107 protein-coding genes, 2 tRNA genes and 1 pseudogene (1 of these 110 running past the window's edge) are annotated in these 112770 nt (G+C 71.9%); 47 read left to right on the top strand and 63 right to left on the bottom strand.

The features are described from left to right. From AB0J93_RS17345 to AB0J93_RS17335, 3 genes are all read left to right on the top strand, one after another. Window positions 1-31 carry the 3' end of an alpha/beta hydrolase gene (locus tag AB0J93_RS17345; protein ID WP_363922897.1) on the top strand. The gene continues 1010 nt to the left of window position 1, outside the view, so 31 of the gene's 1041 nt are visible here — the last part of the coding sequence; its start codon lies beyond the left edge, outside the window; its stop codon occupies window positions 29-31. A 290-nt stretch (window positions 32-321) separates the two neighbouring features. Beyond that, the gene (locus AB0J93_RS17340) at window positions 322-870 is read left to right on the top strand and encodes a helix-turn-helix domain-containing protein (RefSeq protein WP_363922895.1); all 549 of its coding nucleotides are present in this window, start codon (window positions 322-324) and stop codon (window positions 868-870) included. A 36-nt stretch (window positions 871-906) separates the two neighbouring features. Beyond that, window positions 907-3159 (top strand): MMPL family transporter, encoded by a 2253-nt coding sequence (locus tag AB0J93_RS17335; RefSeq protein ID WP_363922893.1) that lies wholly within the window; start codon window positions 907-909, stop codon window positions 3157-3159. Between the two features lie 88 nt (window positions 3160-3247). Here AB0J93_RS17335 and AB0J93_RS17330 read toward each other — a convergent pair whose 3' ends face one another. Then, window positions 3248-4504 carry an erythromycin esterase family protein gene (locus tag AB0J93_RS17330; protein WP_363922891.1) on the bottom strand — a complete coding sequence of 419 codons (1257 nt, stop codon included), beginning with the start codon at window positions 4502-4504 and terminating at the stop codon, window positions 3248-3250. An 86-nt stretch (window positions 4505-4590) separates the two neighbouring features. Here AB0J93_RS17330 and AB0J93_RS17325 point away from each other — a divergent pair, with 86 nt between their 5' ends. Then, window positions 4591-4782, top strand: a complete 192-nt coding sequence (locus AB0J93_RS17325) for a DUF2795 domain-containing protein (RefSeq protein WP_363922889.1) — start codon at window positions 4591-4593, stop codon at window positions 4780-4782. 5 nt (window positions 4783-4787) lie between these two features. Here the strand turns inward: AB0J93_RS17325 and erm are convergent, their stop codons facing one another. Together erm and AB0J93_RS17315 are read right to left on the bottom strand one after the other, a co-directional pair. Further along, window positions 4788-5585 (bottom strand): ErmE/ErmH/ErmO/ErmR family 23S rRNA (adenine(2058)-N(6))-methyltransferase, encoded by a 798-nt coding sequence (erm, locus tag AB0J93_RS17320; RefSeq protein ID WP_363922887.1) that lies wholly within the window; start codon window positions 5583-5585, stop codon window positions 4788-4790. A gap of 340 nt (window positions 5586-5925) precedes the next feature. Beyond that, window positions 5926-6828 carry a Gfo/Idh/MocA family oxidoreductase gene (locus AB0J93_RS17315; protein WP_363922885.1) on the bottom strand — a complete coding sequence of 301 codons (903 nt, stop codon included), beginning with the start codon at window positions 6826-6828 and terminating at the stop codon, window positions 5926-5928. Between the two features lie 262 nt (window positions 6829-7090). On the opposite strand from AB0J93_RS17315, the gene AB0J93_RS17310 reads away from it, so the two are divergent. Next, a complete protein-coding gene (locus tag AB0J93_RS17310; RefSeq protein WP_363922883.1) occupies window positions 7091-7489 on the top strand; it encodes a hypothetical protein in 399 nt (132 codons plus the stop codon). After that, window positions 7482-7910, top strand: coding sequence for a hypothetical protein (locus AB0J93_RS17305; protein ID WP_363922881.1), 429 nt, complete (start codon window positions 7482-7484; stop codon window positions 7908-7910). The genes AB0J93_RS17310 and AB0J93_RS17305 overlap by 8 nt, the downstream gene beginning before the upstream one ends. 37 nt (window positions 7911-7947) lie before the next feature. On the opposite strand, the gene fabG is transcribed toward AB0J93_RS17305, so the two are convergent. After that, window positions 7948-8706, bottom strand: coding sequence for a 3-oxoacyl-ACP reductase FabG (gene fabG / locus AB0J93_RS17300; protein WP_363922879.1), 759 nt, complete (start codon window positions 8704-8706; stop codon window positions 7948-7950). A gap of 175 nt (window positions 8707-8881) precedes the next feature. Further along, complete coding sequence (locus AB0J93_RS17295; RefSeq protein WP_363922877.1) at window positions 8882-10534, bottom strand: alpha-amylase family protein; 1653 nt, start codon at window positions 10532-10534, stop codon at window positions 8882-8884. A 58-nt stretch (window positions 10535-10592) separates the two neighbouring features. Between AB0J93_RS17295 and AB0J93_RS17290 the strand changes: the two genes are divergently transcribed. Further along, window positions 10593-11183: a DUF1349 domain-containing protein gene (locus AB0J93_RS17290; RefSeq protein WP_363922875.1), complete on the top strand. Its 591-nt coding sequence runs from the start codon at window positions 10593-10595 to the stop codon at window positions 11181-11183. A 73-nt stretch (window positions 11184-11256) separates the two neighbouring features. After that, window positions 11257-11910 (top strand): DedA family protein, encoded by a 654-nt coding sequence (locus tag AB0J93_RS17285; RefSeq protein ID WP_363922873.1) that lies wholly within the window; start codon window positions 11257-11259, stop codon window positions 11908-11910. 106 nt (window positions 11911-12016) lie between these two features. Here the strand turns inward: AB0J93_RS17285 and AB0J93_RS17280 are convergent, their stop codons facing one another. Beyond that, complete coding sequence (locus AB0J93_RS17280) at window positions 12017-13435, bottom strand: cellulose binding domain-containing protein (RefSeq protein ID WP_363922871.1); 1419 nt, start codon at window positions 13433-13435, stop codon at window positions 12017-12019. A gap of 149 nt (window positions 13436-13584) precedes the next feature. Further along, complete coding sequence (locus tag AB0J93_RS17275) at window positions 13585-15009, bottom strand: carbohydrate-binding protein (RefSeq protein ID WP_363922869.1); 1425 nt, start codon at window positions 15007-15009, stop codon at window positions 13585-13587. A gap of 211 nt (window positions 15010-15220) precedes the next feature. Between AB0J93_RS17275 and AB0J93_RS17270 the strand changes: the two genes are divergently transcribed. The 4 genes from AB0J93_RS17270 to AB0J93_RS17255 all read left to right on the top strand — a co-directional run bounded on the left by AB0J93_RS17270 (window position 15221) and on the right by AB0J93_RS17255 (window position 20285). After that, the gene (locus tag AB0J93_RS17270; RefSeq protein ID WP_363922867.1) at window positions 15221-16369 is read left to right on the top strand and encodes a glutamate--cysteine ligase; all 1149 of its coding nucleotides are present in this window, start codon (window positions 15221-15223) and stop codon (window positions 16367-16369) included. 16 nt (window positions 16370-16385) lie between these two features. Next, window positions 16386-17756, top strand: a complete 1371-nt coding sequence (locus AB0J93_RS17265) for an FAD-dependent oxidoreductase (RefSeq protein WP_363922865.1) — start codon at window positions 16386-16388, stop codon at window positions 17754-17756. A 90-nt stretch (window positions 17757-17846) separates the two neighbouring features. Then, the gene (locus AB0J93_RS17260) at window positions 17847-19271 is read left to right on the top strand and encodes a WGR domain-containing protein (protein ID WP_363922863.1); all 1425 of its coding nucleotides are present in this window, start codon (window positions 17847-17849) and stop codon (window positions 19269-19271) included. Window positions 19272-19412: 141 nt separating this feature from the next. Continuing rightward, window positions 19413-20285 (top strand): aminoglycoside phosphotransferase family protein, encoded by an 873-nt coding sequence (locus tag AB0J93_RS17255; RefSeq protein WP_363922861.1) that lies wholly within the window; start codon window positions 19413-19415, stop codon window positions 20283-20285. Window positions 20286-20368: 83 nt separating this feature from the next. Here AB0J93_RS17255 and AB0J93_RS17250 read toward each other — a convergent pair whose 3' ends face one another. Further along, the gene (locus AB0J93_RS17250) at window positions 20369-21175 is read right to left on the bottom strand and encodes a DNA-formamidopyrimidine glycosylase family protein (protein WP_363922859.1); all 807 of its coding nucleotides are present in this window, start codon (window positions 21173-21175) and stop codon (window positions 20369-20371) included. A 219-nt stretch (window positions 21176-21394) separates the two neighbouring features. Between AB0J93_RS17250 and AB0J93_RS17245 the strand changes: the two genes are divergently transcribed. Then, window positions 21395-22084 (top strand): SDR family NAD(P)-dependent oxidoreductase, encoded by a 690-nt coding sequence (locus AB0J93_RS17245; RefSeq protein ID WP_363922857.1) that lies wholly within the window; start codon window positions 21395-21397, stop codon window positions 22082-22084. Here AB0J93_RS17245 and AB0J93_RS17240 read toward each other — a convergent pair. Then, entirely contained in the window at window positions 22068-22199 is a 132-nt protein-coding gene (locus AB0J93_RS17240; protein ID WP_363922855.1) for a hypothetical protein, read from the bottom strand. The two genes, AB0J93_RS17245 and AB0J93_RS17240, sit on opposite strands and share 17 nt — an antisense overlap. A gap of 193 nt (window positions 22200-22392) precedes the next feature. Between AB0J93_RS17240 and AB0J93_RS17235 the strand changes: the two genes are divergently transcribed. The 3 genes from AB0J93_RS17235 (at window position 22393) to rocD (ending at window position 25746) form a co-directional block, all read left to right on the top strand. Beyond that, window positions 22393-23346, top strand: a complete 954-nt coding sequence (locus tag AB0J93_RS17235) for a thrombospondin (protein ID WP_363922853.1) — start codon at window positions 22393-22395, stop codon at window positions 23344-23346. Window positions 23347-23719: 373 nt separating this feature from the next. Beyond that, complete coding sequence (ddaH, locus tag AB0J93_RS17230) at window positions 23720-24535, top strand: dimethylargininase (RefSeq protein WP_363922997.1); 816 nt, start codon at window positions 23720-23722, stop codon at window positions 24533-24535. Continuing rightward, the gene (gene rocD / locus AB0J93_RS17225; protein WP_363922851.1) at window positions 24532-25746 is read left to right on the top strand and encodes an ornithine--oxo-acid transaminase; all 1215 of its coding nucleotides are present in this window, start codon (window positions 24532-24534) and stop codon (window positions 25744-25746) included. The genes ddaH and rocD overlap by 4 nt, the downstream gene beginning before the upstream one ends. 53 nt (window positions 25747-25799) lie before the next feature. Here rocD and AB0J93_RS17220 read toward each other — a convergent pair whose 3' ends face one another. The 8 genes from AB0J93_RS17220 to AB0J93_RS17185 all read right to left on the bottom strand — a co-directional run bounded on the left by AB0J93_RS17220 (window position 25800) and on the right by AB0J93_RS17185 (window position 34714). Continuing rightward, window positions 25800-26948, bottom strand: coding sequence for an FHA domain-containing protein (locus AB0J93_RS17220; protein WP_363922849.1), 1149 nt, complete (start codon window positions 26946-26948; stop codon window positions 25800-25802). Next, window positions 26945-27238 carry a 4a-hydroxytetrahydrobiopterin dehydratase gene (locus AB0J93_RS17215; protein ID WP_363922847.1) on the bottom strand — a complete coding sequence of 98 codons (294 nt, stop codon included), beginning with the start codon at window positions 27236-27238 and terminating at the stop codon, window positions 26945-26947. Before AB0J93_RS17215 ends, AB0J93_RS17220 begins: the two co-directional genes overlap by 4 nt. Before the next feature lie 70 nt (window positions 27239-27308). Continuing rightward, complete coding sequence (locus AB0J93_RS17210; protein WP_363922845.1) at window positions 27309-28148, bottom strand: DUF4097 family beta strand repeat-containing protein; 840 nt, start codon at window positions 28146-28148, stop codon at window positions 27309-27311. Window positions 28149-28223: 75 nt separating this feature from the next. Next, window positions 28224-28754, bottom strand: a complete 531-nt coding sequence (locus tag AB0J93_RS17205) for an Arc family DNA-binding protein (protein ID WP_363922843.1) — start codon at window positions 28752-28754, stop codon at window positions 28224-28226. A 105-nt stretch (window positions 28755-28859) separates the two neighbouring features. Further along, window positions 28860-32489, bottom strand: coding sequence for a hypothetical protein (locus tag AB0J93_RS17200; RefSeq protein WP_363922841.1), 3630 nt, complete (start codon window positions 32487-32489; stop codon window positions 28860-28862). Window positions 32490-32537: 48 nt separating this feature from the next. Next, window positions 32538-32858: a divalent-cation tolerance protein CutA gene (gene cutA / locus AB0J93_RS17195; RefSeq protein ID WP_363922839.1), complete on the bottom strand. Its 321-nt coding sequence runs from the start codon at window positions 32856-32858 to the stop codon at window positions 32538-32540. A gap of 9 nt (window positions 32859-32867) precedes the next feature. Next, on the bottom strand, window positions 32868-33884 hold the full coding sequence (locus AB0J93_RS17190) for a 1-acyl-sn-glycerol-3-phosphate acyltransferase (RefSeq protein ID WP_363922837.1): 1017 nt from the start codon (window positions 33882-33884) through the stop codon (window positions 32868-32870). Then, on the bottom strand, window positions 33884-34714 hold the full coding sequence (locus tag AB0J93_RS17185) for a patatin-like phospholipase family protein (protein ID WP_093405517.1): 831 nt from the start codon (window positions 34712-34714) through the stop codon (window positions 33884-33886). The genes AB0J93_RS17190 and AB0J93_RS17185 overlap by 1 nt, the downstream gene beginning before the upstream one ends. Before the next feature lie 187 nt (window positions 34715-34901). On the opposite strand from AB0J93_RS17185, the gene AB0J93_RS17180 reads away from it, so the two are divergent. Beyond that, window positions 34902-36599 carry a protein kinase gene (locus AB0J93_RS17180; RefSeq protein WP_363922835.1) on the top strand — a complete coding sequence of 566 codons (1698 nt, stop codon included), beginning with the start codon at window positions 34902-34904 and terminating at the stop codon, window positions 36597-36599. A gap of 12 nt (window positions 36600-36611) precedes the next feature. Here AB0J93_RS17180 and AB0J93_RS17175 read toward each other — a convergent pair whose 3' ends face one another. The 7 genes from AB0J93_RS17175 to AB0J93_RS17145 all read right to left on the bottom strand — a co-directional run bounded on the left by AB0J93_RS17175 (window position 36612) and on the right by AB0J93_RS17145 (window position 44434). Further along, window positions 36612-37673: a glycosyltransferase family 4 protein gene (locus tag AB0J93_RS17175; RefSeq protein ID WP_363922995.1), complete on the bottom strand. Its 1062-nt coding sequence runs from the start codon at window positions 37671-37673 to the stop codon at window positions 36612-36614. A gap of 150 nt (window positions 37674-37823) precedes the next feature. After that, complete coding sequence (locus tag AB0J93_RS17170; RefSeq protein WP_363922833.1) at window positions 37824-38495, bottom strand: BON domain-containing protein; 672 nt, start codon at window positions 38493-38495, stop codon at window positions 37824-37826. A gap of 177 nt (window positions 38496-38672) precedes the next feature. Next, window positions 38673-40244, bottom strand: a complete 1572-nt coding sequence (locus AB0J93_RS17165) for a trypsin-like peptidase domain-containing protein (RefSeq protein ID WP_363922831.1) — start codon at window positions 40242-40244, stop codon at window positions 38673-38675. A gap of 62 nt (window positions 40245-40306) precedes the next feature. Then, a complete protein-coding gene (locus tag AB0J93_RS17160) occupies window positions 40307-41860 on the bottom strand; it encodes an ATP-binding protein (RefSeq protein ID WP_363922829.1) in 1554 nt (517 codons plus the stop codon). Beyond that, window positions 41857-42558: a response regulator transcription factor gene (locus tag AB0J93_RS17155; protein WP_099853003.1), complete on the bottom strand. Its 702-nt coding sequence runs from the start codon at window positions 42556-42558 to the stop codon at window positions 41857-41859. The genes AB0J93_RS17160 and AB0J93_RS17155 overlap by 4 nt, the downstream gene beginning before the upstream one ends. Window positions 42559-42674: 116 nt before the next feature. Continuing rightward, window positions 42675-43673 (bottom strand): lysophospholipid acyltransferase family protein, encoded by a 999-nt coding sequence (locus AB0J93_RS17150; protein WP_363922827.1) that lies wholly within the window; start codon window positions 43671-43673, stop codon window positions 42675-42677. After that, window positions 43670-44434: a GNAT family N-acyltransferase gene (locus AB0J93_RS17145; RefSeq protein WP_363922825.1), complete on the bottom strand. Its 765-nt coding sequence runs from the start codon at window positions 44432-44434 to the stop codon at window positions 43670-43672. The genes AB0J93_RS17150 and AB0J93_RS17145 overlap by 4 nt, the downstream gene beginning before the upstream one ends. A gap of 170 nt (window positions 44435-44604) precedes the next feature. Here AB0J93_RS17145 and AB0J93_RS17140 point away from each other — a divergent pair, with 170 nt between their 5' ends. The 7 genes from AB0J93_RS17140 to AB0J93_RS17110 all read left to right on the top strand — a co-directional run bounded on the left by AB0J93_RS17140 (window position 44605) and on the right by AB0J93_RS17110 (window position 54728). After that, window positions 44605-45252, top strand: coding sequence for a hypothetical protein (locus tag AB0J93_RS17140; protein WP_363922823.1), 648 nt, complete (start codon window positions 44605-44607; stop codon window positions 45250-45252). Window positions 45253-45401: 149 nt separating this feature from the next. Next, a complete protein-coding gene (locus AB0J93_RS17135) occupies window positions 45402-46337 on the top strand; it encodes an ATP-binding cassette domain-containing protein (protein WP_363922821.1) in 936 nt (311 codons plus the stop codon). After that, window positions 46334-47149 carry an ABC transporter permease gene (locus AB0J93_RS17130; RefSeq protein WP_363922818.1) on the top strand — a complete coding sequence of 272 codons (816 nt, stop codon included), beginning with the start codon at window positions 46334-46336 and terminating at the stop codon, window positions 47147-47149. The genes AB0J93_RS17135 and AB0J93_RS17130 overlap by 4 nt, the downstream gene beginning before the upstream one ends. A 275-nt stretch (window positions 47150-47424) precedes the next feature. Beyond that, window positions 47425-51186 carry a multifunctional oxoglutarate decarboxylase/oxoglutarate dehydrogenase thiamine pyrophosphate-binding subunit/dihydrolipoyllysine-residue succinyltransferase subunit gene (locus AB0J93_RS17125; protein WP_363922816.1) on the top strand — a complete coding sequence of 1254 codons (3762 nt, stop codon included), beginning with the start codon at window positions 47425-47427 and terminating at the stop codon, window positions 51184-51186. 86 nt (window positions 51187-51272) lie between these two features. Further along, entirely contained in the window at window positions 51273-51452 is a 180-nt protein-coding gene (locus AB0J93_RS17120) for a DUF6104 family protein (protein WP_363922814.1), read from the top strand. A 76-nt stretch (window positions 51453-51528) separates the two neighbouring features. Beyond that, a complete protein-coding gene (gene pta / locus AB0J93_RS17115; protein WP_363922812.1) occupies window positions 51529-53613 on the top strand; it encodes a phosphate acetyltransferase in 2085 nt (694 codons plus the stop codon). After that, a complete protein-coding gene (locus AB0J93_RS17110; RefSeq protein WP_363922810.1) occupies window positions 53610-54728 on the top strand; it encodes an acetate kinase in 1119 nt (372 codons plus the stop codon). The genes pta and AB0J93_RS17110 overlap by 4 nt, the downstream gene beginning before the upstream one ends. A 96-nt stretch (window positions 54729-54824) precedes the next feature. Here the strand turns inward: AB0J93_RS17110 and AB0J93_RS17105 are convergent, their stop codons facing one another. Then, a complete protein-coding gene (locus tag AB0J93_RS17105) occupies window positions 54825-54992 on the bottom strand; it encodes a hypothetical protein (RefSeq protein WP_363922808.1) in 168 nt (55 codons plus the stop codon). 170 nt (window positions 54993-55162) lie between these two features. Here AB0J93_RS17105 and AB0J93_RS17100 point away from each other — a divergent pair, with 170 nt between their 5' ends. Continuing rightward, window positions 55163-56146, top strand: coding sequence for a chlorophyllase (locus AB0J93_RS17100; RefSeq protein ID WP_363922806.1), 984 nt, complete (start codon window positions 55163-55165; stop codon window positions 56144-56146). A 69-nt stretch (window positions 56147-56215) separates the two neighbouring features. On the opposite strand, the gene AB0J93_RS17095 is transcribed toward AB0J93_RS17100, so the two are convergent. The 3 genes from AB0J93_RS17095 to AB0J93_RS17085 form a co-directional block, all read right to left on the bottom strand. Next, window positions 56216-57178, bottom strand: a complete 963-nt coding sequence (locus AB0J93_RS17095) for a zinc-binding dehydrogenase (RefSeq protein ID WP_363922804.1) — start codon at window positions 57176-57178, stop codon at window positions 56216-56218. Between the two features lie 66 nt (window positions 57179-57244). Then, a complete protein-coding gene (locus tag AB0J93_RS17090; protein ID WP_204008454.1) occupies window positions 57245-58423 on the bottom strand; it encodes an NADP-dependent malic enzyme in 1179 nt (392 codons plus the stop codon). A gap of 135 nt (window positions 58424-58558) precedes the next feature. Continuing rightward, the gene (locus AB0J93_RS17085; RefSeq protein ID WP_363922802.1) at window positions 58559-58951 is read right to left on the bottom strand and encodes a S24/S26 family peptidase; all 393 of its coding nucleotides are present in this window, start codon (window positions 58949-58951) and stop codon (window positions 58559-58561) included. A 25-nt stretch (window positions 58952-58976) separates the two neighbouring features. Between AB0J93_RS17085 and sodN the strand changes: the two genes are divergently transcribed. Both sodN and AB0J93_RS17075 read left to right on the top strand, forming a co-directional pair. After that, on the top strand, window positions 58977-59381 hold the full coding sequence (gene sodN, locus AB0J93_RS17080) for a superoxide dismutase, Ni (RefSeq protein WP_363922800.1): 405 nt from the start codon (window positions 58977-58979) through the stop codon (window positions 59379-59381). 213 nt (window positions 59382-59594) lie between these two features. Further along, window positions 59595-60002 carry an anti-sigma regulatory factor gene (locus tag AB0J93_RS17075; protein ID WP_363922798.1) on the top strand — a complete coding sequence of 136 codons (408 nt, stop codon included), beginning with the start codon at window positions 59595-59597 and terminating at the stop codon, window positions 60000-60002. Between the two features lie 18 nt (window positions 60003-60020). On the opposite strand, the gene AB0J93_RS17070 is transcribed toward AB0J93_RS17075, so the two are convergent. Continuing rightward, entirely contained in the window at window positions 60021-60410 is a 390-nt protein-coding gene (locus AB0J93_RS17070; RefSeq protein ID WP_363922796.1) for a hypothetical protein, read from the bottom strand. 42 nt (window positions 60411-60452) lie between these two features. On the opposite strand from AB0J93_RS17070, the gene AB0J93_RS17065 reads away from it, so the two are divergent. Then, window positions 60453-61397, top strand: a complete 945-nt coding sequence (locus AB0J93_RS17065) for a diacylglycerol kinase family protein (RefSeq protein ID WP_363922794.1) — start codon at window positions 60453-60455, stop codon at window positions 61395-61397. Window positions 61398-61841: 444 nt separating this feature from the next. Further along, window positions 61842-62099 (top strand): WhiB family transcriptional regulator, encoded by a 258-nt coding sequence (locus AB0J93_RS17060; RefSeq protein WP_007072794.1) that lies wholly within the window; start codon window positions 61842-61844, stop codon window positions 62097-62099. 175 nt (window positions 62100-62274) lie between these two features. On the opposite strand, the gene AB0J93_RS17055 is transcribed toward AB0J93_RS17060, so the two are convergent. From AB0J93_RS17055 to AB0J93_RS17040, 4 genes are read right to left on the bottom strand one after another with little or no spacing between them, the layout of a single operon-like run. Continuing rightward, window positions 62275-63063 (bottom strand): CbiX/SirB N-terminal domain-containing protein, encoded by a 789-nt coding sequence (locus AB0J93_RS17055; protein WP_363922792.1) that lies wholly within the window; start codon window positions 63061-63063, stop codon window positions 62275-62277. Continuing rightward, window positions 63045-63809, bottom strand: a complete 765-nt coding sequence (locus AB0J93_RS17050) for a phosphoadenylyl-sulfate reductase (RefSeq protein ID WP_363922790.1) — start codon at window positions 63807-63809, stop codon at window positions 63045-63047. Before AB0J93_RS17050 ends, AB0J93_RS17055 begins: the two co-directional genes overlap by 19 nt. Next, entirely contained in the window at window positions 63806-63967 is a 162-nt protein-coding gene (locus AB0J93_RS17045; RefSeq protein WP_166458566.1) for a hypothetical protein, read from the bottom strand. The genes AB0J93_RS17050 and AB0J93_RS17045 overlap by 4 nt, the downstream gene beginning before the upstream one ends. Continuing rightward, entirely contained in the window at window positions 63964-65655 is a 1692-nt protein-coding gene (locus tag AB0J93_RS17040; protein ID WP_363922788.1) for a nitrite/sulfite reductase, read from the bottom strand. Before AB0J93_RS17040 ends, AB0J93_RS17045 begins: the two co-directional genes overlap by 4 nt. 389 nt (window positions 65656-66044) lie before the next feature. Here AB0J93_RS17040 and AB0J93_RS17035 point away from each other — a divergent pair, with 389 nt between their 5' ends. After that, window positions 66045-67532 carry a glycosyltransferase family 39 protein gene (locus AB0J93_RS17035; RefSeq protein ID WP_363922993.1) on the top strand — a complete coding sequence of 496 codons (1488 nt, stop codon included), beginning with the start codon at window positions 66045-66047 and terminating at the stop codon, window positions 67530-67532. A 15-nt stretch (window positions 67533-67547) separates the two neighbouring features. Here AB0J93_RS17035 and AB0J93_RS17030 read toward each other — a convergent pair whose 3' ends face one another. After that, entirely contained in the window at window positions 67548-69095 is a 1548-nt protein-coding gene (locus AB0J93_RS17030) for a histidine kinase N-terminal domain-containing protein (protein WP_363922786.1), read from the bottom strand. Between the two features lie 25 nt (window positions 69096-69120). Beyond that, window positions 69121-70152 carry an SIS domain-containing protein gene (locus AB0J93_RS17025; RefSeq protein WP_363922991.1) on the bottom strand — a complete coding sequence of 344 codons (1032 nt, stop codon included), beginning with the start codon at window positions 70150-70152 and terminating at the stop codon, window positions 69121-69123. Between the two features lie 194 nt (window positions 70153-70346). Between AB0J93_RS17025 and AB0J93_RS17020 the strand changes: the two genes are divergently transcribed. Beyond that, window positions 70347-72032, top strand: a complete 1686-nt coding sequence (locus tag AB0J93_RS17020; protein ID WP_363922784.1) for a tetratricopeptide repeat protein — start codon at window positions 70347-70349, stop codon at window positions 72030-72032. Window positions 72033-72054: 22 nt separating this feature from the next. On the opposite strand, the gene AB0J93_RS17015 is transcribed toward AB0J93_RS17020, so the two are convergent. Next, on the bottom strand, window positions 72055-73641 hold the full coding sequence (locus AB0J93_RS17015) for an MDR family MFS transporter (protein ID WP_363922782.1): 1587 nt from the start codon (window positions 73639-73641) through the stop codon (window positions 72055-72057). A 114-nt stretch (window positions 73642-73755) separates the two neighbouring features. On the opposite strand from AB0J93_RS17015, the gene AB0J93_RS17010 reads away from it, so the two are divergent. Beyond that, entirely contained in the window at window positions 73756-74364 is a 609-nt protein-coding gene (locus AB0J93_RS17010) for a helix-turn-helix domain-containing protein (RefSeq protein ID WP_363922780.1), read from the top strand. A gap of 156 nt (window positions 74365-74520) precedes the next feature. On the opposite strand, the pseudogene AB0J93_RS17005 reads toward AB0J93_RS17010, so the two are convergent. From AB0J93_RS17005 to AB0J93_RS16975, 7 genes and pseudogenes are all read right to left on the bottom strand, one after another. Continuing rightward, a pseudogene (locus AB0J93_RS17005) lies at window positions 74521-75018 on the bottom strand (GNAT family N-acetyltransferase); the annotation flags it as partial. Continuing rightward, window positions 75015-75230, bottom strand: a complete 216-nt coding sequence (locus AB0J93_RS17000) for a biotin/lipoyl-binding carrier protein (protein ID WP_093405215.1) — start codon at window positions 75228-75230, stop codon at window positions 75015-75017. The pseudogene AB0J93_RS17005 and the gene AB0J93_RS17000, both read right to left, overlap by 4 nt. A gap of 357 nt (window positions 75231-75587) precedes the next feature. Continuing rightward, entirely contained in the window at window positions 75588-75875 is a 288-nt protein-coding gene (gene rsrA / locus AB0J93_RS16995; protein ID WP_363922778.1) for a mycothiol system anti-sigma-R factor, read from the bottom strand. Window position 75876: 1 nt separating this feature from the next. Beyond that, complete coding sequence (locus AB0J93_RS16990; protein ID WP_363922776.1) at window positions 75877-76692, bottom strand: sigma-70 family RNA polymerase sigma factor; 816 nt, start codon at window positions 76690-76692, stop codon at window positions 75877-75879. Between the two features lie 246 nt (window positions 76693-76938). Then, window positions 76939-77550, bottom strand: coding sequence for an alpha/beta family hydrolase (locus AB0J93_RS16985; RefSeq protein ID WP_363922774.1), 612 nt, complete (start codon window positions 77548-77550; stop codon window positions 76939-76941). Window positions 77551-77592: 42 nt separating this feature from the next. Further along, window positions 77593-77985, bottom strand: a complete 393-nt coding sequence (locus AB0J93_RS16980; RefSeq protein WP_363922772.1) for a WhiB family transcriptional regulator — start codon at window positions 77983-77985, stop codon at window positions 77593-77595. Between the two features lie 196 nt (window positions 77986-78181). Further along, window positions 78182-78892, bottom strand: coding sequence for an SOS response-associated peptidase (locus AB0J93_RS16975; protein ID WP_363922770.1), 711 nt, complete (start codon window positions 78890-78892; stop codon window positions 78182-78184). A 102-nt stretch (window positions 78893-78994) separates the two neighbouring features. Between AB0J93_RS16975 and aroA the strand changes: the two genes are divergently transcribed. From aroA to AB0J93_RS16955, 4 genes are all read left to right on the top strand, one after another. Continuing rightward, on the top strand, window positions 78995-80299 hold the full coding sequence (gene aroA, locus AB0J93_RS16970; RefSeq protein WP_363922768.1) for a 3-phosphoshikimate 1-carboxyvinyltransferase: 1305 nt from the start codon (window positions 78995-78997) through the stop codon (window positions 80297-80299). A 207-nt stretch (window positions 80300-80506) separates the two neighbouring features. Beyond that, window positions 80507-81391 (top strand): ribosome small subunit-dependent GTPase A, encoded by an 885-nt coding sequence (gene rsgA, locus AB0J93_RS16965; RefSeq protein ID WP_363922766.1) that lies wholly within the window; start codon window positions 80507-80509, stop codon window positions 81389-81391. 99 nt (window positions 81392-81490) lie between these two features. Next, a complete protein-coding gene (hisN, locus tag AB0J93_RS16960) occupies window positions 81491-82303 on the top strand; it encodes a histidinol-phosphatase (RefSeq protein ID WP_363922764.1) in 813 nt (270 codons plus the stop codon). Between the two features lie 49 nt (window positions 82304-82352). After that, on the top strand, window positions 82353-83279 hold the full coding sequence (locus tag AB0J93_RS16955) for a hypothetical protein (protein ID WP_363922989.1): 927 nt from the start codon (window positions 82353-82355) through the stop codon (window positions 83277-83279). Here the strand turns inward: AB0J93_RS16955 and AB0J93_RS16950 are convergent. Next, window positions 83234-84436, bottom strand: a complete 1203-nt coding sequence (locus AB0J93_RS16950; RefSeq protein ID WP_363922762.1) for a glycosyltransferase — start codon at window positions 84434-84436, stop codon at window positions 83234-83236. The two genes, AB0J93_RS16955 and AB0J93_RS16950, sit on opposite strands and share 46 nt — an antisense overlap. A gap of 135 nt (window positions 84437-84571) precedes the next feature. Here AB0J93_RS16950 and AB0J93_RS16945 point away from each other — a divergent pair, with 135 nt between their 5' ends. After that, window positions 84572-85564: an SDR family oxidoreductase gene (locus AB0J93_RS16945; RefSeq protein ID WP_363922760.1), complete on the top strand. Its 993-nt coding sequence runs from the start codon at window positions 84572-84574 to the stop codon at window positions 85562-85564. 89 nt (window positions 85565-85653) lie between these two features. After that, entirely contained in the window at window positions 85654-86226 is a 573-nt protein-coding gene (locus AB0J93_RS16940; RefSeq protein ID WP_363922758.1) for a DUF5709 domain-containing protein, read from the top strand. A gap of 17 nt (window positions 86227-86243) precedes the next feature. Here AB0J93_RS16940 and AB0J93_RS16935 read toward each other — a convergent pair whose 3' ends face one another. Both AB0J93_RS16935 and AB0J93_RS16930 read right to left on the bottom strand, forming a co-directional pair. Beyond that, window positions 86244-86909 (bottom strand): response regulator transcription factor, encoded by a 666-nt coding sequence (locus AB0J93_RS16935; protein WP_363922756.1) that lies wholly within the window; start codon window positions 86907-86909, stop codon window positions 86244-86246. Next, complete coding sequence (locus AB0J93_RS16930; RefSeq protein ID WP_363922754.1) at window positions 86906-88042, bottom strand: DUF5931 domain-containing protein; 1137 nt, start codon at window positions 88040-88042, stop codon at window positions 86906-86908. Before AB0J93_RS16930 ends, AB0J93_RS16935 begins: the two co-directional genes overlap by 4 nt. Window positions 88043-88146: 104 nt before the next feature. Here AB0J93_RS16930 and AB0J93_RS16925 point away from each other — a divergent pair, with 104 nt between their 5' ends. Continuing rightward, window positions 88147-88620 (top strand): ATP-binding protein, encoded by a 474-nt coding sequence (locus tag AB0J93_RS16925; protein WP_363922752.1) that lies wholly within the window; start codon window positions 88147-88149, stop codon window positions 88618-88620. Window positions 88621-88655: 35 nt separating this feature from the next. Here AB0J93_RS16925 and AB0J93_RS16920 read toward each other — a convergent pair whose 3' ends face one another. From AB0J93_RS16920 to AB0J93_RS16895, 6 genes are all read right to left on the bottom strand, one after another. Then, a complete protein-coding gene (locus AB0J93_RS16920; protein ID WP_363922750.1) occupies window positions 88656-89486 on the bottom strand; it encodes a phosphoribosylaminoimidazolesuccinocarboxamide synthase in 831 nt (276 codons plus the stop codon). An 89-nt stretch (window positions 89487-89575) separates the two neighbouring features. Next, entirely contained in the window at window positions 89576-89815 is a 240-nt protein-coding gene (locus AB0J93_RS16915; RefSeq protein WP_210939869.1) for a hypothetical protein, read from the bottom strand. 121 nt (window positions 89816-89936) lie between these two features. Further along, window positions 89937-90010, bottom strand: a tRNA-Met gene (locus tag AB0J93_RS16910). Window positions 90011-90220: 210 nt separating this feature from the next. Next, window positions 90221-90294, bottom strand: a tRNA-Met gene (locus tag AB0J93_RS16905). Between the two features lie 181 nt (window positions 90295-90475). After that, window positions 90476-93499 carry a UPF0182 family protein gene (locus AB0J93_RS16900; protein WP_363922747.1) on the bottom strand — a complete coding sequence of 1008 codons (3024 nt, stop codon included), beginning with the start codon at window positions 93497-93499 and terminating at the stop codon, window positions 90476-90478. Between the two features lie 101 nt (window positions 93500-93600). Beyond that, entirely contained in the window at window positions 93601-94614 is a 1014-nt protein-coding gene (locus AB0J93_RS16895) for a PDZ domain-containing protein (RefSeq protein ID WP_363922745.1), read from the bottom strand. Between the two features lie 115 nt (window positions 94615-94729). Here AB0J93_RS16895 and AB0J93_RS16890 point away from each other — a divergent pair, with 115 nt between their 5' ends. Further along, on the top strand, window positions 94730-96028 hold the full coding sequence (locus tag AB0J93_RS16890) for a zinc-dependent metalloprotease (protein WP_363922743.1): 1299 nt from the start codon (window positions 94730-94732) through the stop codon (window positions 96026-96028). A gap of 98 nt (window positions 96029-96126) precedes the next feature. On the opposite strand, the gene AB0J93_RS16885 is transcribed toward AB0J93_RS16890, so the two are convergent. Further along, the gene (locus AB0J93_RS16885) at window positions 96127-96819 is read right to left on the bottom strand and encodes a hypothetical protein (RefSeq protein WP_363922741.1); all 693 of its coding nucleotides are present in this window, start codon (window positions 96817-96819) and stop codon (window positions 96127-96129) included. 32 nt (window positions 96820-96851) lie between these two features. Next, a complete protein-coding gene (locus tag AB0J93_RS16880) occupies window positions 96852-97373 on the bottom strand; it encodes a M48 family metallopeptidase (RefSeq protein ID WP_363922739.1) in 522 nt (173 codons plus the stop codon). Between the two features lie 535 nt (window positions 97374-97908). Between AB0J93_RS16880 and AB0J93_RS16875 the strand changes: the two genes are divergently transcribed. From AB0J93_RS16875 to AB0J93_RS16865, 3 genes are all read left to right on the top strand, one after another. Then, window positions 97909-98076 carry a DUF5679 domain-containing protein gene (locus AB0J93_RS16875; RefSeq protein ID WP_012014940.1) on the top strand — a complete coding sequence of 56 codons (168 nt, stop codon included), beginning with the start codon at window positions 97909-97911 and terminating at the stop codon, window positions 98074-98076. Window positions 98077-98270: 194 nt separating this feature from the next. Further along, complete coding sequence (locus tag AB0J93_RS16870) at window positions 98271-99317, top strand: hypothetical protein (protein WP_363922737.1); 1047 nt, start codon at window positions 98271-98273, stop codon at window positions 99315-99317. Window positions 99318-99387: 70 nt separating this feature from the next. Continuing rightward, entirely contained in the window at window positions 99388-100716 is a 1329-nt protein-coding gene (locus AB0J93_RS16865; RefSeq protein WP_363922735.1) for an AarF/ABC1/UbiB kinase family protein, read from the top strand. Window positions 100717-101018: 302 nt separating this feature from the next. Here AB0J93_RS16865 and AB0J93_RS16860 read toward each other — a convergent pair whose 3' ends face one another. The 3 genes from AB0J93_RS16860 to AB0J93_RS16850 all read right to left on the bottom strand — a co-directional run bounded on the left by AB0J93_RS16860 (window position 101019) and on the right by AB0J93_RS16850 (window position 104096). Next, window positions 101019-101384, bottom strand: a complete 366-nt coding sequence (locus tag AB0J93_RS16860) for a WhiB family transcriptional regulator (RefSeq protein ID WP_099849908.1) — start codon at window positions 101382-101384, stop codon at window positions 101019-101021. Between the two features lie 134 nt (window positions 101385-101518). Next, complete coding sequence (locus AB0J93_RS16855) at window positions 101519-101803, bottom strand: hypothetical protein (RefSeq protein ID WP_363922733.1); 285 nt, start codon at window positions 101801-101803, stop codon at window positions 101519-101521. A gap of 139 nt (window positions 101804-101942) precedes the next feature. Further along, the gene (locus tag AB0J93_RS16850; protein ID WP_363922731.1) at window positions 101943-104096 is read right to left on the bottom strand and encodes an ATP-dependent DNA helicase UvrD2; all 2154 of its coding nucleotides are present in this window, start codon (window positions 104094-104096) and stop codon (window positions 101943-101945) included. 92 nt (window positions 104097-104188) lie between these two features. Between AB0J93_RS16850 and AB0J93_RS16845 the strand changes: the two genes are divergently transcribed. Further along, the gene (locus AB0J93_RS16845; RefSeq protein WP_164447927.1) at window positions 104189-104431 is read left to right on the top strand and encodes a mycoredoxin; all 243 of its coding nucleotides are present in this window, start codon (window positions 104189-104191) and stop codon (window positions 104429-104431) included. A 100-nt stretch (window positions 104432-104531) separates the two neighbouring features. Here AB0J93_RS16845 and AB0J93_RS16840 read toward each other — a convergent pair whose 3' ends face one another. Further along, on the bottom strand, window positions 104532-105866 hold the full coding sequence (locus AB0J93_RS16840; RefSeq protein ID WP_363922729.1) for an MFS transporter: 1335 nt from the start codon (window positions 105864-105866) through the stop codon (window positions 104532-104534). 217 nt (window positions 105867-106083) lie between these two features. On the opposite strand from AB0J93_RS16840, the gene AB0J93_RS16835 reads away from it, so the two are divergent. From AB0J93_RS16835 to AB0J93_RS16825, 3 genes are all read left to right on the top strand, one after another. Further along, a complete protein-coding gene (locus AB0J93_RS16835) occupies window positions 106084-107064 on the top strand; it encodes a helix-turn-helix transcriptional regulator (protein WP_363922727.1) in 981 nt (326 codons plus the stop codon). Between the two features lie 68 nt (window positions 107065-107132). Next, complete coding sequence (locus tag AB0J93_RS16830) at window positions 107133-107369, top strand: DUF397 domain-containing protein (RefSeq protein WP_363922725.1); 237 nt, start codon at window positions 107133-107135, stop codon at window positions 107367-107369. Between the two features lie 210 nt (window positions 107370-107579). After that, on the top strand, window positions 107580-107852 hold the full coding sequence (locus tag AB0J93_RS16825; protein ID WP_363922723.1) for a hypothetical protein: 273 nt from the start codon (window positions 107580-107582) through the stop codon (window positions 107850-107852). Window positions 107853-107989: 137 nt separating this feature from the next. Here AB0J93_RS16825 and nudC read toward each other — a convergent pair whose 3' ends face one another. The 5 genes from nudC to AB0J93_RS16800 all read right to left on the bottom strand — a co-directional run bounded on the left by nudC (window position 107990) and on the right by AB0J93_RS16800 (window position 112564). Next, a complete protein-coding gene (gene nudC / locus AB0J93_RS16820; protein WP_363922721.1) occupies window positions 107990-108943 on the bottom strand; it encodes an NAD(+) diphosphatase in 954 nt (317 codons plus the stop codon). A gap of 94 nt (window positions 108944-109037) precedes the next feature. Further along, window positions 109038-110372 carry a pitrilysin family protein gene (locus AB0J93_RS16815; RefSeq protein ID WP_363922719.1) on the bottom strand — a complete coding sequence of 445 codons (1335 nt, stop codon included), beginning with the start codon at window positions 110370-110372 and terminating at the stop codon, window positions 109038-109040. Between the two features lie 118 nt (window positions 110373-110490). Next, the gene (locus AB0J93_RS16810; protein ID WP_363922717.1) at window positions 110491-111804 is read right to left on the bottom strand and encodes a pitrilysin family protein; all 1314 of its coding nucleotides are present in this window, start codon (window positions 111802-111804) and stop codon (window positions 110491-110493) included. A gap of 101 nt (window positions 111805-111905) precedes the next feature. Continuing rightward, window positions 111906-112088: a hypothetical protein gene (locus tag AB0J93_RS16805; RefSeq protein WP_363922715.1), complete on the bottom strand. Its 183-nt coding sequence runs from the start codon at window positions 112086-112088 to the stop codon at window positions 111906-111908. A 272-nt stretch (window positions 112089-112360) separates the two neighbouring features. Further along, window positions 112361-112564, bottom strand: coding sequence for a cold-shock protein (locus AB0J93_RS16800; protein WP_013735772.1), 204 nt, complete (start codon window positions 112562-112564; stop codon window positions 112361-112363). Window positions 112565-112770 lie beyond the last annotated feature (206 nt).

Genomic DNA, 112770 nt, shown 5'->3' with positions numbered 1-112770 from the left:
CCGGGCCTTCCTGCTGGAACACGCGCCATGACCACGCCCGGCTCACCGGCAGCGGTTCTCCCCGCAGGTCCTCGGATCCGCCGGTGGCCGCGTTCCACCGGGCCGGCGTCCCAGGCGTTGGGCAGGACCAACGGGTCACCCGACCGGTGCAGGGCACGCAGCGCCGCCGCACGTGTGCTCAGAGAAGAGGACATGGGGTCGATTCTCGGCCGTCCGAGCCTCGGTCCTGGAGTGCCAGTCGGGGGCCGGTGGCTGTGGGCAACGCCACTGATCTGACCGATCGGTCAGCTGCTGACCGATCGGTCAGGCATTCTGGGCCCCATGGCCCGCACCACCCCGCAGACCCACGGCGAGATCCTGGCAGCCGCCGCGCGCCGCTTCGGCGTCACCGGCTACCGGGGCACCTCCCTGCAGGACATCGCTGGCGAGGTGGGCTGCTCGAAGGCGGCGGTGCTCTACCACTTCGCCAACAAGGAGGCCATCCTCACCGAGTTGATGGCCCCGGCGATCGAGGTGCTGCGGTCACTCGACGAGCGGATCGCGGCGCAGTCGGAGCCGGCGTCGGCCCAACGGGTCGCCATCGAGGGATTCGTCGATCTCGCCGTCCGCTTCCGCGGCGAGATCGCGCTGCTCCGCGGCGAGTTCCCGGAGCTGCTGCAGCAGCCCGACTTCGCGCACATCCAACTGATCTCCGAGCGGCTGCTCGACGCGCTCGCCGCGCGAAGCGCACGGGCCTCGGCCCGGATCGCCGCGTTCGCACTGCTCGCCGGCATCGCCGAGACCTGCGGCGAGTTTGCCGACGTGCCCGACGAGGAACTGCGCGAAGCACTGCTGACCCTGCTGCGGCGGGCGCTGGAGCCCGTCAACTGACCCGTTCCACCATTCACTACCGAGGGAAAGGACCTCATGGCGACCCTGCTCTACCGGCTTGGCCGGGGTTCGATGCGCCGACGGCGACTGGTCGCCGCGATCTGGCTCGTCGTGCTCGTCGGGCTCGGCCTGGCTGCGGCGACCCTGCGCGGCCCGACGGCCAGCAACTTCACCATGCCCGGAACCGAGTCGCAGCGCGCGCTCGACCTGCTCGACGAACAGTTCCCGGCGGCGGCCGGCGCCACCGGGACGATCGCCGTCAAGGCACCGGCCCCGGGACAGCTCGGCACACCCGAGGGCCAGGCGGCGATCCAGTCGATCACCCAGGAGGCCACGACGGTCCCGGGTGTGCTCGCCGCGATCGACCCGTTCCAGGTCGGCTCGGTCTCACCCGACGGCCAGTACGCGCTGATCCAGGTGCAGTTCAACGACGGCGCCGACCAGATCACCGAGGAGCAGCGGGAGGCGTACGAGCAGCTCGGCACGCAGGCGGAGGCCCAGGGTTGGCAGGTGGCGCCCGGCGGTGAGGTGCTCAACACCGAGCCTGAGGTCGGCTCCACCGAGGCGATCGGCGTCGCGGTGGCCCTCGTCGTCCTGGTGGTCACCTTCGGCTCGCTGGTGGCTGCGGGCATGACCATGCTCAACGCGCTGATCGGCGTCGGCGTCGGCATGGCCGGCCTCTTCGCACTCAGCGGCGCGGTCGAGCTGACCAGCACCGCACCCATCCTCGCGCTGATGCTCGGCCTGGCCGTCGGCATCGACTACTCGCTCTTCATCACCTCCCGGTATCGACAGAACCTGCTCGACGGGACGCCGGCGGACGAAGCGATCGGCCGGGCGGTCGGCACCGCCGGCTCGGCAGTGACCTTCGCCGGAGCCACGGTCGTCATCGCCCTGGCCGGTCTCGCCGTGGTGAACATCCCGTTCCTGACCGTGATGGGTCTGGCCGCCGCCGGCACCGTCACCGTCGCGGTGCTGGTGGCGATCACCCTGCAACCGGCCCTGCTCGGCTTCGCCGGACGCCGGGTACTGCCCCGCCGGTTGCGCTCGTCGGTGCCGGTGGCCCTGACCGCCGATGACATTCCGGACGACGCTGCCCGCCGCAGCGACGTGAGCACCCACCGCGCGGCACCGGAGGCCACCACCAACGGCAGCGAGGACACCTCCGCGTTCGGCTTCCGTTGGGCCCGGCTGATCACCCGGCTCCGGATCCCGGTGATCCTCGTCGGCCTGCTCGGCCTGGGGCTGCTCGCGCTGCCGGCACCGGACATGCGGCTGGCTCTGCCCGACGCCGGTACCGCTCCGGTCGGCTCCGCCGCCCGGGTCTCCAACGATCTGATCACGGAGGGCTTCGGCCCGGGCTTCACCGGCCGTCTCGCGGTGGTTGTCGCCGGCGACGACGCCGGCGCGACCGCCGCAGCGGTTCCGCAGGTCACCGCCCTGGTCCAGCGCACCGACAACGTGCTCGCCGTGGCCCCGCCGCAGCTCAGCCCGGACGGCCGAACCGCGCTGCTCGGGGTGATCCCACAGACCGGCCCGACCGACCCGGCCACCGAGACGATGGTGCACGACATCCGCACCGCGGTCGGCGGCATCCAGGGCGCCGATGTGCTGCTCACCGGCGTTACCGCGATCGGCATCGACATCTCGGAGAAACTCTCCGACGCGTTGCCGATCTACCTGGCGTTGGTGGTCGGCCTGTCGATCCTGCTGCTGATGCTGGTGTTCCGCTCGGTGCTGGTGCCGGTCAAGGCCGCGCTGGGTTTCCTGCTCACCGTCGCCGCCACCTTCGGCATCACGGTCGCCGTCTTCCAGCAGGGGCACCTCGCCGACCTGGTCGGCCTGGACACCCCCGGCCCATTGATCAGCTTCCTGCCGATCCTGCTGATCGGCATTCTGTTCGGCCTGGCCATGGACTACGAGGTGTTCCTGGTCTCCCGGATGCGGGAGGACTTCGTCCACGGTGACACCGCCCAGCAGGCCACGATCAACGGAATGGGGCACGGTGCACGCGTGGTCACCGCCGCCGCCCTGATCATGACCTCGGTCTTCGGCGGCTTCATCTTCCTCGACGACCCGGTGATCAAGTCGATGGGCTTCGCGCTCGCCATCGGCGTGGCCATCGACGCCTTCGTGGTCCGGATGACCATCGTCCCGGCGGTGATGTCGCTGCTCGGCAAGGTGGCCTGGTGGCTGCCCCGCTGGCTGGACCGGGCGCTGCCGAACGTCGACATCGAGGGCGAGAAGCTGCGCGCCAAGCTCGACGACAAGGTCGGCGCCGACGCCTGACGGGTGGTACGGAGGGCCCCTGGTCGACGCCTCGTGCGCGGCCGGGGGCCCTTCGTGACATCCGAGCCCCGGATCGGGGCGGCGCAACTCAGACGCCGGCCGGGTACGTCTCCATCTCGCCCGGAGCGGCCAGGGCGGGCAACGGATGCAGCGCGGTGGTCTCGTCGCACCAGATGAAGGCGTCGTAGCGTTCCCCCAGCCGGGTCGGCACGTAGTTGCCCCACGACTCGAACGACGGGTCGTACACCACCCCGATCGCCCGGTGGTCGAGCGTGTCGGTGACCCAGCCCGGCTGGTCCGCCCCGCCGAAGACAAGCACCGCCCGCTCCGGCATCAGCTCGTGCAGCCGGTGCTCCACCGAACCTGGCCGGGCCGGCGGCACCACCATCGCCTCCGCAGGCGAACCCCAGCGCGGCGCGGCGATCACCGTGCCCCGCCAACTGCCGAAACCGATCAACACGACCTGCTCCGCGCCGTGGCGTTCCCGGGCCAGCTGGCCGATGTTCACCATCCCGTCAGCGGCCATGTCGGTCGCCCGTGCGTCACCGACGTGCGTGTTGTGCGCCCACACGACGCCCCGGGCCCCCGGCCCGTAGCGGTCGAGCAGCCGGTCCAGGGTGTCGGTCATGTGGATGTCCCGGACGTTCCACGAGCCGGGCCCACCGGCGACCATCTCCCGGTAGTAGCGCTCGGCGCCGGCCACCACCTCCGCGTTCTGCCAGGCCGAGAAGGCACCCGGCCCGTCGGTGGCGGCATGTTCGCGGGTACGCGCCAGCAGCCGGATCACCTCCTGCTCGCACCGGGCGGAGACGAACCGGCTCGCCGCGCCGTACTCCTCGACCCGCTTGCCGTACGGCTCGAAGCACCGGTACGCGTCCTGGGCGACCTCCAGCGACGCCGGCTCCTCCTCGCCGAGGTAGTCGAAGATCGCCTGCATCGACTCCCAGAGGCTGTAGACGTCGAGGCCGTGGAAGCCGACCCGAGCCGCCTCGGCCCGCTCCATGTTCCAGGCCCGCAGCCAACGGCAGAAGCGGGCCACCTCGGCGTTGGCCCACATCCACGTCGGCCATCGTTCGAAGCCCTCCAGTGCGGTCTGCGGTTCGGCCACCGCGCCGGGGGCACCGGTCACCGAACGGTGCACCCGGTCGCAGTCCGGCCAGTCGCCCTCCACCGCCACGAAGGAGAAACCGCACTCGGCGACCAGCCGTCGGGTCAACTGCTCCCGGATGCGGTAGTAGTCGTAGCTGCCGTGCGTCGCCTCCCCGATCATCACCACCCGCGCGTCCCGGGCACGCTCCAGCAACGGATCGAGGTCGCTCGGCGCGCCGAGCCGCTGTACCAGCATGCCTGCGGCTACCCGGCACCCCGACGGGCAAACGCGGCGGCCCGCCGGGGGTGTGCCGGGGCACCTGCGCGGGTAGGTCGGACAGCATGACCGACAGCGGTGCCGCCCTGCAGGAGTACCTCGCCGGGCTCGACTATCCCGTCTCCCGGGAGGATCTGATCCGCTGGTGCCAGGAGAACGGCGCGAGCACCGAGCAGTTGCAGGCCGTACGGGCGCTGCCGGTGGAGCAGTTCAGCTCCCCCACCGAGCTGACCGAGGCGCTGCGCATGCTTCCCTGAACAACTCAGCGGGCGTGCAGCAGGCGGTACAGCACCAGCCACTGCTCCGGCCAGACCTGTCCGACCGGAATGTCCGGGTCGAGCCGGCTGGCACGCAACGCCGCCGCCAGCCGGGCCCGCGGATACTCGCGGGCCAGCGAGGCCGCGAGCGAGCCGCCGACCCCGCCGAACCCCAGCTCGACCATCCGCCGGTACGCCGGCATTCCCCGAGGCGGCAGTAGCGGCGCTGCCCGCCGCTCGATGCGCAGGATGCCCGCGTCGACCCGGGGCACCGGGCGGAACGCGGTACGCGGGACCCGCCCGGCCAGCCGCCAGTCGAACTCCGGCCAGCTCAGCATCGTCAGCCGGGTCCACCGGCCGTAGTCACCGGCCCGCCGCCGGGCGTATTCCAGCTGGGTGAGCAGGGTGGCCGTGCGCAGCCTCGGGGCGGCCAGGCTCCACCGCACCACGGCCGCGGTCAGCGACCACGGGATGTTGCCGACCACGGCGAATTCCTCCGCGGGTGCCGCGGTGGCGAGGAAGTCCGCCTGGCGATGTGTGACGTTCGGCAAAGTCGCGCAGACCCGGGCCAGTTCCGTTCCGGCGACGGGATCCACCTCGTACGCCGTCAGTCGGCCGCAGCGGGCGGCCAGCAGGCGGGTCAGCTGCCCCCGCCCGGCGCCAACCTCGAGCACCAGACCGTGCGGGTCGGGGCGGGCGGCGTCGACGAACCGCGCGACGGCGGCCGGGTCGGCGAGAAAATTCTGGGAGAGCACGCGACGGGACCGGTCGCGTTCGGTCGTGCGGGTACGGCGGGGCGCCATGGCGTCGTCCTTGTCTGTCGCCGGATGGCGACGAGAGCGGACAGGCGACCGTCGACGGGGCCTGTCCGAGCGATCGGGACTCGGACGGCCCTGGTGAGATGGCGCGAGAGAGCGGCACCGCGAAACGGGACGGTGCCGGAGACGTACGCGGGAGAGGCGTCAGTCGCGGGTCGCGCCGGCCAGGGCCGGACGCCGGACGCGCGGGCGGGCCACCAGCAGGGGCCCGAACGCGGCCGGCGTGGCGACCGCGTTGATCAGGGCATGCACGCACATGCCGGCGACCCTACCGACCCTCCCGGCCGGCGGCCATCGGTTTAGGCCCGGTGCCCGGTGACCACGCTCAGACCGGTACGTCGATCACGGTGCCCTGCGCGCGGGCCGTCTCGGCGGCGGCGAGGACCGTCACCACCTCGCGGCCGAAGCGCACGTCGCAGCGGTGATCGCGGGTGCCGGCATCGACCTCGGCCAGCAACTGGTCGATCGCCACCCCGAAAGCCGTGGCCGAGCTGGCACCACCGTTCGGGAGTCGCTCGATGCCGCTCTCGCCGTAGAAGACGAACTCCGCGGCGACCGAGCGGGGCGGTGCGTCAAGGGTCAGCGACACGGTGCTTGTGGCACCGTCGGCGTGGCTGAGCAGCAGGTGCACCAGGCCACCCGGACCGTCGGTGGCGGCCACCCGGGCTACCCGGCCAAGCACCGGCAGCAGGACGGCCAGCGCGTGCGGGCCGACGTCCCACAGCGCGCCGTGCTCCCGGCGCCACGGCGACTGCCCGTACGGGCTGCCGGGCTGGAAGATCGAGGCGAACCGGATCACGTTGGCGGTGTGCCAGCCTCCGGCCGCGGCGGTCGCGGCGATGAAGCCGGCGACGTCGGGTTGGTATCGGCCGGTGAAGAAGACCACCGACGCCACCTGCGAACCCGTGGCCGCCTCGACCACCCGGTCGGCGTCGGCGACGGTCAACGCGAGCGGCTTGTCCAGCAACAGGTGCCGCCCGGCGGTGGCGGCCCGGACGGCGATGTCCGCCTGGATGTCGGGTGGAAGTGCGACGGCAACCGCGTCGCACGCCGCGATCAGCGAGTCGACCTCCTCGTACGCCGGCGCCCCGTAACGGGTGGCCAGCGCGGCGGCCTTGTCGGGGTTGCGCCCCCACACGCCGACCAGTTCCGCCCTCGGGTGCGCCTCGAGCGCCGCCGCATGGGTCTCCGCCGCCCAGTGCCCGGTGCCGAACAACCCGAACCGCATCCCGTACCTCCGCCGTTCCCGCCTGGCCACGGCCGACCCGCGACAGTGATCACGCTAGTCTCCCGCGACCGCCCGTGCCCGGCGTCCCGCCGTGACACGACCGGGCCGACGCGGCGCCGCGGCCCTGCCCGGGGCCGGGAGGACGGGTGCGCAGTCGCCTCGCCAGGGCGGCGTGTGCGGTGGCCTGCCCTCTCGGCGGGCCCTCTTACTACGGGGGTTAGTAGAGTGGGCCGGTGATCGGAACGAGCACCGGGCGGACCAGGTGAACATCGCCGCGACCACCATCGGATCTCCGGCCGACGGGGCGCTGGCCGTCGCCGCCATCGTGCTGTCGCTGCTGGTCGCCGGCTGGGCGCTGGTGGCGGCGCTGCGCCACCGGCCGCCGGACCGGATGCAGTTGATCGGGCTGGCCGTGCTGGAGTTGCTGCTGCTCGGCCTGGTGCTGGTGACCGCCGTGGCACTGGCCGGCGGCGACCGTCCGGGTGAACCGGGATCGTTCTTCGGTTACCTGGTCACGTTGGTCTGCCTGCCGCCGCTGGCGGCGGTGCTGGCCCGGATGGAACCGACCCGTTGGGGGTCGGCGATCGTGTGCGCGGTGTGCCTGGTGACGCCGGTGGTGGTGGTCCGGCTCCAGCAGACCTGGCAGGTGCTCGGTGGCTGAGCCGAGCGCCGCCCGACCCCGGACCAACGCCGGCCCGGGACGATTGCTGATCGCGGTCTACCTGCTCTTCGCCATCGCCGCCAGCAGCCGCGCCGCCCTCCAGATCGCCACCAGGTTCGACGAGGCGCCGTTGGCGTACCTGCTCTCCGCGCTCGCCGCGGTGGTCTACATCGTGGCCGCGGCCGGTCTGGCGCGGGCCGGTCACGCGGGCCGCCGGGTCGCCCTGGCCTGCTGCGCGCTGGAACTGGTCGGCGTCGTCGGTGTCGGCGTCTTCAGCCTGGCCCGCCCGGACCTCTTCCCCGACGAGACGGTCTGGTCCGGCTTCGGCAGCGGCTACGGCTACATCCCCCTGGTGCTGCCGATCCTCGGCCTCGCCTGGCTCCGGCACACCCGCCGCCGGGCGGTTCGGGCCCCCTCCTGACACCGAGCACAATGGGAGGGGACCCGCCGAACGATTGTCAGTCCCGGGGCCCGCCGGCGACGTAGACGACCTGGCCGGACACGAAGGACGCCCCTTCGCTGACCAGGAACGAGATGGTGTGCGCCACATCGTCGGGCCGACCCACCCGGCGGACCGGGATCTCCGACTCGGCGTGCTTCTGCATCGCCTCGAAGTCCACCTTCATCCGGGCGGCGGTGGCCGCGGTCATGTCGGTGACGATGAATCCGGGCGCGACCGCGTTGACGGTCACCCCGAACGGGCCCAGCTCGATGGCCAGGGTCTTGGTGAAGCCCTGCATACCGGCCTTGGCGGCCGAGTAGTTGGCCTGGCCCCGGTTACCCAGCGCGGAAGTGCTGGAGAGGTTGACGATGCGTCCCCACCGGGCCTCGACCATGTGCTTCTGCGTGGCCTGGCTGAACAGGAACGCCCCGCGCAGGTGTACGCCAAGGACGGTGTCCCAGTCGGCGTCGGTCATCTTGAACAGCAGGTTGTCGCGGAGCACGCCGGCGTTGTTGACCAGCACGGTCGGCGTGCCCAACTCGGCGGCCACCCGTTCCACGGCCGCCTCCACCTGGGCCCGGTCCGCCACGTCCGCACCGACGCCGAGCGCCCGGCCCCCGGCCGCCGCGATCGCGTCCACGGTCTCCTTCGTCGCCGACTCCTCGATGTCGACCACCGCGACGGCCAGCCCGTCGGCGGCCAACCGCCTGGCGGTGGCCGCGCCGATTCCCCGTGCCGCCCCGGTCACGATGGCGACCCGCTGCCCCTCCGACATGCCTACCTCCCGGTAACTTGGCTCGACGGCAGGAGCCTAACGCACGCCGGGTCGGCATGACCCCCGTCGATCCCGACCTCCGGACCGGGCACGCCGGCCCGGAGGTCACCGATCCACGGACCGGCCGGCCCGGTCGGAGGTCACCGGGCCACGGACCGGCCAGCCCGGCTCCGAGTCAGTGCGACCAGGATCGACAGAGCCGGATCCAGCGGTAGCCGTGACCCGACAGTTGCAGTTTGTCCAGCTTGCCGACGTCGTCGTAGTTGCGGTCGGCGAGCACGTCGATGGGCAGGTCCGCCTCGGGCTGAAGCTGGCTGAGGTCCACCTCGGCGTCGGTGGTGCCGAGGTTGTGCAGGAAGACCATCGTCCCCGTCGGCCCGTCGGCCCGGTGCGCCAACACCCCCGGCGGCATCGGCACGTCGACGTGCGTGGTGGAGCCGCAGCCGATCTCCGGCGCCTCCCGCAGCGTACGGATCATCCGCTCGAACCAGGCCAGCAGCGAGGTACGGTCCCGACGCTGGAGGGTCACGTTGACCTTCTCGTACCCGAACTCGCCCTTGTCGATGACCGGGCGGACGAGCTTCTCCGACTCCGCGGTGGAGAAGCCGGCGTTGACCTGGTTCGACCACTGCATCGGGGTACGGATCGCCTCCCGCCCGTCCAGCGACAGGTCCTCCCCCATGCCGATCTCCTCGCCGTAGCGCAGCACCGGCGTGCCGCGCAGGGAAAACTGCAGGGAGTACGCCAACTCGATGCGCCGACGGTCGTTGCCCAGCATCGGCGCCAACCGGCGACGGATGCCCCGGTCGTAGATGCGCATGTGCTCCTCGGGACCGAACTGCTCGTACACCTCGTTGCGCTGTTCGGCGGTGAGCCGGGACAGGTCGATCTCGTCGTGGTTACGCAGGAACGTCGCCCACTGCCCGCCCTCGGGCAGCGCCGGGGTGTCCCGCAGCGCCTCGATCACCGGTTCCGGGTCCCGCCGGGCCAGAGCCAGCATCAGCCGGCCGTTGAGCATGAAGTCGAAGAGCATGTGCAGCCGGTTGGCCGAGCCGCCGCTGTCGCCGAAGAAAGCGGGAAGGTTGTCGGGTTCGACGTTCGCCTCGGCCAGCAGGACCCCGTCCCCGCGCCGCCATTGCACGTGCTGGCGCAGCTCGGTGAGGAATTCGAAGTCCAGTTCCGGGCTCGGGTCCCCGGGCTCGGTGCGCTCGATGATGAACGGCACCGCGTCCATCCGGAAGCCGGCGACGCCGAGTTGGATCCAGAACGACATGATCTTCTTGATCTCGGCGCGTACCGCCGGGTTCTTGGTGTTGAGGTCCGGCTGGAACCTGTAGAAACGGTGGTAGTACCAGGCCTTCGCGGTCCGGTCGTAGGTCCAGGTCTCATGCTGTTCGCCGGGGAAGACCATGCCCTGATGCCGGTCGGCCGGCTCCTGGTCGGACCAGACGTACCAGTCGCGGTACGGCGAGTCCGGCGACGACCGGGCGGAGACGAACCACGGATGCTGGTCGGAGGTGTGGTTCACCACCAGGTCGATGATCACTCGGATGCCCCGGTTGTTGGCCTGGTGCAGCAACTCGGCGAAGTCGCCCAGGGTGCCGAAACGTGGGTCGACGTTGTAGAAGTCGGTCACGTCGTAGCCGTCGTCGTCATTCGGCGACGGATGGATGGGGTGCAGCCAGAGGCAGGTCACGCCGAGCCGGGCGAGGTAGTCCAGCCGGCCGATCAGGCCCCGGATGTCACCGACCCCGTCACCGTCGGAGTCCGCGTACGTGTCGATGTCGAGGCAGTAGACGACCGCCTCCGAATACCACCTGTCAGACATGCCCCCGTACCTTCTCCCGGTCGGGACGTCGGCAAACCCGACTCGGTACGGTGCCGGGATGCGGAGCATCGATTGGTCCGGCGGCGACTGGCACGGCCGGCCGGTCCGGGTGACCGAGGAACCGGACGGCACGCTGAGCGTCGAGCCGGGCCAGGGCAGCGACCTGTGGCGGCACACCAGTTACGGCTTCGTGCACGACGATGCCCCGGCCCTGCTCGCGCCGTTCCCGGCCGGCACCGCCGTGGAGGTCGATTTCCGGCTGGGCTGGACCGGGCAGTTCGACCAGGCCGGCGTCCTGGTCCGGGTGGACGACCGGAACTGGGTGAAGGCCGGCGTGGAGGTCAGCGACGGCCAGCCCCAGGTGGGCGCGGTGGTGACCCGCGACGTCTCCGACTGGTCCGTGGCGCCGGTTCCGGACTGGGCCGGCCGGGAGGTGAGCGTACGCGTCAGCCGCGCCGGTGACGCGCTGACCGTACGCGCCCGGGTCGCCGGTGAGCCGTGGCGGCTGGTCCGGCTCGCCCCGTTGGCTCCCGACGCGGTGGCGACGGCCGGGCCGTACTGCTGCTCGCCCAGCCGGGGCGGGCTGATCGTACGGTTCACCGGATGGCGCCAGGGCCCGGCCGACGAGGCGCTGCACCCGCAGGAGTGAGCCATCCGGCCCGGTGTGCGGGGCGGTTCGGCGGGTAAGAGCCTCTTTACGCCCGACCGCGAAAGGCATCATCATGGCGCTCGCCCAGGACGTCGACCCCGCTCAGGTCGGCGGGCTGACCGGCTGGGTCGCCGGGGTGATCGAGGCGGGCGGGGCCGCGGGGGTGGCCCTGCTGGTGGCCCTGGAGAGCATCATCCCGCCCATTCCGAGCGAGATCGTCCTGGCGATGGCCGGATACCTGGCCGGCGAGGGCCGGTTCAACGTGGTCGTGGTGACCGTCGCGGCCACCATCGGCTCGGTGCTCGGCGCGCTGGTCCTCTACTGGCTCGGTGCGGTCGTCGGCGAGGACCGCCTGAAACGGTGGCTCGACCGGTTGCCCCTGGTGGACCTGGAGGACCTGGAGAAGGCCGACCGGTGGTTCGAGCGGTACGGCCGCTGGGCGGTGTTCTTCGGCCGGATGGCACCGGTGGTTCGCAGCCTGGTGTCGGTGCCGGCCGGGGCGAACCGGATGCCGCTTGTCGAGTTCGTCACGCTCACCACGCTGGGCAGCGGCATCTGGAACGGGATCTTCATCGGTCTCGGCTACGCCCTCGGCTCCCGCTGGCAGCAGATCGACCGCTACAGCTCCTGGCTCGACTACGGAATCCTCGCCCTGATCATCCTCATGCTCGCCACCTGGGCCCTCAAGAAAATCCGCCGCCGCAACACCCGCACCCCCACCCACTAACCCCACCCCACCCCCACCCCACCCGGGCCGGTTGATCATGAAGTTGTTGTCGCGCCACGCCGGGCGGAGTGACAACAACTTCATGATCAACGCGGCGGGACCTGGGTCAGGGGAGGGTGCGGAGGTGGGGGGAGACGGTGCGGGCGAAGGTGTTGTTGTTGGTGACGTCCCAGTTGATGGACCAGGTCATCGCGCCGCGTAGGCCGGGGTAGGTGCGCGGGGGGCGGAAGCTGCCGCAGTTGGTGCCCCGGGTCAGGCAGTCGAGTGCGGCGTTGACCACGCTGGGCGGGACGATGCCGCCACCGGCCGCGCCGGAACCGGCCGGCAGGCCGAGCCCGACCTGGTCGGGCCGCAGCCCCGCCTCCAACTGGATGCAGGCCAGCGCGACGATGAAGTTGACCGTCCCCTGGGCGTACGCGGCGTTGTTGTCGCAGCCGAGCATCGCTCCGGAGTTGTAAAACTGGGTGTTCACCACGGTCAGGATGTCCTTGATGTCCAACGCCAGCTTGAAGTAGCTGCCCGCCGGGTTCTGCATGTCGATGGTCTGCGGCGCCATCGCGATGATCAGCCCGCTGCCCACCTTCGCCCGCAGTGACCGCAGGGCCTGCGCCATGTACGTCGGGTTCAACCCGTTCTCCAGGTCGATGTCGACGCCGTCGAAGCCGTAGCGCTGGATCAGGGCGTACACGCTGTCGGCGAAGGCCACCGCGGACGCCGCACTGTCGACCACGACCCGGCCGGTCTCGCCACCCACCGAGATGATCACCTTCTTGCCGCGACTCTGGAGGGTCCGCACGTCGGCGGAGAAGTCGACGTCGGTGTATCCGCCGAGCGAGGCGGACAGGCCGGGGTCGATTGCGAAGCCGACCGCGCCGGGCGTACCGGTCGCATCGGCGAAAGCGACCGCCACCAGGTCGTACTCGGTGGGTACGTCACGCAGCCGCAGCTCGACCGCCGGATTGTCGAAGTTGTGCCAGTAGCCGGTCAGGATGTGCTTCGGCAGCCCGGTGACCGGCGGCGGACTGGTCGGCGGCGGGGTCGTCGGCGGAGGCGTGGTGGGCGGGGGCGTGGTCGGCGGAGGCGTGGTCGGCGGAGGCGTGGTGGGCGGAGGCGTGGTCGGCGTGGTACCGCCGGTGCAGGCCGCGCCGTTGAGCCGGCAGTTCGCCGGTACGCCGGAACCGCTGCCGAGGAAGCCGAAGGAGACCGATCCGCCGGGTGCGATGGTGCCGTTCCAGGAACGGTTGGTGAAGGTGTACCGCTGGCCGCTGGAGGTCAGCAGCGCGTCCCAGTAGGTGCCGACTGTGGTGCCGGCGGGCAGGTCGAAGGCGAGACTCCAGCCGTTGACCGTGGTGCCGCCCCCGTTGGTGATCGTGTATTTCCCCTCCCAGCCCGAGCCCCAGTCGGATGTCTTGACGAAGTTCGCGGTGACTCCGGCGGCGTACGCGGCCGGCGCCAGCCCGACCGCCCCGATCGCGGCGGCCAGCGCGCCGATCACCGCCAGCACCAGCGTTCTGGACCGTTTCATGTGCCCCTCCAGCCCGGACGTAGATTCATCAACGTCAACCTGGCGCCTATTATTAAGACTGTTAACTGTTTCTGTCCAGGGCTGGCCTGCGGCGAATCGGCACGGCCCCCTGTCCGCCGGCGGCGACGTCAGGGGGCCGTGCCGCAGCCTCAGCGGCGGAAGTGGAACCAGTTGACGTTTACGAAGTCGTTGGGCTGGCCGCTGGTGAAGGTGAGGTAGACGGTGCGCCGTCCGGTGACGCCGGAGACGTTGCCCGGCACGGAGCGCCAGCTCTGCCAGCCACCGGTGTTGGCGATGGCGAAGCTACCGATTGGCGCGCTGGTCGGGCTGTCCACCCGCACCTCCACCAGGCCGCTGACGCCGGCCGCCGCGCCGGAGGCGACCCGGGCCACGAAGTCACGTGGCCCGCCGGAGCCGAACTCCACGTTGTCGAAGCGGACCCAGTCGCCGTTGCGCAGTGCCCCGATGTTCTGCCCGCCCTCGGAACACGCCTCGACGATCACGCCGTTCTGGGCGTTGAAGGACTCAGCCTGGATGGTCGCGTACGCGTCCCGCGTCCCGCCCGGCGGCGGCGTGGTCGGCGGTGGCGTGGTGGGCGGCGGGTTACTGCCGCCACCGCGGCTGTAGACGGCCACGTAGTCGACGAGCATCGGCCGGCCGGGCACGGTGGCCGAGGTCGGCGTGGCGCTGCCGGCGACCCCGTTCGGGAAGGCCCCGCCCATCGCCACGTTCAGCAGCAGGAAGTAGCCGGCGTGGCTGGTCATCTGCGACCAGTACGGCTCACCGACCCGGGTCTGGCTGACCGTGTGGTAGAGCTGCCCGTCGACGTACCAGCGCAGTTGCTGCGGGCTGACCGAGGCGTCCCACTCGAAGCGGTAGGTGTGGAACGCCGACTGGCAGGTGCTGCCGGGGCAGGCCCGGGAGGCGCCGATGCCGTTGAATTCGTCGCAGGGTCCGCCGGGGGCGACGCCGCAGTGCAGCACGCCCCAGACCGAGTTGAGCCCGTTGACGTTCTCCATCACGTCGAACTCGCCGATGCCCGGCCAGTTCTGGTAGTTGCCCCGGTAGGGCGAACCGAGCGCCCAGAACGCCGGCCAGTATCCCGACGCGGCGGCGCCGGTGACGTTTGGCATCTGGAGGCGGCCCTCGATGGCCAGCACCCCGCCGGCCGGGGCCTTGAAGTTGCTGCGGACGGTCTCGATGCGCGCCGAGGTCCAGCGGCCGGCGCTGTCGCGCAGCGGGGTGATCCGCAGGTTGCCGGCGCCGTCGTGGCTGACGTTGGCGGTGCTGTTCGTGTACGTCTGGATCTCGCCAGTGCCCCAGTTGGGCGGACCACCCGGGTAGCTGGTGCCGGTGTCGATGATCCAATTGCCGGCGGATGGCAGGGTGCCGGCGGCGCCGGTGAAGTCGTCGCTCCACACCAGGCTCCAGCCGGACGGGGGCGGCGGCACGGCGGCGTCCGCGGTCGTGCTGAGCCCGGCCAGGACGGTGGCGACGGCGGTGAGCAGGGTCAACGCCAGCGGCAGCCGGCGTCGCGCAGGCGGGGCGGCGGGTGCCGCCGGGGCAGGTGTCATGACGTGCCTCTCTGCGGGGACGGGTGAGAGAGCGCTCTCTCAGGAGTTGTACGTCTCCCTCGCGCAGTTGTCAATGTCGATCGATGCGGTCTGCCCGGCGGGCGGTGACGCGCCGCCACGCCGGTCGGCGTTTCCCGGTGCCACCACAGGGGGTAATTGCCGGCCGACCCGGTGCGGACGGACCGCCCGGCGGGATTGGACGGTGGTAGCGATGGTCAGGCAGGCGGCAACCGCCCCGAGTCCCCCGGTCGAGGCAACCGACCTGCTCACCGTGGGTGTCGAGGAGGAGTTCCTGCTCGTCGACCCGGACACCGGGGTCGCGGTGCCCGCGGTCGAGGCGGTGATGGAGCAGGTCCCCGCCGAGTTGCGGGGACAGGTCGAGCGCGAGTTCCAGACCAGTCAGATCGAGATCGGCAGCCCGCCCGGGTTGGAACTCTCCTCCATCCGGCACTCCCTCGGCCTGCTCCGCGCCTCGCTGGCCGACGCCGCCGAGCGGGCCGGCGCCCGGTTGCTCGCGATCGGCACCGGGCCGATCGACGGGCCGGTGCCCGCGGTGGTCGACAAGCCCCGCTTCGACCGGATGCTCGCCCGGTTCCGACTGCTGGTGCCCGGGCCCGGCAACAACGGCATGCACGTCCACGTCGGGGTGCCGGACCCCGACGCGGGCGTGCAGGTGCTCAACCACGTGCGACCGTGGCTGCCGATCCTGCACGCGGTCACCGCCAACTCGCCGTTCTCCCGTGGGGCGGACACCGGCTACGCCAGCTGGCGGTCGGTCGAGTGGGAACGCTGGCCCTCGGTCGCGCCGACGCCCTACCTGGTCAACCACGAGCACTACCAACGACTGATCCGTCAGCTGATTGCCAGCGGCGTCATGCTCGACGAGGGGATGCTCTACTGGTACGCCCGGCTGTCGGCCAAGTACCCGACGGTGGAGCTGCGCATCGGTGACGTCTGCCCGACCGTCGACGACGCGGTCCTGATCGCCGCGTTGGTCCGTGGGCTGGTGGCGACCGCGCTCGACGACATCGCGGCCGGGCGGCCACCGCTGCCGACCGACCATCACCTGCTGGTCGGCGCGCACTGGCGGGCCGCCCACGACGGGCTGGAGGGAGAGGCGGTCGACCTGTCCAGCGGTGAGCTGCGGCCGGCGTGGGATCTGCTGCATCAACTCGTCGGACGCCTCGGTCCGGCCCTCGAACGACACGGCGACCTCGCCGAGGTGACCGGCCTGCTGGAGGGGCTACGCCGGCACGGCAGCGGTGCCGCACGGCAGCGTTCGGTGTACGCCCGGACCGGACGGTTGGAAGATGTGGTGAAGGACGTGGCACGCCAGACCCGGGGCGAGGACCCGGCCTGACGAAGGGGGTGATGGCGTGACGGAACGGTTGATCGTCGTCGGCGGAGACGCCGCCGGCATGTCGGCCGCCGCTCAGGCGCGCCGCCGCCGGGGCCCGGACGACCTGGAGATCGTCGTGTTCGAACGGGGGCACTTCACCTCGTACTCGGCCTGCGGGATCCCGTACTGGATCAGCGGCCTGGTGACCGACCGGGAGCAACTGGTGGCCCGGTCACCGAAGACGCACCGCGAGGACTACGCCATCGACGTGCGGATCCGGCACGAGGTGGTCGGGATCGACCTGGTCCGCCGCGAGGTGGTCGCCCGTGACCTGGACGGCGGCGGCGAGGTCCGGGAACCGTTCGACACCCTGATGTACGCCGCCGGAGCGGTGCCGAAGAAGCCGGCCTGGGCGCGTACAGATGCCGCCGGGGTGTTCGGGGTGCAGACCCTCGACGACGGTTCGGCGCTACGCGGTTGGCTGGAGGCCGAACCGCGGCCCCGGCGGGCGGTGGTGGTCGGCGGCGGCTACATCGGTGTCGAGATGGCCGAGGCACTCGTCCGCCGCGGCCTGTCGGTCACCCTGGTCGAGCGCGACGAGCAGCCGATGTCGACCGTCGACCCCGACATGGCCCGGCTGGTCACCGACGCGATGCACGGGCTGGGCGTGGACATCCGCACCGGCGTACGCGTGACCGGCCTGTCGGAGCGCGACGGCCGGGTCAGCGAGGTGCTCACCGACAACGGACCGGTCCCGTCCGACGTGGTGGTCCTCGGTCTCGGCGTACGTCCCAACACCGAGCTGGCCGCGGCCGCGGGCCTGCCGCTGGGGCCGACCGGCGGGATCCGGGTGGACCGCCAGATGCGGGTGTCCGGGGTGCCCGGGGTGTGGTCCGCCGGAGACTGCGTGGAGACCCTGCACAAGGTCAGCGGAATGCCGGTGCACGTACCACTCGGCACCCACGCCAACAAGCAGGGCCGGGTCGCCGGCATCAACATCGGCGGCGGGTACGCCACCTTCGCCGGGGTGATCGGCACCGCGGTGACCAAGGTGTGCGACCTGGAGGTGGGTCGCACCGGCCTGCGGGAACGCGAGGCCCGGATGGCCGGCTTCGAATTCGTCTCGGTGATCGCCGAGTCGACGAACCGTGCTGGCTACTACCCCGGCGCCCGGCAGATGACGGTGAAGCTGATCGCCGAGCGGCCGAGCGGGCGACTGCTCGGCGCCCAGATCGTCGGCTGGTCCGAGGCGGCGAAGCGGATCGACCCCCTCGCCGTGGCACTGTGGAACAAGATGACGGTGGACGACATGACCGCACTCGACCTCGGCTACGCCCCGCCGTACTCCCCGGTCTGGGATCCGGTGCTGGTCGCCGCCCGCAAGGCCGTGGACGCGCTCGCCCGCTGACGGCTCCGGGGCGGGTTTCTGTCGGTGCCGGGGGTTAGCGTAGGCGCGCCGCCCGGTCAGGGCCGACGCGAACCCCTCGGAGGAACCCCCATGTCGCAGGAGACGACCTACCTCGAACTGTCCGAAGTGGACGGTGCCGCGCACAAGTTCTACGAGGTGGCGGTCGACGACACCACGATGACCGTGCGCTACGGGCGGATCGGCGACCAGGGTCAGGTGAAGACCACCGGCTACCCCGACAACGCACGGGCCCGCGCCGCCGCGGCGAAGAAGATCGGCGAGAAGATCCGCAAGGGGTACGCTCCGGCGGTACCCGGGGTACGCCAGAAGCGGGCCGTCTCCCGGCGGCAGATCGTCAGCACCCGCTCGACCGCCCGCACCGCCCCGGTGCTCTGGCGGTACGACTCCGGTGCCCCGGCCTTCGGCATCTTCGTCGACGGGCGCACCTGCATGGTGGGCAACGAGCGGGGTGTGATCACCACTCTCGATCACGACGCCCGGGTGCTGGACCAGGTGCGGCTTCCCGACGGGGTCAAGTGCATCGTCGCCGACGACGCCTGGATCTACGCCGGCTGCGACGACGGCAACGTCTACGACCTCTCCGGCAAGATCCCTCGGGTGGCGTACGCGATCGTGCCCGACATCGACATCTACTGGCTCGACATCCACGACGGCGTGCTGGGCGTCTCCGACGCCGACGGCGGGGTCGCCGCCATCGACCACGAGGACGAGTTCCTCTGGCGGCGGGCCGGGCGCGGCCGGTCCGCCTGGATGGTGCGCTGCGACGCCGACGCCGTCTACCACGGCGACTCGACGGGGGTGAGCGGCTACGACTGGCGTACCGGCCGGGAGCTGTGGCACACCCGCACCGGCTCGGTGCTCTTCGGCTGGCAGGAACGCGACGCCGTGTTCGCCGGCACCGGCACCCGCGAGGTGGTACGCCTCGGCAAGAACGGCGGGTCGGCACTGCGCACCTACCGCGCTGATGCCCCGGTCTTCTCCTGCGCCACCGCCGCCGACGGCCGTTACGTCTTCGCCGGGGACAGCCAGTCCTCGATCTACTGCTTCGCCGCCGACGGCACCCGGCTGTGGAAGCTCGGCACCGGCTGCGGGTCGGCCTACTCCATGCAGTACCACGACCAGCGCCTCTACGTGGTGACCACCAGCGGCCACCTCGCCTGCATCGACGCCAGCGAGCCCGCGATCCGGGCGGCGGAGGCCGGCAGCGTGCCCGACGTCGTCGACGTGAAGGCCCCGGCCCGGCTGCCCGAGCCGGCCGCGGTCACCGAGGTCGAGGTCGTCGGCGACACCGGTGACGGGGTGATCGTCGAGTGCGTCGAACAGGGCGGTCGGCTGCGGGTGCACGTGCTGTCCGCCGGCTACCACCGGAACTGGTCGGTGCAGTTCCCCAAGGGCATCCGCCAGCCGGGCGTCCGGTACCTGGTCACCGAGGTCCGCGAGTCTGGCCGGGGCGGCTTCTACCGGGCGTACGGCGACATCCGCCGGCTCCGCTGACCTCTGCCGTCCGCCCGGCCAGGTGCCGGGCGGCCAGGTGCCGGACGGGCGGGTGCCGGGCGGCCAGGTGCCGGGCGGGCGGCCCGTCTGGTGGTGGGAGCCGGGTTGTGGTGGTTGGTGGGGCTCGGCCACCATGAGCCGGTGAGCGACGTGCTGCGCATCCCCGACGGGTTGACCTGGCTGCACGGCATGCCGGGTGGTCCGGAATGGTTGGCCGAGCTGCCGGGCCGGCTGGCCACCTGCGCCCGGCGCTGGTCGCTGCGGCTCGGGCCACCCTTCGGGTACGCCTGCGCGTCGCTGGCGGTGCCGGCCGACCTGCCGGACGGCACCCGCGCGGTGCTCAAGGTGCAGTTCCCCGACGCGGAGAGCGAACACGAGGCGACGGCGCTGCGCCGCTGGGAGGGCGACGGGGCCATCCGGCTACTCGCCCACGACCCCGACCTGCGGGCACTGCTGGTGGAGCGTTGCGACCCCGGCACACCGCTGCACGCGTTACCGCTCGACGCGGCGCTCGACGTCGTGGTGGCGCTGCTCCCCCGTCTCTGGGTACCGGCTGGTCAGCCGTTCATGTCGTTGGCGGAGGCCGCCGCCGGATGGGCGTCCCGGCTCCCGGCCAAGTGGGAACGGGCCGGGCGGCCGTTCGAGCGGCGGCTGGTCGACGCCGCGCTCGACCTGCTCGGCGGGCTTGCCGGCAGCCAGGGTGAGCAGGTCCTGGTCAACCAGGACCTGCATGCCGCCAACGTGCTGCGCGCCGAACGCGAGCCCTGGCTGGTGATCGACCCCAAGCCGCTGGTCGGCGAGCGGGAGTTCTCGGTCGTACCGATGGTGCGCGGCACCGAGCTGGGCCACTCCCGGGCGGCCGTCCGCCACCGGCTGGACCGGCTCAGCGCTGAGCTGGGGCTGGACCGCGACCGGGTGCTGGGCTGGACGATCGGTCAGACGATGGCCTGGAGCATCGACGGCGACCGGGTCTTCACCGACCACGCCGAGGTGGTCCGCTGGCTTCTCGACTGAGGCGCGGCAAGGGGTCGCCGCCCGAGATGCCCGGCGGCTGTGTCGATGATCGGAGCCAGTCGAGCCGGAGAGCGGCGCCGACCTCAGGACTGGCAGGTGGGGCACCAGTAGAGGTTGCGGGCGGTGATGGTGCCTCGGCTGATCGGGGTGCGGCAGACGTGGCAGGGTTGGCCGGGACGGCGATAGACGTAGACCTCTCCCCCGTGCCGGTCGACGCGGGCCGGACGACCCATCGCCTCGGGTAGGTGCGCGGCACGCACGGTGTCGATCCGGCCGGTGGCGACCGCGAGCGTCATCAGCTCGACCAGGTCGGCCCAGAGCACCCGCCAACCGGCCGGGGTCAGCTCCCGGCCGGGCAGCCTCGGCGACAGACCGGCGCGAAACAGCGCCTCGGTCACGAAGATCAGACCCGTACCGGCCACCACCGTCTGGTCCAGCAACAGCGCCGCCAGCGGCGTCACGCTCCGCGAGATCCGAGCGTACGCCCGCTCCGGATCGGCGTCGGCGCGCAGCGGATCCGGACCGAGTCGGGCCCGCAGCGCGGCCACCTCGGGCGGGCTGAGCAGTTCACAGGCGGTCGGCCCACGCAGGTCGAGCCAGTGCCGGTCGCTGGTCAGCCGTAGACGGATCTGCCCCACCGGCTCCGGCGGCTCACCGTCCCCGTCGGTGACCTTCCCGTAGAGGCCGAGGTGCACGTGCAGCGTCAGCTCATCGGCGTAGTGGTGCAGCAGGTGCTTGCCGTACGCCTCGGTGGCGTCCAGCACCGTGCCGGAGATCCGGGCGGCACCGTCGGCGAAGCGACCCTGAGGGCTGGCGGCGAGCACCTTGTCCCCGACGAACAGTTCGGCGTGCCGGGCCGCCAGGCGATGAATGGTGTGTCCCTCTGGCACGACGCCAAGCGTAGCCAGCGGGCCGGTGAGCAGCGGTCGGACCCGGGGTTGCCGCGTCGCGACTACCGGCCGGGGCATGCCACGCGCCCCCGACCCGTCCCTCGTCACCGCGCAGCGCTGCTACTCGACGGTAAGGGATCGCCCTCGGCGTCTGGTTCAATTGCCGGTCTGGCCGCCGGCACGGCGGGCACCACGTCGACTCGATGGGGGCGGTGGGTCATGACGGATCGGATACGCCGTGCGGTGGTGGTCGGCAACAGCGACGGGATCGGGCTGGCGTTCACCCGCAGACTGCTCGCCGACGGCTGGCGGGTCACCGGGCTGTCCCGGCGGGACAACGTCATCATCGTGCCCACGTACGCCCACCACACCGTCGATGTCACCGCGCCGGACTATCCGGACGTGCTGGGCAAGGCGATCGACGAACTCGGCGGGGTGGACCTGTGTGTCTACGCCGCCGGCATCGGCGAACCCGTCGACCGGGCCGACCTGGACGGGCAGACGCGCACCTTCGAGGTCAACCTGATGGGCGCGGTACGGACCGCTGCCGTGGTGGTGCCGAGAATGCTCGCCACCGGCGACGGGCACCTGATCGGGATCTCCAGTCTCGCCGACCGGCTGGTCTCCGGCGAGGCGCCCGGCTACGCCGGTTCGAAGGCGGGGCTGTCGTCGTACCTGATGGGTCTGTCGGCGGCGCTGCGCCGGCACGGCGTGCACGTGACCACCGTGCGGTTCGGGTTCGTGGACACCAAGATGGCCAAGGGCTCGTTCCGACCGTTGATGATCTCGGTCGACCGGGCTGTGGAGATCCTCGTGCGCTGTGTCCGCAACCGCCCCGTCCGGGTCTCCCGCCCCCGCCGCCTGGCCCTCCTCACCTCCGCCCTGGCCCCCCTCACCCGCCCCCACTAACACCCACCCCCACCCCGCCGTCACCGTCACCGTCGCCGTCGTCACCGTCGCCGTCGTCACCGTCGCCGTCGCCGTCGCCGTCGATCTTGCAGTTACGGTCGCCGACATGCCCCATTTGGATGCTTTTGTCACGACCACAACTGCAAGATCGACGGGGAGGGGCGGAAGGGCGGGCGGGGAGGTTGGCGGAAGGGCGGGCGGGGCGGGGTGTCGGTTGGGTGGGGGGTGGGTACCTGCGGGGTGTTGTGGCGTGGTTGGCGATACGGGGCTGATGCCGTCATCCACGCATCGATCAGGAGGTGAACCTCATGAAGTTTCCTTCGCTGTTGCGCCGGGAGGAACCGGCGCCGACGGCAGCCGACGACGGCCGGACCGAGACGGTCGCCACTGACACCCGTCCCACCGAGCAGACCTCCACCCGCGGAACCGCCGCGGACCGGGTCGCCGGCCAGGCCGTCACCGACCGAGCCGCCACCAGCCAGACCGCTGGCACCGACACCGACCGGGCGGATCGCCAGCCCGACGCGCAACGGAGCGCCGAGGCCCGAGCCGCCACCGCCCGATCCACTGTTCACGGTTCCCGCCGCGCTCGTACCGCCACCACCGAGACCGTCGACGGCCACCGCGCCACCGGCGTCGACCGCGCCCTCGACGGCGACCGCTCCACCGAGCGCGACCGGGCCGTCAATGGCCTCCGCACCACCGACCGTGACCGCACCACCGACCGTGACCGCACCGTGGACAGCCACCGGACCATGGACGGCGACCGGGCCGTCGACGGCCACCGGACCATGGACGGCGACCGTTCCGGCGACGTGGACCAGGGGGCCGACCGAGAGCGGATCGCCGGCACCCGCGAGCGGGACGGCTCGGTCGACGACGAACGGACGCCCGACGGTGCGGCCGGCCGGGACGTGCCGCCGGCACCGGTCGGGCCGCGACCCCGGGCCAGCCTGCTGGCCACGATCGGCCTGATCGTCGGCGTCGGCGGCATCCTGTTCGTGCTCACCGGCGCCCTCGCCGGGTACGGCATCGCGCTGGGCGCGGTCGGGGCGGTGCTCGCCGTGCTCGGCCTGATGTCCACCCGTCGACGGCACATCGCTGGCAAGTCCGACGCGCTGCTGGGCATCGCCTTCGGCCTCGGCGCGGTGGTCCTGGGGGTGCTGGCGATGACCGGCCAGTACGACTGGCCGACCACCGACGGAGACCAGGTGGTCCGGCTCCGCGAGTGGCTTGATTCACAGTTTGTCGACCGCCTGTAACGGGCACTTTTCGGCCCGCCGGTGGTTCACCGGTGCCGGTCGGTGCGCAACCGACCGTAGCCCGATCAGATCTGGTGGTTCACCAGCCGGGCACACACGGCTCGTCAGGGGCGGCGGTTCGCCGCCCCTGACGTATGTCCGGCGACAGTCGGCCTCGGACATGTACCCGGCGACACTCGCTCCGGCGAACCGGGTCACGAGCCTTACGCAACGAATCTGCGCCGCTCGGGTGCCAAACGCAATGATCTGCCGTCGAATGCAAGGGTTCGCGGTGGATCCTGCCGGTCGAGCCCGCATACCGTTGAGCCACGGCGCCAGCCCGTGGGCCGACGGTGGCCGGGCGCGCCCGAGGCTTGGAGCAGGACACATGACGATGGACGCCACCCGCCAGCGCTTTCTGATGTGCCGGCCGACGTACTTCGCCGTCGACTACGCGATCAACCCGTGGATGGATCCGACCGCACCGGTCGATGCGGACCTCGCCGTACGGCAGTGGGAGCGGCTGCGCCAGGTCTACCTGGACCTGGGCCACACCGTCGAGGAGATCGCGCCGGTGCCGGGCCTGCCCGACATGGTCTTCGCCGCCAACGGCGGCACCGTGATCGACGGCAAGGCGATGGCGGTGCAGTTCCGCGACCCGCAACGCGCCGACGAGGCGCCCGCGTACCGCGCCTGGTTCGAGGCCGCCGGCTTCGAGATGTACGACCCGAAGCACGTCAACGAGGGTGAGGGCGACGTCCTGCTGGCCGGGGACCACCTGCTCGCCGGCACCGGCTTCCGCACCGCGCACGCCTCGCACGCCCAGCTCCAGGAGGTCTTCGGTTACCCGGTGATCACCATGCAGCTGGTCGACCCGCGCTTCTACCACCTGGACACCGCACTGACCGTGCTCGACGAGCGGACCGTGGCGTACCTGCCGGAGGCGTTCTCGCCCGGCAGTCAGGCCGTGCTGCGCCGGCTCTTCCCGGACGCGGTGCACGCCACCATGGCCGACGCGGAGGTGCTCGGTCTCAACGCGGTAAGCGACGGCCGGCACGTGGTGCTGCCCGAGCAGGCCACCGGCCTGGCCGCCAAGCTGCGCGCCCGGGGCTACGAGACGATCGGCGTCGACCTGTCCGAGCTGCGTCGGGCCGGTGGCGGCCCGAAGTGCTGCACGTTGCGACTCCGTCAGGGAAAGGCGAACCGATGATCGAGGACATGCTGCGGACCCCCGCCGCGGTGCAGGACGCGGAGCGCCACACCGCGCACAACTACCACCCGCTGCCGGTGGTGATCTCCTCCGCCGAGGGTTCCTGGGTGACCGACGTGGACGGCAAGCGCTACCTGGACTGCCTGGCCGGCTACTCGGCACTGAACTTCGGCCACCGGCACCCGACGCTGATCGCCGCCGCGCACGCCCAGCTCGACAAGCTGACGCTGACCAGCCGTGCGTTCATCCACGACCAGTTCGCCGACTTCTGTCGGGAACTGGCGGCGCTGTGCGGCAAGGACCTGGTGCTGCCGATGAACACCGGGGCCGAGGCCGTGGAGACCGGCATCAAGGTGGCCCGCAAGTGGGGCTACCAGGTCAAGGGGGTACCGGCCGACCAGGCGAACATCGTGGTCGCGGAGGGCAACTTCCACGGGCGTACGACCACCATCGTCAGCTTCTCCACCGACGAGGACGCGCGGGCCGACTTCGGGCCGTACACCCCGGGCTTCCGGATCGTCCCCTACGGCGACCTGGCCGCCCTGACCGAGGCGATCGACGAGCACACCGTCGCCGTGCTGTTGGAGCCGATCCAGGGCGAGCAGGGCGTGGTGGTGCCGCCCGAGGGCTACCTGCACGGCGTACGGCTGCTGTGCACCGAGCGCAACGTGCTGTTCATCGCCGACGAGATCCAGTCCGGCCTGGGTCGCACCGGCACCACCTTCGCGTGTGAGCAGGAAGGCGTCGTGCCGGACATGTACCTGCTGGGCAAGGCGCTCGGCGGGGGCATCGTGCCGGTCTCCGCGGTGGCCGCCGACGCCGACGTGCTCGGCGTACTCCAGCCCGGCCAGCACGGTTCCACCTTCGGCGGCAACCCCCTCGCCTGCGCCGTGGCGACCGAGGTGGTCCGACTGCTGGCGACCGGCGAGTTCCAGCGCCGCTCCGCCGCCCTGGGCGAGCGGCTGCAAGCCGGCCTGCGCGGCCTGATCGGCAAGGGTCTGGTCGCGGTACGTGGCCGGGGTCTCTGGGCCGGCCTGGACATCGACCCGGCCCTGATGAGCGGCCGGGAGGCCTGCGAGCGGCTGATGGAGCGGGGGGTGCTGGCCAAGGACACGCACGGCTCGACCATCCGACTGGCCCCGCCGCTGGTGATCACCGAGGAGGAGATCGACCACGCGGTGGCGCAGGTGGCCGCCGTCCTGGCCGGCTGAGCGGTCGTACCATCCGCCGGGCGTCGGGACCTGGTCCCGACGCCCAGCGGCGTTCAGCGTGGCAGGCGCATCGCCATGGTCGGGGCCTCGGACATCACCGAGTCCGGGTTGTACGGCGCTCCCGCCGGGAACTCGTTAGGGCGGCCGACCTGCACCCCCGGGTACAGCTCCACCATGTCACCGGTGCCGAGCACCCGGGACTGCTGCGGGGCCAGCGGGATCCGGTCCGCCTCCGTGAGGGAGCCGCCGGGCCGTACGCCGGAGCCGTTGGTGCTGACGTCGGTGGCGACGACGTCACCGCCGCGCAGTTCCAGCCGCAGGTGGTTGCGGCTGATCCAGCGCCGCGCCTCGTCGTTGAGCCACTGGCCGAGCATGATGCCGCCGGAGCCCTCCGGTGCCCGGCCGATCACCACCGGCTGCTCCTCGGTGAGTACGAAGCGACGGCGGATCAGGCCACCGACGCGTACCGCGAGGACCTCGCTGCGTGGCCGGGGCCCGGCGTCGCGCAGCCGCGCACCGTGTCGGGGGCAGGTGGGTACGCCGTTGCGCAGCGACGGTGGCGGCTGCCCGGTCGGTGCCCGGTCGATCCGGGCCAGGTCGGCGAAGGCTCCCCCGCCACCGGCACCGCCGAACAGGGTGCAGCCGGACTCCGGGCAGCGCCACTCGCGGGACAGCAGCTTGGCAGCGGCCGGTGAGGGCGGGCCGGCGACCGGTGTGTGACCGCCGCCGACGTGGGCGATGAAGACCGGACCGCCGGCGCCCGGCACCGGGGCGAGGACCCGGCCCGGCTGCTCCACCAGCCAGGGAAACCGCCCACGCAGGCCGTCGAAGCGGACCCGGCTGAGCACCGGCAGGCCGAGCAGGTCGGCCACCTCGAGCATCCGGTCACCGGGGTTGTCGAGCACCTCTACCAGGCCGTCATCGGCCCACCTGCGCACCACCATGCGCTCGTTGGAGGTGAGGTCGGCGTCGGAGAGCATTCCCCGGTGCACCACCGCGTAGACCGGGACGCTGTCCTCCTCAAGGCTGCGTGCCAGCGCGTCGATGACCATGCCGAGCCGCAGTGAACTGGCCGGCCGCCCACCGTCGAGATCCTGGTAGCGGATGATTTCGGCCAGGTCGAGCACCGCGCGGGCCAACTGTGGGTCGGTGCAGACCCGCCCCTCGATGGCGTCCAGCACCTTGCTGATCTCGAACCTCATCGGGCACCTTCCACGATCTCGTCGATCCGGCGAGCCAGCCGGATGTCACGCATGGTGACTCCGCCGACCGAGTGGGTCGCGCACTGGAAGGTCACCGTGCGCCACCGGATGTCGATGTCGGGGTGGTGATCCAGTTCCTCTGCCGCCACGGCGACCCGGTCGACCACTGCGATGGCGTCCGGGAAACTGGCCAGCTCCACGGTTCGGGTGATCCCGGCGGGGTCTCCCGACCAGCCCGCCAGCCCACCCAGCTCGTCTCGCACCGCCTCGGCGGTGAGCACCTCTGCCATGGCCAGACCCTACCGGTGCCGGCCGGCACCACCGCCACCAGCGGCGACCGGTCTTCCGCCCCGGCCAGGGTCAGGAGCGGTGGATGGTGATGTCGCCGTAGGAGGTGCGCCCGCGCACCTCGACCGTCTCGTCGCCTTCTGCGGGCCGGCTGACGTCTTCCAGCAGGTTGCGTACCTGCCCGAAACCGGTGTTCACCTGGAGCCAGGCGGCGGTGCCCGCGGCGATGCCGATGTCCAGGTCGCCCGCGGCGGTGCCGAGGACGACCGAACCGCGAACCACTTCGCCGAGGCGAACGCTTCCGTTGGAGGTCTTCACGTCGACGCCGGCACCGGCCCGCTCGATGCCGATGGCACCGTTGGCGTTGCGTACCCGCACGTCGCCGGCGACCGCATCGATAGAGGTGTCGCCGTTGGAGTTCTTGACCTCCGCGGCGCCCCCGATCTGACCGATCTGGATCTTGCCGGAGCCGGTGGAGACCTCGGCGTCGCCGATGATGCCATCGGCGGTGACGTGCCCGAATCCGGTGTGCAGGCGCAGCGGGCCGGTTCGTTCGAGCCACACGCTGCCGGTGGTCTTGAGCCGGCACGCACCGAGCCGGCCGACGCAGCGGATGTCGCCCATCAGCAGATGAGCGTCCAGTTGGGAACCGCTGGGCAGTTCGATGGTCAGGTCGACCGACCTGGTTTTCCGGGAGAGGTCGAAAGCCCGCTTGGGCCCGGTGATCCGGAGGGTGCCGTCGGCGTGTTCGATGCGGATCTGGGCGGCGGCTTGCACGTCCGACTCGTCGACGACGTCGCTCGGCCGGACCTCGACGGCCGTGTCGGTCCGGTCGCTGGCGACGACGCGTACGTTGCCGACGCCGAGTTCGACCGTGACGGAAATCGGTTCGGGCGTCTGGTAGACAGGCATGGTTGTCCCCGCTTCCTGGGTAGATGGGTGGTCCCCGCAGGTCGGGGACGTGGCGTGGAAAGCCGAGCGGTGCGGTCAGCGCACCCAGCCGGTGAAGCCCTGCTTGGCCCGTTTCCCGCTGCCACGGGGCACGGGACGCTGGTCGCGGCCGGGCCGCTGCAGAGCGGCAGCCGCCGACCGAACCAGCCAGGCGTTGACCGAGCGTCCCTCCCTGGCGGCGGCCTCCTCGATTGCCGCCTTGAGCTGCTCGGGCATGCGTACGTTGATCCGTGCCGCGGGGCCGTCCTCACCGACCAGCAGATCGTTGTCCGACGCGCCGCTGACGGTCGCCGGGGCGTCCTCCGCGTCCCCGTTCGGCTCGGCGGGTGGCACGGTCACGACGAAGCTCGGATCCCGGCCACGCAGGCGTAGTTCCACCGAACCCGGTGCCAGGTCCCGGGTGATCTCGTCGGCGGCGGCCGACAGCGCGTCCAGCAGGGTCATCCGGATCGCCGACTCGAGCGAGCCGGTCAGGCGCTCGACCAGCGCGCGCGACTCCTCTCCGCCGGCTTCGGCGAGCGTGGCGAACTCGCGTCCGAGGTTGCTCACATACGACGTCAGGTCCATGGCATCATGGTGGCACACCCATGGCACACAGACAAGCCGTTATGGCTCATCCCGACGCCATGGGTGGCACCACATGGCATCAGGTGGTCAGAGCCGCTCGAAACCTCAGCTCATCCGGCCGACGGCGGATCGCAGCCGGAGCAGGTCCCGCCGGCGGCGCTCGTAGGTGGTCGCCAAGCCGATCAGCGCCAACCCGGCCGTGGCCAGAAAGGCCCACCGGGGCAGCAGGTCCCAACTACGCACCAGCTCGTACAGGGCCAGCAGGGTCAGCGTGCCCCCGCCGAGCAGCACCGGCGCCTGCCAGCGGCGGACCGCACCGAGCAGCGTCGCGCCGAGCGCGGCGGCACCGAGCAGCAGTCGCCGCCAAGGGTCAGGGTCGGTGCCGAACAGCACGACGGTCAGGCTGGGCAGCAGCACGGCGGCCAGTCCCGGGCCGAGCGCAAGCCAACTGTTCAGCCCTGGCCGGGTACGCAGCCCCACCGCACCAGCGCCCAGCGCCACCGCCGCCAGTGGCACCGTGTACGCCTCCAGCACCCCCACCCCGCCGGCTGCCAACAGCAGCCAGACGGCCAGCAGTTCGCTGCCTCCGCCGATGCCGGCGAAGACCCAACGCCGCTCGATCGACTCGTCCCGACGCAACAGCCGGACGCCCATCGCGACGCCCCACAGCACGCAGATCGTCGCGGCATGCCGGAGGGCACCCAGGGTGAGCAGCAGCGCGAGCAGCGCCACCGCCTGTGCGGCGGCATCCAGCACCCGTCCCACCAGCGCTTCCGGCAGACTCGACCGGCTCGACGGCAGCGTCGCGGCGAGCGCGAGGCTGACCATGGCGACGCCGAGCACCGCGAACGCCGCCACGCGTGGCGGCTGCCCGCCTGCCAGCGGGGCGGTCAATGCGAACCCGGCCGCCGCCACCACCGCGACCAGCCAGCCGAGAACGCGTACCGCGAGGTGACGCCCGCCCACTCCGACAACCGTCGCCGTCGCCACCAACAGGCCCAAACCGCCCAGAGTGCCGGCCCGAGTTGCCTGGAGATTGAGCAACCCGGCCACCGCCAGCACCAGACCGACCGGCACGGCCACCCCGACGAACGGTCCGCCCGGGTGCCGCAGCGCAACGGCCAGCAACAGAACCACACCACCCAGCAGGGCCACGGCCGGCACCACCGGCCAGGGCGCGGCGGCGGCGACCAGCAGCACCGGGCCGGCGGCGGCCACGAAGGGCAGCACCACCCCGGCGACCCGCCAGCCACCGACACCGGTGCTGCCGACGCGGGTCGGATCGGCACCGGTAGCACCACCAACGGGGTCGGTAGCGGCGCCGCCCCCGGCAGCCGAAGGTCCCGCCGGGGCGGTGTGGGTGGCCGGCCAGGCGAACAGGGCCGCCGCCAACGACAGCAGCACCAGCGCCAGGCCGACCGGTAGCGCGTCCGGTGACGGACGGGTCGCCGGAGCGCCAGACCACGCGGCGGGTGGTGGCCCGTACGGCGTCAGCAGGGCGGTCACCACGACCGGCACGGCCGCCAGCACCACCACCGCGGCCAGGCCCAGCCCGGCCACCGGCAGCAGCCCCACCGGACGGGCCCGGAATCCGGCGACCGCGACCAGGGCCGCCGCCACCGCCGCGTACACCGCCACCCGCTCCGCGCCCGGTACGACCAGGGGCGACAGTCCGGTCAGGACCCCCACCACGGCGAGCCCGGTCGAGGCGTACCCGGTCAGCTCGGGCCAGGATCGACGCAGTGCGAGCAGCGCCACCGCCGGCAGCGCGACGGCGGCCAGCGCGGCCCGGGCCTGCCACCACGGCGGGGCACCGGCGCCGATCAACGCGATCGCCGCCCCCGCCGGCACCACGAGCACCGCGGCCGCCAGGCCACCACCCGCCACGGCCCGCCGCACCGGGTCGCCGCGTCGGCCGGCGACCGCCACGCCGAGACCGACGGTCAGGATCACGGCGCAGGCGGCACCGGCACCGATCGGGTCGGCCAATCCGACCAGCAGCCCGTGCCCGAGCAACGCCGCACCGGCCGACGCCGAGGTCAGCACCGTCACCGTGGACAGTGCCGGGCGGACCATCGCCGCGACCAGCAACACCGCTCCCACCGCGAGGTCGATCGCGACCACCGCCGGCCACGGCGCGGCCCAGGCCACCGGCACGGCGAGGGCGGTCGCGGCGAGACCGGTCGCCAGCATCGCCGGCCGCACCGCCCGGGGCAGCATCAACGCCACCGCCACGGAGGTCAGCGCCACCGTCACCGGCAGTTGCCAACCCCAGGCGAACACCGGGCCCGCCGTGGCCCCCCGCCACGGCGGCAACGACCGGCCCACGGCGGCACCGGCCAGCAGCAGCCCCGCCAGCGCCGTCAGCAGCCCCCCGCCACCGGCGACCAGCAAGGCCCCCGCGCGCGGACCGGCCCGCCAGCCGGGCGGGAGCAGCCGTACCGCACCGGCCAGTCCGGCCGCGACCAGCCCCGCCACCAGCAGCCACACCGAGGCGCGCAGTTCCACCACCGGGCGAATGATCGCACCGGCCAGCACCGGCACCAGCGCACCGGCTGCCAGCGCCCGTACCGGCCCGCCACCGGTAAGCAACGCCGCACCGAACGCGGTAAGCGCCACCAGCAGCATCGGCCCGCCGGCCAGCAGCGGTACGCCGGCAGCCCGACCGACCAGCAGGGGCACCAGTGCGCAGCCCACGGCGAGCACCAGCCAACCGGCGAACCACGCCCAGGTCAGGATCGCTCCGGCCAGCCGTACCGCCGGTGTCGTCGCGGCCCCCTCGTCCGCGACGACACCGGCGCGCCGCCGCAGCGCGACCACCACCGCCAGGTCGACAAGCGCCACCCCGACGAAGACCACCGCCCAGCCAGCCGGTTCCGGACGGGCCCCGGCGGCGAGCAACGGCAGCACCGGCTGGACGACCAGCAGCGCGGCGAACCACGGCACGGCCAGTCGGCTGAGTCGCGCGTAACCGACAGCCACCGCCGTGCTGATCGCCGCGACCAGGGCGGCGTACCGGCTGCCCGGCCAGGCGGTCACCCCGAACAGGTCGACCGACCAGGCGGCGTACCCGTCGAGCAGCACCAGCAGCAGTCCGACGGCGGCGAAGGTCTCGGCGGTGCCGCGCAGCCCCCGCCAGCGCGCGACCAGCGGCACGGCCAGCAGCAGCGCGGTGAACGCCAGCAGGATCGCCGCCCGACCGGCCACCCCGACCGACGCCCAGGCCACTGCGGTGAAGACCGTCGCCGCCGTACCGAGCAGCAGTCCACCAAGGACGAAGAGCAGACCCTGCACGGTCCGCGTCGACGCTTCCGCACCACCCGGGCGAACCGGGGCGGAAGCGGGCCGGCCGCCGAAGGCCGGCACGGGACCTGCCGGCACCGGAGCGGCCGGCACCGGAGCGGCCGGCACCGGGGCGGCCGGCACCGGGGCGGGTCCCGGGTGCCCGCCGACGGCCGATGCAGCGCTGCGGCCCGGCGCTGCGGCGGGCACCGGGAACTCGGTCCGGACCGCGGCGGCCAGTTCGCCCCTCCGTCGCCGCACCGCGTCCAGCCGCCCGACCAGTCCCTCGTACGCCTGACGAGCCCGCTGCACCTCACCGCCCAGCACGGCGATCTCCCGGTCGAGCCGGATCACCTCAGCGGCGGCCGGATGCGGCGGTCGGCCGCAGCCGGTGCAGCCGGAGTTCAGATTCGCCGAGCTTCCGCAGGCCGGGCAGGGGTAGGCGTTGTCCACGCCGTCATCCTCGACGGCCGAGCCCCGCCGGCGCCAGAGTGCGCGTACTCAGGTGCGGGTGTGCTCGAAGACCCAGGCGGCATACTCCGGATGGCCGCAGTCCACCCGCGTCACCAGGATTTCCGGCACCTCGTAGGGATGGCTGGCCCGCAGCTGCTCGACCAACGCGTCGACCCGGTCGGGCGCGGTCTTGAACTGCACCGACCACTCGGTGCTGGTTTCCACCCCCGACCGCCACCAGTACGTGCTGTCCACCTGGCCGCCCACCTGCGCGCAGGCCGCCAACCGCCCGGCCACCGCCGCGGCGGCCAGCAGATCGGCGACCGACCGCGCGTCGACCACCGTCGTCACCACGCTGATCTGCTCCACCTGCGCACCCTACGTCGCGTCGTCGCGGTTGGTCGCGATCCACTCGTCTATCCGACTCCACCATTCGTAGAGCCAGTCGATGCGCTCCTGCCGACCAGTCGGTACCTCCTCCGGCGGCACCGACCAGAACCGCATCACCAGTCGCTTGTCCATCGGCAGTTCCCGCCACACGTCGGTGACGGTGAGCATCCGGTCCAGACCGGTGTGGGCCACGAAGATCACTCCGGCGTCGGGTGCCGCCTCCAGTGCCGCCAGCAGCCCACCCGGTTGTGGGGCGAGCACGTGTCGCATCGCCTCCGCCTTCAGCGCCATCCGCTCGTGGCCCCGGTCCCGCAGCCGCGCGATGGCCCGCAGCCGGCGTTTCGGGGTGAAGTTGCTGCCCTCGGGGAAGATCACGAAAGCGTCGTCCTCGTCCAACCCGGTGGCCAGATGCCCGACCTGCTCGGTCAGCGAGCCCCGGCCGTCGTGCCCCGGCGCGATGAACCGGCTCGGCAGCCGGTTGAGCAGCACGTCGATCGCGGGATCCCACTGGAGGGTGTCCTTGAGGACGATCCGTGGCTCGCGCCGGAACCAGTTCACCAACGCGTGGATCAGGATGAACGAGTCCCCCGGACCGGCGTGCCGGCACAGCACCAGTTCCGGCCGGCCCGGCAGCGCGGTGTCCGGGTCGGTACCGACCACGTCGATGCGCAGCCGTAGCATCCACCGGGCCTGCCAGAAGAACACCCGCAGGAACCAGCCGGCCAGCACGTAGTGCGCCCGCTGGAAGGCCGGTGCGCGCACCCGCCAGCCGAACCCGGAGCCGATCCAGAGCCCGAAGAGGCTGAGCAGCGCCGCCGCGTCCCAGACCAGGTAGAAGCAGCCGAGCCAGAGCAGCCGCAGCGGACGCAGGTGCCCGGGGACGAACGGGGACACGGCGAGCGCGAGCAGGGCCCACAGCGGCACCGTGGTCACCAGCAGGATCGCCAGCAACACCACGCCGGGTGCCAGCAGCAGTCGGCGCAGCCAACGCGGCGGTAACGGCATCAGCGTTCCAGGTTGGCCAGGTAGTGCCGGGAGGCCGAGTAGGCCCGGCTGATCCGCCGGCCCACCGCCGCCATGTCCCGATACGCCCACGGAGTGTCGTCACGCGGCTCCAGCCCGCCGGTCGGCAGCACGTGCACCTCCACCCCGTCGGGTAGGGCGGCCATCTCCCGGGCGAACCGGTGTCGGCGGGCGATCTCGAACGCGACCTGAGCGATCTCCCAGGGCCGCCGGGGCGGTGCCAGTGCCCGCTCGATCCGCCCCACCTGGAGTACGAAGATCCGGCCGGCGCCGGCGGCGACCGCCTCGCCGATCGGGATGGAGTTGACGATCCCGCCGTCCACGTAGTGCTGGTCACCGATGCGGGCCGGCGGCAGCAGTCCCGGCACCGAGGCGGAGGCGAGGACGGCCGGCACCACCGGCCCGCTGACGAACCAGTGCTCGGCGGCCCGCTCGATGTTCGCCGCGCAGCAGCGGAACGGAATCTTCAGATCCGCGAAGGTGGTCTGGGCACCGAGTTCGTTCTCCAACAGCTTGCGCAACGGCCGGGGCGAGTGCAGATGGGTACGGGCGGCGAAGCGCCGCAACTGCCGGGCGACCGAGTCGCCGTACACCTCGCTGGCCTCCGGGGAAGCCCAGAGCCGTACCAGCCGGTCGGTCACCGCCTCGGACGGGTCGGCAGCCACCAGGGCGCCGTTGACCGCTCCGATGGAGGTGCCGAGCACCAGGTCGGGCCGGATCCCGGCCCGGAACAGGGCGCGCAACATGCCCACCTCGACCGCGCCCAGGACGCCCCCGCCACCGAGCACGAAAGCCACCGGTCCCCGCGCCATGCCGTTCATCCTGGCACGGCCGGCTCCGACGGTCCCGTCCCGGACGCCCCTGCGGCGTGGAACACCGCCGCGCCACGACGCCCACCGGTCAGGTCGGCCCGGCCCGGGTCACATCGAGGCCCGTTGACAGAGGGGCAACATTCGCGCAACCTGATACCGCTCCCACCTATGAGGGCAGGTGCGATCCGTGAAGCCAGCGCTGCAGCCCGGCCGGTTGCTGGCCACCAGATACCGGCTGATCGACCAGATCGGCTCCGGCGGCATGTCGGTGATCTGGCGGGCCCACGACGAGGTACTCGACCGGGTGGTCGCACTGAAGGTGCTCGCCCCGTCACTGGCCGCCGACGCCAGGTTCCGCGACATGGTCCGCGAGGAGGCCCGAGCCGCAGCACAGCTGGTCCATCCGAACGTCACGTCGGTGCACGACTACGGCGAGACGGTGTCGCCGGACGGCGCCATCACCTCGTTCGTGGTGATGGAACTGCTCGCCGGTGAGGAGCTGGAGTTCCGGCTCACCGAGGGGCCACTGCCGTGGCCGCAGGCGGTGGAGATCGGCGCCCAGGTCGCCGACGCGCTGGCCGCCGCCCACCGGCTCGGCATCGTGCACCGGGACATCACCACGGCCAACGTGATGATGACGCAGGTCGGCGCGAAGGTGCTCGACTTCGGTATCGCCACCCGGATCGGCGCCCCCGACGACGATGAGGACGGTGCCACCTTCGGCACCCCCGCGTACGTGGCGCCGGAACGGCTCGACGGTGCTCCGGCCCAACCGGCGACCGACGTCTACTCGCTCGGGGTGCTGCTGCACGAGACCCTGACCGGACGGGTCCCTTATCCGGCGGACACCTGGGACGAGCTCAGCGTCGCGCTCGCCGAGCGCCCACCCCCGTCGCTGGCCGGGGTGCCGGGGCTGCCAGCGACGGTGGCCGAGATCTGCCTGCGTTGCCTGTCGCGGGATCCCGCCGACCGCCCCACGGCCCGGCAGGTGGCCACCGTGCTGCGTGACCAGATGCTGCCCGCCGATCCGCAGGCCAACACAATGCTCGCGCCCACCGTCACGCTGCCCGCGATGGGACGGACCAACGCCGCCCCGGTCCCCGCCTGGGTTCCACCGACCGTCGGTCCCACCGCATTCCAGCCCGCCCTCACCGGCGTTGTCTCCGGCACGGTGGCGGGCACCTCGGTCGGCACCGACGGTGCCGCCGACAACGCCGCCGGACATCCGGATGGGCGCGACGCGCAGACCGGTACCGGGGTGGTCGACGATGACGGCTCCGCACCAGTCTCCGGGGCCGACCCGGGGCGGGGACGGCGGCTGCCGCGCCCGGCACCCGTCGCCGGTGACGACGCCGGGCAGGGACGGCGGCTGCGACGCCCGCTGCTCGTCACGGCGGCCGTGGTCACGCTGATCGCTGCGGCGCTGGCGGTGCCGGCACTACTACCGGACGACGACGCCGGACCGCCCGCCGTGCTACCCACGACCGGGCCGACCGCGACGTCCGAGCCGGCCCCGCCGGACGACAGCGCCAGCGTGCCGCCGACCCCCGCACCGTCGAGCACCTCGTCGACGCCGGCGGCGACAACGGGCGCACCGAACCCGCCACCGGGTGGCGACAGCCTCGTCGAGGCCGCGAACCGCCTGGACGAGGTGATCGACGCCGGCCTCGCCGACGGTGGCATCCGCGACGACGTCGGCATCGACCTGCGTAACGAGTTGCGCAACCTCACCCGGGCGGTGGCCGGCGGCGAGGGCGAGTTGGGGCCCGGCGTCGCCCGGCTCCGGGAGAAGGTCTCCATCCGGCTGCGTGAGGACGGGTTGAGCGCGGCGTACGCCCAGCAGCTGGACGCGGCGATCACCGCGCTCGGTGCCGCACAGGTCTGAGAGCGGGACCGGTCAGGCCGGGGTGACCCGCGCCGGCTCGCGTACCGCGGCACGCGGGGTCGCGGCGGCGAGGAAGCGGCGGTACACCTCCTCGTAGCCGACGGCCATCCGTTCCGTGGAGAAGGTCCGGGCCACATGTGCCACGCAGTCCTCCGGGTCGAGGTCGGCGGCCTGGCGCAGCGCCGCCGGCAACTCGTCCGGCCGCTGACAGATCAGCCCGCTCACCCCGGGACGGACCAGTTCCGGCACCGCTCCCCGGTTCAGCGCCACCACGGGCGTCCCGGTCGCCATCGCCTCCAACATCACGATGCCGAACGGCTCCTCCCACTGGATCGGCATGACCAGGCAGCGCGCCTCGACCAGCAGCGGCAGCACGGCCTTCCGGTCGGCGTCGAGCACCACCGTGACGTCCGGCCCGAGCATCGGGCGGATCACCTCGTCGTAGTAGCGCCGCTCGGCGGGCTCGTTGCACTTGCCGGCCAGCACCAGTGGCAGACCCGCCGCCCGGCAGGCGCGAATGGCCAGTTCCGGACCCTTGTCTGGGCTGAACCGGGCAAGCCACAACACCGGCCCCTGACTGGGGACGTCCTTGCGCGGAAAGTCGTCCAGGCTCATCGCGTTGTGCACGGTGCCGACCCAGGGCAGGTGCGGGTTCAATCCCCGCTGGGCGTGTGAGATGGCCACCAGGCCCACTCCCCGGTCGGTGTCGCTGAGCACCGTGCCGTACTCGCCCACCGGGTTGCCGTGCACGGTCGCCACCGTGGGCACCTCCCGCCGGCCGGCCACCAGCGGACCGATCGTGCTGTGGTCGTGCACGATGTCGAAGTCGGCCGCACTGAGCAGATGGTTGACCCGGGCCAGGTGAGCCAGTTCGGGCAGCGCCTCACCGAGACGGTCGAACTGCAACTCGTCGAGGGTGGCGAGGAAGTCGGCGGCGGTGCCGTGCGCCGCACCGGCCCCCATCAGTGTCACCGCGTGCCCCCGGGCGATCAGGGCGTCGACCAGGCCGGCGACCACCTGTTCCAGTCCGCCGTAGCCCGGCGGCGGTACCGAGAGCCACGGCGGCACGACCATGGCGATCCGCAGCCGCTGCTCACGCGCTAGGTTGTCGGCCACGTACCCTCCCCGTCGCTGTCCGCAGGCGTCGGCCCGGATCGGCTGCCGTGCTGAGATCGAGCGTCTTCCCGGTCCCGGCAGGGACAAACCGGGCCCCAAGTTGCCGATTCAGCCACCTACCAGCAGTTGGTCCCGTACCATGCACACGCCCTCGGCCGACCACGCGATCCGTTCCGCCTGATCCCGCTCCCACCAGGACCGCACCACCCCGCTCAGGGTCACCGTGTCGTCGCGCACCTGGACGGTCACCCGTTCCGTGCCGATCCCCCGCATCAAGGCCCGTTGCACGTCACTGCGGATCCGGTCGCTGTCGGGCGGGGCCGCGGGCCGCACCTCGACCAGATTGGTGACACCGCGTACGCCCCGCAGCCGGCGCAGCTCCCGCTCGGCGATGCGCCGCTGCCAACCGAACTCCACCGCACCGCGCAGCATCAGCCAACCGTCGGCGGCGGTGAGATCCAGCCGTTCGGCCGGTACGAAACTGTTCCACTCCAGCGCTCGGCTGGCCGCGATCGCCAGGTCGCCGTCGGTGATGTCGACCGGACCGGTGGGGCGTACCTCGATGTCGTCGGCGACCGCCCGCACCCCGCGTACCCGTTGGGCCCCGCGCACCGCCGCCCACCTGCGGGCGGCGCTGTCCACGCCGCCGGTGAGCGAAACCACCCCGTCGCGCACACTCACCCCGATGTCGGTCGAGCGCACCTGCGCCTCCCAGGCGAGTTCGTCGAGCACGTCGCGCTGGATCCGGTCATCGCTGTGGGCCACCGTCGCCGTGGTCATGGCACCCCCGTCCGCCTCCAGAGTCTTCTCCCCGAGGCTGCCGGCCCGTGGGGTGAACCCGGTTCACCCGGTCGGGGTGAACCGGGCCCGGAGCGGAGGAAGGGCGGCGGGTGCCGCGGCCAACCCCCTTGGCCACGCCACCCGCCGCCCCGGAGGGAGGAAGCAGGTCCTGTCTCGTTAGGACGCTTCGGCGAGCGTCACGGTTGCCGTCGCCTCGGCTCCATTTCGCTGGTACGTCACCTCGACCTGGTCACCGACCTTGCCGGCCTGGACGGCGGCCACCAGATCGTTGGAGTCGTTGATGGCCTTGTCCCCGAACCGGGTGATCACGTCACCCTGTTGCAGCCCCGCCCGCTCGGCCGCGCTGCCCGGGTTCACCGCGCCGATCAGCGCGCCACCGTCGGGCGCCGCGTTCACGCTCACCCCGAGCGACGGATGGCTGATCTTCTCGCCCCGCTGGAGCTTCTCCGCGACGTCCTTGGCCTTGTTGCTCGGGATGGCGAAGCCCACGCCGATGTTGCCGGTGTTGCCCTGTCCCGCGGTGGCGATCGCGGTGTTGATGCCGATCACCTCGCCCCGGGTGTTGACAAGTGCGCCACCCGAGTTGCCCGGGTTGATCGGCGCGTCGGTCTGCAGCAGCCCCGAGATCGAGCTGACCCCCTGACCCGGGAGCTGCTGGCCCCCACCGGCCTGGATGGTGCGGTCCCGGGCGCTGAGGATCCCCGCGGTGACCGAGCCCTGTAGGCCGAGCGGACTGCCCAGTGCGAGCACCTGGTCACCGACCTGCATGGCGTCGCTGTCGCCGAGAGTGGCCGGTTGGAGATCGGTCAACCCGTTCGCCTTCAGCACCGCGAGGTCGGTCTTCGGGTCGGTACCGACGACCTCGGCCTGGGTGCTGGTGCCGTCCGCGAAGAAGACCCGGACCGTGTCGCCGCCCCCGGCGATCACGTGGTTGTTGGTCAACACGTAGCCGTCGGCGCTGAGCACCACACCGGAGCCCTCACCACTACCGGTGCTGATGGACACGACGCTGTCCTGCACCGACGCGGCGATGCGCGGCAGGTCGGCGCCGTCGATCACGGGTGCGGCGTTGTAGGTGCGGGTGACCCCGCCACCGTCGCTAAGCGCGAGGGTGAGTGCGCCACCGGCGACGCCGCTGCCAAGCATCAGCGCGAACACCGCCACGCCGGCTCCGGCCAGCTTGGCGATCTTGCCAGCGCGGGGCCCGCTCGGCGGAGTGGGTGCCCACGGGGCCGGCTGCCCCGGGTAGCCGCCCGGCGTTCCCGCGGCCTGCCCCGGGTAGCCGCCCGGCGTTCCCGCGGCCTGCCCCGGATACCCGGACTGGGCGGCGCCGGGCCCGGTCGGCTGGGCGCCGCTCCAGGCGGGCTGGCCGGGATACCACGGGTTTGCGGGGTAGCGGGCGCCCGGCTGGTGCGGATGCTGGTACGGATGTTGGTGCTGGTGACCGCCGGTCGGCGCCCAGGTGGGCTGACCGGAAACCGGCTGTGCCGCCGGGGTCGAGCCGGCGGCGTCGGCCGGGACCGGCCGGCTCGGCGCGACGTCCGGGCCGGCCGAGGACGGGTCGACGGCCCGGACCGGTACGGTCGGCGCCTCGACCGTCGGGTCGGCGTCGGGACGGGCGGGGGACGGGGAGTCGGACCGCGCGTACTCGGCGCGGGACAGCTCGGGATGCGACGGCTCGGCGTCGGTAGGGGCCGGCCGGCGCGGGTCGGACTCGTACTCGGTCATGCCCCTACCTTCTCCCATCGCTCTGCGTCCCGCCTTGGGCTGAACTGAGGATTGGCTGAAAATCACTCGTCATCGATGTCGGTGGCCGGTGCGAGCGGCAGCCGTACCCGGAAGGTGGCACCGCCACCCGGCGTCCCGGTCACCTCGACCGCACCCTGGTGCACGGTCACCAGCGCGGCCACGATGGCCAGGCCGAGACCGGTGCCGGTGTTGCCGTCGGTCCGGCGGGTACGCGAGGCGTCCACCCGATAGAAGCGCTCGAAGACCCGCTCCGCCTGCTCGGCGGTGAGGCCCGGCCCGGTGTCGGCCACCTCGATCACCGCGAGGTTGCCGGGCTCGGCGCGCAGCCGCAACGTCACCGCCGCACCGGGCGGGGTGTGCCGCAGCGCGTTGGTCATCAGGTTGCCGATCACCTGCCGCAGCCGGGCGTCGTCGCCGCGTACCACCAGGGGCCCGGAGCCGGGCTCGATCTCCAGCTCGATCCGCCGGTCCGGCGCCATCGCGCGGGCAGCCGCCACCGCGTCCGCGGCCAGCACCGGCAGCTCCACCGGGGCGAGCGAGAGCGGTCGTTCGCGGTCCAGCCGGGCCAGCAGCAGCAGGTCCTCCACCAGCAGGCCCATCCGGGCCGCCTCGTCCTCGATGCGGCGCAGCAGGTCGGAGGTCTGCTCCGGGGCGCGGGCCGCACCCTGGCGGTACAGCTCGGCGAAGCCCCGAATGGTGGTCAGCGGGGTACGCAGCTCGTGTGAGGCGTCCGCCACGAACTGGCGCATCCGTTCCTCGGAGCGGCGGGCCCGGGCCTCGGAGGCGCGGGCACCCTCGGCGGCCTCCCGGGCGGCCACCTCGGCGGCCCGGGCCGCGGACTCGGACGCCGCCCGGGCGGTGAAGGCCATCTCGATCTGACTGAGCATCGCGTTCAGGGCCCGAGAGAGCCGCCCCAACTCGGAGGTCGGGCAGGGCTGGCCGTCTTCGGGGTCGGGCACCCGTCGGCTGAGGTCCCCGCCGGCGATGGCGGCGGCGGTACGTTCGATCTCCACCAGCGGCTTGAGGCTGGTGCGGACGATCGCCGCCCCGATCGAGGCGAGCAGCACCAGCACCGCCCCACCGACCAGCAGGTCGATCCAGATGAGCCGCTTGACCGCCTGATCCACGTCGGTCAGGTGCTGCGCGATCGCCGTCCACTGACCGTTGGGCAGCTCGGTGTACAGCACTCGCCAGCGCATGTCGCTGGCCCGCGCCCGGGCGGGGAACGGTTTACCGGCCGCCTGTTCGAAGCCGGCGGCGTTCTCCGGCCAGGGCGGTAGGTCGTTGACGTCGAACCGCTTGGTGTCGAAGTAGACCCAGGAGACCGCACCGGACCGGCTGTCGGTGAAGACCACCAGGTAGTCGGTGGGCAGGTCGGTACCGAACCGCTCGGCGCCGGCCACCGCTTCGAGGTTGTCGGCCGCGGTCGTCAGTTCCGCGTCCACCTGGTCGACCAGGTAGCTACGGAGAAAGATCGTGGTCAGCGAGGCGATCACCAGCAGCGCGGCGGCGACCAGGGTCAGCACGGCCGCGACCAGCTTGACCCGCAGCGGTACCGCGCGGAGCCGGAGCTTGCCCTGCTGTAGGGCGTTCACGCCGCCGGCTTGCGCAGGACGTACCCGACCCCGCGCAGGGTGTGGATCAGCCGGGGATCGGTCGTGTCGACCTTGCGGCGCAGGTACGAGATGTACGACTCGACGATGTTGTCGTCGCCCCGGAAGTCGTAGTTCCACACGTGGTCGAGGATCTGCGCCTTGGACAGCACCCGGTTGGCGTTGAGCATCAGGTAGCGCAGTAGTTTGAACTCGGTCGGCGAGAGCTGCACCCGCTGACCGGCCCGGTAGACCTCGTGGGTCTCCTCGTCCAGCTCCAGGTCGGCGAAGGTGAGCCGGGCGGGTGCCTGCTCGCCGGTGCTGGTGCGGCGCAGCACCGCCCGGATCCGGGCGGTCAGCTCCTCCAGGCTGAACGGCTTGGTCACGTAATCGTCGCCGCCCAGGGTGAGCCCGCGGATCTTGTCGTCGGTGGCGTCGCGGGCGGTGAGGAAGACCACCGGCGTACGCGTGCCGCCCTCGCGCATCATCCGGATCACCTCGAACCCGTCGAGGTCCGGCAGCATCACGTCGAGCACCACGAGGTCGGGGCGATGGTCCCGGGCCGCGCTCAGCGCGGCGCTGCCGCTGGTGGCGGTGGCCACGTCGAATCCCGCGAAGCGCAGGCTCGCGGAGAGCAGCTCGAGGATGTTGGGATCGTCCTCGACGACGAGCAGTCGCGCCTCGGTCTGGGTAGCGGCCATGCCGCCATCATCCGCGCAGACGCTGCGCCTCCGCTGGGCGGATCCTGGAAAAACCCTGTGAGCGGCGGGTGTCGCTGCTCCAGCGACCGGGCCACCGCGTCACCCGGCATCGACGGTCAGGCGGCCAGGGGCAACTCCCGCGCCGGCTCCCCGGCCAGCGAGCCCTCCGCCACCCCGGCGGCGGACGTGTCGACCGGCGACCGGCTCGGTACCGGTAGCAGTGTCGCTCCCGGCTGCGCCGGCACGCGCACCGACTGCCCGGGCACCGCTGCCACCGACGTCGGCTGCGCGGTCGGCGTCGACGGTACGAGGTGCACCGCCGATTCGGCGACCCGGGCCAGCGCCCGCCGATCGGCGGATCGTCCCGGGTGCAGCGGCGCGGCGATCTCGACGCGTACCGTCAGCCTCCGGACCGCGAGCACCCGCCGCACCGACCGCAGCAGGGTCTCGTCGCCGACGAAGGCCGGTGCCGTGGTGGTCTCGCCGGTCACCCCGCAGCGGTAACCGATTCGCAGTGGTACGACGGGAGCACCGGCGTCGATCGCGGCCTGGAACATCGCCGGCCGGAAACCGGTCGACGGACGGCAGGTGGCTGCCGCACCGCACCAGGTGGTGCCCTCCGGGAACACCGCGACCGAGCGGCCCGACTGCAACGCCGAGGCGACCCGGCCCACCGTCGCGGGCAGCGCACGAGGACGGGCGCGGTCCACGAAGACGGTGCCGCCCGCGCGGGCGAGCAGGCCGATCAGTGGCCACCGCCGGACCTCCTGCTTGGCCACCAGCCGGGCCGGCGCCACCGCGAGCAGCGCCAGGACGTCCCACCAGGAGACGTGGTTGGCGACCAGCAGGGCCCGCCGCCGAGGCAACCGCCCGCGCACTTCGAGGCGTACGCCGCAGGCGCGGGCCGTGGACCGGGCCCAACCGCGCAGCGCGGCCTGACGTTCCCGGGTCGGCAGCGCCGGGAGCAGGGCCGCCAGCCCGACGCCGAGCCCGAGCATGCCGAGCAGGCCGGCGGCGCGACCCAGTTGCCGAACCGCCGAGACGGCAGGAGCATCACCGGGACCGGGCAGGCAGTCCGGACCGCAGCCGGAACTGGGCCGCCACAGCGGGTTCACGGCTGCCCACCGAGGAAGTGCCGCAGGTAACGCGGGTTGATCCGATCCATGGAGAGCAGCACGTAGAAGTCGGCCACCCCGAAGTCCGGGTCGTACGCCGGCTCCCCGCAGACCTGGGCGCCGAGCCGCAGGTAGCCGCGCAGCAGCGGCGGGACCAGCCGGGCCGATCCGGCGACGGTCTCGGTCGGCACGCCCGGTTCGGCGAACCAGGGTCGCAGCGGCCGGACCCGCAGCGGCGGCGGTGACAGGTGCTTCGCCCGCGCCTGGGCCCAGACCTCGGCGGCGGCAAGGCCACCGTCGGTCACCGGCACGGAGGCGCACCCGCCGAGCCAACGCAGCCCGCGCAGGTGCAGGTAGCGGGCGATGCCCGCCCACATCAGGTTGATCACCGCTCCGCTGCGGTGCGCGGGGTGCACGCACGAGCGGCCGGCCTCGACAAGCTGGGTAACCAACGGGTCGAGCGCGGTCAGGTCGAACTCGCCCTCGGCGTAGCGGCGGTTGGTGCGCCCCGGCGGCAGCAGCCGGTACGTACCGACCACCTCGCCGGTGCTCTCCTGGCGCACCACCAGGTGGTCGCAGTACGGGTCGAAGATGTCGCGGTCGAGGCCCGCCGCGTCGGTGGACACGGTGGCGCCCAACTCGCCGGCGAACACCTGATGACGCAGGCGTTGCGCGGCCTCGACCTGGCTGGGGTTGTCGGCGATCGAGAGGGTGTAGCCGCTGGTCGTCAGTGCGACGTCCACGGCTGGCAGAACGGCCATGCCCTCTGTGTAGCGCCCGGTCGGTTGCCAGCCATGGTGACCAGCGGTGTCGATCCGGTGAACGCCGGTCGGCGACCGGTGGCCGACCCGCCACTGCGGCCGTCAGCGGGGGCGTGCGAGGCTGCCGGTGTCCCGGCGACGAAGCCGGGCAGCGGGGCGGAGGGGGCTTGATGATCATCGAGAGACGCTTCAACGGGCCGCCCGGCTCGGGCAACGGCGGTTGGAGCGCCGGGGTCTTCGCCGCCGCGTACGGCGGGGACGGTCCGGTCGAGGTCACCCTGCGCCGACCGCCGCCGCTGGACACCCCGCTGACGCTCGTCGACGCGCAGGTGCGCGACCCGGCCGGCGAGGTGATCGCACAGTTGCGCCCGGCGGGCGATCTCGGCGAGGCCGTCCCGCCGGTGGACCTGGCGACCGCCCGGGCCGCCTCCGCGGCGTACCCGGGGCTGGTGGAGCACCCGTTCCCCGGCTGCTACGTCTGTGGCCCGGAGCGCGCCGACGGCCTGCGGATCTTTCCGGGTCGGCTGCCGGACGGCCGGACGGCCGCGCCGGTGCGGGCGCCCCGCCAGGTCGAGGACGCCACAATCTGGGCGGCCCTGGACTGCCCCGGCGGCTGGGCGGTGATCGGTGCCGGCCGCCCGTACGTGCTCGGCCGGATCACGGCCCGGATCGAGACGCTGCCCCGTCCGGGCGACGATTGCGTGGTGACCGGTGCGTTGATCGGCACCGAGGGCCGCAAGGCGTTCGTGCACACCAGCCTCTACACCCCGGACGGCCGCCCACTCGGCCACGCCCGGGCGACCTGGATCGCCGTGTAGACACGGCGGTCGATCGGCTCGTACCTGGGGATGAGACGGCTCATGCCTGAGGCGGACCACGATTTCCCGAACGAGCCCGATTGAATTGCTTGACCATTAACGTCACGCTGTGCAACGGCGCACCCCGGCGCCGACACGGGAGGAGAACGATGACCGACGGGCAACCAAGCCCCACCAACGACGCACAGATCGTGGTTTCCGGTCTGACCAAGCGATACCGCAACGTGCTCGCGGTCAACAACCTGTCGTTCACGGTCGAACCGGGTCGGGTCACCGGCTTCCTCGGCCCGAACGGTGCGGGTAAGACCACCACCCTGCGCATGCTGCTGAACCTGGTCACCCCGACCGCCGGAGGGGCGACCATCGGTGGTCACCGGTATCCGGATCTGGCCGACCCGCTGCGGCACGTCGGCGCGGTCCTGGAGGCGTCCAGCGCGCACAAGGGCCGTACCGGCATCAACCACCTGCGGGTGATCTGCGCGGCGGCCGGGCTGCCGAAGGAGCGGGCCGACCAGGCGTTGGACCTGGTCGGGCTGACCCCTGCGGCCAAGCGCAAGTTCAAGGGTTACTCGCTGGGCATGAAGCAGCGGCTCGGCATCGCCGCGGCGATGCTCGGCGACCCGCGGGTGCTGATCCTCGACGAGCCGGCCAACGGTCTGGACCCGGAGGGCATCCGGTGGATGCGCGGGTTCCTCAAGGGCCTGGCCGCCGAGGGCCGCACCGTGCTCGTCTCCAGCCACCTGCTCTCGGAGATGCAGTTGCTGGCCGACGACGTGGTGATCATCGCGGCCGGGCAGTTGGTCCGGCAGGGCCCCGTGGAACAGGTGATCGGGTCGATGGCGCAGGGCGTCCGGGTCCGGGTCCGCACCCCGCAGGCCGACGCGCTGACCGCCGCGCTGAAGGACGGGCCGGCCACGGTGGAGAACGACGGGCAGGGTGCCCTCCTGATCGGCGGGGTCGACGCTCCGACGGTGGGCCGGGCGGCCCTGGCCGCCGGGGTGGAACTGCACGAACTGACCACTGAACGACCCGATCTGGAACGCGTGTTCCTGGAACTGACGGCCGGAAAGGCGGGCATCCGATGAGCAACCTTGTCCGCTCCGAACTGCTCAAGATCCGTACGACCAGCACCTGGTGGTGGCTGGCCATCGGGGCGTTCCTGTCGATCGCCCTGGCCTTCGCCTTCAACGCGTGGCTCGCCAGCGAGACCCTCAGTGGCGGTGGCGAGGAGTTCGGCTACACCGGCGACGCCGCCTCCGCGCCCGCCCAGGCCGCGAACCTCTACACCTCGGGGCAGTACCTGGGCCTGATGTTCGTGATGCTCATCGGCATCCTCATGGTCACCAACGAGTTCTTCCACCAGACCGCGACCACGACGTTCCTGGCCACCCCGCGACGCACCTCGGTGATCGCCAGCAAGCTCGTCGCGGCCAGCCTGCTCGGCTTCGCGTTCTGGCTGGTGACCACGCTTATCGACCTCGCCGCCGGTGCGACGTTCCTGTCGCTGAACGACTACGGCACGCAGCTCGGCGAGTGGGAGGTCCAGCGGGCCCTGCTGCTCAACCTGATGGCGTACGCGATCTGGACCGTGCTCGGCGTGGGCATCGGCACGCTGATCACCAACCAGTTGGGCGCGGTGATCACCGCCTCGGTGCTCTACCTGATCGGTACCCAGGTGGTGGGCCTGCTCTTCCTGCTGCTGGCCAACGTGCTGGACAACATGGCCGTGATCAAGTGGCAGGTGGTCTGGCCGGCCGCCGCCTCCCAGGTCATGATCACGCCAGGCGAGAACGAGATGCTGCCCGCCTGGTGGGTCGGTGCGCTCGTGCTGGTGGGCTACGCCGTGGTCAGCGGCGTCGCCGGAATCCTCATCACCCGGCGCCGCGACATCTCCTGACACCCGGGCGGCCCGACTCGGGTCGCCTCCGCCCCGACGGGCCCGGGTACACCGGTGGACAGCCGGCGTACCGGGCCCGTCGGCCATAGCAGCGATCAAGGGAATACGCAGCGCTAACCGAACTTCTGGCATCTTCTGTGAATCCGACCACGCGACGGAGGCGGAAATGCCCCGGGGTTCGCTACGGCGTAGCCTGGAACCGTCCTGTGCGTCCGTCCCGGCGCATCGAGCACCGCGTGACACACAAACCCGCGTGAAAGAGGCGATTACCGGCCGTGTCGACCCAGCAGACTTCGCAGGAGAACCCACTGGCGGGTTTCGGCCCGAACGAGTGGATCGTCGAGGAGATGTACCAGCGCTACCTCGCCGATCCCAGCAGCGTCGACCCGGCCTGGCACGACTTCTTCGCCGACTACCGGCCCGGCCAGAGCACAGCGGGCACCGGTGACGGCCGGCCGGCCACCACCGCCGCGGCCAAGGACGCCACCCCGGCCAGGACCGAGGCGGCCCCGAAGAGCGAACCGGCGGCCAAGGCCGAGCCGGCGGGCAAGGGGGAACGCCGCACCACGACGGCGACGTCGAAGCCGGCGCCCGCCGCGTCGAAGCCGACCACCGCGAAGCCGGCCGCCACCAAGGCGGAGCCGACGAAGAGCCAGCCGACCCGGACCGCGCCCACCGCCAACGGGCCACAGACCACGCCGCTGCGCGGAGTGGCTGCCAAGATCGTCCAGAACATGGACGCGTCGCTGGCCGTACCGACCGCCACCAGCGTCCGAGCCGTACCGGCAAAGCTCCTGGTCGACAACCGCATCGTGATCAACAACCACCTCGCCCGGGGGCGCGGCGGCAAGGTCAGCTTCACCCACCTGATCGGCTACGCCCTGGTGCGGGCACTGGTCGCGCACCCCGAGATGAACAACTCCTTCGCCGAGGTCGACGGCAAGCCGGTGATGGTCCGCCCCGAGCACGTCAACCTGGGCATCGCCATCGACCTCACCAAGCCGGACGGCAGCCGTAATCTGGTGGTCCCCTCCATCAAGGGCTGCGAGCAGATGGACTTCCGGCAGTTCTGGCAGGCGTACGAGGACGTCGTCCGGCGTGCCCGCCGCAACGAGCTGACCATGGAGGACTACTCCGGCACCACGATCTCGCTCACCAACCCCGGCGGAATCGGCACTGTGCACTCCATGCCGCGGCTGATGCAGGGCCAGAGCGCGATCATCGGGGTCGGCGCCATGGAGTACCCGGCGCCGTACCAGGGCATGAGCGAGGCCACCCTGGCCGAGCTGGCGGTCAGCAAGGTCATCACGCTGACCAGCACGTACGACCACCGGATCATCCAGGGCGCGCAGTCCGGCGAGTTCCTCAAGGTCATGCACGAGCTGATGCTCGGCGAGCACGGCTTCTACGACCAGGTGTTCACCTCGCTGCGCATCCCCTACGAGCCGGTGCGCTGGATGCGCGACGTCGCGGTCGACAGCGAAGGCCAGATCAACAAGACGGCCCGGGTGCACGAGCTGATCCACGCGTACCGGGTGCGCGGCCACCTGATGGCCGACACCGACCCGCTCGAGTTCAAGATCCGCAAGCACCCGGACCTGGACGTCCTCCAGCATGGGCTGACCCTCTGGGACCTGGACCGCACCTTCCCGGTGAACGGTTTCGCCGGCAAGCAGCGGATGAAGCTGCGCTCGATCCTGGGCGTGCTGCGCGACTCGTACTGCCGGCGGGTCGGCATCGAGTACATGCACATCCAGGATCCGGAGGAGCGCCGCTGGATCCAGGAACGGGTCGAGCGCAAGTACGAGAAGCCGCCGGCCGGCGAGCAGAAGCACGTGCTCAACCGGCTCAACGCCGCCGAGGCGTTCGAGACCTTCCTACAGACCAAGTACGTCGGCCAGAAGCGCTTCTCGCTGGAGGGTGGCGAGTCGCTGATCCCGCTGCTCGGCGAGGTGCTGGAGTCCGCCGCCGAGAGCGGACTGGACGAGGTGGTCATCGGAATGGCCCACCGGGGCCGGCTCAACGTGCTGGCCAACATCGTCGGCAAGCCGTACGAGAAGATCTTCTCCGAGTTCGAGGGGCACCTGGACCCACGCTCCACCCAGGGCTCCGGCGACGTGAAGTACCACCTCGGCCAGAACGGCAAGTTCACCACCCCCGACGGCGACCACGCCGTGAAGGTTTCGGTGGTGGCGAACCCGTCCCACCTGGAGGCCGTCGACCCGGTGCTGGAGGGCATCGTGCGGGCCAAGCAGGACCGCATCGACCTCAAGTTGGAGGGCTACACCGTGCTGCCGCTGGCGGTGCACGGTGACGCGGCCTTCGCTGGTCAGGGCGTGGTGGCCGAGACGCTCAACCTCTCCCAGCTGCGCGGTTACCGCACCGGCGGGACCGTGCACGTGGTGGTCAACAACCAGGTCGGTTTCACCACCGCCCCGGAGTACAGCCGCTCCAGCCTCTACAGCACCGACGTGGCCCGGATGGTCGAGGCGCCGATCTTCCACGTCAACGGCGACGACCCGGAGGCCGTGGTCCGGGTCGCCCGGCTCGCCTTCGAGTACCGCCAGGCGTTCAACAAGGACGTCGTCATCGACCTGGTCTGCTACCGGCGGCGCGGGCACAACGAGGGCGACGACCCCTCGATGTCCAACCCCCAGATGTACCGGATCATCGACTCGAAGCGCTCGGTCCGCAAGCTCTACACCGAGGAGCTGATCGGGCGGGGTGACATCACCGTGGAAGACGCCGAGGAGTTGCTGCGCGACTACCAGGCACAGTTGGAGCGGGTCTTCAAGGCCACCCGCGACGCGGCCAGCACGCCACGCCAGCTGAGCCGCCCGCCCCGGCAGGACGAGCCCGAGCCGCAGGTGGAGACCGCGACCGAGGCGTCGGTCATAAAGGCCATCGGTGAGGCGCACGTCAACCTGCCCGAGGGCTTCACCCCGCACAAGCGGATCCAGCAACTGCTCGACCGGCGGGCCCGGATGGCCGTCGAGGGCAACGTCGACTGGGGCTTCGGCGAGATCATCGCCTTCGGCGCGCTGCTGCACGACGGGATCACCGTCCGGCTCGCCGGGCAGGACTCACGTCGGGGCACCTTCGTGCAGCGGCACGCCTCCGTCGTCGACGCCAAGACCGGCGACGACTACCTGCCGTTGCAGACGCTGACCGGCGACGGCGAACGCTCCCGGTTCTTCGTGCACGATTCGCTGCTGTCCGAGTACGCGGCGATGGGCTTCGAGTACGGCTACTCCGTGGAGAACCTCGACGCCCTGGTCTGCTGGGAGGCGCAGTTCGGCGACTTCGTCAACGGGGCCCAGACGGTGATCGACGAGTTCATCTCCTCCGGCGAGGTGAAGTGGGGCCAGCGCTCCGCGGTCACCCTGCTGCTGCCGCACGGCCACGAGGGTCAGGGACCGGACCACACCTCCGGTCGCCCGGAGCGCTTCCTCCAGCTCTGCGCCGAGGACAACATGCGGGTGGCGAACCCGACCACCCCGGCGAACTACTTCCACCTGCTGCGCCGCCAGGCCCTCTCGCCCAAGCGCAAGCCGCTTGTGGTCTTCACGCCGAAGTCGCTGCTGCGGCACAAGCTCTGCGTCTCCTCGATCGAGGACTTCACCACCGGCACCTTCTCCCCGGTGCTGGCCGACCCGGCGGCCGGTAACCCCGAGCGGGTCAAGCGGGTGCTGCTCTGCTCGGGCAAGGTCTACTACGACCTGTTCCAGGCCCGGCAGGAGCGCGGCATCACCAACACGGCGATCATCCGGCTGGAGCAGCTCTACCCGATGCCGGTGGAGGAGATCCGGGCCGCGCTCGCGCAGTTCCCGAACGCGGAGGACTTCGCCTGGGTGCAGGAGGAGCCGGCCAACCAGGGCTCCTGGTCGTTCGTCGCGCTCAACCTGCTGGAGCACCTCGACGGTGTCCGGCTGCGCCGCATCTCCCGTCCGGCCGCCGCGGCTCCGGCCGTCGGGTCGGCGAAGATGCACGAGGTCGAGCAGAACGCGCTGATCGAGGCGGCACTTCCCCGCCCCTGACGAGAACTGACCCGGTCCCGTCCCACCCAATGGTGGGGCGGGACCGGCCGGCTTCACCGGGTTCCGGTGAGGAAGCGAGCAGATCCATGTACTTCACCGACCGGGGCATCGAGGAACTGGTCGAGCGGCGCGGCGACGAGCAGGTCAGCCTGGAGTGGCTGGGTGCCCGGCTGCGTGACTTCGTCGACGCGAACCCGGAGTTCGAGGTTCCGATCGAGCGGCTCGCCACCTGGCTGGCCCGGCTCGACGACGAAGACGACGACTGATCACCGTGCCACCACGCCGGACGGCCCGGGTGGCCGGGTCCGAGGACCTACGCGGGAACAACCCTGATCTTGTAGCGTGAGTGCCGTGGCCCGGAGCGTTTACCTGACCAGTGTCGGCTCGGGCGGGGGGAAGTCGACAATCGCCCTCGGCCTCGCCGAATTGTTGTCCCGGCAGGTCGGCGGGATCGGCGTGTTCCGTCCGCTGGTCGCGCAGGATCGCCCCGATCCGATCCTCACCCTGCTCAGCGAGCGTTACCGGGTGGGGTTACCGGTGGCAGACCTGAACGGCACCACGTACGCCGAGGCCACCGCCCTGGTCGCCGACGGTCGTCGGGAGGAGCTGATCTCCCGGATCGTCGAGCGCTACCGGGACGTGGAACGGCGGTTCGCGGCGATGGTCGTGGTCGGCAGTGACTTCGCCGCCGCCGGTGACACCGCCGGCCCGCGCGAGCTGGCCTTCAACGCCCGGCTGGCCACGGAGTTCGGCAGCGTCGTGGTACCGGTGGTCGACGGGTACGGGCAGCAGCCGTCGGCGATCGCCGCCGCCGCCCGGGGCGCCTACCACGACCTCGCCGACCTCGGCGCGACCGTACTCGCGGTGCTGGCCAACCGGGTCCCCGGGGCGATGGCGCTGCCCCGGCTGCCGGTCCCCGCGTACGCCATCCCGGAGGTGCCGAGCGTCTCCGCGCCGACGGTGGCGGAGGTGGCGGGGGCGCTGGGCGCCACGCTGCTGGCCGGTGACGAGACCGCGCTCGCCCGCGACGTGCTCGACTACGTCGTCGGTGCGGCCCACGTGCCGACCCTGCTGGAGCACCTGACCGAGGGCGCGCTGCTGATCATGCCGGGTGACCGGGACGACCTGCTGGTGGCGGCGAGCGCCGCGCACGTCGCCGGTCAGGTGTCGCTGGCCGGGTTGGTACTCACCCTCGGCGTGCCGCCCGACCCCCGGGCGATGCGCCTGGTGGAGGCGCTGAACGCCCGGCTCGCGGTGCTCTCGGTGACAAGCGACAGCTACCACACGGTGGCCGCGTCGAGCCGGATCGAGGGCCGCCCCAGCGCCGGGAACCCCCGGAAGGTGGAGGCCGCGCTCGGCGCCTTCGAGGCGCACGTGGACACCGTCGAGCTGGCTGGCCGGCTACGGGTCAGCCGGTCCGCCCGGGTCACCCCGTTGATGTTCGAGTATGACCTGATCGACCGGGCCCGGGCCCGACGTCGGCACCTGGTCCTGCCGGAGGGGACCGAGGAGCGGATCCTGCGCGCCACCGAGATCCTGTTACGCCGGGGAGTGGCCGATCTGACCCTGCTCGGCCGGCCCGAGGAGGTCGCCCGGCGGGCCCGGGAGTTGGGAGTGGACATCGGCGAGGCCCGGGTGGCGGACCCGGCGAGCAGCCCGTGGCGCGACGAGTTCGCCGAGGCGTACGCGAAGTTGCGCGCACACCGGGGGATCACCGCCGAACTGGCGCACGACATCGTCGCTCAACCCAACTACTTCGGCACCATGATGGTGTGGGCGGGCCACGCTGACGGCATGGTTTCCGGTGCCACGCACACCACGGCGGCGACCATCCGGCCGGCCTTCGAGATCGTCAAGACGATGCCGGAGGTCTCCGTTGCCTCCAGCGTCTTCTTCATGCTGCTCGCCGACCGGGTGCTGGTCTACGGCGACTGCGCGGTCAACCGCGATCCGGACGCCGCCCAACTCGCCGACATCGCCATCAGCTCGGCGGACACCGCAGCCCGGTTCGGCATCGAGCCCCGGGTGGCGATGCTGTCGTACTCGACCGGCAGTTCGGGTGCGGGCGAGGACGTGGAGAAGGTCGCGGCGGCCACCGCGCTGGTCCGCAAGCGCCGACCCGAACTGGCCGTCGAGGGCCCGATCCAGTACGACGCGGCCATCGACCCGGCCGTGGCCGCCACCAAGTTGCCGGGCAGCGCGGTCGCCGGCCGCGCGACGGTCTTCATCTTCCCCGACCTGAACACCGGCAACAACACGTACAAGGCGGTGCAGCGCTCCGCCGGAGCGGTGGCCGTCGGGCCGGTCATGCAGGGCCTGCGCCGGCCGGTAAACGACCTGTCCCGGGGGGCAACCGTGCCGGACATCGTCAACACCGTGGCGATCACCGCCATCCAGGCCGCCGCGCTCGCCGAGGTGCACCCGTGAGCAAGGTGCTGGTGCTCAACAGCGGATCATCGTCGATCAAGTACCGGCTGTACGACGGCGACCGCGTGCTGGACAAGGGCACCGTCGAACGGATCGGTGAGCCCGGCGGTGGGCCGAGCGACCACACCGGTGCGATCCGGCAGATCCTGGACGGACTGGACCTGACCGGCCTCGCCGCCGTGGGGCACCGGGTGGTGCACGGCGGCCGGCGGTTCACCGCACCGACGCTTGTCGACGACGAGGTGCTGGCCGCCATCACCGACCTGGTGCCGCTGGCGCCCCTGCACAACCCGGCGAACCTCGCCGGCATCGAGGTGGCCCGCGAGGCCCTGCCGGGGGTGCCGCAGGTAGCGGTCTTCGACACCGCGTTCCACCACACGCTGCCCGACTCCGCCGCCACGTACGCGATCGACCGCGAGGTCGCCCAGCGGTACGGGATCCGGCGGTACGGCTTCCACGGCACCTCCCACGCGTACGTGTCCCGGCGCACGGCGGAACTGCTGGACCGCCCGTACGAGGAGATCAACACCATCACGCTGCACCTGGGCAACGGCGCCAGCGCGTGTGCGGTGGCCGGCGGACGAAGCGTCGCCACCTCGATGGGCATGTCGCCGCTGGAGGGCCTGGTGATGGGCACCCGCAGTGGTGACCTCGATCCGACGATCGTGTTCCACCTGCGCCGCGAGGGCGGACTGGGCGTCGACGAGATCGATGACCTGCTCAACCACCGCAGCGGCCTGCTCGGGCTGAGCGGGGTCAACGACGTACGCGAACTGCTCGCCCACCGGGCGGCCGGCGACGAGGCCGCAGCGCTCGCCTTCGACGTCTACTGCCGCCGGATCACCGGCTACGTGGGGGCGTACTACGCGCTGCTCGGTCGGGTGGACGCGGTCACCTTCACCGCCGGGGTCGGCGAGCACGCGGCACCGGTACGCGCGGCGGCGCTGGCCGGGCTGGACCGGCTCGGCATCACGGTCGACCCGGACCGCAACGCGGGCAGCGGCGACCGGCTCGTCTCGCCGGACGGCGCAGAGGTAGCCGTCTGCGTCATCGGTACCGACGAGGAGCGGGAGATCGCCCGCGCCGCCCGGGCCGTGGTCACGGGCGGCAGCTGACACCCATCGGGCACGGCGCCGTCCTACTGGCGACCGTCGCCGCAGTCTTCGCCTTCGGACCGTCGGCGCACGCCGACCAGCCGGTGGGCCGGCCGATCAGCCGAAGGCGAGCCAGGTGGCGAGAGCGAGCAGCACCGCGGCGACCACGGCCGCCCCGATGATCAGACCGGTACGCGACGCCGCCTCCGCCGGGGCGGCGTCCGTGTTGGCGAAGGCACGGAACGCCTCGGTGTTGCCGCTCGGGTCGGTGTAGTTCTCAGCCATGCCGGGAACCTTAGCGAAACCTGTCCAGCCGCCATGCCCTGGACCACCCACGATCTTGCATTTCTTGTCTCGACAATCATCATCAAAACCGACATTCACGTGACCAAAAGTGCAAGATCGACACGACCGGGGCGGCGATTTCGGAGATCGGTGCGGGCACAATCGGAGCCATGTCCCGTCGTGCCGCTCCCGCTCTGGTCGCCATCACCCTCTTCGTCAGCGCCCTGGTCGGGTGTTCCGCCGACCGTGAGCCCGCCGAGCGGGTGGATGTGCCCACGCCGCAGGCCACCGCCTCCGTTGCGCCACCGGTCTCGCCGGCGGCCCCTGCCGGCAGCGCCCCGGACGGCACCTTCGCGATCGGCGTACGGCAGCTGAAGCTGAACCGCGACGGCGACCGGCCGCTGCCGGTGACCGTCTGGTACCCGGCGGCCGGCCGGGCCGGTGGGGAGCCGGCCAGCGGTGCCGACGCCGCCGACGGGAAGTTCCCCGTGATCATGTTCAGCCACGGCCTGGGCGGCCGTCCCGACGACTACGAATCGCTGCTGACCCGGTGGGCCTCGGCCGGTTTCGTGGTGGCCGCGCCGACCTTCCCGAAGACCTCCCGAGGTGGCGGCGAGAACAACGTGCTGGATGTGCTCAACCAGCCGGCCGACGTGTCGTACGCGCTGACCCGGGTGCTCGCCCTCGACGCCCGGGACGGTGATCCGCTACGCGGCCGGCTGGCCACCGACCGGGTGGCCGCGGCCGGTCACTCGGCGGGTGCGGTGACCACCATCGGGCTGTTCACCGCCGGCCGCGACGAGCGACTGGCCGCCGGAGTCGTCTTCGCCGGCACCGCCCTCGGGGTGGGCACCGCGTTCGCCGGTGCCGCCGCGCCGCAGCTGTTCGTGCACGGCCAGGCCGACGAGGTGGTGCAGTACGCCGCCGGCAAGGCCGTGTACGACAAGGTGCCGTGGCCGAAGGCGATGCTCAGCCTGCCCGACGGCGACCACGGCCGTGCCCTGCTGCGCGGCGAGGGGGCCGCGCTGCGGGTGGTCGCCGACACCACCACCGAGTTCCTGCGCTGGACGCTCTACGGCGACGCCGAAGCCAAGAAGCGCATCCCCACCGCCGCCTCCCGCGACGACATCGCCACCCTGGACGACAACCTGTAAGCGACCGCCTCACCCGGCTGGCGTGGCGGCAGCCTCCGTCGACGGCACGGATCCGGGCGGTCCGGATGCTCACGCGGTGTGGTCGACGACCACCTTGCCGAAGACGTCACCGGAGTGCAGCCGGGCGAAAGCGTCGCCGACGCGGCTGAACGGCACCACGCTGTCGATCACCGGACGCACCCCCCGCTCGGCGCAGAACGTCAGCAGGGCGGCCAACTCGTCCGGCGTGCCCATCGAGGTGCCCAGGATCTCCAGCTGCATGGCGAAGACCCGGCGCAGATTGACAGTCGGCTCGTGGCCGGCGGTCGCGCCGGAGACCACGATCCGGGCACCCAGGGCGGCCGACTTCATGGAGTGGTCGAAGGTGGCCGCACCGACCGTCTCGATCACCAGGTCGACCCGCTCGGGCAGCCGCGCGCCCGGTTCCACGGCGGTCGCGCCCAGCTCGGCGATGCGTTCGCGCTTGGCGGCGTCGCGGCTGGTCGCGTACACCCGCTTGCCGAGCGCGACGGCCAGCGCGACGGCTGCGGTGGCCACGCCGCCCCCGGCGCCCTGGACCAGGACGGCCTCGGCGTCGTCGACCCGACCCTTCGTGGTGAGCATCCGCCAGGCCGTCAACCAGGCCGTCGGCAGGCACGCGGCGTCGGCCGCCGCCAGCCCCGCCGGCAGCGGCAGCAGGTTCGACCGGGGTACGGCCACCCGCTCCGCCAGCGTGCCGGGGAAGTGCTCGGAGAGGATGGACATCCCGCGTGGGTCCCCCGGTGTCGGCACGACGGGGTACACGACCACCTCGTTGCCGTCCGGGTCCACTCCGGCCGCGTCACAGCCGAGGATCATCGGCAGTTGTTCGGCGCGGAGCCCGACGCCGCGGAGGGACCACAGGTCGTGGTGGTTGAGCGAACTGGCCGTGACGCGCAGCGTCACCCAGTCGTCGTCGGGCAGGCTCGGCTCGGGCTGCTCACCGACGGTGAGCGCTGCGAGCGGGTCGGCGTCGTCGAAACAGGAGGCGAAGGCGGCACGCATGATCCGCACCGTAACAAGCTGAGCGCCCGTTAAGAAGGGCCCTGTCCACGCGCGGACAGGGCCCCTTCGCGAACCTCAGGCGCGAGCCACGCCGTCCCGGCGGGCCGCCTCGGCGACCGCGTCGGCCACCGCCGGTGCCACCCGCGGGTCGAGCGGCGAGGGCACGATGGCCTCGGGCGTCAGCGTCTCGGCGACCACCGAGGCGATCGCGTCGGCGGCGGCGACCTTCATCGCGTCGGTGATCCGGGTGGCTCGGGCGTCGAGTGCGCCGCGGAACACGCCCGGGAAGGCCAACACGTTGTTGATCTGGTTCGGGTAGTCGCTGCGGCCGGTGGCGACCACCGCGACGTGCCGGGCGGCCACCTCCGGATCCACCTCCGGGGTGGGGTTGGCCAGCGCGAACACGATGCCGCCCGGCGCCATGCCGGCGACCGCCCGCTCGGGGATCAGCCCGCCGGAGACCCCGATCAGCACGTCGGCGTCGCGCAGCGCCTCGGCGACGTCGCCCTGCCGGCCGTCGGCGTTGGTCAGCTCGGCGAGTTCGGCCTTCGTCCCGGTGAGGCCGGTGCGCTGCCGGGAGATGATGCCCCGGGAGTCGCAGACCACCACCCGCTCCGGGTCCACGCCGCCGGCCACCAGCATCCTGGTCACCGCCACGCCGGCCGCTCCCGCGCCGCTCACCGCCACCCGCAGGTCGCCGAGTTTGCGGTTGAGCAGCGTCGCGGCGTTGCGCAACGCGGCCAGCACGACGATCGCGGTGCCGTGCTGGTCGTCGTGGAAGACGGGGATGTCCAACGCCTCGTCGAGCCGCCGCTCCACCTCGAAGCACCGTGGTGCGCTGATGTCCTCCAGGTTGATGCCACCGAACGACGGCGCGAGCGCGGTGACCACCGCGACGATCTCGTCGACGTCCTGGGTGGCCAGGCAGACCGGTACCGCGTCGACCCCGCCGAACTGCTTGAACAGCACGGCCTTGCCCTCCATCACCGGCAGCGCGGCGCTCGGGCCGATGTTGCCGAGACCGAGTACGGCCGAGCCGTCGGTGACGACCGCGACGGCGCGCGAGGCCCAGGTGTAGTCGTGGGCGAGGGCCGGGTCGGCGGCGATCGCCTCGCAGACCCGGGCCACACCCGGGGTGTACGCGAGGGAGAGATCGTCCCGGCTGGTCAGCGGCACGGTCGAGACGACGGCCATCTTGCCGCCCCGGTGCAGTTGGAAGACGGGATCAGCAGGGTCCACGGTGGACGAAGACATGGTGACTCCAGAATGATCGAGCAACTGGGCCGGCCGGTCGGGCGCACGGTGAGGCGAGCGAGCGGCGGCGGTGCGGGGGGTCACCCGGGCACTTCCGAGCATAGTCAGGCCCAGGGGTCCAGTATGTGAGCAGGTTCATAACGGTCTTGGCGGCACCCGGCCGGGTCGGGGCCAGTACCGGACGATCACCCGACCCTGCACGTCCGCCACGCCGTACGCCCGGGAGTCGTCGGTGACCAGGCCGTTGTCACCGGACAGCCACCAGCCGCCGTCGACCGGGCGGACCGCGCGTTTGACCACCAGCAGGTCGGGTCGGCTCCGGAAGACCGCGATCACCACGTCACCGGGCCGGGTCTCCCGGCCGCCCCGGCGTACCAGCACCGCGTCGCCGTGACGCAGCGTGGGTGCCATGGAGGGCCCGGTCACCAGCACGGCCGACAGCGGCCACCGCAGCCGGGGGGCGGGCACGGGTTTCACCTCCAGCCGCCTCGGGGACCACCGTCCAGGAGTAATGTCGTCTTGGATCATCGCAAACTTCCCATGGAGGATCCCGATGCGACTTCCACGCATCCTTACGCCCCGCGTGAGCGCCAGTGCCCACTGCGACCTGCCCTGCGGCGTCTACGACCCCGCGCAGGCCCGCATCGAGGCCGAGTCGGTGAAAATGATCTGCGAGAAGTACCAGGCCAACACCGACCCGGAGTTCCGCACCAGGGCCATCCTGATCAAGGAGCAGCGGGCGGAACTGGTCAAGCACCACCTCTGGGTGCTGTGGACCGACTACTTCAAGCCCCCGCACTTCGAGAAGTACCCGCACCTGCACCAGTTGTTCAACGAGGCCACCAAGCTGGCCGGCGCCGCCGGTGCCAAGGGCGCCACGGACCCGACCAAGGCGGACGAGCTGCTTCAGAAGATCGACGAGATTTCCAAGATCTTCTGGGAGACCAAGCAGGCGTGAGGTCGTCCGCGTACGGCACCTGAAGCTGTTCACCGCGTCGGCGGTCGGCGTGTCCCATTTCGGACGCGCCGACCGCCGACGCGTTGCGGCCCTCGGTTGCCGTCAGGCGGTCTCGTTCGGAGTGGGCCACCCGGGCCGTCCGGCCGCCGTACCTACCGTCATCAGACGCATGGCGGCCCGAGCGGGTAGAGTCCCCGACCGGGGGGATGAGTGGTGACTCAACTGACCGGCCAGCCGACGACCGATGACGACATCGTGCACCTCACCGTGCCTGCGGACGGCGGATATCTGAGCGTTCTCCGCACCGCCACGGCCGGCCTCGCGGCCCGTCTCCAGTTCGCCCTGGACGAGATCGAGGATCTGCGCATCGCGGTCGACGAGGCGTGCGCGATGCTGCTCGCCATCGCCGCCACGGATGCCGAACTGGACTGTCGCTTCTCCGTCACCGAGGACGCACTGACCGTCGAGGTGACCGTGCCGACGATGTCCGGCGCCCGGCTGCCGGCGGAGTCGTCGTTCGCCTGGAAGGTACTCACCGCGCTGACCACCTCGGCGGGGGCGCGGGCGACCGACGGCCGGGCGACCATCTCGCTGCTCACCCGGCGCGCCTCCGGTTGGTGACCGGCCGCCCGGTTCAGCTCACTCGAAGCCCAGAGCGCGGGTGGTCGGCGGGCTCACCAGCAACCAGGTGACCCCCACGCCGAGCGCGATCAGCGGCACGCCGAGCCAACCGAGCCCGCCCTGGATCATGAACCAGCCGATCGGCAACAGCATGAGCTGAAGCACGATGGCCGGCGCGCGGGCACCGGCTCGCCGTCGGAGCAGGGCGCCGCCCAGCGCCCAGAGAGCGACTGCGGCACCGACGGCGAAGGCCGTCACCAGCAGCGCCGACGTCAGGTGGGTGGTGGTGGCGGTCAGATCCGCGAAGATCAGCCAGGCGGCGACCAGCCCGACGGCGACCGCCTGGCCGCGCAGCAGCCGGACCGCCCAACGGAGCGTGACGGGGGTCGGGTCGGGGTCGATGGTCACGCGGTCACGATACCGGTGACGGCTCGGAGTACAGTGCCGCCCATGCGGGCCGTCCTGCTGGTCAATCCGAAGGCCACCACCACCAGTGAGCGCGCGCGTGACGTGCTCGTCCGAGCGCTGCGCAGCGAGGTCGACCTCTCCGTGCGCTACACCCGCCAGCGCGGCCACGCCACCACGCTGGCCCGGGAGGCCGCCGAGGAGGGTGTCGACGCGGTGGTCACCCTCGGTGGCGACGGCACGGTGAACGAGGTGGTCAACGGGCTGATGACAGCGACCACCGCAGGTGGCGCCGAACCGACCGCCGACCGGTTGCCGGCCCTGGCCACCGTGCCGGGCGGCTCGACAAACGTCTTCGCCCGGGCGCTCGGCCTGCCCCGGGAATGGCCCGAGGGCGCCAGCATGATCATGGAGGGGCTGCGGCTGGGCCGGCGCCGCACGATCGGCCTCGGTCGGGCCGACGACCGCTACTTCACCTTCTGCGCCGGCTTCGGGCTCGACGCGTCGGTGATCCACCGGGTCGAGGAGGCTCGCCGCCGTGGCCGGGTCTCCTCCCCCTCGCTCTACTTCCGGGCGTTCACCGCGCAGTTCCTGCTTGGCAACGAGCGGCGGCACCCGGCCATCCAGCTGGAGCGGCCGGGCGAGGCGACCGAGGGCGAGCTGGCCACGATCATCGTGCAGAACACCGCACCATGGACGTACGTCGGGGACCGGGAGGTCAACCCGAATCCGGCCGCATCGTTCGATCTGGGGCTCGACGTGCTGGCCCTGCGCCAGCTCGGCGTCGCCAGCACGACACGCACCGTGACGCAATTCTTCTCTCCGACGCCCGATCCGCATGGTCGTCAGGTCCTGCGGCTGCATGACGTGGCCGAGTTCACGCTGGTCGCGAGCCGTCCGCAGGCATTTCAGCTCGACGGCGACTATCTTGGCGAGCGGGAAAAAATCAGATTCACAAGCGTTCCCGCCGCACTCAGAGTAATCTGTTAGGTCTCCGGTACCACCGGGGTGAGGTAGTCGGCGGCACCCCCGGCGCGACGGCTGCGACACCCGGGACGGATGCCGGAAATGTCAGCAATGCGCGGCGGACTGTACTATATTGATCCTCGACTGTGATACGACGGGTAGCCGGAGAGATCTGGAACCCGGACAAATGGGTTGTGGGCTTGCTCACCGTCCGGAGTTTTTCCGAGCGCCACCCTTGACATCGCGTGAGTTCGTGAAAGTATTCACAAGCGAACTTGAGTTACCGGGACATTGCCTGGACATGCTCGGCAAGTTGAGCTTTTCCAGCAGGCTTCCGGAGCCAACAGCCTGCTCACGCATTGCCGAAATGGCGGACGCGAAGCGTCACCATCGGCAATGCGGATGCATATAGGAAAAGCACCAACAAGCAACATCTGCCACCCATCCAGAATGAGGAGTGTTGCCGCCATGGACTGGCGTCACCATGCTGTCTGCCGCGACGAGGACCCGGAACTGTTCTTCCCGATCGGGACGTCCGGTCCGGCTCTCCTGCAGGTCGAGCAGGCCAAGGCCGTCTGCCGGCGCTGCTCCGTGACCGACCAGTGCCTGCAGTGGGCGCTGGAATCCGGTCAGGACGCTGGCGTCTGGGGCGGGATGAGCGAGGAGGAGCGGCGCGCCGTCAAGCGTCGCGGCGGCCTCCGGGTGCTGCGCGCTCACTCCGCCTGACCACTACACACGTACGAAGCGAAACGCCCCGGCCGGCTCAGCCCGCCGGGGCGTTCTGCTGCCCAACCTGAATCGCCGTTCATGCTCCCCGCAATATCATCGCTAGTGCTGCGCCGGCGAAAATTGCGGCCGCAACACGCCTGACGTTGCGCGGTTCTTCGGTCGGTACGGAGAGTCAGGGGTGAGTCGGCGTGGTGGTTACCCGGCGGATTATCAGGTCCACCAGATCCGGTACGTCGGTGAGCGGGGATGCCACGGCGACCGCACCCGCGTCCCGGGCAGACGCCGTCACCGAGTCGTGGAACAACCCGGGGGCCAGGAAGTAGGCCGCCACGGCCACCCGTCGCGCGCCAGCCGCCCGCAGCCGGTTCACCGCCGCACCGGCATCCGGCGGCGCCGCCGAGGCGTACGACACCCGGGTCGGGATGTTCAGGGCCGCGCCCAACGCGGCAGCCACCCGACCGACGGATCCCCGGGCCGCGGCGTCCCGGGTGCCCGCAGCGGCCAGCACCACGGCGTCGCACCGACCCGGCCGCGCCTCGCCCAGCCGCCGCCGCAACCCGGCCAGCAGCGCCGGGTCCACCTCACCCCGCACCGGCCCGAGCACGTCGGTGACCCGCACCTGGATCGGTGGGTCGGATCGCTGGGCCGCCGCCACCGCCGCCGGGATGTCGACCCGGCGGTGGTAGGCGGCGGTCAGCAGCAGCGGCACCAGAACCGCTCGGGAGTAGCCGGCCGCGACCAGCCCGCGCAGCGCCTCGGTCGGGTCGGGCTCGGTGTGGTCGAGCCAGCTCGCCAGCACCGGGGTACCCGGGCGAGCGGCGGCGACCGCCCGGGCCAGAGCCCTGGTCGCCTCGGCCGCCCGGGGATCGCGACTGCCGTGGGCGACCAGCAGCAGCGGATCGCCGTCCGACCGGGGCTCGCCGGTCGGGCCGACGCCTCCGGTCAGACGTGCAGCCCGCACTCGGTCTTCTCGAACATCGCCCAGCGACCGGCCCGTGGGTCCTCACCGGCTCCGGTCCGCCGGGTGCACGGCCAGCAACCGATCGAGCCGTAGCCGCGCCGGAACAGCTCGTTGACCGGCACGTTCCACCGAGCGATGTACGTGTCGACGTCCGCCTGCGTCCAGGCCGCGATCGGATTGACCTTCACCTTGCCCCGACGCGCGTCGAAGGTCACCACCGGCGTGTTGGCGCGGGTCGGCGACTCGTCGCGACGCAGGCCGGCGGCCCACGCGTCATAGTCGGTAAGTGCCCGCTCCAGCGGCTCCACCTTGCGCAGCTGGCAGCATTCGTCCGGGGACCTGTTGAACAGCCGCGGTCCGTACTCGCCGTCCTGTTGACCCACGGTGAGTCGCGGCCGGATGGACCGGACGTTCACCGGGAGCGTGCGGGCCACCTCGTCGCGGACCGCGAGAGTCTCCGGGAAGTGCAGCCCGGTGTCGAGAAAGACCACGTCCACCCCGGGTGCGACCCGGGAGACCAGGTGGGCAAGGACGGCGTCGGCCATCGAGCTGGTCACGCAGAACCGGTTTCCGAAGGTCTCCGCCGCCCACCGTGCGATCTCCGACGCCGGCGCGCCCTCCAGCTCCCGGCCGGCCCGTTCGGCCAGCACCCGCAGCTCGTCGGGGTCGCGTCGGGACGGACCGGCGGTGGCCACGGCGGCGGTGCCGACCAGGCCCAGGCCGGCGGCGGAGACCAGGGCGCTCACCGGTTCACCGCCCGGGAGAGCAGGCCGCTGAACCTGACCGTGAAGACCCGCGCGCAGGCGTGGCACTCCCATGCACCGTGCCCGGTCTCACTCGGCCGCAGATCCTCCTCGCCGCAGTACGGGCAGTACAGCGGCACGGAACGAGTCTCACCACTCATCGCAGTTCCTCCTCGTCGACCCGAATCACCCAGTTGGCGAACGTCTCGCCCTCGGTCCGGCCGGCCAGGTAGCGAACGGCCAGCCGCTCGACGTACCCGGGCAGCTCCTCGGCGGTCGTCTTCAGGCCACGCAGCTTGCGCCCGAAGCCTGCGGTGCGCCCCTCGGCCATGCCGAGCCCACCGCCGAGATGCACCTGGAAGCCCTCCACCTGACGGCCGTCCGGCCCGGTCACCAACTGCCCCTTGAGGCCGATGTCGGCGACCTGGGTGCGGGCGCAGGCGTTGGGGCAGCCGTTGATGTGGATGGAGATGTCCGCGTCGAAGTCGCGCAGTCGCTGCTCCAGCCGGTCCACCAGTTCCTCGCCGCGCGCCTTGGTCTCGACGATGGCGAGCTTGCAGTACTCGATGCCGGTGCAGGCCATGGTGCCGCGCCGCCAGGCCGACGGCTGGGCCTCCAGGCCGATCTCGCGCAGGCCCCCGATCAGCGACTCCGTCCGCTCCGGCGGCACGTCGAGCACCAGCAGCTTCTGGTACGCGGTGAGTCGCACCCGCTCGCTGCCGTGCGCCTCGACCATGTCCGCGAGCTGGGCGAGCTGGGTACCGGAGACCCGCCCCACCACTGGGGCGGCACCGACGTAGTTGCGGCCGTCGCGCTGCCGGTGCACACCGATGTGGTCGATCGGCCGCTCCGGCAGTGCCGGGGCGGGGCCGTCGAGCAGCGTCCGACCGAGGTACTCCTTCTCCAGCACCTCCCGGAACTTCGCCAAACCCCAGTCGGCGACCAGGAACTTCAGCCGGGCGCGGTTGCGCAGCCGGCGGTAGCCGTAGTCGCGGAAGATGCCGACCACGCCGGCCCAGACGTCGGGTACCTCGGCCAGCGGTACCCAGGCACCGAGCCGCTGAGCCAGCATCGGGTTGGTGGACAGGCCCCCGCCGACCCACAGGTCGAAGCCCGGGCCGTGCTCCGGGTGATCGACACCGAGGAAGGCGATGTCGTTCGCCTCGTACGGGGTGTCCACCAGCCAGGAGATCGACGACTTGAACTTGCGCGGCAGGTTGGAGAACTGCTTGTCGCCGACGTACCGCTTGACGATCTCGTCGATGGCGGGAGTGGGGTCGACCCGCTCGGCCTCGGCCACCCCGGCCACCGGGCTGCCCAGCACGATCCGGGGACAGTCGCCGCACGCCTCGGTGGTCTGCAACCCGACCGACTCCAGCCGCCGCCAGATCTCCGGCATGTCCTCGACCCGGATCCAGTGGTATTGGATGTTCTGCCGGTCGGTGATGTCCGCGGTGTCCCGGGCGAACTCCCGCGAGATCTCGGCGATCGTCCGCAACTGGGTCAGGTCGAGCTGGCCGCCGTCGACGCGTACCCGCAGCATGAAGAACTCGTCTTCCAGCTCGTGCGGTTCCAGCACGGCGGTACGCCCGCCGTCGATGCCCGCCTTCCGCTGGGTGTACAGGCCCCACCACCGGAACCGGCCGCGCAGATCCTGCGGGTCGATGGAGGCGAATCCACGGTGGGCGTAGATGTTCTCGATGCGGGCGCGGACGTTCAGCGGATCGTCGTCCTTCTTGATCCGCTCATTGGGGTTGAGGGGCTCCCGGTGCCCGAGCGCCCACTGGCCCTCACCACGGGGGCGCCGGGGCGCCCGCGGCGGGCGGGCCGGGATCTCGCTGACTGCCATCGCGGCGTCCTCCGTTGTCTGCTGCGCCTCGGTGGGGCTGCGCGGGCGCGACGACCGGTTCCCGGAGGGACCGTGGACAGCGATGTCTCTGCACGGCCGGCGCGCTGCGTGCCCGAGGCAGGAATGGTCGGGCGTCGTCAGTAAGCCGGACAGATGGCGCTGCGCACGCGGCCGTAATCGACGTGGCGACGAGCCACGAAGCGGCGCACGACAGCGGCAGTCATGGACGTCATGCTGCCATACCTCGGGCGGGGCGGCCAATGGTCACGTGCGTGATCCCACATCACGGGCGGTCGCTGCCGGCTCCCCCGAGCGTCACCGTGTGGCAGGCTCGCGACGTGGGGGATTTGTCCGATAGGTCGATTCCGGCGGCTGGGATCGGCGTCCGGCTGAGCGGAGGACGCCTGCGCTCGGTACCGGTGTGGCTGGCGCCGGCGACCGTCACCCTGCTGGCAACGCTTGTGGGTCTGGACGCCGCTCAGCCGTGGCGCGACGAGTTGGCGACCTGGAGTGCCGCCACCCGAGGACTTACCGGCCTGTTCCGGCTGGCCGGCACCATCGACGCCGCCACCGGCCCCTACTACCTGTTCATGCACGCCTGGTTGGCGGCGGCCGGCGACTCGGTGGCCGCGCTACGCCTGCCCTCCGCCCTGGCCATGGCCGCGACCGCCGGTCTGACCGCCGTACTCGGACACCGACTGTGGGACACCCGCGTCGGCACCCTCGCCGGCCTGCTGTTCGCGGTGATCCCCGGCACCTCCCGGTACGGGCAGGAGGCGCGGCCGTACGCTCTGGCCAGCGCGCTCGCCGTGCTGAGTACGCTGCTGCTTGTCGACGCGTTGCGGCGGCCCGCTCGGCGACGCTGGCTCGGCTACGCGGCGGCGACCACCGCTCTCGGGCTCACCCACCTGGTGGCTCTGACCCTCCTCGCCGCCCACGCGGTCGCCGTGCTGACCAGGACGGTCCACGCCGATCCCGCCGATGTCGAGGGCCGGGGTGACGGGTCGAGCGGCGCTGGGAAACGGGAGTCGCCGGGTCGGATGGTCGGGTACTGGCTGGCCGCCCTGGTGCCGGTGGCGGTGACGGTGGTGCCGCTGGCCCTGGTCGCCCGGGGACAGCGGGCCCGGCAGCTCGACTGGGTGGACGCCGCCCGACCTGGAGATTTGGCCGCGCTTGCCGGCGGGGTGGCGCAGAGCGGCGTGGTCGGCGGCGTGCTGCTCGGACTCGCCGCGCTCGGCGCGGCCCGGGCGGGCCGCCGGGGGCTGCTGCCGGTGAGCTGTGTCCTGGCGCCGGTGCTGCTGCTCTTTCTCGCCGGGCTGGTCGTCCCCCTCTGGGTGCCCCGCTACCTGGTCTTCGTGGTGCCCTTCGGCTGCCTGCTGGCCGGCGCGGCGCTCGCCGCCGCCCGGCTGCCCGCCGCACTCGCGGTGGTGGCCCTGGCCGGCCTGCTCGGCCTGCCCGACCAGGCCGCGCTACGCCGCACCCACGAGTGGCCACGCAGCGCGACTGTGGACTACCGGGCGGTGGCCGAGATCGTCGCGAGGGATCGGCAGCCCGGTGACGCGGTGGTCTACTCGCCCCGGGGCAGCTGGCTCTTTCTCGATCTCGGCCTGCGCTATCACCTCGGCGGTCGGACCCCGCGGGACGCGCTGCTGGCCGAGGGGCAGCAACGTCGGGGTGACCTGTGGGCCGCCGAGTGCGACCGGCCAGCGGAGTGCCTGGCCGGGGTCGACCGGATCTGGCTGGTGCTGGCCGGACGACGATCCGATCCACTGGCCGCCGTGCCCGGCGCCAAGGGCGACGCGCTACGCGACCGCTTCGCGGTGACCCAGGTGTGGCCGCGCCCCGGCATCACCCTCGCCCTGCTGACCGCGCCCTGACCGATGGGCGGAAGATCATCCGCCGCCGCGCCCCTCGGGGGCGCTGCGCGCCAGCGGAAGGGCCAGAAACGCCTCGGTGCCACCGTCGGCGCCGGGGCGCAACTCGATGGTGCCGCGCAGTTCCCCGGTGACCAGCGCCCGGACGATCTGCAACCCGAGCTTGGCACCGCCCTCGGCGTCGAACCCCGCCGGCAGGCCCCGACCGTTGTCCGTGACCGTGACGTTCAGCATCTTGCGGAGCCGGTGAGCCGAGACCACCACCTCCGGCTTCGGCGGGCCGACGATCACCGGGGCGTCGTCACCAGCCGGCGGGAAGCCGTGTTCGACGGCGTTGAGCAGCAACTCGTTGAGCACCATCACCAACGAGGTGGCGATCTCGGCCGGCAGCACGCCGAAGGTGCCCGTCCGGCGCATCGCGACGGTCACCTCGGTCGCCGCCACCTCGGTAGCCGCGTTGGCCACCCGGTCGACGATCCCGTCGAACTCCACCGCCTCGTCGCTGGACATGGCGAGCGTCTCGTGGACCAGAGCGATCGACGCCACCCGGCGTACGGACTCCTCCAAAGCCACCCGTGCCTCCGGCATGGACACCCGCCGGGCCTGTAGGCGCAGCAGCGCCGCCACCGTCTGCAGGTTGTTCTTCACCCGGTGGTGGATCTCCCGGATGGTGGCGTCCTTCGTGATCAGCGCACGGTCGCGTCGGCGTACCTCGGTGATGTCGCGGACCAGCACCAGCGCGCCGATCGGCACACCGGCGGGCATCAGTGGCAGGGCCCGGGTGAGCATCGTCGCCCCGCGCGCGTCGATCTCCCGCCGCGGCGGGGCCTCGCCGCGCAACGCGGCGAGGATGCCGTTCGCGGCGTCCGTGCCCTCCAGGGGGTCACCGGCCAGCCGCCGGTGCAGCACCGCGAGATCCTCACCGACCAGCAGCGAGGCGTGACCCAGGCGGCGGTACGCCGACTGCGCGTTGGGGCTGGCGTAGGTGACCTTGCCACCCGCGTCCAGCCGCACCAGCCCGTCACCGACCCGCGGCGCCGAGGTGGTCTCGCCCGGGTGCCGGGGCGGCGGGAAGGTGCCGTCGGCGATCATCTGCGCCAGGTCGTCGGCGGTGGTCAGGTAGTTCAACTCCAACTGGCTGGGCGTACGGGCGGTGGAGAGGTTGGTGTCCCGGCCCACCACGGCGATCACCTCGCCGGATTCGCCGTCGGCCGCACGCAGCCGGACCGGGATCGCCTCGTGCCGGGCGGGCACGTCGCCGTACCAGACCGGGTCGCCCTCCCGCCAGATGCGCCCCTGCCGGTAGGCGACCTCCAGGTGCGCCACCTCCGGGCCGCCCACGATCCGTCCCACCTGGTCGTCCTGGTACGCGGTGGGCGCGGTGGTCGGGCGGACCTGGGCCACGCAGAGGTAGCTGCCCTCGCCGTCCACCGGAACCCAGAGCAGCAGGTCGGCGAAGGAGAGGTCGGACAGCAACTGCCAGTCACCGGCGATGCGGTGCAGGTGGTCGATGTCGACCCGGCGCAGGCGGGTGTGCTCCTCGGCGAGATCACGCAGCGTTGACACGCCGACCAGCGTGCCACGCCGACCGTCACCTCGTCGCGGTGACCTTCTTCAACCCGCGCGGCGCGTCCGGATCCTCGCCCCGGGTCAGGGCGAGCGCCAACGCCAGCCGCTGCAACGGCAGAATGTCCAGCAGCGGGGCGTACCGCTCGTCGACCTCGGGGACGGCGAGGCGGGTGGCACCGTCGATCTCGGCGGAGCCGACCACCACCACGTCGGCGCGGCGCTCACCGAGCCGGGGCAGCACCTCGCCCATCGACCGCCCGCCCGGCCCCGAGCCGACCACCGCCAGCACCGGCACGTCCGGGTCGGTCATGGCCAGCGGCCCGTGCAGCAGGTCGGCGCCGGAGAACGCCAGCGCCGGCAGGTACGACGTCTCCATCAGCTTCAGCGCCGCCTCCCGGGCGGTCGGGTACGCGTACCCCCGGCCGGTGGTGACGATCTGGGCGGCGAAGCGGTAGCGCGGCGCGAGCTGAGCCGCGACGGGGTCGGTGAGGGTACGGGCGGCCAGCTCGGGCAGGTCGGCCAGCGCTCGGCGCTCCTCGGCGGGCAGCGCGCCGCCACCGGCCCGGATCCCCTCCACAAGCATCAGCAGGGCGAGCAGTTCGGCCGTGTAGGTCTTGGTGGCGGCCACCGCCCGCTCGTGTCCCGCCGCGATGTCCACGGACAGCTCCGCGGTCGTGGCCAGCGGGGAGTCCGGTGCGTTGGTGACGGCGAGGGTGAGGGCACCGGAGTCGCGGGCGGCCCGGAGCACCTCCGTCAGGTCGGGCGATCCGCCGCTCTGGCTGACCCCGACGACCAGGGCGTCGGAAAGGTCGGGCCGGGCGCCGAAGAGGGTGACCGCGCTGGGCGAGGCCAGGCCGGCCGGCAGGCCGAGGCGGATCTCGCTGAGGTAGGCGCCGTAGAGCGCGGCATGGTCCGAGGTGCCGCGTGCGGTGAACACCACGTGCCGGGGTCGGCGCTCGGCGACGGTCGCGGCCACCCGGGCGATGGCTGTGGCGTGCTCGGTGGAGAGCAACCGCTCGTAACCGGCCGGCTGCTCGTCGATGTCGGCGGCCATGCCGCTACCTGGGCGCGTCACGGAAACTCCTCCCCTGCGCGATATCCGCGCGATTTCTGCTCAGTCTTGCACCGTAAAGACGGCCTGAGCAATCAAATGAGCAGAAGTGCGCAGTGGATCACCAAAACTGGCCCTCGTCACCTACGCTGACCCGACCTCACCGCGCAACCGGTACCGACGAGCGAGAGGACCACGTGGCCGAGGGAACGGACGACCGGGCGCTGCCGGCGACGGAGGAGCTGATCCTGGCCCGGCGGGCCCTGGATTCCGGCGAGCTGACGCATGCCGCCGACCACGTCGCGGCGGCGCTGGCCCGGGCACCGACGCTGCCCGAGGTGCACGAGACCCTCGCCCGGCTGGCCGCCGCCAGCGGCGACGGCGGGATCGACCTGTTCCCGTTGCAGCACCACACGTTCGTCGGCGCCGTGGTCGCCCGGGCGCATCTGCTCGCCGCGGCCGGCCGCCCGGCCGAGGGCCTTGACCTGCTGGTCGCCGCCACCACACACGCACCCGGGGCCGACTGGGCGGGGGTGCCCTGGGTGACCTCGCCCGAGTTGGCCGAGCGTCTCGGACCCGAGCAGGCGGCCCGGGTGCTGATGCAGGTCTGCGCCGCCATTCCCGATCCGGTTCCCGCATTGGACCGCAGCGCCCTTTCGCCGTACCTCACGCTCGCCCGCAACGCGATCACCGTCCACCCGGAGCACGCTCTGCTGCTGGGCACCGCGTCCGCGCTGGCCCGGCGGATGGAGGAGATTCCGCTCGCGGTTCGCTGGGCCAGCCGGGGCGTACGCGCGGCGCCGTCGAAGATGGGCGAGGTGTGGCTCGGGTACGCGCTGCGTAGCGCCGGCCGGACCCGCGAGGCGCTCGCCGCGCTGCGCCGCGCCGTCGAGCACGACCCGGACGATCTGGCGGTGTACGCCGACATCGCCGGCACCCTGGCCGACCACGGCCGGCTGGCGGAGGCGCTGGGCTGGATCGAGCGTGCCCTGGCCCGCAACCCGTCCTTCGACTGCGCGGTACACACCGCGCACCGCCTACGATTCCTGCGCGACGGTGCGGTGCGTCACCTGGTGGCACTGGCGGATTTCACCCGCGACCACCCGGACGACTCGCATGAGCACGGTGACCTGGCCGAATGCTGTCGCGGGCGTCCCTGGCTGGGTCAGTTGACGCCGGCCGCGCCGGTCACCCGGATCTCCGGGCAACCCGGCACCGCCAACGTCGACGGGTCGCAGCTGGCGCCGCGCCCCACGCCGCCTCCGCCGTCGACGGAGGCCGCCCGCCGCCTGCGTGAGCTCGCCCACCCGGCCTGGCCGCATCCACCGGCGGCCTACGACGCGGCGGTCGGCCTGGCCACGCTCGACCTGGCCGACCTGCTCGGCCTGCTGGCCCATCCGCCGGAGACTCCGCAGACCGCGCTGGGGCGGGTGCTCTCCGGCCAGGACCCGGCGCTGTGGTTGCGCTGTGTGCAGGTCTGGACCTGCCTCGGGCTGCTGCACCACCGCACCGATGAGCCGTGGGCGGACTCGACCCGGCGGCGGGTGCTGGTGGAGTTGGCGCGCGAGGTGCCAGAGGTCACCGAGGCGGCCCTGTTCGCCCTGGTGACCGCCGCCTGGGTCGACCCGTCGATCCGCCCCGACGTGGCCGCACTGGTCAGCGAGCGGCTGGCGGCGGTGGCCGCAGCGGCCCGGCAACATCCGGTGCCCAACGCGGCCTCCCTGGCACATCTGGCGCTGGCCACGCCGGATCTCGACCCGGAGACCGTCGCCACCGCGCGGACGCTGGCCGGGGTGACCACCGGCCAGCGTCGCGGCGCACTGCGGACCCTGCTGCGTCGTCTCCTGCCACCGTGGCGGACGCGCCCGCGCGGCACGCCCTGAACCTCCGCCTGGGTGGTGTCCGTCAGGCGGCCGGTGACCGGGCCAGGTCGGCCTCGGCCTGCTCCTGCCCGCTGCTGTCCGGCTCCGGCTCGTTGCTCGTGCGCAACGGGATCTCCCGGATGAACCAGGCCAGCACCGGGACCACGACGGCGAAGAGCACCGCCCAGAGGAACACGTGCGAGATCGCGTCGGCGAGCCCACCGAGCACCAGTTCGCGGGCCTGCGCCGGCAACTCCCGGAGCTGTTCGATGTTCATCGCCGCGCCGGCCTCACCGCCACCGCTGAACGCACTGCCGGCAGCCGAGCCGGCCAGCCGGTTGGCGAAGATGGCGCCGAACAACGAGATGCCGAACGACCCACCGATGGAGCGGAAGAAGGTGGCCGCGCCACTGGCCGCCCCCAGGTCCTTCTGGGCGACGCTGTTCTGCGCGATCAGCATGGAGGTCTGCATGAGGAAGCCCATGCCGGCACCGAGCACGAGCATGTAGAGCGACGAGGAGAACCTGCTGGTGTCCACGTCCAGCAGGCTCAGCAGGGCGAGCCCGACCGTCATCACCCCGCCGCCGACGATCGGGAAGATCCGGTACCGCCCGGTCCGGGTGATCGCCCGGCCGACGACAAGCGAGACCAGCAGCATGCCGAACATCAACGGCAGCAGCAGCAGGCCGGAGTTGGTGGCCGAGGCGCCCTGCACGGTCTGCTGGTACAGCGGCAGGAAGTTCATCGCGCCGAACATCGCGAAGCCGAGCAGGAAGCCGATCACCGAGATGAGGGCGAAGTTCCGGTTGGCGAAGAGCCGCAGCGGCAGAATCGGCTCGGGGACCCGACGCTCGACGAACCCGAACAGCACCAGCGCCGCGACGGCCAGTACGGCGAGGCCGAGGATCTGCGGGGAGGCCCAGGCGTACTCGTTGCCGCCCCAGGTGGTGATCAACACGATCCCGGTGATGCCGACCGACAGCAGGGCGGCGCCGAGCCAGTCGATGCGGTGCTCGGTGCGGTACTTGGGCAGGTGCATGGTGGCGATCAGCAGCACCAGCGCCACACCGCCCAGTGGCAGGTTGACGTAGAACGCCCAACGCCAGGAGAGGTGATCGGTGATGAAGCCGCCGACCAGCGGACCGGCGACCATCGCGATCGCCATGATCCCGGCGATCATGCCCTGGTAGCGACCGCGCTCGCGGGGCGGCACCAGGTCGCCGATGATCGCCATGACGCCCACCATCAGGCCACCGGCGCCCAGACCCTGGACGGCCCGGAAGGCGATCAACTGGACCATGCCGTCGTCGGGACCGCCGAGGAAACCCGAGCCGGCCATGCCGCACAGCGCGGAACCGACCAGGAAGATCACCACGGCGGTGAGGAAGACCGCCTTACGGCCGTAGAGGTCGCCGAGCTTGCCCCAGATCGGGGTGGAGACGGTGGTCCCCAGCACGTACGCGGTCACCACCCAGGTGAAGTGGTTGAGCCCGCCGAACTCGCCCACGATGCGCGGCAGCGCGGTGCTGACGATCATGTTGTCGAGCATCGCCAGCATCATGGCGATCATCAGACCGAAAAGCACGACCCGCACATTGGGTCGCACGGCAGCCTGGTTCTGCTGGGCCATCGGTAAGCTCTCCCCCCGAGATGCGGCGCACTTACTTGCCGCCCGGCTAGTCACCTTACTAGCCGGACGGTAAGTTGGACAGGCAACGACGGTCAACCGGATTGGCAGGTACGGGTGAGTCAGAGCACAGGCGGCACCCGCGAGCGGATCAAGGCCGTAGCGCTGGAGCTCTTCACGGAGCAGGGCTACGAGGCGACGTCCCTGCGTGAGGTGGCCGAGCGGCTCGGGGTGACCAAGGCCGCGCTCTACTACCACTTCAAGAGCAAGGACGAGATCGTCACCAGCGTGGTGGAGGACCGGCTGGAGCGGATGGACTCCCTGATCGCCTGGGCCGAGAACCAGCCGGCCACGCTGGCCACCCGGCGGGCCGTCATCGAGCGGTACGCCGACGCCATGTTCAGCGGCGAGCAGCCCTCGGTGATGCGGTTCTTCGAGCAGAACCAGACCGCGTTGAAGAGCCTCTCCGCCGGCCGGGAGTTGCGCGGCCGGATGTTCCGGTTGGCCACGGCCCTCTGCCAGGGCGACGACTCCCCCGGCGCCCAACTCCGTGCCGTGCTGGCCCTGTTCGCCGTGCACAGCAGTTGGTTCGCCGTACGCACGCCGGACATCACCGACGCCGAGCGCAAGCGGGTGGCCCTAGAGGTCGCCGACGAACTACTCGCCGCAATCGCCGCACCCCCACCCCAACCCCAACCCCCCACCCACCCACCCATCCCAGGTTGATCATGAGGTTGGCGGCGAAAATGATCTACATAGCTGCCGCTAACCTCATGATCAACGCGGTCGGGCGGGTGGATCAGGGAGGGGTCGGGCGGGTGGATCAGGGAGGGGTCGGGCGGGTGGATCAGGGAGGGGTCGGGCGGGTGGATCAGGGAGGGGGAGGGGGAGGCGCAGGGCGAGCAGGTTCACGCCGGGGAAGGGGCTCCAGTCCCGCTCGGGCTGGCGGACGAAGCCACGCCTGCGGTAGAGCCGGTGGGCCGGCTCGGCGTGGCCCTCGCGTACGCAGATGGTCACTCCGGTGCAGCCCAGCTCGATCGCCCGGGTCACGCACGCCTCGACCAGAGCGGCGCCGGCTCCCCGTCCCTGCGCGGTCGGGTCCACCGCCAGCATCCGGAACTCCGCCTCCCCCGGGCCGCACATCTCGGCGTACCGGGTGCCGGGCAGCACGAAGGTGACCGAGCCGAGCAGCTGACCGCTCGCCCGGTCCACGGCCACCAGCACGTCACCGTGCTCCGCCCGGGCGGGTACGTCGGCCAGCACATCGGCGTAGCCGGTCTCGCCCTTGAGCTGCCCGTCCGCCTCGTACGCCGCGACGGTGAGTCGGGCGACCGCGGCGAAATCGGCTGGCTCGATCAGGCGGATCAGCGGGTCACTCAACCGATCACCGCGATCAGGTCACCGTCCTGCACCACGTCGCCCTCGTTCACCGCGAGCTGTTGCACGACACCGTCGGACTCGGCGATCACCGGGATCTCCATCTTCATCGACTCCAGGATCACCAGGGTGTCCCCCTCGGACACGGTGTCCCCGGCCGACGCGACGACCTTCCAGACGTTCGCCACCATCTCGGCGCGGATCTCCTCGGCCATCTTCCGGCCCCTTCCTCGCGGCTCCTGGGACGTATCCAATCATGAGCGGGCGGCGGGTGGGCGCGGAGCGGCCCCGGGAGCAGTGCACCCGCACCGCCGGCACTAGCATCAACGGGTCGGATCCGACGCCGGCAAGGGCGACAGCCGCCCGCTGACGGCGTCGTACGCAGCCCCGATCCGGCCATCACGAGGAGGTCACCATGGCGAAGAAGGCCCGTAAGAAGAAGGCCCGTAAGAAGAGCGCCGCGAACCACGGCAAGCGCCCCAACTCCTGAGCCGGCGGGCGGCTGCCCGCCGCGAACGGACGACGGACACAGCGGTGCCCGGGTCGGAAATCGACCCGGGCACCGGCGCTTGTCAGTCGGCCAGCTCGCGCGACTCGCTGGTCTCGAAGACGACGAGTTCGCTGATCCGTACCCGCAGCCGTTCGCGCAGCTCGTCCGGCGCGGACTCGTTGCCGCAGCAACGGGCGACCAGCGCCTTGACCTCCTGCTCGATGCCGTACTCGCGCAGGCAGTGACCACACTCGTCGAGATGGTGCCGGATCAGCGTCCGCCGTTCCTGCGCACACTCCAGATCGAGGTAGAGGTAGACCTCGGCGAGCACCTCACGGCAGTCCGTCTCGTGCGGCTCTCCACAGCTCACGTCACACCTCCCGGCCGGTGGCGGCGGTCGAGCTCCGGGCCGGCTGGGCCGCGGAGAAACCCCGCTCCGCGGCGTACCCCTCAAGCAGCTTGCGCAGATTACGACGCCCGCGGTGCAACCGCGACATCACCGTGCCGATCGGCGTGCCCATGATGTCGGCGACCTCCTTGTAGGAGAAGCCCTCGACATCGGTGAGGTAGACCGCCAGCCGGAACTCCTCCGGCAACTGTTGGAGGGCCTCCTTGACGTCGCTGTCCGGCAGCCGGTCGAGCGCCTCGGTCTCGGCGGACCGCAGCCCGCTGGAGGTGTGCGACTCCGCCTCGGCCAGCTGCCAGTCGGTGATCTCGTCGGTGGGCGCCTGCACCGGTTGGCGCTGCCGCTTCCGGTACGAGTTGATGTAGGTGTTGGTCAGGATCCGGTAGAGCCAGGCCTTCAGGTTCGTGCCCTGCTCGAACTGGTGGAAGGCGGCGTACGCCTTCAGGTAGGTCTCCTGGACCAGGTCCTCGGCATCCGCCGGGTTACGCGTCATCCGCAGGCCGGCCGCGTACAGCTGATCGACGAATGGCATCGCGTCCCGTTCGAACCGGGCCCTGCGCTCGTCCGTCTTCTCCGTGGTCAACCGCACATCCCCTCGGGTTGGATGCTTCCCCGCCGAGGATACGCGCACCGGCCTTCCGGCAGATTCAGTTCCGACGGGTGTGCCCGTCGCCACCTCGGCCGGTGGCACCGCCGCCGGCCACTTCGGGCCGGCCAGCAGCTGCCTGAGCTGCCGTGCCTCCCGCTCGTCGTGTTCCCGGCTCCGGATCTCGGTCGGCACCGGTCACCCCCTCGCACAGTGGTTGTCCGAGGTGTTCAACACGCGCCGTGGGTCGGGACATTCCGGCTCGGCCCGGGCGTTCCTGGTCCCCGCCCCGGCGGTGCGACCGTGGCTGGGACCAGGAAGGGCCTGGGAGCCCGGTGTCGCCGCCCGGACGGGCACTGGGACACCATCGGGTGCAACGAAGCGGCGCGGCAGCCGGAAACGGCACCCGGGGCACGGTGCCCCGGCGGCATCCGCCTGCCGTCAGGCCGTGGCCCAGCCGTGCTCGCGCAGCCAGTCCAGCGTCAGGGCGGCCGTACCGACCGGATCGCCCCGCAGGTCGTGCCGCTCCCCCGGCCGGACCGCCACCCGGATTCCAGGGCCCGGCTCCGGCACACCGAACGGATCGCGATCCCCGTTCACCACCAGGGTCGGCACGCCGGTCAGCAGCTCACCGGCCCGACTCCGCTCCGGCCGACCGGGCGGATGCAGCGGGAAGGCGAGTGCCACCACCCCGGCGGCGCCCACCGCGGTCGCCGTCCGGCAGGCCACCCGCGCACCGCTGGAGCGACCACCGACCACAAGCGGTACGCCCGGATGCCGCTGCCGCAGCACCGTCAGCACGGCGGACCACGCCTCGTCGAGGTGCCCGGCCGGGGCCGGCGCGCGCCGGCCGGCGAGCCGATACGGCTGGGTCACCCGCACCACCACCAGCCCGGTGGTCACCGCCGCGTCGCGCAGGGCGATGAGATCCGGGGCGTCGACGCTGCCGCCGGCCCCGTGCCCCAGCACCAGCAGGGCTCGGGGCGGGCCGGACGGCTGATCGGTGTCGACCCCAGCGGGGCCGCGCGGGGTTTCGAGGACGTCGTGTGGCACCGCCCCATTCAACCCTTGTCGACCTGGACCGCACCCCGCTGGTCAGCTCAACGGCACCAGGGTGAGCAGCCGGTCGCGTACCGGCGGACCCGGCTCACCGGCGGCCTCGGGATCGGGTTGCACCTCGCTGCGCCAGGCGACAAGCATCGCCCGCCGCTCCCGGGGCGTGGTGCCACCCCAGACGCCGTGACAGTCGCCGACCTCCAGAGCCCAGGCCAGGCAGGAACCCTGCACGTCGCAGCTGCGGCACAGGGCCACCGCCGCGTCGGCCGGCTCGTTCGGCGCCGGAAAGAACGTCTCCGGGTCGACGCTCTGACAGGTGCCTCTGGTACGCCAGGCTTCGTCCTGTCGCCGCTCATGCAACGCCCGCAACAGTCGCGGATCACGTCGCGCGGCGGCCACCTCGTGCGGACGGGGCATACGCGCCCGTGTCATCCACCCACCTCCCCCGTGGGACCAGCAAGATCGATGGAGATCGTTCACCCAACGCGAACGACACCCACCACCGGCGCTGTGTTGTATCGCATTTGCGCACACCGGGACAAGACTTCGCCGGGAAGTTGGCAGAACGTGCGGGTCACCTTTCACCCGCAACCGCAGCAAATCACTCCCGACAATGTGCCGGGCGTGATCAGAAGAGCGTCATCTCCGCCGACTCGGCGGGACGGGTCAGCGGCACCCGGGCGGTCAGCCCTGGACCGTCGTTGCGCACATCGCCCACGGCCTGCCCCACCGGCCGCACCTCCAACCCGGCCAGCCAGTCCATCGGCGGCGGCACGAGCAGCTCAGCCGCGTCATCGCCGCCACCCAGCCAGGTCGCCCAGCGACCGGGTGGCAGCAGCAGGGGCATTCGATCGTGCACCTCGGCCAGTTCGCCGAGGGCCGCGGTGGTCAGCACGCTGAAGGTCAGCAGTGTCGCGTCCGGGCCGTCCCAGCGCGACCAGATGCCGGCGAAGGCGAGCACCGAGCCGTCGCGTGGGGTCATGTAGTACGGCTGCTTCGTGCCGCCGGCCAGCCGCACCCACTCGTACCAGCCGTCGGCGGGCACCAGGCACCGGCGGCGGGCGAAGGCCGGCGCGTACGCCCGGCTGGTGGCGACCGTCTCGGCACGCGCGTTGATCATGCGGGCCGCGCCGGCGGCCGACCGGGACCACGGTGGTACCAGACCCCAACGGCCCCGCGAGAGCGCCCGATGCCCCTCGGCGCTCACCCGGACCAGCGGCACCGGATCGGTCGGCGCCACGTTGTGATCGGCGACCAGCCCGTCCCCGGTCTCGTCGACGGCCTCGAACAGGCCGCTCAGGTCAGCGGCGCTCCGGGTCGTGGCGTACCTACCGCACATGCCGCCCACGCTAGCGCCCGGTCCGCCGAGCGGCTGTCCCGTTCCCCGGGAGTGGCCGGTCACCGTAGCGGCCACCGGGCCGTGGCACGGCAGAATGTAGCTGTGGGGAATATGACCGCGACCCGGCCGCTACAGCCGTGGACCGCACCGACGGCCAGTGACCCGGTGTCGGCGTCACTGCGCCTGCCCGGCTCCAAGTCGATGACCAACCGGGCCCTGGTGCTCAGCGCGCTGGCCGCCGGGCCCTCGACCCTGTCCCGGCCGTTGCGCGCCCGGGACACCGAGCTGATGGCCGCCGCGCTGCGAGCGATGGGCGCCCACGTCTCGATCGCCGACGACGACCGCTGGCTGGTCCGGCCGCACCGGTTGTTCGGCCCGGCCCACGTCGACGTGGGGCTCGCCGGCACGATCATGCGCTTCGTGCCACCGGTGGCGGGGCTGGCCGACGGGCAGGTCACGCTCGACGGTGACCCGCACGCCCGCACCCGCCCGCTCGGCCCACTGATCGAGGCGCTGCGCTCGCTCGGCGTACGCGTCGACACCCCCGCCACGGGCAGCCTGCCGCTTGTGGTGCTGGGCGCCGGCCGGGTGACCGGCGGTGAGGTCGTGATCGACGCCTCGGCCTCCAGCCAACTGGTCTCCGGTCTGCTGCTCGCCGCCCCCCGCTTCGACCGAGGGCTGGTGGTCCGGCACGTCGGTCCGCCGGTGCCCTCCGCGCCGCACCTGCGGATGACCGTGCAGATGCTGCGCGCCGCCGGTGCCGCGGTCGACGACAACACCCCCGACGTCTGGGCGGTCGAGCCCGGGCCGCTGACCGGCCGTAGCTGGGAGATCGAGCCGGACCTCTCCGGTGCGGTGCCGTTCTTCGCCGCCGCCCTGGTCACCGGCGGCGAGGTGACCCTGCGCGGCTGGCCGGCGCGGGGCAGCGCCCAGCCGGTGGAGCGGCTGCGCTCACTGTTGCAGCAGATGGGGGCGGAGGTCGCCCTCACCACGGAGGGGTTGACGGTGCGCGGCACCGGCCCGGTGAAGGGGTTGCACGCCAACCTGTCCGACGTCAGCGAGCTGACCCCGGCGCTGACCGCGCTGGCCATGCTCGCCGACTCGCCCTCGGTGTTCACCGGGGTCAGCCACATCCGGGGCCACGAGACGGACCGGCTGGCCGCGCTGAACCGGGAGTTCACCGGGCTCGGCGCGGACATCACCGAGTCGCCCGACGGCCTGGAGATCCGGCCCCGACCGCTGCACGGCGGCGTGTTCCGCACCTACCATGATCACCGGTTGGCGCACGCGGCGGCGGTGACCGGGCTGGTCGTGCCGGGCATCGAGTTGGACGACGTGTCGTGCACCTCGAAGACCATGCCCGAGTTCCCGGCACTATGGTCGGCACTGGTGACTGGTAAGAGCTGAGCGGAAGAAGGGTCGGTTCTGGCGACGAGGCGGCGGGAGTACGACGAGGACGACGTCCGGGTCCGGCCCGGCAGGTCCTCCCGCCCGCGTACCCGGACCCGGCCACTGCACGCCGACGCCAAGGACGGTTTCGTCATCGCGGTCGACCGCGGGCGGTACACCTGCGTCCTGCCCGGTGCCGGGCCGGACGACCCCACGGTCACCGCGATGCGCGCCCGCGAGCTGGGCCGTAAGTCGGTCGTGGTCGGCGACCGGGTCGGGCTGGTCGGCGACACCTCCGGTTCGTCCGGCGCGCTGGCCCGCATCGTTCGGATCGAACCACGCCGGTCCGTGCTGCGGCGCACCGCCGAGGACGACGCCAGCACCGCCGAGGGGCGGCTGGAACGGGTCGTGGTCGCCAACGCCGACCAGCTCGTGATCGTCAGCGCGCTGGCCGACCCGCCGCCGCGTACCGGGTTCATCGACCGGTGCCTGGTCGCCGCGTACGACGCGGGCATCGAACCGCTGCTCTGCCTGACCAAGGCCGACCTGGCCGGGCCGGAGAAGGTGCTCGACTACTACACCGAACTGGAGCTGCCGTACCTGCTCATCCGGCCGGGCTCCCCACTGGACGCGCTGCGCAGCCTGCTGACCGGCCGCGTCTCGGTGCTCGTCGGTCACTCCGGGGTGGGCAAGTCGACGCTTGTCAACCGCCTGGTGCCGGAGGCCGAACGGGCGGTCGGCACGGTCAGCGCGATCGGCCGGGGGCGGCACACCTCGACCAGCGCGGTGGCGTTGCGGCTGCCCGGGCCACCGGACGCGCAGCAGGATCCGGGCTGGATCGTGGACACTCCGGGCGTACGCAGTTTCGGGCTGGCCCACGTCTCGGCCGAGAGCCTGCTGCACGGCTTCCCGGACCTGGTCGAGGCCACCGCCGACTGCCCGGCGAACTGCCCGCACACCGCCGACGAGGCCGACTGCGCACTCGACGGCTGGGTGGCGGTGGGGCGGGCCGACCCTCGCCGGCTGGCCTCGTACCGCCGGTTGCTGGCCTCCCGGTCCGGGGAGACCGACCCCCGGACCGAGCCCGACCCGCACGGGCGCCCGGAGTGACCGGCGGGCGCGACCGCCCCGCCGTCACGGCCGCGCCACCGACGTGCCGTCGCCGGCCCCCGGCGTCGTCCCGGTGCCGACGTCGCTACGGTGTCCGGCATGACCGGGTACGCCGCTGACCTGACCCTCGCCCACCGGCTCGCCGACGCCGCCGACGCCCTGTCGACGGCCCGGTTCCGCGCTCTGGACCTGCGGGTCGAGTCGAAGCCCGACCTGACCCCGGTCTCGGACGCGGACACCGCCGTGGAGCGCGAGATCCGCGCCCTGCTCGCCGAGCACCGGCCCGACGACGGGCTGCTCGGCGAGGAGTACGGCGCGACACCGACCACCGGGGCCCGTCAGTGGGTGGTGGACCCGATCGACGGCACCAAGAACTTCGTCCGGGGCGTGCCCATCTGGGCCACGCTTATCGCCCTGCTGGAGGAGGGCCGTCCGGTCGCCGGGCTGGTCTCCGCACCGGCACTGGGGCGCCGCTGGTGGGCGGCGCGGGGCACCGGGGCGTACGCAGGCCCGGACGCCGCCCACGGAACGCCCATCCGGGTCTCCGGGGTGACCCGGTTGGCCGACGCCAGCCTCTGCTACTCCTCGCTGGACGGCTGGGAGAAGGCCGGGCGGCTCGACGCGGTGCTGCAACTGATGCGGGACACCTGGCGCAGCCGGGCCTACGGCGACTTCTACGGTTACATGCTGTTGGCCGAGGGCGCGCTGGACGTGATGATCGAGCCCGAGTTGTCCCTCTGGGACGTGGCCGCGCTGGTACCCATCGTGACCGAAGCGGGCGGCACGATCACCGATCTGGCCGGCCATCCGGCCCCGGCTGGCGGCGACAACAGCACCCTGGCCAGCAACGGCGCGCTGCATCCCGACATCCTCCACCGGCTCGGTAGCCCGCCGCGCATTGACGCCCGGTAACCTCTATCCTCGCCAGGTGGCTACCTCCGGTTGGTGTTTCCTGGCGGCGATGATCGTCGCGTACGGCGTCGCCAACCTGTTGCAGTCGGTCGCCGCCGCCCGCACCACGGTGCATCACACCTTCGATCCCGGGTTGCTGCTGCGCCTGGCCGGGCACCGCACCTATCTGGTCGGGCTGGCCTGCCAGGTCGCCGGGTTCGTCCTGGCCTTCCTGTCCCGGCGGGACCTGCCACTGTTCCTGGTACAGGCGAGCGTGGCCGCCGGGCTCGGCGTCACCGCCCTGCTCGGCGTGATCCTGCTGAAGTGGCGGCTGCCGGTGGCCGAGGTCGCGCTGCTGGTGCTGCTCTTCGCCGGAATCACCGCGCTGGTCCTCTCCGCCCAACCGGCACCGTCGAAGGCGCTCGGCACCGCCGGCATGGTCGCCCTGCTGGTGGCCCTCGCGGTGATCGCGGTGCTGGGTTTCTTCGCGGTCCGGTTGCACGGCGCGCCGGGCTCGGTGGTGCTCGGCTCACTGGCCGGGCTGGCTTTCTCCGCCGCCGCGGTGGCGGCCCGACCGCTGGCCTCCGCATCGAGCTGGGACGCGTTTCTCAGCGACCCGCTGCTCTACCTGCTCGTCGGCCATTCCGTGGTCGGCCAGTTGCTGCTCGGGCTGGCGATGCAGCGCGGTTCCACCACGGCGGCGGTGGCCGCGATGGACGCGGCCGGCGCCGTGCCCGCCGCCATCGTCGGGCTGCTGCTGCTCAACGACAAGATCTGGCCGGGCCGGGAGTGGCTCGCCGGGATCGGGTTCCTGGTCACCCTCGCCGCCGTCGTCGGGCTCACCCGGTACGCGGAGCCGCAGCATCAACACGCTGTCACCCGGGCGGTGGTGGGTGTTCCGCCGCCGCTCGTGTCGCAGCCCACGGCCGGCGTCATCGCTGAGCCGCTGCCTCAGGCCGCCTCGACCGGCTTGCGCCGGCCCACCACCCGCTCGTAGAGCCGTTCCAGGGCACTGGCCGTGCGTTCCCAGGTGTAGCTGCACCGCACCCGGTCGACCGCGGCATGCCCGTACGCGAAGCGGCCGGCGTTGTCGGCGAGCAGCCGACGGAGCGTCATCCCGAGGGTGCGTACGTCGCCCGGCGGCACCAGCTTGCCGGTCACCTCGTCCACCACGGCGTCGGCGATGCCACCCATGGCGTAACCCACCACCGGGACGCCACAGGCCATCGCCTCCAGCGACACCCGCCCCGCCGAGGAGTAGTGCGGGGTGCAGGCCACCACGTCGGCCGAGCGGTACCAGGTGGCCATCTGCTCGTGCGGCACCGCGCCGACCAGATGCACCTGCTCGCCGACCCCGACCCGGTCGGCCAGTTCCCGCAGCCGACGGGCCTCGGCGTGGTTGGCCAGCCGGTCCGTCGGTGGCCCACCGGCGATCACCAGCTCCGCGTCACCGACCAGGCGCATCGCTCGGATCAGGTCCTCCTGGCCGTGACCTCGCCCGAGCCCGCCCACTGAGAGGATCCGGGGGCGCTGCTCACGCGGGGCGGCCTCCCCGTCGGGATGGAAGCGCTCGGTGTCGACCCCGGTCGGGACCATCGCGACCGACGTGCGCTGCAGGCCCATCCGGGTCAACTCGTCGACCTCGTCGTTGCACTGGGCGACCGCGATGTCCACGGCCCGGGTCAGCGCCCGCTCCAACGGGATGCGGTTGCCCGGCCCGTCGTACTGGGCGCCGAGGTGGCGCAGCTGTTCCATGCCGATCGAGTGGAACGTCTGCACCATCGGGATGTCGGTCTCCCGCACGGCGTGCGCGGCGGCCAGGCCACCGATCCAGTAGTGACCGTGCACCACCTCGGGGGCCCAGTCACCGGACCACCGGTCGGCCAGCCACTCACCGAACTCGGGCACGTAGGGCACCAGCTCAGCCGTGGGGATCGGCGCGACCGGGCCTACCGGTGCCCGCTCCACCCGGTAGCCGTCCACGATGTCGATCTCCGTCGCCTCGGGGTCGTCCCGACGGGTGTACACCCGCACGTCGTGACCTCGCCCGGCCAGTTCGGCCGCGACCCGTGCGATGTGCTGGTAGGTGCCGACGACGGTTCCGTCGCCGGACGGCGGCGCAGCGGCGTGGGCACAGACAAGGCCGACGCGCATGGGTCACCTCCATGCGGATGAGGCGGTGGTCTCCGGTCAGAGCGTCCCATTAACCGGGCTCCGACGAGCCGAAACCTCGCAGATCGGGGGCACGCTCGGCGGCATGACCCGGACCCGACGGGGTACCGATGAGGAATGCCCCTCGCCCGAAACCTGGCTGACGCCACAATCGTCATCACCGGTGCGTCCAGCGGCATCGGCACCGCGACCGCGTACTCCCTGGCCCGCTGCGGCAGCACCGTGGTGCTGGCCGCGCGTACCGAGCCGGCCCTGCGGGAGGTGGCCCGGCACTGTCGTGAGCTGGGCGGTCGCACCCTGGTGGTGCCCACCGACGTGACGGACGCGGACGCGATGCGAAGGCTCGCCGCGACCGCGGTGGCGGAGTTCGGCCGGATCGACGCCTGGATCAACAACGCCGCGGTCGGCACCATCGGGTTGTTCGACGAGATCCCGGTGGCCGAGTTCCGCCGGGTGCTGGACGTCAACCTGCTCGGCACGGCGAACGGGATCCGGGCCGCGCTGCCTCACCTCAGTGCGGCCGGCGGCGGCGTCGTGGTCAACAACGCCTCGGTGCTGGCCGAGGTGGCGATGCCCTACCAGTCGCCGTACAACGCCGCCAAGCACGGGGTCCGGGGGCTCTCCGACACGGTCCGCCAGGAGCTGCGGGCCACCGGCCGGGGATCGGTCTCGATCTGCACCGTGCTGCCGGCCACCATCGACACGCCGTTCTTCCGGCACGCCGCCAATCACAGCGGCCGGCAGGTGCTTCCGCCGCCGCCGGTCTATCCGCCGGAGGTGGTCGCGGAGACGATCGTCCGGTTGCTGCGGCGGCCCCGCCGGGAGGCGTACGCCGGCGGTGCCGCTCGTCTGATCGGCATGCAGTGGCGGCTGGCGCCGGCACTGGCCGAACGAGTCCTCGGCTGGTACGGCCGGTACACCCAGTTCGGGCCGCCGCCGACGGCCGACACCACCGGTAACGTCTTCCGGGCCGACGCCGCGGCAACGGCGGAGGGCGGCTGGCACGGCCGGCGCCGCCAACTGGTCCGGATGTCCGCCGCGTTCGGGTTGGCCGCCGCCGGCACCGCTGTCGGCACGGTCGCCGCGCTGGCCCGCCGGCTGACCCGCTGAGCGAACGGGACGCCTGACAACCACGCCCGACCGGCCAACCACCCCGCCTGGACCGGTTACGGCGGGAGGGCAGCGGGTAGTGGTCAGTCATGCGCGACGACGAGTACCCGACCCCCGTGTCCGATCCCGAGGCCGACGGCCTGCCCGACACCGCCGACGACGATTCGACGGCCGGGGACGACGTGCTGACCGGACGGGAGGCGGACGGCCCGGCCCCGGCTCAGCTGCCCGGTGACCGGACGCCGGTGGCGGTCGACGAGTTCGGCACCACCGCCGAGGAGCAACTCGACGGTGAGTCGTTGGACTACAAGCTGGGCCGGGAGCGGTTCGAGCTGCCGGTCGACGATCCGCTGGCCGGGCCGGTCGATCCGGACATCGCGGCCGAAGCGGACAGCCGGGAGCAGGCGGCACAGGCCCAGCTCGACGCCGACGTGATCGATCCGGGCCCCACCTCCGACCCGAAGTCTCCGGTTTCCCTCTACGACCACGACCGGTTGGGCACCACCGCGGACGCCACCGTCGGCCGGCTTGTCGAACCGGACGAGGGGGCCCACACCGACCAGGAGACCGATTCGATCGCGTACGACGCGGGTGCCGCCGGTGGCGGAGCCAGCGCCGAGGAGTTGGCCGTGCACGAGACCCGGCCGCCGCACTCGGTCTGATCGACCGGCGCCGCCGCTCAGTCGTCCAGGCCGCGTTCGATCGCGTACCGGGTCAGCTCGACCCGGTTGTGCAACTGGAGCTTGCCGAGCGTGTTCTGCACGTGGTTCTGCACCGTACGGTGCGACAGCCCGAGCCGCTCGGCGATCTGCCGGTACGACATCCCCTTGGCCACCAGCCGCAGCACCTCGGTCTCCCGGTCGGTGAGCCGGGGTGCCGCGTCCCGGGCACCGGCCGCCGCCTGGTCGCCGCCGCCGGCGGCCAGACGGCGGTATTCGCCGAGGACCAGTCCGGCCAGGCCGGGTGTGAAGACAGGATCGCCCGCCGCGGTGCGGCGCACCGCCTCCAGAAACTCCGCCAGCCCGGCGGATTTGAGCAGGTAACCGGTGGCGCCGGCCTTCACCGCGTCGAGCACGCCCTGCTGCTCACCGCTGGCCGAGAGCATGAGCACCCGCACCCCGGGGTGTGCCGTCCGCAGTCCGTGGATCACCTCCACGCCGGAGATGTCCGGCAGTTGCAGGTCGAGCACCACCACGTCGGGACGGGCTGCGGCGACCACCCGGACCGCCTGTCGGCCCTCGCCACAGCTGGCCACCACCTCGTGGCCCGCCTCGGCCAGGTCACGGGCCACCCCTTCCCGCCACATCGGGTGGTCGTCGACGACCATCACGCGTACGCCGCTCATGGCTGCCTCCTCGGCACGGTGAGTTCCACCTCGGTGCCGGCACCCGGCGTCGAGCTGATCCGGGCGGTACCACCCAGGTCGGTCAGCCGCCCCCGGATGGCCTGGGCGACACCCAACCGTCCCTGGGCCGCCGCCTCGTTCAGCCGGTCGGGCGGGAAGCCCGGCCCCTCGTCCCGGATCGACACGGTGACCGCCGACTCCTCGTCCTCGACCAGCACCCAGGCTCGACCGCCGCCGTGCCGGGCCGCGTTGTCCAGCGCCGCTGCGACGGCCGCCGCCAGTTCGCGGGCCACCGCCGGAGGCAGCGGCACCGGGCCCGCCGGTGCGGACAACGACACGGCGGCCGAAGCGTGCCGGCCGAGCAGGGTGCGCAGGTCCACCGGTGCGTCGGCGGCACCGGCCGGAACCGGTCCGGCACCGGAGATCAGCGACCGCAACGCCATCTCCTGCTCCCCGGCCAGCCGGGCCAGCTCGCCCGCCTCCCCGTCGAGGTGGGCACCCCGCCGCTGCACCAGAGCGAGCACCTGGAGAACCGAATCGTGGATGTCCCGGGCCAGCCGTTCCCGCTCCCGGGTGGCGGCCTCCAACTCGACCGCCCGGTGCAGCCGCTCCCCGGCGGTCACCGTCAGCCGGGCGACGTGCCCGACCACCACGCCGGCGAGCAGCATCAGGATCGCTCCGTTGAACGCAGTCGGGGTGACCATGCCCCGGGTCGCCAGGTCGGTCGCGCCCAGCACAAGCGCCGCGACCGCGCCCCGCCGCCGCCCGCCGCAGACGGCCCAGGCCAGCACCGGCCCGCTCAGCCAGGCCACCGGGAGGGTCGGCAGCCCCGCGTCGAGCGCCGGCCGGCCCATCACCCACGGGGTGGCCAGCAGGATCGCCACCACCACGCCCAGATCGGCCAGGAGCAGCGGCCAACCGCGCCGGGCCGGGACCGCGTACCCGATCGCGGTGACGGCGGTCCAGAGCGCCATGAACAACACCAGCGCCGTCGCGGCGAGGGGGTGGGCGTAGCGGTCCGCGTCGCGGATCAACACCACGCAGACGTACGCCAGGGAGGCCACCCGGAAGACCGCGACGGCACGCCAGAGCGGCACCTCGAAACCACCGGCAGCAGGCACGTGCGCCACCATGCCACAGGCCGTCGGGGCCCCCTGCGGCCGATGCACCTCGACCAACCCTGACGTACGGTGGTAAAAGCCGCGTAAACCTCTGCGATCTCTGTCGGGACGGGGCCATGACGAACGCAGGATCTCCCACACCGCGTACGGTGGTGCCCATCGAACACGCCCTCCTGATCGCCGACGCCTTCGACCAGGCCCAGGTGACCGAGCTCCGACACTCGGTCGCCGCCTGCGCGCGCACCACCGGGCTGCGCGACGAGCGGTTGGACGACTTCGTGCTCGCCGTCAACGAGCTGATCACCAACGCGGTGCGGCACGGCGGCGGTCAGGGCTGGCTGCGGCTGTGGGAAGAGCCCGGCCTGGTGTTGTGCGAGGTCGCCGACCACGGTCCAGGCATCAGCACACAGAACCTCGACAACCGCAGCCGCCCCGCGCCTGAGACGGCCGGCGGGTGGGGGCTCTGGCTGGCCCGCGAGCTGACCGACGCGATGGACGTCGAGACCGGGTCGGCCGGCACCACGGTACGCATCATCACCGCGACCGTCCCCGCCGAGCAGCACGTCGGCCGCCACCGCAGCGGCGAATAGCGGCACGCCGGGCACGCCGGTCTGCGCCGCGCGGGCTACCAGCGCTCGCCGGTCAGCTTCTCGTAGACGTCCACATAGCGGGCCCGGGTGGCGTCGACCACATCGGCGGGCACCTCCGGTGCCGGGTTCCGCTTGTCCCAGCCGCTGCGCGCCGCCCAGTCCCGTACGTACTGCTTGTCGTAGGAGAACTGGGCACGCCCTGGCTGGTAGGACTCCGCCGGCCAGAACCGGGACGAGTCCGGGGTGAGCAGTTCGTCGCCGAGGACCAGGGTGCCGTCCGGTGCCCAACCAAGCTCGATCTTGGTGTCGGCGACCAGGATGCCCCGGTCGGCCGCCAGTTCCGCGCCCCGGCAGTACACGTCGATGGTCAGCTGCCGCAGCCGGTCGGCGGTCTCCGCGCCAACCTTGTCGACCACCTCGGCGAAGGTCATCGGCTCGTCGTGCTCGCCCACCGGCGCCTTGGTGGACGGGGTGAAGATCGGCTCCGGCAGGATGGAGGCCTCGACCAGCCCGCGCGGCAGCTCGACGCCGGAGACCTTCCCGGTGCTCTCGTACTCCTTCAGGCCGCCGCCGGTGAGGAAGCCACGGGCGACGCACTCGACCGGAACCATCTCGAGCCGGCGGCACCGGATCGCCCGCCCGGCGAACTCCAGCGGCACGTCGGTGGCCGAGATGACGTGGTTGGGGACCAGGTCGGCCAGTTGCTCGAACCACCACAGCGACAACGCGGTGAGCAGCTTGCCCTTGTCCGGGATCGGGGTCGGCAGCACCACGTCGTAGACGGAGACGCGGTCGGAGGCGACCAGGATCAGGTCATCGCCCTCGGCGTAGACGTCCCTCACCTTGCCCGAGTGCAGAAGTTCCACGCGGACAAGTAGACCACGCGCCGGGCGTACCGCCGCTGGCGGTCCACGACGCGACCGCCAGGGCGCGAACGGTCTCTCGCCACGCCCGGTCAGCGCCGGCGACGGGTCATCCGGATCACCAGCAGGACGATCACGGCCACCACCGCCAGGCAGCAGAGCAGGCTCAGGAAACCGAAGACGCCGACACCACGCCCGCGCCGTCGAGCCGCCTCCACCACCAGTTCGCCGGTGCCGGTCGACGCCCACGCCGCGACCGGGACGAAGACCGTCAGCACGACCGTACCCAGGAGCGTGCCGAGCCGCCCCCACCACCTACCAAAGGAAGACATGCGCCCATCCTCGCCGAGACGCGCAACCTCGGCCGGCCGAACGACGCTCGTGTCGACGCCGGAAAACAGTGCCGGACAACGACAGCGGCCCCGGACGGATCCGGGGCCGCTGTCGTGGCAGTAGCGGGGACAGGATTTGAACCTGCGACCTCTGGGTTATGAGCCCAGCGAGCTACCGAGCTGCTCCACCCCGCGTCGGTAGGACCAGCCTACCCCACCGGCAACCATGGCGATCACCAGCCCCACCCGTAACGCTCCGGGCCTGGTCACCGCCCCCGCTGGACCGTCGGCTGGCCCGAGGGTGCCGGCTGGTCGGCCGGCGACCGGAGGACGGCCGAGCGGCCGAATCGACCGCCGGGTGAACGAAAAGAGGCCCCGGACGGATCCGGGACCTCTTTCTCGCAGTAGCGGGGACAGGATTTGAACCTGCGACCTCTGGGTTATGAGCCCAGCGAGCTACCGAGCTGCTCCACCCCGCGTCGGTAGATCCACCGTAGCGCACCACCCCCGCTGCCCGCAAAACGACCCACGGAACGCCTCGTTTCGCCGCCGCCGTCCTGCCGATTTCCGGTCAGCGCTCAGGTCGGTCGCCCCTCAGACACGGCGCAGCCCGCGGCAGTGGCGAGGAACGCCGGGCCGCGGGCTGCACCGGTGGATCGGTCAGCCGGTGGGCGAGGGACTGCCGGTGGGCGCCGGCGGGCTCGGCGTACCGTTGGTGCCCGCCACCTGCTGAGCCTGCTGGAACGCGGTGAGCGCCTCGTCCAGTGCGGCAAGCGCGCGACCGTACCGCTCGAAGTCGCCGGATGCCTGCGCGGCACGCACCTCGGTGATCGCGGCCCGTACCCGCTCGGCGGCGGCACCGAGTTCACCGGTGAGCGGCGGAGCGTCGCCCGGCGACGGAGTGGCCGTCGGCGACGGCGACGGTTCCTCGCCCTCGGGCGGCGGCTCCTCGCCCCCGGCCGGCGGCGGCGGATTACCAGCCGCTGCCTGCTTGCCCTGCTCGACCAACTGCTTGATGCCGTCGGCGACGTTGTCGGCCAGGACGACGTAGGAACCACCGTCGCCGTACGACATCAGCACCTTCTGCAACAGCGGATACGCATCCTGCTGGTTGCTCTTGACGTAGACCGGCTCGACGTAGAGCATCCCGTTGGCGAAGGGCAGCGACAGCAGGTTGCCGTACTGCACCTGGGCCTGGTTCGAGGAGAGCAGGTTCAGCTGCTGCCGGATGGTGGCGTTGGTGTTTGTCATCCGCTGGTGCACCTGCACCGGCCCGGAGATCGCCGTCTGGTCCGGCAGCTCCAGCACCTGCAACGTCGGCCTGCCGTCCTGGTACGACCCGGAGATCAGCGCGGCCAGGTTCTGCCGACCGTTGGGGGTGACCGCGCTGGTCAGCTGGAAACGGGGCGCCTCCTGGCCCGGGAACTGCGTGTAGAGGTAGTACGGCGGCTGCTTCACCCCGCTGTCCGGCGCGTCCGGCACGTTCGGCACCTGCCAGAAGTCTTGGCCGGAGTAGAAGTCGCCGGGGGTGGTGACGTGGAACCGGGTCAGCAGGTTGCGCTGCACCTTGAACAGGTCGGCCGGGTAGCGGAAGTGCTCGACCAGCGCCGGCGGGATCTCGGCCCGCGGCTTGATCAGGTCGCCACCGAACGCCTTGTTCCACGCCTTGAGGACCGGGTCGTTCTCGTCGAACTCGTAGAGGGTGACCGTGCCGTCGTACGCGTCGACGGTCGCCTTCACCGAGTTGCGGATGTAGTTGACGTTCTCCCGGGCCAGCTGGATGGTGCCCCGGCCGGTCAGCTCGTCGGTGGTCTCCTGCTGGAGGTTGACCCGCTCGGCGTACGGGTAGGTCGCGGCGGTGGTGTAACCATCGACGATCCACTGCACCCGGCCGTCCACCAGGGCCGGGTAGGGGTCGCCGTCCAGGGTGAGGAACGGCGCGACCTTCTCCACCCGGTCCCGGGGGTTACGCACGTAGAGCAGCTTGGAGTTGTCGTTGACCGCCTCGGAGAGCAGGAAGTTCGCCTCCTGCTCTTTGATCGAGTAGAGCAGGCGACGGGCGAACGAGCCGATCTCGACGCCGCCCTCACCGGTGTAGGTGTAGTACGACTCGGGTCCCTCGCCGCCCTCGCCGCTCTCGCCGGCCGGGCGGTCGAACTCGGCCGGGTTGGCGTCCGGGTTCGGCTTGCCGACGATGGCGTAGTCGCCGGCCGCCATCCGCTCGCCGTAGTAGATCCGGGGCTGGTTCGCCGGGATCAGGTCGGTCGACGAGGCGCAGGCCTCCTGCGTCCGCTCGCCGAGTGAGCCGGAGACGAAGAACGGCTGGCCACCGCAGACCACCCGGTTCGCGGGTGCGGCCACCACTCCGTAGCCGTGGGTGTAGACGGTGTGCCGGTTGATCCAGTTGCTCTGCTGGGCGGTCAGCTCGCCATAGTTGATCTCGCGTACGCCGACCACGTAGTCCTGCGTCGCGTCATCGATCGTGTACCGGTCGATGTCGAGCTTTGGGCCGAAACTGTAGAAGCCGCGGACCTGCTGGAGCTGGGTGTAGGTCTCGCTGACCAGTTGCGGGTCGAGCAGCCGGACGTTCGGCACCACGGAGGTGTCGGTGGCCAGGCTCTCCGGCGGGTTCAGGTTGTTGGCCGCGTACGCCGAACTCTGGGCGATGTCCAGCCCGAACGACGCGCGGGTGGCGTCGATGCTGCGCTGGATGTACGGCGCTTCCTTGTCCCGGGCACTGGGCTTGACCTCGAAGGTCTGCACCGCCCACGGGTAGATGCCGCCGATCGCCACCGCGGAGACGCCGAGCAGGGCCAGCGAGATGCCCGGCCAGACCAGGTTCCGCATCCAGGCGTTGGAGAACACGATGATCGCGATCGCCACCACCACGGAGATGTAGGCGAGGATCTCCTTGGCCGGCAGCAGCGCGTTGATGTCGGCGTAGCCGGCGCCGTAGACGCCCACACCGTCGTTGTACTCCAACAGCATCGCCCGCCGATCCAGCACGTACGCGACGGCCTTGAGCAGGACGAAGACCGCGACCAGCGTGCTCAGGTGAGCCCGGGCGGCGTTGCTCATCCGGTCGCCGACGCCCTGCAGGCGTACCCCGCCGAACAGGTAGTGCACGGCCAGCGCGCCGATCAGCGCCAGCACCACCGCGGTGAAGCCGAGCCCCAGCAGGAACCGCCAGAACGGCAACTGGAAGACGTAGAAGCCGACATCGACGCCGAACTCCGGGTCGTCCACACCGAAGTTGCCACCGTGCAGGAAGAGCAGCCACTGGTTCCAGCGGCTCTGCGCGGACAGGCCGGCGAAGAGACCGACGACGGCGGCGGCCGCCGTGATCCACAGGCCCAGCCGGGGGCCGAGCAGCATCCGGTACCGTTCCAGGGTGGCCTGTTCCGGTGAATGGGGTCGCATCCGTGGGCGCAGCCGTTGCGCGAGCCAGAGGTTCCCGCCGACGATCGCCGCCATCGCCAGGCCCGCGGCCAGGAAGAGCAGCAGCCGGGTGACCAGCACGCCCCGGAAGACCTCGGTGTAGTCGACCTCGGAGAACCAGAGCCAGTCCGTCCAGGCCTGCACCCCCCAGCCGAGCAGGGTGAACAGCACGAACACCCCGATCAGGACCCCGATCGTGACGCGTCCGCGTCGGCTCATCCTCGGCATGGGGCTGCTGCTACGCATGACCACTGTTGGCTCCGCACGCTCGTTATGATCGGCTCCGACCAGGCACCCAGAGTACGGGGTGTTCCTGAAAGCGTGAGCGCAAGGTCATGCCGCGCGGCTCAGCAGTACGCCGGCTCGCTCCCGGAACGCAGCCTCTCCAGTGCGTCCAACGCCTCGTCGAGCGAGCCCACCTTGACCAACGGCAGCTCCGGCTGCCGGTTACGGACCGCCTCGGCGCAGTTGGCCGCCGGTACCAGGAACGCGGTCGCACCGGCCTGCTTCGCCCCGACCAACTTCTGGGGGATCCCGCCGATCGGGCCGACCTGCCCGGAGTCGTCGATGGTGCCGGTGCCGGCGATGATCCGACCGCCGGTCAGGTCGTCCGGGGTCAACTTGTCGATGATGCCCAGGGCGAACATCAGACCCGCGCTTGGGCCACCGATGTCCTTCAGGTCGAAGGAGAGGGTGAACGGGTGCGGCTGCTGCTGCTCGATCTCGATCCCGATCCGGGGGCGGCCGTCCTGCTCCTGACTGGTGATGGTGTCGGTGCGCGCGGTGCCGTCCCGGGTGTACCCGATCCGCAGAGCACTGCCGGCCGGCCGGGCCAGGATGAGTTCGGTCAGCCGGGAGGCGAACGGCACCGGTTCACCCTCGACCGACGTCACCACGTCGCCGGGTCGCAGCACCGAGGCCGACGGCCCGTCGGCCGCGACCGTCTTGACCACGACCTGCACCTCGTACCCGAGTTCCCGCAGCGCGGCGGTTTCCGCGCTGGTCTGCGAGACCTGGAAGTCCTCGGCGTTGCGCTGTTCCACCTCCTCCTGGGTCTCCCCCGGCGGGTAGACCAGTTCACGCGGCACCACGGCCTGATCGTCGGAGAGCCAGCCCTGGATGGCCGACCGGAGCTTGACGCCGGGCTGCACCCCCACCGTCGTCAGCCGCAGTTGACCGGCGGAGGTGGAGGTTTCCCGGCCGGTGACCTGGATGACCTCCTTGCCGTCCGCCTGACCGAGCGTGTCGACGGTCGGGCCGGGACCGAGCACCACGTACGGGACGGGCGCGCCGAGCACCCCGATGCTGAGCAGTGCGGTGAGCAGAGCACCGAGCAGGACGGTCAGGCCGCGACGTCTCATGCGGCAGAGCGTACCGATCCCGGTCGCGGCTCCCGGCCGGCACGACGAACGACTTCGCCCTCAGCGCAACCGCGGTGGCGGCGGCCCGGGGCCGAGCGCGCGTACCGTAGACGTCGTGCCTGATATTCCGTTCGGTTTCGCGCTACCGGGTGGGCAGCCGCCCGACCCCAACGACCCTGCGCAGATGCAGCAGTTCATGTCGCAGTTGCAGCACCTGCTCTCCGCCCCGGGCAGCGGGCCGGTCAACTGGGACCTTGCCCGTCAGGTGGCGGCCAGTCAGCTCGCCGCGGCGGGCGACCCGGCGGTCTCCCCGTACGAGCGCCACGCGGTGGAGGAGGCGCTGCGCATCGCCGACCTCTGGTTGGAGCCGGCCTCCGCGCTGCCCTCGGGCATCCGTAACACGGTGTCCTGGAACCGCAACGAGTGGATCTACAAGACGCTTGACGTCTGGCGCAAGCTGTGCGACCCGGTGGCCAGCCGGATGGTCGGCGCGATGGGCGACCTGGTCCCGCCGGAGGCCCGGGCCCAACTGGGCCCGATGCAGTCGATGGTCGCCACGCTCGGTGGCGCGCTCTTCGGCGGCCAACTCGGCCAGGCCCTCGGGTCACTCGCCGCGGAGGTGCTCTCCGCCGGCGACATCGGTCTGCCGCTCGGACCGGCCGGCACGGCCGCGCTCATCCCCGCCAACATCAAGGCGTACGGCGAGGGGCTGGAACTGCCCGAGGACGAGGTCCGCCTCTACGTGGCCCTGCGCGAGGCGGCGCACCAGCGGCTCTTCGAGCACGTCCCGTGGCTGCGGGGGCACGTCCTCAACGCCGTCGAGACGTACGCCGCCGGCATCCGGGTGAATCGGGAAGCGATCGAGGAGGCGATGGGACGGGTCGACCCGACCGACCCGGAGTCGATGCAGGCAATCGCCCTGGAAGGCATCTTCACGCCGGAGGACAGCCCGACGCAGAAGGCGTCGCTGGCCCGGCTGGAGACCGCCCTCGCCCTGGTGGAGGGTTGGGTCTGCCACGTGGTCGACGGGGCGGCCGACGGCCGACTGCCGAACGTCGTGGCGCTGGGCGAGGCGTTCCGTCGCCGCCGGGCGGCCGGCGGGCCGGCCGAGCAGACCTTCGCGGCCCTGGTCGGGTTGGAGCTGCGGCCCCGTCGGCTGCGCGAGGCCGCGGCACTCTGGGCGGCGCTCACCGAGCACCGGGGGATCGCCGGCCGGGACGCGCTGTGGGGGCACCCCGATCTGCTGCCCTCCGACGACGACTTCGCCGACCCGGTCGCCTTCGCCATGGCCGACGTGGATCTGATGACCGAGTTGGAGAACTTCGACTTCTCCGCCCCGGGTGGCCCGGAGGAGAAGGCCCCGGGCGAGACGGAACGCCGCGACGACACCGAGGGTGGCGAGGGCCGCGCCTGACCGGCTCGACCGGCCGGTCGCCGCATGACGGCCGAGATGATCTCACCCGACCGGGCCCTGCCCGGCCGCCCCATCACGGTCGCGCCGAGACGGCGAGGTCAGCCGCTCCGGCCCGCACCGGACAGCAGGGACCGGGTGTGTTCCCACCCGTCAAGTGCCGGATCGAGTCGGGCCAGATCCGCCGGTCCGCGCAGCCGGTGCCAGGAGGGGGTCACCGCCAGGTCGCCGGGGCGGGGTGCCGCCGCCCGGACGGTCGCGGGCATCGTGGCGTCCATGTCCACCGGTGGCAGCCAGGACGGTACGGGTAGCCGGGCCGCCACCCCGAGCAACCCGGGAAGGCCACCCTCGGCCGGGGCGACCGCGACCGGCCGGCTGGTCAGCGGACGCAGCAACTTGCCGACGGTGAGTCCGGGCAGGTCGGGCGCATCGCCCGCGACGACCGCCACCTGCTCGTAGCGGTCGACCGGCACCGGGGTTCCGCCCGCCGGCCCGGCACCGGACTGCCGGTCCGTGCCGGCCGTCGCGTCCGGTCCACCGGCACCGGTCAGGGCGGCGAACACGGCGTTCGGGGTCGGCTCGGGCACCTCGTACACGGTCGTGCCGGGCCAGATCACCGCGTCGGCCAGCCAGCGGTCGGCGCGCGTGACCGCCACTGCGGTGTCCACCTCGTTGAGCATGGCGAGCAGGTCCACCACGTCCTCGGCGAGCGCCGTACGCCAGTCCACCGGGTCGACGCCGGGTGGCGTCCAGGCGATCGGCGCGAGCAGCGCCACCACCACACGTCGGGCCATTCACCGACCCTACCGCCGCAGCGGCGGGGCACTCAGGGGGTGCCGGCGACGGCCGCCACGCCCTCCAGGTAGCCGCGCGCCCGTTCGGTCTTCGGGTACCTGCCGACCAGTGCCCAGAACTGTGCGTTGTGACTGGAGACGATGAGGTGGACCAGTTCGTGCAGCAGCACGTAATCGATCACCCAATCCGGCATCTCCTGGATCCGGTGGGACAGTCGGATCGAACGGTCCGCCGGGGTGCAGGAGCCCCACCGCCCGTTCTGGTTGCTCACCCACCGGACGCTGGCCGGCAGGGCCTGGTTGCCGTACTCGGTGAGATAGAGCTTGATCAGCCGGTTGGCCCGGTCCAGCAGTTCGGCGTCGGAGCGGACCAGGCGCCCCTCGCGGGCCGCCAGCCGGGCGAGCATCCGGTCGACCCACTCGCTCTCCTCGGCCCGGGAGAACTGGTCGGGGATGAGGACCACGACCCGCTCCCCGTCGCGGTAGGCGGACACCGTGCGTCGCCGACGCTGGCTGCGCCGTACCTCGACGACCGGCTTCCGCGGCCCAGCCATCAGTGGACCGCGCAGCCTCGGTTTGCTGTCACGTTGGCAAGCTAATGCGTTGTGACCAGGGGTCCGCAAGAGTCAACCCCTCGACACGCGTCCGGAAAATGGGGATTGGTCGCCAGGAGTCCCGAAAAATTTCTTGCCGGACCCGGGGCAGCCGTCACGGTCACCCTTCGTGGTGACCGGCGAGGTGTCACACCTGGGCCGATCAACACGGTAAGTGATCATCGCCGCGGAGCTCAAATTGGGGTCCGCGCCCCCGTCTCGGCGGCACTACCAGCGTAATTGCGGGGTACCGGTCGGCGTGTCCCCGGCAAACTGACTGATCCGACCCAATTCGGCGTGCACACTCTCGACGTCGCCTTGCTCACAGTGGCAATGCGCAGCTGACATGGAACCGCCCACACCTGGGTAGGGTCCGCCAACCAGTGGTCACGTAGGTGGCCACCGGACAGGACCGGCGCCGGGCGCCCTGAGCGACCGCCACCGGGAGACCCACCGGGTCGTTATCGACCGGTGGACGACACGAGGAGGGCACACCGTGGCCGACCAGGCCCAGACCTACAACGGTTACTGCGTCAAGTGCAAGGAGAAGCGGGACTTCGAAGGCCGTGTCGAGGTCTCGAAGACCGGCATGAACATGGCCAAGGGCAAGTGTCCGGTATGTGGCACAACAGTGAACCGCATCCTGGGCAAGGCGAAGGTCTGACGTACGCGTACTGCGAGCGGGGGGTGGCCAGTGGCCACCCCCCGCTCGTATGCATGGTGACTGTCGGACCACCGACAGTAGTACTCGCGAGTTGTGGATAACTCGCCGAATCCTGTGGACAGCCCTGGATCCGGGGCTGACCACCTGTGGACAACGATCGACGGAAAGCGCGGATGCGGTCACTGTTCGTGCTCATGACGCGAACCACCGAACGCCCGCCGTCCCCCCGTCCCCGCCTGCTACCGGGACTCACCCGTCTCTGGCGCGACCGGCACACCCTTCAGCTCGGCCTCGGTCGGGAGCGGGCGGTGCTGGTCGAGGTGGCCGATCCCCGGGCGGCCCGGCTGCTCGACCTGCTCGACGGCACCCGCAGCGAACGGCAGGTGCTGGCCGGGACGGAAGTCCGCCCGGAACACGCCCGCGCCCTGCTCGACGCCCTGCGCACCGCCGGTCTGGTGGTGCCGGCCCACACCCTCGTACCCCGGGATCTCACCGGACCGAGCCGGACCCGGCTCGCCGCCGAGGCCAGCGCGCTGGCGCTGGCTACCGCCCGGTTGCCGGGCACCCCCGCCCAGGTGCTCCGGCGCCGCCTGGCCGCCCGGGTGACGGTCACCGGCAGCGGTCCACTCGGCCCCGCCATCGCGGTCGCCCTGGCCCAGGCGGGCGTCGGTCATGTCCACCCCGACCTGTCCGGGGCGGTTCGTCCGCTCGATCTCGTCGGCACCGGTATCACCGCCACCGAGATCGGCAGTCCGCTCGACGCCGCGGCCCGGGCGGCGGTGCAGCGGGCCGCCCCCGGCACCGGTACCGGCCCGCTGCGCCGGCCCCGTCCCGATCTGGTCGTGCAACTCGGCTGCGATCGGCCGGCCGCGCTGCTGGCCGTCGGTCACGCCCAACGGCGACAACCGCACCTGCTGGTGGACATCCGGGAGGGAATTCCGGCGGTCGGCCCGCTGGTCCGCCCGCCGGTCGGCCCCTGCCTGCGCTGTCTTGACCTGCACCGGGCCGACCGGGACCCCGGCTGGCCGACGCTAGCGGCCCAACTCGCCAGCACCCCGCCCACCCCGGCCTGCGCCGTGAGTCTCCTGCTGACCGCGACCGGATACGCCGTCGGCGAGGCACTGAGCCAACTCGACGGCGGCACCCCCGAGACCCTCGGCGGGTCGGCCGAGGTGGTGGCCCCCGGCAGCCTCCGGCGGCGCTACTGGCCGCCGCACCCGCGCTGCCGATGCGGCAGCTGAACAGTGCACCGGCAGCGCGGGTGCGGCTGCACGGCAGCAGCAGGCCGGTCGAGTCGGTAACAATGACCACGTGACCGACATCCCGCGCCGGGCCGTGTCCCGGACCGCCAAGCTCGCCGCTCTGCCGCTCGGCTTCGCCGGCCGGACCGTCCTCGGCATGGGAAAGCGCGTCACCGGGCTCGCCTCCGACGTGATCTCCGCCGAGATCCAGCAACGCACGGCCGAGCAGTTGTTCAGCGTCCTCGGCCAGCTCAAGGGCGGGGCGATGAAGTTCGGTCAGGCGCTGTCGGTGTTCGAGGCCGCCCTACCGGAGGAGATCGCCGCGCCCTACCGGCAGGCGCTGACGAAACTCCAGGAGGCCGCGCCGCCGCTGCCCGCCGCCAGCGTGTACAAGGTGCTGGCCGAGCAGTTGGGCCCGGCCTGGCGGGACCGGTTCGTGGACTTCGACGATTCCCCGGCCGCCGCGGCGAGCATCGGGCAGGTGCACCGGGCCGTGTGGCGGCTACCGGACGGTTCCGGCCGTAATGTCGCCGTGAAGATCCAGTATCCCGGCGCCGGCGATGCCCTGCTCGCCGACCTCAAGCAGCTCTCCCGGCTGGGGGGTATGTTCCGGGCCATCCAGCCCGGGCTGGACATCAAGCCCCTCCTGGCCGAGCTGCGGGAGAGGATCACCGAGGAACTGGACTACGAGTTGGAGGCGGAGTCGCAGCGGGCCTTCGCCGCCGGGTACGCCGACGACCCGGAGATCTACGTACCGGAGGTCTTCCACGCCTCCCCCCGGGTCCTGGTCACCGAGTGGATAACGGGCACCCCGTTGGCCGACATCATCCGGTCCGGCAGCGAGGAGCAGCGCGACGAGGCTGGCCGGTTGATGGCCACCCTCCATCTCTCCGCGCCGGCTCGGGCCGGGCTGTTGCACGCCGACCCGCATCCCGGAAACTTCCGACTGCTGCCCGACGGCCGGCTCGGCGTGATCGACTTTGGGGCGGTGGCCCGGATGCCGGAGGGTACGCCGGAACCGATCGGCCGCATCGCCGGGCTGGCCCTGCGCGGCGACGCCGACGAGGTCGAGGCCGGGCTGCGGGCCGAGGGCTTCGTCAGTGGCGTCGAGCCGATCGACGCGCACGCACTGCTGGAGTTCCTGCGTCCGATGCTGGAGCCGATCGCTGTCGACGAGTTCCGGTTCACCCGGGCCTGGCTGCGCGCCGAAGCCACCCGGCTGGCCAGCCCTCGCTCCCCGGCGTACCAGTTCAGCCGACAGCTCAACCTGCCGCCGTCCTACCTGCTCATCCACCGGGTGACGCTCGGGTCGATCGGGGTGCTGTGCCAACTGGAGGCCAAGGCCCCCTACCGGGGCATCCTGGAACGTTGGCTGCCGGGATTCGCTCCGGTCGGCTGAGTGGTGCGGCGATGACGCGGCGGGCGGGGACCCTCGGTCCCCGCCCGCCGGCTGCGTGTTCGTCCTACAGAACGCCCAGTTCGCGGGCTGACCGGGCGCGGCCGGTCATGGCGATGGTACGGGCGGATCGGGTTGCCTCAGTGCTCGTGGTGGTGCGACCGGCCTGAGGCCGGAGCATTCGAGCCCTCGACAACGCTTCGTGGAGTAGGTACATCTCGGCTCCGTTCGGAAGGTGCAGCATGGTGGTCAGCTTTCTCTCGGCCGGTGCGACACCGGCGGGGTCGGTCTGAATCGGGAACATGTCAGGCAGCCAGCCGGACAGCGCTGCGCGACGCGGCGAGACCATTGGCCGCCAGCCGCGCCTCGGCCTCGACCCGCAACTCGGCGTCACGGGCGAGGTCCTCCTTGCGCGGGCGGCCACGGGGCCGCTTGCGCGGAACGACCGCGCCACGCTCGAAGATCTCGCCACCCCAGACGCCCCACGGCTCGGCCCGCTCGACCGCACCGGCCAGGCACTCGACGCGCAGCGGGCAGTCCCCGCAGAGCGACTTGGCCAGTTCCAGCTCGGTGGGCGAGTCGGAGAACCACAGGTCGGGGTCGAACTTCCGGCAGGGCAGGTTCGCCTCCACCTCGACGCTCACGTCGAGCGGGGCCAACGCCAGACTCATCGCCCGGTCACCTCTCTCTCACTGCGATCTCGTGGATCGCTGTTCAGACGTACTTCGGCGGTGCAAAAAAAAACTGAGGCCGCGGATCCCGGTATGCGGGTTCCGCGGCCTCGAGGTGAGCCGGTGGTCTGGTGTCAGACCGGTCTACCTCGAGGTGGAACACCGCGGACGTCCATCCGCTTGTTGACGCCATCGACGCCCTTGCCCGTGAACCCACTGCTCCCCTGGAGCCCGTTCGTGACCGGTGCGAGGATCAGCTCGGCCTGAATCTCGGCCCGGTGCACCTGCGGAGCCCACGGTCGCGCGGCGACGGTGGTGGCCCGGACTTCCGCCAGCGGAGCGGCAGTCATCAGGGCAGCCGACAGCGGAGCGACGGCAACGGGCAGCGCCGTCGGACGCTGGTAGATGTAGCTCTCCATCGGTGCCACCTCCTTTGACGTTCACTCGTGGTCGACCCGGAAACAGACCCCGTGAGCAGCCCGAACAGGGCCCCCTTCGAGGTGTGCCCTGAGGCTATGCCGGCCGGTAGGGCGAGGGCAAACGAATTAACGGTCAGATTCAGAAAGTTTTCTGCGGGCAGATTTCGTCGACGGTCGCGCCCCCCACCAACGCCAGCACCGCCTCCCCGTACAGGCCCAGCTTGCGCGGTCCGATCCCGGCGATCGCGACCAGTTCGTCGGCCCGGCCCGGTCGCCGCTCCGCCAGTGCCACAAGCGTCGCGTCGGTGAACACCACGTACGCGGGCACCTTCTGCGCCCCGGCCACCCGGGACCGCCACTCGCGCAGCCGTTCGTGCAACTCGTCGTCGATGTCGGAGGGACAGGTGGCACACCGGCCCAGCTTGCGGTCCGGTCCGGCGAGGAGGGTCGTGCCGCAGATCCGGCAGGACACGATCCGGGTGGCGGCCCGCCGTTGCGGAGCCCGCCCCGGTCGTCCCCCGTCGGCCCGCTCCGTCGCGACGGCGGGCGCCAGTTGCGGCAGGAATCGACTCGGTCGCCGGGGCCGGCCGCCCGGCGAGCGCGCCGAGGCGTACGACAGCCAGAGCCACTGCCGGGCCCGGGTGATACCGACGTAGAGCAGTCGGCGTTCCTCCTCGACCTGCTCGGTGGTGCGCGCGTACGTGGTGGGCAGGGTGCCCTCGGCCAGGCCGACCAGGAAGACGGCGTCCCATTCCAGCCCCTTGGCGGAGTGCAGGGAGGCCAGCGTCACCCCGTCCACGGTCGGCACGTGCTGCTGGGCCGCCCGCCGGGCCAGTTCCTCGGTGAAATCGGTAAGGGTGACCGGACGCTCCACGGTGGCGGCCACTCCGAGCGGCAGGATCTCCGGCGTGGCCGCGTACTCCTCGGCGAGCTGAACCAGCGCGGCCAGCGCCTCCCACCGCTCACGGGCGGCACCCCCGGGCGGCGGAGCATCGGGTGCCCATCCGACGCCGGCCAGTGCCTCGACCACCGCCGCCCGCAACGGGGTCTCACCCGGCAGCGACCGGGTCGCCGCGCGCAGTGCGACCATCGCCTGGCGCACCTCGGGACGTTCGAAGAACCGCTCCGCCCCCTGGACCTGGTACGGCACGCCGGCCTCGGCGAGCGCCTTCTCGTACGCCTCGGACTGCGCGTTGGTGCGGAACAACACGGCGACCTCGCGGGCCGGGGTGCCGGCGTCGATCAACGCCCGGCAGCGGGCGGCGACCGCGGCGGCCTCGGCCGGCTCGTCGGTGAAGATCCGCCGTTCCGGCTCCGGGCCGGCCGGGCGCTGCCCGACCAGTTCGAGGCGCAACCGCGCCTCGGTGCCCCGCGCCTGCGAGATGACCGCGTTGGCGAGGCCGACCACCTGCGGCGTCGACCGGTAGTCGCGGACCAGCCGGACCACGGTGGCCGCCCGGTGCCGACGCGGGAAGTCGACCAGGTACGCCGAGGTGGCCCCGGTGAACGAGTAGATGGTCTGGGACGCGTCGCCGACCACGGTCAGGTCGTCCCGTCCGCCGAGCCAGGCGTCCAGCAGCCGCTGCTGCAACGGGTTGACGTCCTGGTACTCGTCGACGACGAAGTGCCGGTACTGGTTGCGGACCTGCTCGCCGACGTCCGGATGCTCCTCGATCCCCCAGACCGCGGCACGCAGCACGTCCTCGAAGTCGATCACCCCGCCGGTCCGCTTGAGCCTCTCGTACGCGGCGAACACCTCCGCCACCTTCGCCGGCTCGTGCGAGGTCTCCCGCAGCGCCTTGGCGGCGGCCACCAGGTACTCACCCGGCTCGACGAGGGAGGACTTGGCCCACTCGATCTCACCGGCGAGGTCGCGGGCAGCCGTCCGGTCGGCCCGTAGGCCGGCTCGCGCCGCGGCGAGAGTGACCAACCGGACCTTGCTGTCCAGCAGCTCGGGCATGGCCCGGCCGTCGAGCAGCCGAGGTGCGAAGTAGCGCATCTGGCGCAGCGCCGCCGCGTGGAAGGTACGTGCCTGCACGCCGGCCACGCCGGTCACGGCGAGCCGCTGACGCAGCTCCGCGGCGGCCCGGGCGGTGAAGGTGACCGCGAGCACATGACGGGCCGATATCTCACCGGTCAGTGCCCGGTACGCGATCCGGGACGTGACGGCCCGGGTCTTGCCGGTACCGGCGCCGGCGAGCACGCAGACCGGGCCGGCCGGGGCGGTCACCGCCGCGCGTTGCTCCGGATCGAGCCCGGCGAGCACGCGTTCGGACGCGGAGTTAACCACCACAGCGGGGAATTGTCGCAGCTTCCCCGGACGTTGCAGCGGATAGCCTGTGCTTGATCGGCAAGCCGCCGGGCGTGACGTTGGAGGATCTGACCATGCTGACGATGTATTCCACTCCCTGGTGCGGCTACTGCCACCGGCTGAAGTCGCAGCTCGACCGGGAGGGGATCGCCTACCAGGTGGTCGACATCGAGCAGGATCCGGCGGCCGCGACGTTCGTGATGCAGGTCAACGGCGGTAACCAGACGGTGCCCACGCTGCGCTTCGCCGACGGCAGCGCGCTTACCAACCCGTCGATCAACCAGGTCAAGCAGCACCTGGCGAGCATCGCCGCCTGACCCGCACCAACCCGCCTTCTCCCGCTCCTCCCGCCGTTTCCTGCGTCGATCATGAAGTTGTTGCCCCGGGTAATCGCTTACCGGGACAACAACTTCATGATCAACTGCGCCGGAGAGGGTCGGGGGTTCGGGCGAGGGCACCTACCTCGGTCTTTTGGGCCTCGGGTGGCCGGCGTTGGGCGGGGACCGGAGGTCGTGGCGGTGGCCCGGGCGGTGGGCTCAGGTGGCGCCCGCGCCAGAGGTAGTTGCCGGCGAGCAGGGTCGCCAGGCCGACCGACGCGAAGACCAGCCGGTAGTCGAGCAGGGCGACGACCAGCGCGCCCATGCCGATCGAGAACGCCTGCGGGAACCTGACCGCCGCCTCGGCGGCGGCGGCCACCCGGCCGAGCAGTTCCGGCGGAGTCCGCCGTTGGATCAGGGTGTGCAGCCCGACCAGGGTCAGCGGCAGCGACAGACCCGCCATCAGCACCGCGGCGAGGCCGAGCCACAGATTCGGGTACGCCAACATCAGCGCGGCAGGTCCGAACAGCGCCACGCCGACGGCCAGGGCACCCAACTCACCGATCCGCCGCAGTACGGCGGCGGAGAGCAGCCCACCCACCAGGCCACCGATGCCCTGCACGGTGAAGAGCACGCCGACGAACGCCGGTTCCCGCCCGAGCCCCCGGTCCACGTACGCGAAGATCAACGACTCGGTGAAGCCCATCACCAGCGAGCCGAGGCCGTATCCGAGCAGCGCCCGCCGCAACGCCGGCTCGCCCGCGAGGTGGCGGAGTCCGGCGACCAGTTCCTGCGGCCAGCGCGGTCGGTGATCGGAGCCGCCGGCCGATGCCATTGACGACGTGTGCGGCGCGGGCGACGTGTGCGGCGCGGCAACCACCCGCGGCACGCCGACCACCACGGCGGCGACCAGGAATCCGACCATTCCGGCCAGGGCCAGCAGCCAGCCGCCCAGCGCCACGTACAGGCCGGCACCGGCGAGCGGACCGATCAACCGCAGCCCCTGCCGTGCCGTCTGCAACGCCCCGTTCGCCTCACCGAGCAGGTCCGGCGGCACCATTTCCCGCACCAGGCGACTGAGCACCGCCCCGACGGTCAGGTTCGACAACCCGTACAGCGCGGCCACCGCGTAGATGAGCCACATGTCGCCCGCGTCGCGGACCGCGAAGAGGGGGGTGAGCAGCAGCGCCGTCGCGAGGTTGGTGACCACGAAGAAGGGACGCCGCGGATACCGGTCGACGAACCACCCGACCAGCGGCGCCAACGTGCGTGGCGCGAGGATGACGAAGATCGTGGCACCGGCGAGGCCGTCCGATCCGGTGAGGTCCTTCACCCAGACAGCGAGCGCCAGCAGCAGGATCGACTCGGCGGTCATGCTGGCCAGCAGCCCACCGAAGAGCAGGCGGAAGTCCGGGCGACTCAGGACGGTGCGCATTGATCCTCCGGTGGCGCGACTCGGGACGGCGGACGGGTTCGGCGGAGCCGGCGACGTGGATCGCGCCGACCGGAGTCGCTGTCGGGTCTGCGTATTTCTGATGACACGCCCTCCGCCGGTACCTCCGGCGCCGGTCGCGACGTCCATACTGACCGTGGGGGGCGAATTTCATACAGTTACCGTCGCGTCCGCGGCGGTCGACGGAAAAGAGGACACTGTGCCTCCTGCCGTACCCAGCCCGATCCTGCGCCGCCGCCGGCTCGGCGGCGAACTGCGCCGCTTGCGCGAGGCCGCCGGGCTCACCGGCGACCAGGTCATCGAACGCGTCGGCTGGGCGTCCGCGTCCAAACTGTCCCGCCTGGAGAACGGTCGCAGCCGACCCGATCCGGGCGATGTCCGGGATCTGCTCGACCTGTACCACGTCGACGACGTCCTCCGGCTGGAGCTGCTCGGCATCACCCACGAAGCCGGCGACATGCGTGGTTGGCTCAAGAGGTATCCGGCGATGACGCAACAGCAGCGCGGCTTCGCCGAGCTGGAGGCGGGTTGTGCCGAGATCTCCGAGTACAACCCGGTGCTGGTGCCGGGGTTGTTGCAGACCACCGGGTACGCGCGGATGCGGATCTCCTCGGCCTGGCAGGTCGACCAGGCCGCCGGCGCCCCGGAGGCCGAGGACGAGATCGAGACGGAGATCAGGGCCCGGTTGGCGCGGCAGTCGGCACTCACCCGGGAGACCGACCCACCCCGCTACACCGCGGTGCTGGAGGAGTCCGCGCTCGGCCGCCGGGCCGGGCCGCCCGAGGTCCTCCATGAGCAGTTGACGCAGCTCTGCGAGCTGGCCATGCTGCCGAACGTCACGCTGCACGTCCTTCCCCGGGACACCCCGATCGGCCAGTGGTACCTACCGCCGACCGCGTTCTCGGTCTATCGGTTCGCCGATCCCCTCGATCCGGAGACGCTCGCTATCGAAGGTGGCTTCACCGACGTCATGTCGACCGAGGTAATCACCCTAAATCGCTATAAAGTGGTGTTCGAGTGGCTATGCACGGCGGCACTCTCCGCAACGGACACCCTCTCCTGGCTGATGGAGTCGTCGGGACGGCTGTCCGTCGCGGCGAACCCGCCCACTGTGGCCAGTGGTCCGGCAACGGCGCCGGCCCAACGCCGCAGTTCCTCCGGGCGCCTGACGGAACGGTGACCAGCACCGGCCCGCCGTCGGGACGTGCGGTGCCACTCGTTCCATCGGTTCACCTCAGGAGCGCAACGATGAACGAGTTCCGCAACACGCCATCCGTCCTCGCCCAGCTCGCGGGCGCGCCCTGGCGCACCAGTACGCGCAGCCAGACCTCCAACTGCGTGGAGGTCGCACCGCTGTCCAACAGTCCCGCCGCGGTGGCGCTGCGCGACAGCAAGGACCGGAGTGGCCCGGTGCTGCTGTTCGGCCGGGCGGGATGGCAGGGCTTCATCTCCGGTGCCAGGAACGGTCAGTTCGACAAGCACTAGCGCGGACGCCCCGACGGGGCCGCCGGCTGAGCAGCCGGCGGCCCCGTCGTCGTCTGTCCACACCGACGCTGAGCAGGGATCGGATGATCGGTCGGGTCTGCGGACCGATGGCGCGTTTCACTTGCTGAGACGAGGGTCGGGCGTACGATGACGAAATAGTGACGTGGAACTTCCACGGTTCCACCCGTCGCGACACATCCGGAGACCCACATGCGGTTCCTGATCGTTCGCACCGAGATTCGTGCCGCCGCCGACGCCGACATCACCGCCGCCTGGGCCGGAGGTCAGCGGCTGCGGGACGAGACCGCCCGGCCCGAGCCACGACGCCAGGTCGTCCACGCCGACGACCGCGACGCCGCGCTGCTGCTGGCCCGCGCAATCGCCACCGTGGGCGTCGTACGCTCCGGTAAGCAGCGGGTCAAGGTGCTGCCGCTGGACGAGGCACACCACCAACGAGCCGCCCCCGGCTGGCCCGGCACCTGAACCACCACTCGTCCGTCGTGGTCGACCGGCTCCCCCGCCGAGTTCCTCACCCAGCCGACCACGACGGCCCGTGTCCCCGGTCCGTGACCGCCGCGGCAACGACGGTCACGGACCGGGGCCGCACCGCGGACATCCCCTCAGCAGTGCCCGTCGAGCCAGCGGTGCACCAGAAACAGCGCGATCGACGAGGGCGGTGGCAGCAGCAGGCGGGCGTCGCCCACCTCGACCGGCCGGCCGGCGAGCGCCGCCTCGATCTCCTGCCGGGAGAACCAGCGCGCCTCGGCGATCTCGGCCGGATCGAGCCGCAGCGGGCACCCCGGGTCGGCGGTGGCCAGGAAGCCGAGCATCAGCGAGCCGGGGAACGGCCACGCCTGGCTGCCCGCGTACGTGATGTCGGAGACCTCGACGCCGACCTCCTCGCGGACCTCGCGCAGCACCGCCGCCTCGGCCGACTCACCCGGCTCCAGGTAGCCGGCCAGGCAGGAGAACCGTCGTCCGTCCTTCGTACTGGGCCAGGTGGCGTTGTTGCCGAGCAGGCACCGGCCCTCGCCACCGCCGACCCCGTCATGCACGAGCACGATCATCGCGGGGTCGGTACGCGGCCACACCCGCTCGCCGGTGGGATCCACCCGGGTCCAGCCGGCCTCGTCCGCCCGGGTCGGCTCACCGGTCACCGGGTGGTAGAGATGCCTCAGGTGCCAGTTGGTCAACGCCAGCGCGGTGGTGAACAGCCCGGCGTCCCGGTCGCTGAGCAGATGCCCGACGTTCCGCAGCTGGGCCGGCCGGGTCTCCGGCACCGCCGGCAGGGTGCCGTGCACACAGAAGACCGGTGCCCCGTCCGGCTCGACACCGAGGAACATCGCGCCGACGGCGAGGGCCGGCGGCAGGTCGTCGGCAGCCACCAACACCAGCTCCGGTACGGCGGTGTCGGTGCGTACCAGGGCCCGCCCACCCGCCTCGACGTCGAGCACCAACACCCGCGCCCCGGCCCACGCCTGAGCCAGCCACTGCAGATCGGTCCGCCGGTGCGCCGCGCGATCGAGCGTGGAGCGGGCCAACGGCGGGCTGCTGTTCCCGCACCCGCTCACCACGGAGCTCCGCCGCGACGCCGGCCGACGTGCGGCGCTCCGCTGCGGGGCCGGCCGACATGCGGCACCGCCACGCGACCACGACGACGCACACTCGTCACGGGACAGGAACGGTCTCGACCTGGGCCAGCGTGGCCAGTGACGCGGCGACCCGCTCGGCGTCGCCGAGCACGACCGTGACAGCTCGTGACGGAGCGAGATAACGAGCCGCCACCTCGGTGACGTCGTCGACGCCCACCTTCGCCAGCCGGGCCGCGTGTTCGGCCAGGAAGTCCAGCCGCAGGCCGTTGCCGGCGTACGCGCTGACCAGCGAAGCCAACCCGGCCTGAGTGGAGATGCCGAGCTGGAGCGTGCCGAGAGCGTACTGCCGGGCCTGTTCCAACTCGTCCGGAGCGGGCGCCACGGTGGCGAGTCGGCCCAGCTCGTAACTCGTCTCCAACAGCGCCGGTGCCGTCACCTCGGTGGCCACCTCGGCGGCGGCCACTAGCACCGAGCCGGCCACCGTGTGCTCGATCAACGAGTGCGGACCGTACGTGTAGCCCTTGTCCTCCCGGATGTTCTCCACCCATCGCGAGGAGAAGTAACCGCCGAAGATCAAGTTGGCGAGCTGCAGGGCGGCGTGGTCGGGGTGGGTACGCGGCACCGCCGGCAACGCCACCCGCATCGACGACTGCACCGACCCGGGTCGGTCGACAAGCAGCAGCGGACCGGGTTCCAGCGGTGGGGCAGGCGGTACGTCGGCCGCGTGCCCGGCACCGTTCCAGCCACCGAGGGCCTTCTCGGCCGCGTCCAACGCCCGCTCCGGGCGCAGATCGCCGACCAGCACGAGCACCGCACCCGCCGGATGCACCCGCTGGGCGTGCAGCGACCGCAACGCCGCCGGACGGACCGCGCGGACCTGCTCCGGCTCCGGTGTCTGCACGGCGTACGGGTGCCCGTCGAAGATCCGCCGAAGCAGGGCCGTACGGGCCAGGTGCGCCGGCTGGCTCCGGGCGACCTGGATGCCGTCGACGAGCCGGTCCCGCTCGACGCCCACCCACCCGGCCGGGTAGTTGGCCCCGGTGAGGACGTCGGCGAGGATCTCCAGCATCCGGTCCAGCCCGGTGGCCAGGCCGGTGCCGGAGATCATCAGCCGGTCCGGGTCGAGCCCGGCGGAGAGCCCACCGCCGATCTTCTGCAACTCCGCGGCGATCTGCACGCTGCTCATCGTCTCGGTGCCGGAGAGCAGGGTCTGCGTGAGCAGGTGGCCCCGGGCCAGGTGGGCCCGTCCGAAGGGCATCCAGAGTCGCAGTTCCACCAACGGGACCGCCGGCCGGCGTACCACGATGACGGTGAGCCCGTTGCCGAGCGTGCGCTCGGCCTGTCGGGGCAGCTTGAGCCGGCGGGTCGGGCCCAGCGGCGGCAACGGTCGTCGCGGTGCGGTCGCACTCACCGGGAGCCACCTTTCGTTCGCGACTGCGGGGCTCGCAAAACCGGCTCACTCCTCGCACTCACCGAGCCACCTTTCGTTCGCGACTGCGGGGCTCGCAAAACCGGCTCACTCCTCGCACTCACCGGGACCCACCTCCGGGGAGGACCTCGATGGAGGCGCGGCGCTCCGGGCGCAACGTGGCCGCGGCAACCCGGACCTGCTCGTCGGTGACCTCACCGATCAGGCTGGGTAACTCGCCGAGCAACCCCGGCTCGCCACGTTGCTGCTCCAGCACCGCCATCCCCAGCGCCCGGCCGAGCACCGCATCGGTATCGCGCAGCAGGTGGGTGGCCATCCGCGCCTGGGTACGGGCCAGTTCACCGTCGCCGAGCCCGTCCTGGGCGAGCCGGTCCAGTTCCTCGTCCAGGGTCCGCAGCACCTTGTCCACGTCGCCGCCGGGCGGCAGGTGCGCCTGGAGCAGCAGCGCGGTCGGGTCGCGTACGTCGAACGGGTCGCCCATGAAACCCAGGTAGCCACCGACGCTCGTCACCGCGCGGTCCCGGCGCACCAACCGCTCCACCAACCGCGACGCGTCACCGTCGGTGAGCACCTCGGCCAGCACCACGTACGGCAGGTAGGCGGCGAAGTCGTCGATCGGGTCGGGCACCCGCCACGCCGACGCCACCGCCGGCAGCGGAGCCAACTTGTCGGTGTACGAGGTGCGCCGCTCGACGGTCAGGTCCGGCTCGGCGAAGTCCGGCCGGTCGGGTGCCGGGCGGGCCGGTACGTCACCGAAGTGCCGCTCGATCAGCGTGACCGCCTCGGCGGTGTCAATGTCCCCGCTGACCGCGAGCACCGCATTACCGCTGGCGTAGTAGCGCCGGAAGAAGTCCGCGGCGTCGGCGACGGTGGCCGACTCCAGATCGTCGAAGGAGCCGTACCCGTCATGGGCGTTGGGGAAGGTGTCGAACAGCACCGGCGGCAGGGTCAACCAGGGGAACCCACCGTAGGGCCGGTTGAGCACGTTGACCCGGATCTCCTCCTTGACCACATCGACCTGGTTGCGCAGGTTCTCCTCGGTGAGCCGAGGGCCGCGCATCCGGTCGGCCTCCAGGAACAGCGCCCGCTCCAGGGCGTTGCTCGGCAGGGTCTCGAAGTAGTCGGTGTAGTCCAGATGGGTAGAGCCGTTGAAGGTGCCACCGGCCCCCTGCACATGCCGGAAGTGGGCGAGCTTCTCCAGATTCTCCGAGCCCTGGAACATCAGGTGCTCGAAGAGGTGGGCGAAACCGGTGCGCCCCTCCGGCTCGGAACGGATGCCGACGTCGTAGACGACCGCCACACCGATGACCGGGGCGCTGCGATCGGGAGTCAGGACGACCCGTAGGCCGTTGTCGAGGGTGAACCGTTCGACCGGATACCTCGTCGCTGGGATTCTCGCTCTGCGGGTCGGCACGGATCCGACCCTAACGTCTCGACGCGCCCGCCGGTGCCGCCGTGCGATGAAGCGCACCGCGGTCGGGCCGGCGCGCCGACCCGACCGGAACGGTGCGCCCCTCAGCCGGACGCGCTGTCGGCGCGGTCGGTCGGTGCCGGTCGGTGCAGCTCCACCAGGCCGGACGGGGCGGACCCGCCCGGCGTGACCGGCCAGGGTGCGAACGTCACGGCCGTGGCCAGCAGCAGCCCGACTGCCGCCACCGCGATCACCAGGAGCAGCTCACGCGCCGCCGAGCCCACCATGGTCTTCCTTCCCCGTGCCCGATCAGGAGCCCCCCGGCTCCTCCCCCGCAGCCAGGGTTCCCGAGCCGGGCCAGGAAGACAGTCGCCCACCCGACGGTCGGCAGGCTGATTGCCGACTCAGGGTTGCGGCGCTGCTCGGCGGAGGCCGGAACGCGCGGACCAGGACCGACCGGGACGCCGGCCCCACGCCCGCCAAGGAAACACGGACGGCCGGGCCGCCACCGGTGCGCAAGTGCACGGCGGCGACCCGGCCGACACCGGGTGACCGAAGGTCAGAGCGGACGGATGTTCTCCGCCTGCGGGCCCTTCTGGCCCTGCACGACCTCGAACTCCACCCGCTGGTTCTCGTCGAGGCTGCGGTAGCCGGAGGACTGGATTGCCGAGAAGTGGGCGAAGACGTCCGCGCCGCCGCCGTCCGGGGTGATGAAGCCGAAGCCCTTGTCAGCGTTGAACCACTTGACGGTGCCAATAGCCATGCTTGTTTCGTCTCCTTGACGGAACGTCAACTCCGCACCTGTTGCGGAGTTGAAAGAGGAATGTCCCGAGCGAACCTGCCCGGAACGCCTGTCGCTGCTGGTCGCCCCGCCCGGAGGAGTCCGGACATAACAAAGAGCGCCTGGGGCCACATTCCGCCAGGCGCAAACAGAGCTGGTAACCGAAACTGCAACGAGGGAACCCTACC

Origin of the sequence: Micromonospora sp. NPDC049374, assembly GCF_040677165.1 — a bacterium.
In the GTDB taxonomy this organism is placed as follows: domain Bacteria; phylum Actinomycetota; class Actinomycetes; order Mycobacteriales; family Micromonosporaceae; genus Micromonospora.
The sequence above is the reverse complement of the archived record's forward strand: the minus strand, read 5'-3'. Positions and strand labels throughout refer to the sequence as shown.

Bases quoted from the DNA above. Each gene is read 5' to 3' on its own strand.
- AB0J93_RS17045 (WP_166458566.1), bottom strand. From the start codon at position 63,967: ATGAGTGGTGAGACTCGTTCCGTGCCGCTGTACTGCCCGTACTGCGGC.
- AB0J93_RS16860 (WP_099849908.1), bottom strand. From the start codon at position 101,384: ATGAGTCTGGCGTTGGCCCCGCTCGACGTGAGCGTCGAGGTGGAGGCG.
- AB0J93_RS17190 (WP_363922837.1), bottom strand. From the start codon at position 33,884: ATGCCGTTACCGCCGCGTTGGCTGCGCCGACTGCTGCTGGCACCCGGC.
- ddaH (WP_363922997.1), top strand. From the start codon at position 23,720: ATGGACGCCACCCGCCAGCGCTTTCTGATGTGCCGGCCGACGTACTTC.
- AB0J93_RS16955 (WP_363922989.1), top strand. From the start codon at position 82,353: ATGATCGTCGCGTACGGCGTCGCCAACCTGTTGCAGTCGGTCGCCGCC.
- AB0J93_RS17175 (WP_363922995.1), bottom strand. From the start codon at position 37,673: ATGGTCGTGCCGCCGTGGCTCTCGGTACCGCCGCCGGGCTACGGCGGA.
- rocD (WP_363922851.1), top strand. From the start codon at position 24,532: ATGATCGAGGACATGCTGCGGACCCCCGCCGCGGTGCAGGACGCGGAG.
- AB0J93_RS17235 (WP_363922853.1), top strand. From the start codon at position 22,393: ATGAAGTTTCCTTCGCTGTTGCGCCGGGAGGAACCGGCGCCGACGGCA.
- AB0J93_RS17340 (WP_363922895.1), top strand. From the start codon at position 322: ATGGCCCGCACCACCCCGCAGACCCACGGCGAGATCCTGGCAGCCGCC.
- AB0J93_RS17260 (WP_363922863.1), top strand. From the start codon at position 17,847: ATGTCGCAGGAGACGACCTACCTCGAACTGTCCGAAGTGGACGGTGCC.
- AB0J93_RS17270 (WP_363922867.1), top strand. From the start codon at position 15,221: ATGGTCAGGCAGGCGGCAACCGCCCCGAGTCCCCCGGTCGAGGCAACC.
- sodN (WP_363922800.1), top strand. From the start codon at position 58,977: ATGCGACTTCCACGCATCCTTACGCCCCGCGTGAGCGCCAGTGCCCAC.
- AB0J93_RS17025 (WP_363922991.1), bottom strand. From the start codon at position 70,152: ATGGCCGCCGACATCGACGAGCAGCCGGCCGGTTACGAGCGGTTGCTC.
- AB0J93_RS17170 (WP_363922833.1), bottom strand. From the start codon at position 38,495: ATGACCACGGCGACGGTGGCCCACAGCGATGACCGGATCCAGCGCGAC.
- AB0J93_RS16805 (WP_363922715.1), bottom strand. From the start codon at position 112,088: ATGGTGGGCTCGGCGGCGCGTGAGCTGCTCCTGGTGATCGCGGTGGCG.
- AB0J93_RS17285 (WP_363922873.1), top strand. From the start codon at position 11,257: ATGGCGCTCGCCCAGGACGTCGACCCCGCTCAGGTCGGCGGGCTGACC.
- AB0J93_RS17060 (WP_007072794.1), top strand. From the start codon at position 61,842: ATGGACTGGCGTCACCATGCTGTCTGCCGCGACGAGGACCCGGAACTG.
- AB0J93_RS17315 (WP_363922885.1), bottom strand. From the start codon at position 6,828: ATGCGGTTCGGGTTGTTCGGCACCGGGCACTGGGCGGCGGAGACCCAT.
- AB0J93_RS17130 (WP_363922818.1), top strand. From the start codon at position 46,334: ATGAGCAACCTTGTCCGCTCCGAACTGCTCAAGATCCGTACGACCAGC.
- AB0J93_RS16825 (WP_363922723.1), top strand. From the start codon at position 107,580: ATGCGGTTCCTGATCGTTCGCACCGAGATTCGTGCCGCCGCCGACGCC.
- fabG (WP_363922879.1), bottom strand. From the start codon at position 8,706: ATGTCGGAGGGGCAGCGGGTCGCCATCGTGACCGGGGCGGCACGGGGA.
- AB0J93_RS16925 (WP_363922752.1), top strand. From the start codon at position 88,147: ATGACGAACGCAGGATCTCCCACACCGCGTACGGTGGTGCCCATCGAA.
- AB0J93_RS17240 (WP_363922855.1), bottom strand. From the start codon at position 22,199: ATGGGGCATGTCGGCGACCGTAACTGCAAGATCGACGGCGACGGCGAC.
- AB0J93_RS16870 (WP_363922737.1), top strand. From the start codon at position 98,271: ATGACGCGAACCACCGAACGCCCGCCGTCCCCCCGTCCCCGCCTGCTA.
- AB0J93_RS17145 (WP_363922825.1), bottom strand. From the start codon at position 44,434: ATGGCCGTTCTGCCAGCCGTGGACGTCGCACTGACGACCAGCGGCTAC.
- AB0J93_RS17165 (WP_363922831.1), bottom strand. From the start codon at position 40,244: ATGACCGAGTACGAGTCCGACCCGCGCCGGCCGGCCCCTACCGACGCC.
- AB0J93_RS17100 (WP_363922806.1), top strand. From the start codon at position 55,163: ATGTCCCGTCGTGCCGCTCCCGCTCTGGTCGCCATCACCCTCTTCGTC.
- AB0J93_RS17205 (WP_363922843.1), bottom strand. From the start codon at position 28,754: ATGGACCTGACGTCGTATGTGAGCAACCTCGGACGCGAGTTCGCCACG.
- AB0J93_RS17330 (WP_363922891.1), bottom strand. From the start codon at position 4,504: ATGCTGGTACAGCGGCTCGGCGCGCCGAGCGACCTCGATCCGTTGCTG.
- AB0J93_RS16940 (WP_363922758.1), top strand. From the start codon at position 85,654: ATGCGCGACGACGAGTACCCGACCCCCGTGTCCGATCCCGAGGCCGAC.
- AB0J93_RS17295 (WP_363922877.1), bottom strand. From the start codon at position 10,534: ATGTCTGACAGGTGGTATTCGGAGGCGGTCGTCTACTGCCTCGACATC.
- AB0J93_RS17210 (WP_363922845.1), bottom strand. From the start codon at position 28,148: ATGCCTGTCTACCAGACGCCCGAACCGATTTCCGTCACGGTCGAACTC.
- AB0J93_RS17280 (WP_363922871.1), bottom strand. From the start codon at position 13,435: ATGAAACGGTCCAGAACGCTGGTGCTGGCGGTGATCGGCGCGCTGGCC.
- AB0J93_RS17065 (WP_363922794.1), top strand. From the start codon at position 60,453: ATGCGGGCCGTCCTGCTGGTCAATCCGAAGGCCACCACCACCAGTGAG.
- AB0J93_RS16895 (WP_363922745.1), bottom strand. From the start codon at position 94,614: ATGAGACGTCGCGGCCTGACCGTCCTGCTCGGTGCTCTGCTCACCGCA.
- erm (WP_363922887.1), bottom strand. From the start codon at position 5,585: ATGGCGCCCCGCCGTACCCGCACGACCGAACGCGACCGGTCCCGTCGC.
- AB0J93_RS16840 (WP_363922729.1), bottom strand. From the start codon at position 105,866: ATGCGCACCGTCCTGAGTCGCCCGGACTTCCGCCTGCTCTTCGGTGGG.
- AB0J93_RS17335 (WP_363922893.1), top strand. From the start codon at position 907: ATGGCGACCCTGCTCTACCGGCTTGGCCGGGGTTCGATGCGCCGACGG.
- AB0J93_RS17155 (WP_099853003.1), bottom strand. From the start codon at position 42,558: ATGGCCGCTACCCAGACCGAGGCGCGACTGCTCGTCGTCGAGGACGAT.
- AB0J93_RS16915 (WP_210939869.1), bottom strand. From the start codon at position 89,815: ATGTCTTCCTTTGGTAGGTGGTGGGGGCGGCTCGGCACGCTCCTGGGT.
- rsgA (WP_363922766.1), top strand. From the start codon at position 80,507: ATGCGCGCCCGCGAGCTGGGCCGTAAGTCGGTCGTGGTCGGCGACCGG.
- AB0J93_RS17105 (WP_363922808.1), bottom strand. From the start codon at position 54,992: ATGGCTGAGAACTACACCGACCCGAGCGGCAACACCGAGGCGTTCCGT.
- AB0J93_RS17185 (WP_093405517.1), bottom strand. From the start codon at position 34,714: ATGGCGCGGGGACCGGTGGCTTTCGTGCTCGGTGGCGGGGGCGTCCTG.
- AB0J93_RS17325 (WP_363922889.1), top strand. From the start codon at position 4,591: ATGACCGACAGCGGTGCCGCCCTGCAGGAGTACCTCGCCGGGCTCGAC.
- AB0J93_RS16880 (WP_363922739.1), bottom strand. From the start codon at position 97,373: ATGGCTGGGCCGCGGAAGCCGGTCGTCGAGGTACGGCGCAGCCAGCGT.
- AB0J93_RS17040 (WP_363922788.1), bottom strand. From the start codon at position 65,655: ATGGCAGTCAGCGAGATCCCGGCCCGCCCGCCGCGGGCGCCCCGGCGC.
- AB0J93_RS16935 (WP_363922756.1), bottom strand. From the start codon at position 86,909: ATGAGCGGCGTACGCGTGATGGTCGTCGACGACCACCCGATGTGGCGG.
- hisN (WP_363922764.1), top strand. From the start codon at position 81,491: ATGACCGGGTACGCCGCTGACCTGACCCTCGCCCACCGGCTCGCCGAC.
- AB0J93_RS16885 (WP_363922741.1), bottom strand. From the start codon at position 96,819: ATGGCCCGACGTGTGGTGGTGGCGCTGCTCGCGCCGATCGCCTGGACG.
- AB0J93_RS17245 (WP_363922857.1), top strand. From the start codon at position 21,395: ATGACGGATCGGATACGCCGTGCGGTGGTGGTCGGCAACAGCGACGGG.
- AB0J93_RS17140 (WP_363922823.1), top strand. From the start codon at position 44,605: ATGATCATCGAGAGACGCTTCAACGGGCCGCCCGGCTCGGGCAACGGC.
- AB0J93_RS16830 (WP_363922725.1), top strand. From the start codon at position 107,133: ATGAACGAGTTCCGCAACACGCCATCCGTCCTCGCCCAGCTCGCGGGC.
- AB0J93_RS17135 (WP_363922821.1), top strand. From the start codon at position 45,402: ATGACCGACGGGCAACCAAGCCCCACCAACGACGCACAGATCGTGGTT.
- AB0J93_RS16930 (WP_363922754.1), bottom strand. From the start codon at position 88,042: ATGGTGGCGCACGTGCCTGCTGCCGGTGGTTTCGAGGTGCCGCTCTGG.
- AB0J93_RS16800 (WP_013735772.1), bottom strand. From the start codon at position 112,564: ATGGCTATTGGCACCGTCAAGTGGTTCAACGCTGACAAGGGCTTCGGC.
- AB0J93_RS17215 (WP_363922847.1), bottom strand. From the start codon at position 27,238: ATGGCAGAGGTGCTCACCGCCGAGGCGGTGCGAGACGAGCTGGGTGGG.
- AB0J93_RS16900 (WP_363922747.1), bottom strand. From the start codon at position 93,499: ATGCGTAGCAGCAGCCCCATGCCGAGGATGAGCCGACGCGGACGCGTC.
- AB0J93_RS17085 (WP_363922802.1), bottom strand. From the start codon at position 58,951: ATGATCCAAGACGACATTACTCCTGGACGGTGGTCCCCGAGGCGGCTG.
- AB0J93_RS16980 (WP_363922772.1), bottom strand. From the start codon at position 77,985: ATGACACGGGCGCGTATGCCCCGTCCGCACGAGGTGGCCGCCGCGCGA.
- AB0J93_RS16855 (WP_363922733.1), bottom strand. From the start codon at position 101,803: ATGGAGAGCTACATCTACCAGCGTCCGACGGCGCTGCCCGTTGCCGTC.
- AB0J93_RS17120 (WP_363922814.1), top strand. From the start codon at position 51,273: ATGTACTTCACCGACCGGGGCATCGAGGAACTGGTCGAGCGGCGCGGC.
- AB0J93_RS17000 (WP_093405215.1), bottom strand. From the start codon at position 75,230: ATGGCCGAGGAGATCCGCGCCGAGATGGTGGCGAACGTCTGGAAGGTC.
- AB0J93_RS17015 (WP_363922782.1), bottom strand. From the start codon at position 73,641: ATGGCCCAGCAGAACCAGGCTGCCGTGCGACCCAATGTGCGGGTCGTG.
- AB0J93_RS17090 (WP_204008454.1), bottom strand. From the start codon at position 58,423: ATGTCTTCGTCCACCGTGGACCCTGCTGATCCCGTCTTCCAACTGCAC.
- AB0J93_RS17275 (WP_363922869.1), bottom strand. From the start codon at position 15,009: ATGACACCTGCCCCGGCGGCACCCGCCGCCCCGCCTGCGCGACGCCGG.
- AB0J93_RS16975 (WP_363922770.1), bottom strand. From the start codon at position 78,892: ATGTGCGGTAGGTACGCCACGACCCGGAGCGCCGCTGACCTGAGCGGC.
- AB0J93_RS16845 (WP_164447927.1), top strand. From the start codon at position 104,189: ATGCTGACGATGTATTCCACTCCCTGGTGCGGCTACTGCCACCGGCTG.
- AB0J93_RS16950 (WP_363922762.1), bottom strand. From the start codon at position 84,436: ATGCGCGTCGGCCTTGTCTGTGCCCACGCCGCTGCGCCGCCGTCCGGC.
- AB0J93_RS17220 (WP_363922849.1), bottom strand. From the start codon at position 26,948: ATGAGGTTCGAGATCAGCAAGGTGCTGGACGCCATCGAGGGGCGGGTC.
- AB0J93_RS17290 (WP_363922875.1), top strand. From the start codon at position 10,593: ATGCGGAGCATCGATTGGTCCGGCGGCGACTGGCACGGCCGGCCGGTC.
- AB0J93_RS16945 (WP_363922760.1), top strand. From the start codon at position 84,572: ATGCCCCTCGCCCGAAACCTGGCTGACGCCACAATCGTCATCACCGGT.